Origin of the sequence: Hydrogenophaga sp. PAMC20947, assembly GCF_004795855.1 — a bacterium.
In the GTDB taxonomy this organism is placed as follows: domain Bacteria; phylum Pseudomonadota; class Gammaproteobacteria; order Burkholderiales; family Burkholderiaceae_C; genus Hydrogenophaga.
Genome location: NZ_CP039252.1, coordinates 1,497,937 through 1,611,718 on the forward strand (window position 1 = coordinate 1,497,937; position 113,782 = coordinate 1,611,718).

The following is a 113,782-nucleotide window of genomic DNA, read 5'->3' on the forward strand; positions in this document are numbered from 1 at the left end:
CGCACGCTGTTGAGCGTGTCCAGCCTGTCTTGGTACGTCCGGGTGTCCACCACCTGGCCGTAGTACTCGGCGGAAGTATCGAGGTTGTGGTTGTAGTAATCAAGGCCAGCGGCCTTGAGTTGCCCGGCATGGTGAGGTTCGAGCATGCCCAGCGTGGCACAGGTCTGCAGACCCAGACCCTTGACCGCAACAATCAGCTCGGCCACCTTGAGCACATCGCGGTCTTTCGGGGCACGCCAGGCGGCGCCCATGCAAAAACGGGTGGCGCCTGCGTCTTTGGCGGCCTGTGCCGCTTGTATCACCTCGTCCACTTCCATCAGCTTTTGAGCGGTCACACCAGTGTCGTACTGCGCAGCCTGGGGGCAATAGCCACAGTTTTCAGGGCACCCCCCGGTCTTCACCGACAGCAACGTTGCCAGCTCGATATCGCCTGCAGGGAAATGCTGGCGGTGCACCAACTGGGCGCGGTGCATCAGCTCCATGAAAGGCAGATCAAGCAGCACCTGCACATCGGCAACCGACCATGGGCCGGCAGCGGTAACGGTTGACTTCAATGGCCGGTGCACGCCAACAGGCTGAATGGACTGGGAAACGGTAGCGGAAACGGCTTCAAGACTCACACAAACTCCACGATGATCTGATCCACGGTCAGGGATGCGCCTTTCTCAGCTGAGATGGATTTGACCACGCCATCGTGAGCTGCGAAGAGCACGTTCTCCATCTTCATCGCCTCAATCACGGCCACCCGTTCACCGGCTTGCACCGCTTGCCCGGGCTGCACCGCCACCTCTACCAGCAGGCCGGGCATGGGCGAGAGCACAAATTTGCTCATGTCAGGCGGCGCCTTGAATGGCATGAGCTTGTGCAGCTCGGCCATGCGCGGCGAAACCACCATGGCCTCGACCTTGGTCCCGTTGTTCTGCACCACCAAGGCCAAGGGGTTGCGGGGCGTGCCTCGCTCCACCTGGGCTGTGAAGGGTTGACCATTGCAGATGCCCGTGATGCACACGTCGTTCAGCCGCGAGGGGCTGGAAATCGCATAGCGCGTGCCGTCAACCGTGACCATGGCCACGCCGATCTGGCCCAGCTCTTCGACCACGTGTACCTCGCTGTAGCCGTGCTTGCCTGCTGCATCGAGTGTGACCACGCCAAAGTCGTGGCCCACCTTGACGCCGTAGCCAGGCAGCTGTCCCGAAATGCCCGCCGCACGCTCGCGTGACTTGCGGCGCACAAACGCCGCCAGCGCCACGAGAAAGTTGGGGTCATCGTGTGGGACGTCTTCCGCATGGAAACCATCGGCGTAGTTTTCAGCGATAAAGCCCGTGTTGAAATCACCGGAAACAAATTTCGGGTGGGCCAGCAATGCGGCCTGAAAAGGGATGTTGGAGCTGATGCCGCGAATCACAAAGCCATTGAGGGCCTCGCGCATCTTGGCAATCGCATCGTTGCGGTCCTTGCCGTGCACGATGAGCTTGGCGATCATCGAATCGTAGAACATGGGGATCTCGCCGCCATCCACCACGCCGGTGTCCACCCTCACGCCGTACAGCGCGTCGGTGTTGCCCTGGAACATGGTTTGCTCGGGTGGCGCAAAACGCACCAGGCGCCCGGTCGACGGCAGGAAGTTGCGGAAAGGATCTTCGGCGTTGATGCGGCATTCCATCGCCCAGCCATCACGCTTCACCTCGGCCTGGGTCAACGGCAGCTTTTCGCCTGCGGCCACCCGAATCATCAACTCCACCAGATCAAGCCCTGTGATGCACTCGGTCACCGGGTGCTCCACCTGCAAGCGGGTGTTCATTTCCAGAAAGTAAAAATCCTGATCCTTGCCAACCACAAACTCCACCGTGCCAGCGCTCTGGTACTGCACCGCTTTGGCCAGGGCCACGGCCTGTTCGCCCATGGCTTTGCGGGTCGCCTCGGAAATGAAGGCCGAAGGCGCTTCTTCAATCACCTTCTGGTGGCGCCGCTGAATCGAGCACTCGCGCTCATTCAGGTAAATCACGTTGCCCTGCGAATCGCCGACCACCTGAATTTCAATGTGGCGCGGCTGCTCGACAAACTTCTCGATGAAAATGCGGTCGTCGCCAAAGCTGTTGCGCGCTTCGTTCTGGCAGGCCGTGAAACCTTCCAGGGCTTCCTTGTCGTTGAACGCCACGCGCAAACCCTTGCCGCCGCCGCCGGCCGAGGCCTTGATCATCACGGGGTAGCCTATGTCTTTGGCAATTTCTACCGCGCGCTCGGCCGACTCGATGGCGTCGTTCCAGCCTGGAATGGTGTTGACCTTGGCCGCAATGGCCAATTTTTTGGAGGCGATCTTGTCGCCCATGGCGGCAATCGAATGGGCCTTGGGGCCGATAAAAGCAATGCCCTCGTCTTCGCAGCGCTTGGCAAAGGCTTCGTTTTCACTCAAAAATCCGTAGCCCGGATGAATCGCTTGCGCGCCCGTGGCTTTGGCGGCCGCGATGATCTTGTCGGCCACAAGGTAGGACTCACGCGAGGGCGCAGGCCCGAGCAACACCGACTCATCGGCCAATTGCACGTGGCGGGCCTCTTTGTCAGCTTCGGAATACACCGCCACGGTGGCGATGCCCATTTTTTTTGCGGTGGCAATCACGCGGCAAGCAATCTCGCCACGGTTTGCAATCAGGATCTTGGTGAACATGGTGATGTCCTTATCTCAAATGATGGAGCGCAATGGTGGTTCTTAAGGGCGCCGTGGAGCTGGCTTCGCCAGCCGGGCAGCGCCGCCCCTGAAGGGTTGGCGCGCGAAGCGCGGCGCAGGGGTGGGCCAGTTCACAGCGGAATATTGCCGTGCTTGCGCCAAGGGTTCTCGATCTTCTTGTCTTTCAGCATCACCAGCGAGCGGCAGATGCGCTTGCGCGTTTCGTGCGGCAGGATCACGTCGTCGACATAGCCGCGCGCACTGGCCACAAACGGGTTGGCGAAGCGGGCCTTGTATTCGGCTTCTTTGGCGGCGAGCTTTTCGGGGTTGCCCTTGTCTTCGCGGAAGATGATTTCAACGGCGCCTTTGGCGCCCATCACGGCGATCTCGGCGTTGGGCCAGGCGAAGTTCACATCGCCGCGCAAGTGCTTGGAGGCCATCACATCGTAGGCGCCGCCATAGGCCTTGCGCGTGATCACGGTGATCTTGGGCACGGTGCATTCGGCGTAGGCATAGAGGAGCTTGGCGCCGTGTTTGATGATGCCGCCGAATTCCTGCGAGGTACCGGGCATGAAGCCGGGTACGTCGACAAACGTGATCACGGGGATGTTGAAAGCATCGCAAAAACGCACGAAACGTGCGGCCTTGATGCTCGACTTGATGTCCAGGCAACCGGCCAACACCAGCGGCTGGTTGGCCACGATGCCAACCGTCTGTCCGTCCATGCGGGCAAAGCCAATCAGAATGTTTTTGGCGTATTCGGGTTGCAGCTCGAAGAAGTCGCCATCGTCCACCGTTTTGACGATGAGCTCTTTCATGTCGTACGGCTTGTTCGGGTTCTCGGGCACCAGCGTATCGAGGCTGCGCTCCATGCGGTCAATCGGATCGCCGCTGGGCCGCACGGGCGCTTTCTCGCGGTTGGAGAGTGGCAGGTAGTTGTAGAGCCGGCGCAGCATCAGCAGTGCTTCGACATCGTTTTCAAACGCCAGATCGGCCACACCGCTCTTGGTGGTGTGCGTGATGGCGCCGCCCAGCTCTTCGGCTGTCACGCTCTCGTGTGTCACGGTCTTCACCACCTCGGGGCCGGTGACAAACATGTAGCTGGAATCTTTCACCATGAAGATGAAATCGGTCATGGCAGGTGAATACACCGCGCCACCGGCCGACGGGCCCATGATCATGCTGATCTGCGGCACCACGCCGCTGGCCATCACGTTGCGCTGGAACACCTCGGCATAGCCGCCGAGCGAAGCCACGCCTTCCTGGATGCGGGCGCCACCCGAGTCGTTGAGGCCGATCACCGGCGCACCAACCTTCATGGCCTGGTCCATCACCTTGCAGATTTTCTCGGCGTGGGCTTCCGAAAGCGCCCCGCCGAAGACCGTGAAGTCCTGGCTGTAAACGAACACCAGGCGGCCGTTGATCATGCCGTAGCCGGTGACCACGCCATCGCCCGGGATCTTGTTGTCTTGCATACCAAAATCGGTACAGCGGTGCTCAACAAACATGTCCCACTCTTCGAAGGTTCCTTCGTCAAGCAAAACCTCCAACCGCTCGCGTGCGGTCAGTTTGCCTTTGGCATGCTGCGCATCAATGCGCTTTTGCCCGCCGCCCATTCGTGCCGCGGCGCGCTTCTTCTCCAGTTGTTCCAGGATGTCTTGCATGGTTATCTCCAGGTAAATCTCGGGTGTCTCAAAAAAATTGGAAAGAATTCGTCAGTCAAACAGGTCGAGCAGCGCTCGGGCAGCGGTCGAAGCCGGCAACTCGCCAGCAAGCACGCTTGCCGTGGTCGCCGTCAGCCGCTCACGGACCATGGGATGGTCGCGGAAGCGCTGTTTCAATCCGGCATCAATGCGCTCCCACATCCAGGCCTTGGCCTGTTGCTGACGGCGAGCAGGCAACCTGCCATTGGCCGTCTGCAAGCCACGGTATTGCGTTACAGAGGACCAGAACGTGTCCACGCCCTCGCCCTTCAAGGCGCTGAGCTGGATCACCTGCGGGTGCCAGAATTTGTCGTCATGGTGCACGTGATCCGGGTTGCCATGCAAACCCAGTAGGCGCAGCGAGGAGCTGATTTGAGCGCGTGCGCGGGTGGCGGCGTCGGGGTCGATGTCGGCCTTGTTGATCACCACCAGATCGGCCAGCTCCATCACACCTTTCTTGATCGCTTGCAAGTCGTCGCCCGCGTTGGGCAGCTGCATGAGCACAAACATGTCGGTCATGTTGGCGACCGCTGTTTCGCTCTGACCCACGCCCACCGTCTCAACAATCACGGTGTCGTAGCCCGCCGCTTCGCAGACCAGCGTGGCCTCACGCGTCTTCTCGGCCACGCCACCCAGCGTGCCACTGCTCGGACTGGGCCGGATGTAGGCCTGCTCCTTGACGCTCAGGTGTTCCATGCGCGTTTTGTCGCCAAGGATGGAGCCACCCGACACAGTCGACGAAGGGTCGATGGTCAACACCGCGACACGGTGGCCTTGCGCGATCAGGTAGAGACCCAGCGCTTCGATGAATGTGCTCTTGCCCACACCCGGCACACCGCTGATGCCCAGGCGAAAACTCCTGCCTGTGTGCGGCAACAAAGCGGTGAGCAGCGCATCACCCTGCGCGCGGTGGTCGGTGCGGGTGGACTCCAGCAGCGTGATCGCCTTGGCCATGGCGCGGCGCTGCGCCATCGGCGCGCCACTCACAATGCCATCCAGCAGGGCTGGGCGTGGCCCAGACTCAATCGTTTCTGTCATCACCGTCACCAACAATGCATGCTTGATTTGAGTGCCGCGCCCTTGAGGGCGTGGCTCACGCGATGGCTTTCTTTATCTGCTCCAGCACATCCTTCGCGCTGGCCGGAATCGGCGTACCCGGCCCGTAGATGCCTTTGACGCCAGCCTCGTAGAGCATCTCGTAATCCTGACGCGGAATCACACCGCCCACAAAAACAATGATGTCATCAGCGCCCTGCTTCTTGAGCTCGGCAATGATGGCCGGCACCAACGTCTTGTGGCCTGCCGCCAGCGTGGATACACCCACGGCATGCACGTCGTTTTCGATCGCCTGGCGTGCACACTCTTCAGGAGTCTGGAAGAGTGGGCCCATGTCCACATCGAAGCCCAGGTCGGCAAACGCCGTTGCCACCACCTTGGCGCCGCGGTCGTGGCCGTCTTGACCCAGCTTGCTGACCATCACACGCGGACGACGGCCTTGGACTTCGGCAAAGTCGCTGATTTCTTTCTTCAGCTGATCCCAGCCTTCGGCGGAATCGTAGGCAGCAGCGTACACACCGGTCACCTTTTGTGTATCGGCGCGGTGGCGCCCAAAGATTTTTTCCAGCGCGTCGGACACTTCACCCACCGTGGCGCGCAAACGAATCGCCTGGATTGAAAGATCAAGCAGGTTGCCTTGCCCGCTTTCGGCAGAAGCCGTGAGCGCGTCCAGCGCAGCGGCCACTTTGACGCTGTCGCGGCTGGCCTTGATGGCATTGAGGCGTTTGATCTGGCCATCCCGCACCTTGACGTTGTCCACATCCAGCGTCTCGATCGGATCTTCTTTGGCCAGCTTGTATTTGTTGACGCCCACGATCACGTCTTTGCCCGAATCGATGCGCGCCTGTTTCTCGGCAGCCGCCGCTTCGATCTTCAGCTTGGCCCAGCCGGAATCCACCGCCTTGGTCATACCGCCCATGGCATCGACCTCTTCAATGATGGCCCAGGCCTTGTCGGCCATTTCCTGCGTGAGCGACTCCATCATGTAGCTGCCAGCCCAGGGATCAACCACACTGGTGATGTGGGTCTCTTCCTGAATGATGAGCTGGGTGTTGCGCGCAATGCGCGAGCTGAACTCGGTCGGCAGCGCAATGGCTTCGTCCAGCGAATTGGTGTGCAGGCTTTGTGTGCCGCCGAAGACGGCCGCCATGGCTTCAATGGTGGTGCGCACCACGTTGTTGTAGGGGTCTTGCTCGGTCAGCGACCAACCTGAAGTCTGGCTGTGGGTGCGCAGCATCAGGCTCTTGGGCTTTTGGGCGTTGAAGCCTTTCATGATGCGTGTCCACAGCAAACGTGCTGCTCGCATTTTGGCGATTTCAAGGTAGAAGTTCATGCCCACCGCCCAGAAGAACGAGAGGCGTCCGGCGAAATCGTCTACGTCCATGCCTTTGGCGGTGGCCGTCTTCACGTACTCCTTACCATCGGCCAGCGTGAAAGCCAACTCCAGAGCCTGGTTCGCACCCGCTTCCTGCATGTGGTACCCCGAGATCGAGATCGAGTTGAACTTCGGCATGTGCGCGGCCGTGTACTCGATGATGTCGCCGATGATTTTCATCGATGGCTCGGGAGGGAAGATGTAGGTGTTGCGCACCATGAACTCTTTCAGAATGTCGTTCTGAATCGTTCCGGAAAGCTGGTCCTGGCTCACGCCCTGCTCTTCGGCGGCCACAACGTAGCCCGCCAACACCGGCAACACCGCGCCGTTCATCGTCATGGACACCGAGACCTTGTCCAGCGGGATCTGATCGAACAGTATCTTCATGTCCTCCACCGAATCGATGGCCACACCCGCTTTGCCGACATCGCCGGTTACCCGCGGGTGGTCGCTGTCGTAGCCGCGGTGGGTGGCCAGATCAAACGCGACCGACACGCCCTGACCGCCGGCAGCGAGCGCCTTGCGGTAGAACGCATTGGACTCTTCGGCCGTGGAGAAACCCGCGTACTGGCGGATCGTCCAAGGCCGGCCGGCGTACATGGTGGCCTGCGGGCCACGGATAAACGGCTCAAATCCAGGCAGCGTGTTGGTGTGGGCCAGATGGGCTGTGTCGTCGGCTGTGTACAGCGGCTTGACGCTGATCCCGTCGGGCGTGACCCAGTTCAGGGCCTCCAGATCTCCGCCAGGCGCACTTTTCTGGGCGGCTTTGACCCAATCTTCATAGGAGGCGGAGCGGAATTCGGGCTGTTTCTGGGTCATGACAGTGCGTGGGTTGGAGGCGACAAGATCGGAGCGTATTTTATATCATTCATAATTATTGATGCAAAATATTCCTCCCGGCTTACAATCTCACCCTGACTATCCAGGCGCTACGCCACTCTAAGACTTCTTTCATGTCCGTCCTCTCGCTCGCTCCACGCGCCCTGTACGAAGAAGTTGCCGAATTGCTTCGGCAGCGCATATTCAGCCGCGAGCTGGAGCCCGGCAGCTGGATCGACGAGCTCAAGATCGCCGAGGAATACGGTATCAGCCGTACCCCCTTGCGGGAAGCCTTAAAAGTCCTCGCGGCCGAAGGCCTGGTGACCATGAAGGTCCGGCGGGGGGCCTACGTGACCGAAGTGTCCGACAAAGACCTGACCGATGTCTACCACCTGCTGGCGCTGCTGGAGTCTGACGCGGCAGGCGTGGTGGCGCAACGGGCCAGCGACGTCGAGCTCACCGAACTGCAAACCATCCACGCCGAGCTGGAAGGGGCTATCGGTCAGCGCGATCTGTTTTTTGCCATCAATGAACGCTTCCACATGCGTTTGCTGGAAATCGCCGACAACCGTTGGCGCATGCAAATGGTCACCGATCTGCGCAAGGTCATGAAGCTCAACCGCCACAATTCACTCCTCAAGACCGGGCGGATTGATGACTCCCTGAGCGAGCACCGCGCCGTGATGGCAGCGCTGCTGGCCCGCGAGGGCGAACTCGCCATGCAGCGCATGCAAGAACACTTCCACAACGGCCTGGAAGCCGCGACCTGACCCCCCGCCCCACAATGGCGCGATCCCAGCGCCCGGCTCTTTTGCTGCGCTGCACCAAAACCGATCATTGACCGCACCGCTTTGGCTCCCAGGGACCCAGGCCGCCGTCCACAGCCACGTCTGTCCCCTGAGAAATTCGACATCCAGCCCTGGCACGAAGCATGCTTAGGTAATGATGTCAGGCCAACGGCGGCCCGATCGGCGGATGAGCAGCTGGCTGCTCACCAACACATTTTCATGGACAACGGCGTCCATTCCAGCCTTGCTTTCATTCGTGCGAGCCCGGCAAGGAATGGGCGCCGTTTCTGTTTTTGAAGCATCCGATTGATCCGCCCTGGCCTGACAAGACTGCCCGCCGACAAACCCTGTCCGGCGTCCACAACCGCACCCAATACCCCAGGGTGCACGCCTTGAGCAACGAGAGGTAATCAACATGGCCTACCTGGTACCGTCCGAATTCGTCACCAAAATGGTGGACGCTGGAGAAGCCAAGATCTTCATGTCCACCCGCGACACATTGATCCGCGCATTCATGGCCGGCGCTATTTTGGCGCTGGCCGCGGCATTCGCCATCACCATCAACGTACAGACCGGACAGCCTTTGGCGGGCGCCATCCTGTTTCCCGTCGGGTTCTGCCTGCTGTACCTGCTGGGCTTCGATCTGCTGACCGGCGTGATGACACTGTGCCCCCTGGCGCTGATCGACAAGCGGCCAGGCGTCACCCTCAACGGCGTGCTGCGCAACTGGGGCCTGGTGTTTGTCGGCAACTTCGCCGGCGCATTCCTGGTTGCCATCATGATGGCCATCATCTTCACGTTCGGATTCTCCACCGAGCCCAATGCGGTCGGCCAAGCCATTGGCCACATCGGTGAAGGCCGCACCGTGGGCTACGCCGCACACGGCGCCTCGGGCATGTTGACGCTGTTCATTCGCGGCGTGCTGTGCAACTGGATGGTGTCGACAGGCGTCGTGGGCGCCATGGTCTCGACCAACGTCTCGGGCAAGGTCATTGCCATGTGGATGCCCATCATGCTGTTTTTCTACATGGGCTTTGAGCACTCCATCGTCAACATGTTCCTGTTCCCCTCCGGGCTGCTCCTGGGTGGCAATTTCTCCATCTACGATTACCTGATCTGGAACGAGATCCCGACTGTGCTCGGCAACCTGGTCGGCGGCCTGGCCTTTGTGGGCCTGACGCTGTACTCCACGCATGTGCGCACCGCACCCAAGCGCACGGCCTGATTTCAGCCCCTCGGCCACAGCGAACACGCGTTCGCTGTGGTTTTAGGGAGGCGCTGTCCCCGGCGCCCAACTGCAACACCCCATCACATTTGAACCACCCGGGAGTCAACGTATGAACCGCAACGACGTCACCGAAATGATCATCGGCGCCAAGATCACCAAAGGCCTCAAATGGGAGGCTGTGGCCGCCGAGCTGGGCCTGTCCAAAGAATGGGTCACCGCAGCCTGCCTTGGCCAAATGACGTTCAACAAAGCCCAGGCCGACACCGTTGGCCAGTTTTTCGACCTGCCCAAGGAGGCCATTGCGTGGCTGCAGGTCGTGCCCAGCAAAGGCTCGGTGCCCACAGCTGTCCCGACCGACCCATTGATCTACCGGCTCTACGAACTGGTACAGGTCTACGGCACCACCTTCAAAGAGCTCATTCACGAAGAATTCGGCGACGGCATCATGTCAGCGATCGATTTCAAAATGAAGCTTGTGCGGGAGTCAGATCCTGCAGGGGATCGCGTCAACATCGCCATGTCAGGCAAATTTCTGCCCTACAAGAGCTACTGAGTGCAGCCTGCCTGCTTCGGCCCAACCCACCGCACAGTGCCATGTCTGGCAAGTTAACCATCTCCATCGGTCAGCACTCGGACAAAGGCCGCAAGGAAGTCAATCAAGACTTTCATGGGGCGCTCGTTCCCGTTGAGCCTCTGCTGAGCGCCAAGGGCGTGGCCATCGCGCTGGCCGACGGCATCAGCAGCAGCGCGGTCAGCCAGGAAGCGAGCGAAGCCGCCGTGCGCAGTTTCCTCGAAGACTATTACTGCACCTCAGACGCCTGGAGCGTGAAACGCTCCGGGCAAAGGGTGCTTGGTGCCAGCAACGCCTGGTTGCATGGTCAGACGCAGCGCAGCCCGCACCGCAACGACCAGGAACGTGGCTACGTGTGCACCTTCAGCGCCATGGTGATCAAGTCCACCACAGCACACCTCTTCCACGTGGGCGACAGCCGCATCTTGCGGCTGCATCCCAAAGCGCTGGAGCAACTCACCGAAGACCATCGGGTGCGGATCTCTTCACAGCAGAGCTACCTCGCCAGGGCCCTGGGCGCACAATCCACGGTGGATATCGACTACCTGGCCCTGCCGCTCACACAGGGTGAGGTGTATGTGCTGGCCACCGACGGTGTGCACGAACATGTCGATGCCGCGCTGATCCATGCCACGCTTCAGGCCCACCCCGACGACCTGGACGCCGCCGCTCGCTCCCTTGTGGAGGCTGCGCTTGAACGCGGCAGCCAGGACAACCTCACTGTTCAGCTGGTGCGCATCGATGCCCTGCCCGCCCACGACATCACCGAGACTTCGCAGCGGCGCGCCGCGCTCGCTTTGCCGCCTTTGCTGACGGCTCGGGAGCAATTTGATGGATACCGCATCGTGCGCGAGCTGCACGCCTCCAGCCGCAGCCACATCTACCTCGCCATCGATGAGGCCTCTGGCCAGCAGGTGGCGCTGAAAATTCCCTCGGTGGACCAGCACGCCGACCCGGCCTGTCTCGAGCGCTTCTTGATGGAAGAATGGATTGCGAGGCGGATCGACAGCCCCCATGTGCTCAAACCCTGTGCACCGACCCGGACGCGGCAATACCTTTATGTGGTCATGGAGTACGTCGAAGGCCAGACTCTGGCGCAATGGATGCAAGACAACCCCAAACCCGACCTGCCCACCGTGCGCCGCATCGTTGAGCAAATCGGCCGAGGTCTCCAGGCCTTTCACCGCATGGACATGCTGCACCAGGACCTGCGTCCGGCCAACATCATGATTGACGCCACTGCCACCGTAAAGATCATCGATTTTGGATCCACCCGCGTCGCCGGCCTCGCAGAAGCAACCGCACCCCTGCAGGAAGAGCCTTTGCTGGGAACCGCCCAGTACACCGCGCCCGAGTATTTCCTTGGCGAGAGCGGCAGCGCCCGCTCTGACCTGTTTTCGCTGGGCGTCATCACTTACCAGATGCTCACCAGTCGCTTGCCTTATGGCAGCGCGGTCGCCGCCACACGCACCCCGGCCAATCAGCGCCGACTGGTCTTTGATTCAACGCTCGCCAGCGCAAGGCCTTTACCCGTCTGGGTCGATGGCGCACTGCGCAAAGCGCTGCACCCCGATCCCTGGAAACGCCACGAAGACGTGGCCGAATTTGTCTACGATCTGCAGCACCCCAACAGCGACTTCCTGCACCGGCAGAGCCCTCCGCTGATTGAGCGCCACCCGCTCGCATTCTGGAAAGCGTTGTCTTTTCTGCTGCTGATCGCCGTGATGTCGCTGGCGTATCGCTTGGCGCAGACGCCCTGAAACCACCAAAGCACCCACCCTTGGCGCAGAGAGCAGCTCAGACGCCTCCATGCTTGAAAAACTGGCGATGGGTCAAGTTCACGACCCTATCTGCGCTCGGCCCTGAAACTCGCTGTTAAATTCAAGGCAGATACCCGCTGGGGAGTGCAAAGGGCACACCAGGCCCACCCTTCACAACAAAATCTCCCATATGAGCGAAACCCCTTTGGCACAATCCGGCATTCTCGAAGCCATCCCGGCCCATGGCCGCTACCTGAGTTGCCAGTTGTGCCTTGGCGCTGACCCACGCCCCGTCTTGCAACTTCTGGCCGAGCAAACCGATGGCCTGACCTCGGTCGTGGGCCTGGGTGAATCCCTGGTGAAGGCACTCGATGGCCAAGTGGCAGGGCTGAAGACGTTCCGCGGTATCGAAGGCGCGCTGGTCAAGCTGCCTGCAACACCGATAGACCTGCTGGTCTGGCTGCGTGGAACGGCGCGTGGCGAGCTGTTGGCACGCAGTCAACACCTGGAAGCCCTGCTGGCGCCTGCATTTGAAATCACCAACATCACCGACGCGTTCAACCACGCGGGCGGGCGGGACCTGACCGGCTACGAAGACGGCACAGAGAATCCGAAAGACGGCGAAGCGCTCAAGACGGCACTGGTGCCTGAAAATGCCGGACCGCTGGCCGGCAGCAGCTTCCTGGCCCTGCAGCACTGGCACCACCAGCTGAGCCGTTTCGAAGCCATGCCCCGCCTGCAACAGGATCACACCTTTGGTCGAGATCTGGACAGCAACGAAGAGCTGGACGACGCGCCCGAGTCGGCCCACGTCAAGCGTACGGCCCAGGAAAGCTTTGCGCCCGAGGCCTTTGTGCTGCGGCGCTCCATGCCCTGGGTCGAAGGCAACCGAGGCGGTCTGGTGTTCACCGCTTTCGGACATTCGTTTGATGCCTTCGAGGCCTTGCTCGGGCGCATGTGCGGCGTTGAGGACGGCATCACCGACGCCTTGTTCAGCTTCAGCGAACCAGAAACCGGTGCCTACTTCTGGTGCCCGCCCATGCACAATGGCCAGCTCGACCTTCGTTCCCTGGGCTTCTCAGCGGCCTGAACCCATCACCCGGTGGTGAACCGATAGATACCCATACACCCAAGGGTATATTCGGGTACCTCTCTTGACAAATATCAAGTCTCATCAAGGCTTGCAAATGCACCATCTACAGGTGTATCGGCAACCCTTTTGATGGAGACAAGACATGGCACACATCGTGATTCTGGGCGCTGGGCTGGGCGGCATGCCCATGGCCTACGAAATGAAGGCACTGGCCCGCGCTGAAGACACCGTCACGGTGATCAGCGACTCAGCGAAATTCCATTTCGTGCCATCCAACCCCTGGGTTGCGGTCGATTGGCGAAAACGCGGCGATATCGAGGTGGAAATCGAGCCCGCACTGGGCAAAAAGGGCATCAAAGCCATCATCCAGGCGGCGAAGCGCGTACACCCGGCTGACAACCAGATTGAGCTGGCCGATGGCAGCATGGTCAGCTACGACTACCTGGTGATCGCCACCGGACCCAAGTTGGCCTTCGACGAAGTCGAAGGTTTGGGCCCACACGGCGGCCACACGCAGTCGATCTGCCACGTGGCCCACGCCGAAACCGCCAAACAAGCCTGGGACGGCTTCGTGCAAAACCCGGGGCCTATCGTGGTTGGCGCCGTTCAAGGCGCTTCGTGCTTCGGCCCAGCCTATGAATTCGCCATGATCATGGACACCGATCTGCGCAAGCGCAAGATCCGTGACCAAGTGCCCATGACCTATGTGACACCCGAGCCCTACATCGGCCATCTGGGTCTGGGTGGAGTGGGCGATTCCAAGGGCATGCTGGAGGCCGCCATGCGCCAGCGCCATATCAAATGGATCTGCAACGCCAAAACCACCAAGATCGAAGACGGTCAGATGTTTGTGACCGAACACAATGACCAGGGCGAGCCGATCAAGGAGCATGTGCTGCCCTTCAAACACTCGATGATGCTGCCAGCCTTCAAAGGCGTGGACGCCGTCTACGGCATCGAAGGCCTGACCAATCCGCGCGGCTTCGTCACCGTGGACGAACACCAGCGCAACAAGACTTTCCAGAATGTCTTCAGCGTCGGCGTGTGCATCGCCATCCCACCGGTAGAAACCACGCCGATTCCCTGCGGAACGCCCAAAACCGGCTACATGATCGAGTCCATGGTCACCGCCACGGCACACAACATTCGCGAACTCATGGACGGGAAATCGCCCACCCACAAGGCCACCTGGAATACCGTGTGCCTGGCCGACTTCGGTGACACCGGTGCCTGTTTCGTGGCGCTGCCGCAAATTCCGCCGCGCAACGTGAGCTGGTTTGCCGAGGGCAAATGGGTGCACCTGGCGAAAGTGGCTTTCGAGAAGTACTTCATGCGCAAGATGCAGAAAGGCTCCTCCGAGCCCATCTACGAGAAGCTCATCATGGACTTCATCGGTATCACCAAACTCAAAGCAAAAGCCGGCGCAGACAAACCCAAGCCCTGAGCTACCGGGCGCACGGGCGCCGGGAGCAAGCCAGCGCCCTTGCGCGCATGCGCACAGGGCCCGATACGGCCGAAAATCGCCTTACTTGATGCCCAGCAGCTCGACTTCAAACACCAAGGTGGCATTGGGCGGAATCACACCACCTGCACCGCGTTCGCCATAGGCGATGGCGCTGGGGCAGGTCAACTTGGCCTTGCCACCGATCTTCATGCGCTGTACGCCCTCGGTCCAGCAAGGAATCACACCGCCCAAGGGGAACTCGATAGGCGTTCCACGCGAATACGAGCTGTCAAATTCCTTGCCATCAGGAAGTGTGCCCTTGTAGTGCACCTTGACAGTGTTGGCTGCACGGGGGCTGGCACCCGTGCCCTCTTTCATCGCCCGGTAGACCAGACCCGTGGGGGTCACGATGGCGCCAGCCTCTTTGGCGGCGGCTGCGAGCGTCACGTCTTGCGCCATGGCAGGCGCCGACAGGATAGCGGCAGAGCAAATGATCAAGGCAATGGCAGTGCGTTTCATGGGGTCAGGCTTTATGAGCTAAGTAGAAAGAGAAGAGGAAAAAGAACAGGCAACAAGGCATTGTGCCCGAGGCCCCTCAGAGGGGTATCGCATCTGCCAGATCATGAAGCCCCACATGGGCCTGAGCCATGGCCCACACTTCGCGGGCAGGCAGGGGTTTCAGGCGGTGGTCGCTCCACACCTGGCGCCATTTGCGCGCGCCATGCAAGCCATGCCGCAGGCCCAGCATGTGGCTGGCAATCGAATACCAAGGCGCACCATCTTCAGCAGCAGCGCGCTCCATGTAGTCGATCATCGCGAGCTCCACAGCCTCGTGCGTCAAGGGTACATCTGGCGCCGCTTCACCGTAAAACGCCTCATCCCACGCGGTCATCAGCCACGGGTTGTGGTACGCCTCGCGGCCGATCATTGCGCCATCGAGTTGGGTCAGGTGCTCAGCAATTTGAGCGTTGGTCTTGATGCCGCCATTGGCGACAATCACCAGATCGGGAAAGTCGCGCTTGAGCTGGTACACCAGGTCGTAACGCAGCGGCGGAATTTCGCGGTTTTCCTTTGGCGACAAGCCTTGCAACCAGGCGTTGCGGGCATGCACCAAAAACACCTTGCACCCGGCTTCGCTCACCGTGCCCACAAAATCGCGCACAAAATCATAGCTCTCGATCTTGTCGATGCCAATGCGGTGCTTCACCGTGACGGGAATATCCACCGCATCCACCATGGCCTTCACACCGTCGGCCACCAACTGGGCTTCGCCCATGAGGCATGCGCCAAAAGCCCCCTTGAGCACCCGCTCACTCGGGCAACCGCAGTTCAGATTGATCTCGTCATAACCCCGCTCGGCCCCCAGCTTGGCGCAAATCGCCAAATCAGCCGGGTCGCTGCCCCCCAGCTGCAAGGCCACCGGGTGCTCTTCTTCGCTGAAGCGCAGATGTTGCGCGGCATTGCCATGGATCAGCGCGCCTGTGGTCACCATTTCGGTGTACAGCAGGGTACGGCGTGTCAGCAATCGGTGGAAAAAACGGCAATGCCGATCCGTCCACCCCATCATGGGGGCAACGGACAAACGCCAGAAGGAAGAATCGGGAAAATCGGCAGACATCAGGCGATTATCCCAGCGCCCAAGAAAAACCCCGCTAAAGCGGGGTTGATCGAGAGAAATGACGCCCCCCCCCAGAACGCCGCAGGTGCGGCGCAGGGGGTGAGCTTCACTCACCCCATGTGCAAACCACCGTTGACCGAGAAGTCTGCGCCGGTCGCGTAGCCGCCCTCTTCACTCGCCAGCCAGGCGATGATGGAAGCAATTTCGCTGGGCTTGCCCAGACGTTTGACGGGCACCGTGGCCACGATTTTCTCCAGCACGTCGGGACGGATGGCGTTGACCATGTCGGTGCCGATGTACCCCGGACTCACGGTATTGACCGTGACGCCCTTGGTGGCCATCTCCTGCGCCAGCGCCATCGAAAAACCGTGCATACCGGCTTTGGCAGCCGAGTAGTTGGTCTGACCCGCCTGGCCTTTTTCGCCGTTCACAGACGAAATGTTGACGATGCGGCCCCAGCCTTTTTCCACCATGTCGGCAACCACTTGTTTGGTCACGTTGAACATGGAGTCCAGGTTGGTGTTCATCACCGCCGTCCAGTCTTCCCGGCTCATCTTGAGAAACATGCGGTCTTTGGTAATGCCAGCGTTGTTGACCAGCACATCGATGCTGCCGTGTTTGGCTTTGGCATCAGCAAAGGCTTCCACGGTGGAATCCCAGTCGCCTACATTGCCAACCGATGCATAGAAGGTATAGCCCTGTGCCTTTTGCTCACCCAGCCATTTTTCGAAATCACGCGTCGGGCCACAGCCCGCGATGACTTTGAAACCCTCTTTGTGCAAACGCTGGCAAATGGCGGTTCCAATGCCGCCCATGCCACCGGTGACGTACGCTACTTTTTGATTCATGTTCTGTGCTCCTCTGGGTGGTGCCTATTGGCATTAAAAAATTCAAAAACCTGATGCCCATCAATACGACTGGCGTCGAGAAAATGCCGGCTTCTAAAGTCCCGTGGAACCGGCTTTGCCGGGCCACAGGGATTGCCCCTTAGATGGGGTCAGCGAAGTTTGGCAGGGGTGGGTCGAATATCAGCGCTCCAATGCGAGCGAGACACCCATACCGCCACCGATACACAGGGCTGCGACGCCTTTCTTGGCATCGCGGCGCTGCATCTCGTGCAGCAGCGTGACCAGAATCCGGCAGCCCGACGCACCGATAGGGTGACCAATGGCGATAGCACCGCCGTTGACGTTCACCTTGGCGGCGTCGATGTCGAGCACCTTGTTGACCGCGCAAGCCTGTGCGGCAAACGCTTCGTTGAGCTCAAACAGATCCACATCGGCCACCGTCCAGCCGGCCCGGGCCAAGGCTTTCTGGGTTGCGGGCACAGGGCCCATGCCCATGATGGCGGGATCCAGACCACTGGTGCCGAACGAAGCAATGCGGGCCATGGGCTTCAAGCCCAGCTCAGCCGCCTTCTTTGCGGTCATCACCATCACCGCCGCTGCGCCATCGTTGATGCCCGATGCGTTGCCGGCCGTGACGCTGCCTGCTTTGTCGAAGGCTGGGCGCAAACCGCTCAGCACATCGGCATTGGTCTTCTTGTTGACGAACTCGTCGGTGTTAAACACCACGGGATCGCCTTTGCGCTGCGGAATCACCACATCAACGATTTCGTCTTTGAACTTGCCTTCTTCCTGGGCTTTGGCTGCTTTTTGCTGGCTTCCGAGCGCCAGTGCATCTTGCATTTCACGCGTGATGCCGTTGGCCTTGGCCACGTTTTCAGCCGTGATACCCATGTGGTACTGGTTGTAAACGTCCCACAGGCCGTCCACGATCATGGTATCGGTCATTTTCCAGTCGCCCATGCGCTGGCCGTCGCGGCTGCCGTTGAGCACGTGCGGGCTGGCACTCATGTTTTCCTGTCCGCCGGCGATCACGATTTCGCTGTCGCCCCAGGCCACAGCCTGTGCCGCGAGCATCACGGCCTTCAGGCCGGAACCACAGACGGCGTTGATGGTCAGGGCGGGTGTTTCTTTGGCCACACCGGCTTTCATCATGGCCTGGCGGGCCGGATTCTGGCCCACGCCAGCAGCCAGCACCTGGCCCATGATCACTTCGCCGATCGCTTCGGCGGGAACGCCGGTGCGCTCCAGCAAAGCCTTGATGACGATGCTGCCGAGTTCGGTCGCCGGCACTTTCGCCAGGGAACCTCCGAATTTGCCCACTGCGGTGCGGGCAGCTGCAACGATAACGATGTCTTCCATGAGATCTCTTTCTAGGTTGGGTATTTTCGAATTGATGGTGGATGACTTCGATGGACAGCTTTTGACCATGCGCCCGGCCAATGCCAGGCGGTGTCAAGCTGGGATCAACGTCTCGGGGACCGCTGGTGCACAAAGCAAGACCGGCGGTCCGCAGACCACATCATGCCTTGGCTTTGACGTAACGCCCCGGTGCCGGTTCAATTGCAGGGTAGGACTTTCCCTTGCCAAAGGCCTTGGGGGCAGCAATTTGCTTGCCTGAAAGCGGTTTCAGCCAGTCCGACCAGTCTGTCCACCAGCTGCCCGGCTGCTCAGTCGCACTGTCGATCCACTCGTTCACATCGGTGGGGAACTTGCCCGCGGCCCCAATCCAGTGGCTGCGTTTGCCAGCCGCCGGTGGGTTGATCACGCCAGCGATGTGCCCCGAAGCGCCCATGACAAAGCGTTTCTTGCCAGGGAACACCTGGGTGCTGGCGTAGGCGCCCCCAATAGGTACGATGTGGTCTTCCCGCGAGCCGTACACATAAACGGGCAATTTCACCTTGCGAAAGTCGATTTTTTCGCCGCACACCACCGTCTTGCCGGGCTGAACGAGGTTGTTTTCCAGGTAAGTCTGGCGCAGATACCAGGCGTAGTACGGTCCGGGCAGGTTGGTCGCGTCGGAGTTCCAGTACAGCAGGTCAAACGGCGGTGGTGACTCGCCTTTGAGGTAGTTGCCCACCACGTAATTCCACACGAGATCGTTGGGGCGCAGAAAGCTGAAGGTAGTGGCCAGATCGCGTCCGGGCATGAGGCCGCCTTCGGCGAACTGCATCTCGCGGTATTTGACAAATGACTCGTCGATGAAAAGATCGAGGATGCCGGTGTCGGTGAAGTCGATCAGTGTGGTGAGGAAGGTCGCGCTGTTCACAGGCTCTTCCCCTCGGGCCGCCAATACCGCGAGTGCATTGCTCAACATGGTGCCACCCACGCAAAAGCCCAGCGCATTGATGCTGTCTGCGCCCGTGATGTCCTGGGTGACGCTGATCGCCTTCATGACCGCATCTTCAATGTAGTTGTCCCAGGTCTTGTGCGCGATGGACTCATCTGGATTGCGCCAGCTCACCACAAAGGTGCGGTGACCTTGCTCCACGCAGTAGCGGATCAGGGAGTTCTTGGGCTGCAAATCGAGGATGTAGAACTTGTTGATGCAAGGTGGCACCAACAGGAACGGCCGCTCGTAAACCTTGGCCGTGAGCGGCTTGTATTCGATCAGCTGAAACAGCTCATTTTCAAACACCACAGCGCCTTCGGTGGTGGCCACGTTTTTGCCCACTTCAAAAACGCTCTCATCGGTCATGGACACATGGCCCTGTTTGAGATCGTGCAGCAGGTTGGCCACCCCCTTGGCGATGCTTTCGCCCTGGGTATCGATGGCCTTTTTCTGCGCCTCGGCGTTGAAGGCCAGGAAGTTGCTGGGCGCGCTGGCATCGATCCACTGCTGGACGGCGAAGCGCACACGCGTTTTGGTTTTGGCATCGCCTTCGACCGCGTCGGCCATGGCCATCAGCGTGCGGGCGTTGAGCAGATAGGTTGCCGCGGTGAAGGCCGCCACGGGGTTGCTGGCCCAGGCATCGTTTGAAAAGCGGCGGTCGGCCACCGGCGCCATGTGGGCACCCTGGTTCCACAGGCCAGCCATTTCCTGGACGTAGGTGGTCTGAATCTTCAGCATTTGAGCTGGATCCAGCTTGACTTTCTGCCCGGCGGCCTGGTCAAACAAATTGGAGAAACCGGGGAACCCGGCGGCACCGCCCGGCATCCCGAACGGTTGGGCGGCTGTGCCCTGGGGCATGAAGGCCTTGAAGGCGGCAAACGGGTCGGCTGAAGCCGACGGGCCCGGGGCTGCCGCTGCGCCTGGAAAGGCCTGGGCTGCCTGCGTCCATTGGGCGATCAGGTTTTGCTGAAACTGCTGTGCGGCTTCCAGCCAGGGTGCTTGAGGGTCTTTTCCTGATGTCATGGGTGTCTCCTGTGGTTATTCCCGGCGGCTTATCATCGCCTTACTGGGGAAAGATTCCGGCTTGGCCCTAGTGTCGACCGAACGGCTTCCAGCAGGCTGACAAGCGTATCCGGGTAGCAAAGGTTGTCGTGTATCTGGTTGTGATTGCGTGGATGTATGTGGTGTTGATGATGTCGATCGCCGAAGCGACCAACACCACCGGCACCCTCCTGGGTGCCATTGTGACCTTTGTTCTGTATGGATTGCTACCCCTCTCGCTCGTGGTCTACCTGATGAATACCCCAAGTCGCAAGCGAGCCATCAGGGCGCGCGAGGCGGCTGAAGACGCGGAACGGCGCCAACAACAGGCCGAAGCTGGAGACATTTCGGCATCAGGCGATCCAGATGCAGGCGGCCATGCGGCCGGTGCTGCCGAGCCGGACGGCGTCGCGCCGGTGCGAAAAGAAACGTGAGTTGTTTTCAACGGTACACCAGGCAGCGCTGCTGTCGTTGCCGTCGATCTGAACCACGCCCCGAGCCTGCAGGCGCTGACGGGCGAGCCCGGCCAGATCGCCCATCCACTTGCCGGCTACACCGGCTGATTCCAGCGCTTCGCTGAAACACGCCCGCGCCTCGGGCTGCCGCTCGACAAAGGCCTGGCGCACTTCCGCACCCACCTCAAACGCGGATGGCCCGATACAAGGCCCCAGCCAGACCTGGACGCCTTCGACAACCTCAGCCGCAGTGAGGCCAGGCTGTTGCTGGCACACCGTTTCGATCACCGCGTCCAACGTGGTTTCCAGGACACCCCTGCCCTGCGCATCGCCAGCCAGGCCACGCCAGCCTGCATGGGCCGCCGCCACGACGGTACCTGAGCGGTGCGTGAACAACACCGGCAGGCAATCGGCCACCATGATGGTGCAGGCCAGACCGGGCTGGGTGGTGATGCAGGCGTCACCCTCTGCCCCATCAGGCGTCTGGGCTTGCAGCGTCACCACACCGGTCCCATGCACCTGCTGCAGAAACACCGGATGAGCGCCCAACGTGTGGCCCAGTTGCTGTCGGTTGTGCGCCACCGCCGCAGGATCGTCGCGCACGTGATCCCCGAGGTTGAAGCTGTCAAACGGCGGTGCCGACACACCGCCGCCGCGCAGGGTGAACGTGGCGAGCACTCCTGCAGGTGCAGACCACTCGGGAGTGAGCTGGTGCGCCAGGGGCTGGCCAGTGGGCATCACGCGCCGCTGTCCGGGCAAGCCGAGGGCTCAGCACTCTGGAAGGCGGGCATAGCCATGCAACGCTCGAACACGCCCATGGTCAACGGCAGGCCTTCCAGCGGCGTTTGAAACCGCTGGGCATTGAATATCTGCGGCACCAGGCAACAATCGGCCAGGGTGGGCGCATCGCAGTGGCAAAAGGCGCCGGTGCCGGGCTGGGCCAGCTGGCGCTCAAAGGCTTCGAGACCGGATCGGACCCAGTGGCGGTACCAGGTGTTCTTTGCATCCTCTTCGACCTGGAGCTCCTTCACCAGATAGTGCAATACGCGCAGGTTGTTCAACGGATGGATCTCACAGGCGATGGACTGCGCGAGCGCTCTGACGCGGGCTCGCCCCAATGCATCTGCGGGCAACAGCGCAGCACCCGGGAACTGTTCGTCCAGGTATTCGATGATGGCCATGGACTGGGACAGCCGGTTGCCGTCGTCCAGCTCCAGCAAGGGCACCAGCCCATCGGCCGACAGGTCGGCAAACGCCGCTTGTTTGTGTTCGCCTTTGGCGAGGTGCACCGAGATGTACTCATACGGCAGCTGCTTCAAGGCCAGCGCGATGCGCACCCGGAACGAGGCGGACGATCGGAAATAGTTGTAGAGCTTCATGGGGCGAGCATAAACCGGCGACTCGAAAGCGGGCAATGAGCCGCTGCTCAAAAAACAGGCACCGATCGCCAGCCCAGACGTGCCGTGGCTTTTCCGAGTTGTCCCAGCAGTTGTGCACAGGCTTGGGCACAATCCCCATGAACAACCCGTTCAACCCGCTGAAACGTGCTGATCAGCACGGCCCACCAACCTTTGCGCGGGTTCAAGCCGGGTGTTTGACCGAAGCCTGGTCCCTGAGCGCCTGGGCCAGTGCAGGCACCATGCTGACGGCATTGCTGGCATGGGGAATGCAATCGGTGCTCCAGATCTCACCCACGCCAGCGGTCTTCACCAGGGCCAGAGCACCCTCGGCAAACAGGGCGTGGGTCACGGCCACATCGACCGAAGCAGCGCCAGCGGCCAGCAGGGCTTGTGATGCCTGGGCCAAGGTGTGTCCCGAGCTCGCAACGTCGTCCATCAAAACCACGGTGCGGCCCAGCACCGACAGATCGGGGAGTTGAACCACCACATCCCGGTCACCCCGGCGGACTTTGCGGCACACCGCATGGTCCCACCCATGGCGTGCGGCGGCCTGCGCCACCCACTGCAGCGACTCCTCATCGGGGCCGATCAGCAGGGCCTGGGGACGGTGCTGATGCACCAGGTCGGCCAACACAGGAGCACCGCTCAGCACCACAGCATCGGGCACAGGGATCGCATCTTCCAGGGTGGCCACCCGGTGCAAATGGGGGTCGACGGTGATCACCGCGTCAAACAGATCGGCCAGAAACCGCCCCACGATGCGCTGGCTCACCACCTCACCGGGTTGAAAAGCCATGTCCTGGCGCATGTAGGCCAGATAGGGCGCCACCAAGGTCAGGTGCCGAGCCCCCAGCGTGCGCGCCGCCTGAGCGGTCAACAGCAGCTCCACCAGCTTTTCGTTGGGGTCGTAAAGCGAGCGCCAGATCACGACCCGGGCCGGCAGCTGCTCGGGCAGGCGCAGGCGCAACTCCCCGTCAGGAAACCGGTGCCGCTCGATCGCTCGGGGCTCCAAGGCCGCGGCCTGCGCAGCGCGCTCGGCCAGTTCGGCGTCTTCGGCGCAGTACAGCAAACAGCCCGCTGGGTTGGATTGGGGTACAGGCATCAAAACTCCACAAAAACCTGGGGCAACTGATTGGCCGTTCCAAGCTGGTAGCCGTTGGCCTGCTCACTGGCTTGCCGGGCGAACACCAAGTCAGCTGGGTAGCTGGCGTAGATGCGGTACAGCAAATCGCCTGCGGTCACATGGTCGCCCAGCTTGGCAAACACATCGACGCCCGCACCGGCCACCTTGGGCGCGCCAGCCAGGCGGGCGATGCGCGCCACCCTGAGGTTGTCGATACCGATCACCACCCCCGATTCGCTGGCTTTCACATCAAGCGTTAGCGCGCCCACAGCAGGCCGATGCAGGTCAAAGCCCCGACTGCCTTGTGCCTCTACGATGGCCTGCATGTGCGCCAGCGCCCGCCCGGATTCAAGAATGTCACGGGCAATCCGGAAACCGTCGCCGCCGCGCACATCGGGGCTGCACTCGATGATGCGACCCGCGAGGCGCAGCGATTTCTGACGCAGATCGTCGGGCGCATCGGGGTGGTTCTCCAGCACCTGCATCACGTCGCGCGCTTCCAGCACCGGGCCGATGCCACGTCCGATGGGTTGGCGTCCGTCGGTGATGACCACGTCCAACGACAAATTCAGCCGCAGGGCCACGTATTCGAACAGGCGCCGCAAACGCTGTGCCTCGGGCATGGAGCGCACCTTGGCGGTGGGGCCAATGGGGATGTCGAGCACCAGGTGGGTCGAACCCGCCGCGATTTTTTTGGACAGAATGGATGCCACCATTTGCCCGGGTGAGTCGATGTTCAGCGGGCGCTCCACCGAAATCAGCACATCGTCAGCCGGCGACAGATTCGCTGTGCCGCCCCAGGCCAGGCAAGCGCCGTGTTGCCGCACAATGCCGACGAGCTGCTCAAACGGCAGCTCCACATTCGCCAGTACCGCCATGGTGTCGGCCGTGCCGGCCGGCGACGTGATGGCGCGCGACGAAGTCTTGGGAAACACCAGGCCGTGCGCCGCCACGATGGGCACCACCAGCATCGATGTGCGGTTGCCCGGAATGCCACCAATACAGTGCTTGTCGACCACCAACGGCTGCTGCCAATCGAGGCGCCGCCCGCTGGCCACCATGGCCTCGGTGAGGAAATACACCTCTTCGCGGTCCAGCTCGCTGCGGTTGCAGGCGACCACAAACGCAGTCAGCTCGATCTTGGAATAGCGGTGCTGCGCAATGTCGCGCACGATGGCGGCAAAGTCTTCCCGGCCCAGGCGCTCACCGTTGATCTTGCGAAACAGGGCGGGAATGGACGCGGGCGGCTCGGCCTGTGAGACCGAAGCCGGGTGGCCGTCGGGCACCTTCAGCTGCGCAAAGGCGTCCTCTGACAGACCCAGCTCACCACAGCCAACAATGGACACATCGTCGACCACGTTGACCGTGGCCAGGATGCTGCTGCCGTTGGCATGCACCTCCACCTTGGAGAGCGCCTGAAAGCCCTCGGCCCGGACCACGGCGCACTCGCGGTGCAGGTAGGCCACATTCTCATGGTAAGTGTCGATGGCCACCCGCTTGAGCGAGAGGCCTTGCGCCTGCGGGGTTGTTGGGTCGATAGCGGCGGGAGTTTCGTTCGGCATACCTCAACGATACACCGCAACACACCGCCCGCTGGGCGCGGAGTGCCGTTCTTTCATACCGATGTGCATTCAAAGTGAGAACAGGGCCGAGGAACGCTGTCATCACCTTGAAGGTGAATGGGTATCAGCCCACCACCAGCCGGATCGCGGGCAACACCTGCTCAGACTCCGAGCGCCGCTCCAGTGCCAGGCGCATGTTCATCTGGGCGACCTCGGTGTGCTCGGTGGCCAGCGCTTCGGCGCGTGCACCTTGCCCTGCGCGCAAGGCATCAAACAGCATGTGGTGCTGGCGGTGCGCGTAGAGCATCCAGTCGCGGTCCCGCGCCAGCGTGCCTTGCATGGGCAACATGGCCGAGGCCGGGGCGAAGGGCAGTTTGTCGTTGAGCGCCACCGCGCGTTGCAAGGCCCGATTGCCACAGCCCTCCAGCAGCAAGGCATGGAAGCGGTCGTTCATGGCCGCGTAGGCCGCGTAACCCTCGATCGTGAGTGGGTTGCTTGACAGCAAACGATCGCCTTCGTCAAGACAGCCCTGCAGATCGCCCTGCAGTTGGCGTGAGACCCCATGTTCGGCCACCAGGCGCGCGGCCATGCCTTCCAGATGTCCCCGCACGGCAATCGCATCGGTGACTTCTTGTGCGGTGAATTGGCGCACCAGGTACTTGCCGGTTTCATTGGCTTCGACCAGGCCTTCTTGCTCCAGCGTGACCAGCGCAGCGCGAACCGGCGTGCGCGAGGCACCCAGCCGCTCGGCGAGTTGCTGCTCTGCCAGGCGCTGCCCTGGCGGAAAGGCACCGCTGAGGATCAGGTCGCGCAATTGCATCAACACGGTGTCTTGCAGGTTCATATTTGAAACTGTACACTGATTTATAAAAATGGGATACCGTTTGGATATCCCGCCACTGCCCTCCCCCCATCACCTCAACACCGTACAGGAGCGCCATGAAAGCCGAACTGAATGAACGCCTGACCCAGGTTGGGCCGGGTACCCCAACCGGAGAACTGCTGCGCCAGTACTGGCAACCGGTGGCGCTGCTGGACGAATTCGACCCCGCGCTGGCCCCGACCATGGCGGTGCGCCCGGTCAAAGCGGTGCGGGTGCTGGGGCAAGACTTCGTGCTGTTCAAAAACGCTCAAGGCGTGTTTGGTCTGCTCGACCGCGACTGCCCGCACCGCGGCGCCGACCTGGCTTTTGGCCGCAACGAAGGCGATGGTCTGCGTTGCCCCTTCCACGGCTGGAAATTTGATGTGACCGGCCAATGCACCGACACACCGGCCGAGCCCGCCGGCAGCACGCTGTGCTCGCGCATCCGACAACGCAGCTACCCACTGGTGGAAAAAGCCGGCACCTTGTTCGCCTGGTTCGGCCCCGAAGGCCAGACACCGCCGCCCTTCCCCGCCCTCGACGCTTTTGAGGCTCCGGGTACCCACAGCTTTGCCTTCAAGGGACTGTGGCACTGCAACTGGCTGCAGTCTTTCGAGGTGGGCATCGACCCCGCCCATGCCTCGTACTTGCACCGCTTCTTCAACGACGCCTCGCTCGACGACAGCTATGGCAAGCAGTTCCGGGGCGCGAGCGCCGGTGAGGTGGGCGGCGAGCGCTGGCCCATGACCAAGGTCATGCGCGAATTCAGCCAGCCCGAAATCTCGTTCACCGCCCAGCCCTACGGCTTCCAGCTCACCGCCCTGCGCAAGATGAACGAAGCGCTGGCCCATGTGCGCGTGACCAATGCGGTGTTCCCTCAGACCTTCGTCATTCCGCTCTCAGAAACCATGACCATCACCCAGATGCATGTGCCGGTGGACGACACCCACAACCACTGGTATGCCTTCTTCACCAGCTTCGACGGCCCAGTGGACAAAGACACCATGCGCAAGCAGCGCCTGGAAGCCGTGACCCTGCCCGACTACCTGCCCAAGTCGGGCCGCCACAACCACTGGGGGTTCAATGCCGAAGAGCAGCAAAACAGCACCTTCCTCGGTATGGGCGAAGACGACATCAACGTGCACGATCAATGGGCCTGCGAGAGCATGGGTCCCATCCAGGACCGCACCCGCGAGCACCTGGGCACCACCGACAAAGTGATCATGGCCAACCGCCGCATGCTGCAAACCGCCATTGCCAGCGTGGCTGACGGTGGCGTTGCGCCCGGCATCGCCGACCCGGCGCAGCATGCCGCCATCAGAGGCCCCGACACGGTGGACGGCATCGCGCCGGCCGATGCCTGGGAGGCCTGGTGGCACAACGCTGTGGTCGCGAAGCGCGCGGGCGCCCCCTGGGACAAGGCAAAGGCCGAACCCACCGCCGAAACGCGCACCCCATGATCCCCACTCCTCCTGCCTTCGCCGCTCAATGCGGCGTGCAAGACGGTGCGCGCGAAGCCGCCTGCCTGCGCGCCTGCGCCGCGATCGAAGCGAGCAACGTCGATTCGGTGCGCCTGGGCTGGTGCGACGTGCACGGCCAGCTGCGCGGCAAAACGCTGGAGCCCCACGCCGCCATCCACGCCCTGCGCGAGGGCGTGGGCATGGTCGGCACCTTGATGCTCAAGGACACCGGCGACAAAACGGCCTGGAAGGTGTTTGAAGCAGGCGCCACGGCAGACCTGCCCGGCTTTGCCGGCGCCGCCAACCTCATGCTGCTGCCCGATCCCGAAAGCTTCACGGTTTTGCCCTGGGCTCAAGGCACGGGCTGGATGCGCTGCCAGCCATGGTTCCAAGACGGCACACCTGTCGCGCTGGACAGCCGGCGTGTGCTGCAAAACGCGCTGGACCGCCTGGCGGCCTCCGGTCACGGCCTCAAGACCGGATTGGAAGTTGAATTTCACATCTACCGCATCACCGACACCACCCCTCAACTCGACCCCAAACGCGCAGCCTGGCCGGGCGAACCGCCAACGGTCGAGATGATCCACCCCGGCTACAACCTGCACGCCGAGGCCCTGATGGACCTGGCTCACGAGCCGCTGGCCATCGTGCGCCGCACCGCAAAGGCGCTTGGGCTGCCCCTGCAATCGCTGGAGATCGAGCTCGGCCCCAGCCAGGTGGAGGCCGTCTTTGACGCCACCGACGCGCTCACAGCGGCCGACCACATGGTGTTGTTTCGCAATGGCGTTCGCCAGGCGCTGCGCCGCGCCGGGTATCACGCCAGCTTCATGTGCCGCCCGCCATTTCCCAACATCATGTCCAGCGGCTGGCACCTTCACCAATCGCTGGTCGAGCAGAAAACCGGGCGCAATGCCTTTGTACGGGCCAGCCCCGAGCCCGGCAGCCACCCAGACATGGCCTGCCACACCCTCTCGGAAATCGGCACACAATGGCTTGCCGGGCTCCTGGACCATGCCCGAGGCATCACCGCCTTGTGCACCCCCACCATCAACGGGTTTGGCCGCTTCCAGCCCAACGCACTGGCGCCGCAGTCGGTCATCTGGGGGCAGGACAACCGGGGCGCAATGCTGCGTGTGGTGGGCGGCGCAGGCGACCCGGCCACGCGCATCGAAAACCGCATCGGGGAACCCGCCGCCAATCCCTACCTCTACATCGCATCCCAGATTCATGCCGGCCTGGACGGTATGCGACGGGGTCTGCAGGCGCCGCCGGCCTGCGACTCGCCATACGCCGAGGGTCTGGAGCGCATTCCAACCACCCTGAGCGAAGCCCTCGACGCCCTGCAATCCGACGCGGCCCTCACTGCCAGCCTTGGCCCCGACTTTGTGCGCTATTTCTGCCAGATCAAGCGCAGCGAAGTTCACCGCCACGCCGAAGCCAGCGATCCCCAGGCCTTCGAACGCTGTGAGTATTTCGCCCGCACCTGAAGCGGCGCCCAGTGGCCTTATCCTTCAAGAACTTCTTCTGCCGCTCTTTCTCCCACATGATCCATATCCGCTTCATCGCCGCCGACGAGTCGGCCCAAGACATCCAGACCAACCCCGGGCACAGCCTGATGAAAGCCGCAGTCGACGCAGGCGTTCGCGGCATCGAAGCCGACTGCGGCGGCACCCTCACCTGCGCCACCTGCCATGTGATGCTGGACGCCGAAACAGCCGCGCGCTTCCCGGCGGCCGTGCAAGACGAGCGCGACATGCTCGATTTCGCCGCCGCACCGGTGGACAGCGGCAGTCGCCTGAGTTGCCAACTGATGCTCACGCCCGAGATGGACGGCCTGGTGGTGCGTCTTCCCGCGAGACAATACTGATCGCGCGAAGACGTACTTACAGTAACGAATATCAACAACCGATCAGACTGTCCAAATCCAGGAATGGTCTGAACCACACCAGTCGAAACACGTATTGGTGCGTAGTTTTTCAGATGATGGGAATTCCAGCGCTTCGCGCATATGCGGAGGGTCGAACCTGACCCCATTCCCGGCCCCTTGATCGTTTGCGGGTGCACTCACCCCTGTGCCATGCACAAAAGCGGTTTGCACGCCATCCACAAATTGCCCAGGGCAAACAGTGTCAACAGGTTGGCCGTGTTCTTGCCCTCATGGTATTTGCCCCACACAAAGCCAAACTGTCGCTTGAGTGCCCGAAACGGGTGCTCAACCGCGGCACGAATACCGGTCTTGGCCTTATCCAGTTGCTCAAGGACAGCCCGATCGGCGAACTCTTGCCCAACACCCCGAAGCACGAGTCAGCAAAGACGCCGGGGTCCTCGCCATGCAACAGTGCGCGAGCCTGCGAGATGTCGTGCGCGTTGGCAGCCGTGGTGGACACGCTGTGCACCAGGTCCGAATCGGCGTCAGTGCCGATGTGCAGGTTCATCCTGTGGTGGCACTATTTGCCCCTCTTGCTTTGGTGCATCTCCGGGCCGCGTTGCGCCCGATCAATTTCCGGTGAGGCTGGGGGCCGCAATCGGCGTGGCGTAGACTTTGGCCCGTTTTTGCAAACCCAGGTTGTGAGTTTCGAGCCGGAGGCGAAGGAGCAACAGGGTGCGCTCATCGGGCAGCAGGTCTCCTCCCACGTCCAACTCGGCAAACTCACAGAACATGGGCGGATCGATCCGCGCCACGTCCAGGGTCGAGGCCGAGAGGTTGAACCACTGCGGCAAGAAGTGAATGTGCAGCAACGGGGAGACGGTGGAAGCCCACTCTTGGTGCTACGTACCGTTGCGTGCGGCGCAATCAACGCACCAGGTTCATCACCTCAAGGAACTCGCGCTTGTGCTTGCGCTCGAGAACCCGCTCCCACCTAGGCTCATTTGGTTCATTCCATCACGGTCTCACGTCAGGCGCTGGGCGTAGGAATCTTGCAGACCTTCCTTCAGCACCCCGGCTTCTGTTCGAAATCATCGACAAATCCGCCGGACGTCTCCCATGATCAGCGATCAAGCACCCAATGAGATAATCCGTCGGTGCTGGCGCCCCTGTCACTCGCGCCATGATCGCCCCATAGGGCACAACCATCGAAGGACGGGGCAAACTACCGACAGAAATTGATCAATCGGCATTTCACCCGTAGAACTTGAACTTGCTTGGTGAATTTTGATAACTCCTCGCCGCATGACACAACATCAACTGACAAACCTTAAAGCCATGCGAATTGCCGTCGTCATCCCAAGCTACAAAGTCAAAACGCATGTACTTGACGTTATTCACCAGATCGGTCCAGAAGTAGAAAAAATCTACGTGATCGATGATGCCTGCCCCGAAGAGTCGGGGAACTGGGTCCATCAAAATTGCACCGATCAACGGGTCAAGGTTCTGTACAACGCCGTCAACCTAGGCGTTGGCGGTGCTGTGAAGACAGGCTATTTTGCTGCTCTTCTCGATGAAATGGAAATCATCATAAAAATCGACGGTGACGGGCAAATGCAACCCAAACTGATTCCCCTATTTATTCAACCCATTATAGAAAAGCAAGCAGACTACACCAAAGGCAATAGATTTTTTAATCTTGAGCAAATAGGAAGAATGCCAAAACTGAGGATATTTGGCAATGCTGCATTGTCATTTTTATCAAAATTCTCCTCTGGTTACTGGGACATTTTTGATCCCACCAATGGCTATACTGCGATACACGCCAGACTGGTTGAGCAGCTGCCCATGGAAAAAATAAGCAATCGGTATTTTTTCGAAAGCGACATGCTTTTTCGGCTGAACCTTCTCCAAGCCAAGGTTCTGGATATTCCAATGGATTCGCGCTACGAAGGCGAAACATCCAACTTAAAAGTAAGTCAGATTGTTGGTGAATTCATCTCAAAGCACTCAAAAAACTTTTTAAAGAGAATCTTTTACAACTACTTCCTAAGAGATTTTTCAGTGGCATCCGTTGAGTTGGTGGCAGGCATCGCACTGCTGTTTTTTGGCGGCATATTTGGCGCAGCACATTGGGTATCGTCCATGAACAACGCCATACCCAGTAGCCCAGGAACCGTGATGCTTGCAGGCATGTCCGTGCTGGTAGGAATTCAGTTTTTGCTATCATTTTTAAGCTTCGACATACAAAACAAACAGCAATCATCTGTGTGGCCACGACTACAAAACAAGCAGGACAAAAAAATCACAGTGCAGAATAATCCAAAGTGATGACAACTCATCTAAAGCAAGCAATCTCACTTGCATACAAACTATTTGGTTTGGCGCTGATCTTATCAAGTTTGGTATATGGCGTTGTGAATATCACCTCTCACTTCGACAAAGAGTTTCAATCTCCATTTGATGAACTTCAGCATTTTGATTACTGGCAAACAATCTACAGGGATCACAAAATCCCCGAAGTATACGGGAAAATAAAACCCGAAAATATCAAGTCTTATTGCCTAATTGGAAAATCCGGATCTGCCAAGGGAGATTGCGATAATCCCAAACCTAATATAGAAAATACCGCAACAAATTATGCTCCGACATTTTATCTTGCCACGGCAATCATCAGCGCACCTCTTGATGCAATAATACCCACTGACAATGATTTTCATTTGGCCAAATTAAGCGGAATGGCCTGGGGATTCATTTCACTCATCCTTTTATGGGTGCTCGCCTGTGAAATGCGAATCCCCCAACCCATAATCGCCCTGATCATATTTGCCACAGGTCAAAATCCGCAATTTGTATTTGGATCAATTACTTTCAACCAAGAAATCTTTGTGCTGGCAGCATGCACGGCCACCTTGATCCTCTACCTAAAAAAGCTGAAGAGTATTCAATCGTCTTTTAGATTTGCATTCTGGGCCGGAATTGCATCAGCATTTTGCCTGAGCATTAAGCCAACAGCCTTGCTGATCATCATCATCATTGGAACAAGTGAACTCCTGAGTAGCGCGCTCAACACAAAGAAGAAAGCAATTCGGTTGACGATGTACGGCCTATCCACGGGGATGATCTACGTCCTAAGTACAATGATCAGCAATCGTATCCGAGGCACGAATCAAAGCGACGGCCTCATGAGAGATTACATTATCCTACATACGCCATCAGTGGACTTCTCTCAATGGATAAACATTATATGGAGTAGTTTTGAGCGCAGCACAGCCTCATATGGATGGCGAGCATTGGTCGATTACGACATCCCATGGTTATTCCCGCATTTCCACATATTCTTCATTGCATCCTTGCTACTCGCAGTACCTGCCTTCATTATTTCAAAGCTCAAAAATGTACCATGGCCCGCATCCATGAACATTTTCATTGGCAACATGTTGGCTTTTGCCGCTTTACCCATTGCATTATCAGTCTACTGCCAAATAATTGATTTTCCATTCTTCTTTCAACCCCGATATTACACTGTCTACACTTGCCTAGCAGCTGTCACTGCAACTGCATTCTTAGTAGATTTGTTATCACCCGTATCAAGCTTCAGAAAATCATTCTATTTTGCATCCGATCGAGAAAAACCATACAACGAAAGAAAACTTTCAGCTCAAATTCTCTGACGAATGAGAGTTTCGATCAGCGACAAAGACATTTAACGCCTATACTGATTTCTTAGACACAATACAACATGCCTTCCATCCAGGACAGCACAATCTTGACCACCCAAGGTGGAGGCATGAAGAACCGCGATTTCAAGAATCACTGTTTTTTGGTTCCAGCCTACAAGAAATCTCCCTATTTGAGTGCATGCCTCCAGTCCTTGAGCAATCAACGGCACAGTAGCAGCATCGTTATTTCCACATCAACCCCCTTCAAAGGCATAGAGAAACTGGCAGAGGAATACCAGGCAGAACTGTATATTCACACCCCAAACAAGGGTATCGCACATGACTGGAATGCAGGTCTCGAGCAGATTAATTCTGAGTGGGTCACCATTGCCCATCAAGACGATATCTATCTGCCCACATTCACCTCATCTGTATTGGATGCGATATCACAGGCAAAGAACCCATCTTTGGTTTTTACAGATTATGCTGAAATCGTTGAAGATCGGGTGCGAAGCCGGACGCGGCTCCTGCAAATCAAAAAAGCACTGCTGCAGCTGGGATTTTTGGGCCGTAGCGTCATTGGAGATCGCTGGTCCAAAACCAACGTACTGCGCTTCGGAAGTCCGATTCCTTGCCCCTCAGTAACACTCCGAAGCCAGCTGGCAACACCCCATTTTGAACTCGGGTTCAAGCTGAACATGGATTGGGCGGCCTGGTTGCGAAAGGCACAGGAGCCAGGCGAATTTGTGTGGGTCCGTGGTGTGTTGATGCATCATCGCATCCATGAGGACAGTGAAACCTCTGATGGAATTGCAAAGGGATACCGAATTGAGGAGGACTTGGCCATACTCTTGAGAATGTGGCCAAAGCCCATTGCTCATACCATCGCGGCTACCTATGCTATTGCGTACCGAAGCAACGGAAACTGAAATTCAATACCATGCTTACCATAATACTTGTTCTCATTGTGACACTGGTCACTATCGGCAGCCAGCTTATCCTCAAACGCGGGATCGGCGGTGTCGTTGGAGTTCTGCATGCTGATGGTCCGATTGCATTCGTTTGGGCGGCTGCCACATCACCTATTGTCATAACAGCTTTGGCTTTGCAAGGTATCGGATATGTGGTCTGGTGGTTTGTTATTTCACAAGAAAAACTCACGGTCGCATTCGCGATTTCTGGTTCGTTTTTCTATCTTGTGATGGCGGCTGCAAGCTGGTATTTTTACCAAGAGAGGCCCAACCTCCAACAATGGATAGGGTTGTTCCTAATTACTATTGGCGTGCTGTTGGTCAACCTTTACAAAGACGCATAATGGATTCAAAAAAATTGCAATCAAGTAGCCATGCCACCTATGGCCTGAGCTACACCGAGTATCAAGTACAACGAAGCCGCTGGCGCCAAGCAGTTCGTCGTCTGTACCTCAACGCCGCTGTCAAACTCACCAAGGGACCGGCCCTGGATTTTGGTTGCGGCGCAGGGGAACTACTTAAATTGCTACCTGAAGGTTCAGTGGGCGTTGAATACAACCAAAACACTGTGACCTACTGTCAGCAACAAGGACTCAATGTTCACTGGTATGACGGCTTCAAGGATGGATTTTCGCTAACCGATATACCTTGGCGGCATGGGGCCCGCACTCTGTATTTGAGTCACCTTCTAGAGCATTTCGATGATCCTATGAAAATCATGGGCGATTTAATTGAAAGCACCCAGCCTGACATCGAAAGAGTTGTGATCATCTTGCCCGGAAAATCGGGGTTCAAAATCGATCCCACACACCGCACTTTTGTCGATCTCGGGATGATCAAAGAGGCATTGAATCAGCTACCTGAATGGAGTCTGACATATAGACGCTACTTCCCAATCAACCACGAAAGGGCTGGCGACTATTTGGCACACAATGAGCTTCAACTGATAGTCGATCGAACCGGGTTTGCATAACACGGCCTAGCCTTCTCTTGCTAAAAATATATCCATCCCTTTGCATCGTGCACGTGGAAAAAAGCATTTTCATCGCGAGCGTAGTGATCTACGCCATCGGCTATGGCACCCAGGATAACTAGACATATTTCAGGCAGCAACTTTTTCACTGCAAACTCGACTCCTCTAGATTGGTAGTTTTCGCCTTTTCAGCATTCTGACTCATACCAACCCTCACTGAGTCAAACTAAAAAAGCTTCAATTCTACTAGTATTGAATTTTACCCGGATACCACGATCAGTCAGCGAATATTTTTTACAGAAAATGGCAGCCTTGCGAGCGAAAGAGTAATTTTCTTTTTTAACACAAACATCAATTAGAACCCAATTTCACCTCAAAGCCCCGATTAAAACCTAATAAACTTCTATAGCTGCGACCTAGTTTTGTCGAAATTCAATAGAAACAACTTACTTCGACATGACATCAGCCACAATAAAGCGCCTTGAAGAAAGCAAGCTAAGCCACAAGATTGCTGCAGCACTCGCACTCTGGCTTTTCAGTGGTTTTTTGATTTTTTGGACCTTAGTCATTCCACCGTTTCAGAACGCAGATGAAAGCGCTCACTATATAAAAACTTGCGCAAATGTAATTGTAGAAGTTCATCCAATAAGAGGTGGCTTTGGGCACTCATACAATTGGAGCATGAATGAGCTGGCAGAGCTTGCAAAAAGTGGTGAAATACTAAGGCGAACTGACACTTACTCTTGGCGGGATTTTGTATCCAAGCCCATCTATGAGTCAGAACATTGGAGATTCTACCCCAATGCAGTACCAAATACCATTGTTCCATATGCCTTACCGCATATAACCTGCAAACTTCTACAAAAGACATCACTGCCCTATCAGTACATTTTCTACGCAATACGATTGTCATTCGTTTTGTCGTTTGTGGCAATAATTTGGTTGGCCAGAAAAACAAACCAGCACTTATTCGTCGCCTGCGCCCCGCTCCTGATGATACCAATGGTCATCAACCAAGGATCTGCTATAAGCGCCGACTATCTATCGATCGGAGCAGCGATGTTATTCGGCATCACCGCTGCCAGTATGATTGAGGACAAGAATTTCTCTCGTTGGAAACTGGCCATAGCGATCTTCATCCTATGGAACTCAAAAATTGTCTATCTTCCATTTTTCGCAATCATATTGGTGCCACTATTAAAGTGGAAAAATTTTAGGAGTTTCTCTTATCTGGCCCCATCGATTGGGGCGGCCTCAATTGCTGGATCGCTCCAATACTACTACCAAACTTCTAAATCATACTTCGAAGGCAGTATTGAAGCCCAACAACTTCAAATGTCCCGCCTGCTTGATCGACCACTTGAGGTTTTTGATCTACTTATTCACACCATATCCAATGACTGGCTAGGCCTTCTTCAGCAAGGAATCGGCAATGCCGGATGGTTAACAACGCCCATATCTCCACCTGCGATGTGGACTGCGGCAATCACTCTGATAGTTTGGGTATTCTTCGGGCTTCTCAATCTCAGATTTTCCAACAAATGGAGCCTTTCACTACTTGTTTTTGGGATTTTGGCGGTGATAGCGTCTTTCATTGGGATTTTTATGTCAATGTTTTTATTTTGGACTCCCCCATCGAGCAATTCGATCCAGGGAGTGCAAGGGCGATATCTTCTGCCGCTACTTTTCCTCATAACTCCTTTGATTTTGGCAAATAGACCAAGTCATTCAATTAACCCATGGGGTTTAGCAGCCTATTTAATTTTGGCATGCACCTCTATAAGTTTTTTGCTGCTAGATATAATCCCATTTTTTTACTAGAACTTCAGTCGAAGTGACAAGTGTTTATTTCAGTCCAAATTGTGGTGGTCGGTATGGGCCGAGGTGGACTGAGAGTATTCTTCTATAAAGACTCGAACGGCCACCAAAAGGGTCCGAGTCATTTGAACGGAAATCCATGAACTACACATTCTCACCATCGCCCACTGTCTCCGTGCCCGTCTCGGGCCGCAGCGAGCGATTCCCGGTCCACCGCATTTACTGCGTGGGTCGCAACTACGAAGAGCACGCCAAGGAGATGGGTTTCACCGGCCGCGAGCCGCCGTTCTTTTTCCTCAAACCGGCTGATGCCGTCGTGGTCGCCGATGAAGGTCTGACTGCGCCGCTGCCCTACCCCAGCCTCACTGCCAACTTCCACCATGAAATTGAACTGGTGGTCGCCATCGGCCAGGGCGGGCGCAACATCCGCGCCGAAGACGCCGCACAACACATCTTTGGCTACGCCGTGGGCCTGGACATGACGCGACGCGACCTGCAGGGCGAGATGAAAAAGCAGGGCCGCCCCTGGTCCATCGGCAAAGGGTTTGACCACTCGGCCCCCATCGGTGCCATCACACCCGCGGCACAAGCCGGCGACATTGAGCAAGCCGCTCTGTGGCTGCAAGTGAACGGCGAAGACCGCCAGCGCAGCAACGTGTCGCAGCTCATCTGGAACATTGGTGAAATCGTCCAGCACCTCTCTCAGGCCTGGGAGCTGCAGCCGGGAGATCTGATCTACACAGGCACGCCGGCTGGCGTGGCTGCGGTGGTTCGCGGCGATACCCTCAGCGCCGGCGTTGATGGCCTCTGTGGCATTGAACTCAAGGTGGTCTGAAGCGCCCACCGAGCAATGGACGCTCAAGCCGGACCCATTGGGGGTTTACCCGAAGTGATCGGTCTCTATAATTTCACTTAGGTAAATTGATTTCACCCTTCGAAATTTTTACGCCATCGCGCTGTTCCGCTTGAGGGTTTGACCTCTCAACAAAGCGGCGCGCGGCGATTACCTTGTGCACAGTGCCCTGCGGAATCTGCCCCCAGCAGCAGCCGCTCGGAACGCCCTTTCCCTTTCCTTCCAGGAGACGACCCCAGATGATCCAACGCAGAACCCTGATCAAATCCAGTGCAGCCATCGCTCTGGGTGCCCCGGCCCTGGTGGGCTTTGCCCAGCAAAGCGTCACGCTCAAGTTCCACACCTTCATGTCCCCGCAGTCGAATGTGTGGATCAACATGCACAAGGCCTGGATGGACAAGGTCACCAAGGATTCAGGCGGCCGCATCAAGTTCGAAGCCTACCCTGCCATGCAGCTGGGCGGCTCGCCTGTGCAACTGTTCGACCAGGCCAAAGACGGCGTGGTTGATGTGGTCTGGACCTTGCCTGGCAACACCCCTGGCCGCTTCCCCCGCATCGAAGCCTTCGAGCTGCCGTTCATGATGAACAACGCCGAAGCCACCTCGCGTGCGTATTGGGAATATGTGCAGACCGTGGCCAAGGACGAGTTCCGCGACGTGCACCCCATCGCCCTGCAAGTGCATGGCCCTGGCGTCATCCACATGCGCGACAAGCTGGTCAAGACCGCTGCCGATCTGGTCGGCTCCAAGGTGCGCGGCCCAACACGCCAGGTCACCAAGATGCTGGGCCTGCTGGGCGCAACCCCCGTCGGCATGCCCCTGCCAGCCATCACCGACTCGCTCTCCAAGGGTGTGATCGACGGCTGCGTGATCCCCTGGGAAGTGGTCCCCGCGGTCAAGGTGCAAGAGTTGGCCAAATTCCACAGCGAGTTCGACCCTGCGGGCGGCGCCCTCTACACCACCACCTTTGTGATGGCCATGAACAAAGCCAAATACGAGTCTCTCCCGCCCGACCTCAAGGCGGTGATCGATAAAAACTCCGGTCTGGAGACATCGGGCTGGCTGGGCCGGATCCAGCAGCAGGGCGATGCTGCCGGGCGTGAATCGGCCGTCAAACTGGGCAATACCATCTACACCGTGCCCGCCGCAGAAGCCCAGGAATTCAAGCGCAAGGCGCGCCTGGTGGAAGTGGAATGGATGCAAGACATGGACAAGCGCGGCTTCAACGGCAAACAGTTGCTGGACACGGCCCGCAGCCTGATCGCAAAACACGGCAAGATGGTCAAGGGCTGATTGGGATCCTGAGCATCTGCCAGAAATCAAAGGGCTTCTCCGGAAGCCCTTTTTTTCGCCGTCACACGACCACCCCCTTACACTTTGTCCATGCAACGCAGCCCCATCAAATTCTGCCGCGAATGCGGCCAAGCCGTGATCTACCGCCTGCCCGATGACGGCGACACCAAGCCCCGCGCCATCTGCACCAGCTGCCACACGGTCCATTACGAAAACCCGCTCAACGTGGTGGGAACGGTGCCGGTCTGGGGCGAGACAGGCGACCAGGTGCTGCTGTGTCTGCGCAACATCGAACCCCGCAAAGGCAAGTGGACCTTGCCCGCCGGGTTCATGGAGCTGGCGGAAACCACCGCCGAAGGCGCCTTGCGCGAAACGATTGAAGAAGCCGGTGCCCAGATCGAAATGGGCGAGCTGTTCACACTCATGAGCGTGCCCCGCGTGGGGCAGGTACACCTGTATTACCGCGCCCGACTCCTCAGCCCGGTGTTTGACCCCGGGTTCGAAACCGTGGAAGCCCGGCTTTTCACCGAAGATCAGATCCCTTGGGACGAAATCGCCTTTCGAACCGTGCGCGAAACGCTGGAGCGCTACTTCGAAGACCGGCGCCAGGGCCGGTTCGGCTGCCACACGTTTGACATCGCATGACAGGGGCCGCTGCCCTGCCCCGTTTCAACCCCACTGGCATTCAAAGCGGGAGCATGGCGAGAGGCCGCTGACACGGCAGCAGCCCGGCAAGGCCGAACAACGCATTCAGTGCGCTGAAGGCGCTTCGTTTTCAGGCGCTACAGCCTGAAATCAGGCCTGCTGCAGCGAAGCGCCCAGGCGCTGGATACCCTCTTCGATTTTGTCCAGCCCCACGGTCGCAAAGCTCAGACGCAGGGTTGAGAGATCCGGGTTGCTGGCGTAAAACGGTGCGCCCGGCACAAACGCCACGTTGTTTTCAATCGCGCGTTTGGCCAGTTCAGCGCCATCGGTGAGCAAGCCAGTCTGGCCTGTCAGTCGGGCCCAGATAAATAGACCCCCCGCAGGCTGCACGAATTCAACGGCTGCGCCCAGCTCTCGTCGCAGGGCCTCGCCCATGGCACGGGCGCGCTCGGCGTAAACCTTGCGCACCCGCTCCAGCGTGCCCTGCATGCGGCCCGACTTCAGATAGTGGGCCGCCGTGGCTTGGGCGAAGGTGCTGGTGTGGGCATCGCTGAACTGTTTGCACATGGTCGCTTTGCTCAGGAGTTCGGCCGGCCCTACCATCCAGCCCACGCGCAGGCCTGGGCTGAGCACCTTGCTGAGTGAACCGCAATGCACCAGCAACTCACGGCTACCAGGCACCGATGCGCTCAGCGCCAACAGGCTGGGGGGAGGAGGCGCGTCAAAGTACAAATCGCCATAGGGATCGTCTTCCACGATCAGCGTCTGGTGCTTCACGGCCATGGCCAACACTTTGCGGCGACGCTCTTCCGGCAGCAAGGCACCACTGGGGTTGCCAAAGGTGGGGATCAGGTAAACGAACTTGGGGTGGTGCTCTTCGATCAGGCGCTCCAAGGCATCGGTCTGCACACCGTCGCCATCAACGGGCGCGCTGATCAGCTCGGCACCATAGAGCTTGAAACACTGGATGGTGGCAAGAAAGGTGGGGCCTTCGACGATCACCTTGTCGCCGGGAGAAATCAGGGTTTTGCCCAGCAAGTCCAGCGCCTGCTGGCTGCCGGTGGTCACGATGAGCTGTTCGGGCGCCAAATCGGTGCAACCCTTGTTGCCCATGAAGCGGGCGATCTCTTCGCGCAAGGGCTGGTAGCCTTCGGTCGCGCCGTACTGCAGCGCCGCACCGGGCTCATGGGTCAGCGCCGCGTTGGCGGCGATCCGGATGCCGTCTACGTCGAACAAGGCGCTGTCGGGAAAGCCGCCCGCGAAGCTGATGATGCCGGGTTTGCCCAGCAGCTTGAACAGCTCACGGATGGCTGAGGTTTCGACATTGTTGAGGCGGTCGGCAAAGGCAATCGGCATGGCGGGTCCGTATAGAAAGGGTGGTGTGTCTGACGATGTTAGACCAACTCCAGGCCCAGCCGCGTCACACAGGGCGGACCGGCCAGCGAAACACACCTTTCATCGCCCCCCCCGTGCCGCACAGCCAGTTCGCACCACGGCACACGCCGAGGGGACTTGCCGCTGACACAAAGATCACCAAGAATGAACTCAAAACAACCCGTAACCATATAAGCATGAGACAGTTTTTCACGCCGCTGGCGATTTCATTGGCCTTGGTGCTGAGCGCTTTGGCGCCGTCAGCCTCGGCCCGCGATCTGATTTTGGCGATCAGCGAAGGCTCATCGGGCGGCACCGACCACGCCCGGGTGATTTCCAAATACCAAGGGCTGGCTGACGTCATCGGCCGCAGCATCAACAAAAACGTGGCGGTCATCTTCATCCGGGAGTTCTCGGCGCTCGAAGACGGGCTCACGCAAAAGCGGTTTGACCTGGCGATGGCCCGCCCCAGCGACTACCCGGCACGCGCCATCCGGGACCATGGCTATCAGTATGTCGCCTCGGGCAAGCCCGACGGGCAGTGTTTCATCATTGTTCCCAAGCGCTCAACGCTCACCAGCCTGTCCCAGATCAAGGGCAAACGGATGGTGATGCCCAACCCGGCCGCCTACATGACCAAGCTTTGTACGGCCGAGCTGAAGCGCCAGGGCATCGACCTCGAACAGGAAGATGTGAAGCGGGTCAAGGAACAAGGGGCTGTGGCCTTTTTCCTTGAAAACAGTTTTGCCGATGTCGGCGGCGTGGCGTCGTATTCCGGTGTGGCCAAAAGCTGGGAAGCCAAGGGCCACCGTGTGCTGCACAAGAGCGAGCCTCAACCCTACTTTCCCTTGATCGCCAGCAACGCACTGTCCACGGCAGAGGTCGCTGCCATCCAGCAAAGCCTGCGCAAGCTGCCCGATTCGCCGGCCGGGCAAAAGGTGCTAGACACCATAGAGCTGCAAGCCTTTGATACCGGCAGCGAACAGCGGCTGGCCAAACTGCTGCTCTGGCTGGGTCTTTGAACCGGCCCACCCAGCTCAACGTCTGGTTCAAGGCGCCTTCCAATGGGCCGTATTGGCGGGTAATTCCCGTGGAATTCCATCCCTCAAAAACCGCCATTCCCGGAACAATGGGCCCAACCCCTTCCTGCCCCATTTTTCCCGGAGATGTTCAATGTCCAACGTGGCCGCCTTTGTCAAAGACCTGACCTTGCCCACCATGCCCGAAGTTGCTCACGAGCTGATCCGCAGCTTGAACGACGACGAGATTCCCATGGGCAAGCTCAAAGAGACCATTGCCAAAGACCCGGCGCTGACGGTCAAGCTGCTGCGCCTGGCCAACAGCGCGCGCTTCGGGGTCTCGCGTGAAGTGAGCAACCTGGAAGATGCCATGGCCGTGGTGGGCATGGCCCAGGTGCGCACACTGGCGCTCTCGGCCTGTCTGAGCGACGCCTTCCCCGTGGCTCCCGGTCTGAACCGCGACACCTTCTGGCGCGAGAGCCAGGCTTGCGCGGCCTACGCCCAATGGCTGGCCAGCCGCATGGGGGCAGACAGCCAGCAAGCCTGGTTGAGCGGCTTCATGGTTCGCCTGGGCGAACTGATGATCGTGCAAAACCAACCCGAAGCGCTGGCCGCCATCGAGCAAAAGCCCCACTACCCCGGCGGCCGCTGGGAACGAGAAGCTTCGCTGCTCGGGTTCACCGAAGGCCAGATCACGGCCGAAATGGCCCGCCGCTGGAAATTTCCGCAAAGCATCATTGACGCCCTGGAGTCTTCGGGTGACCCCCTTGCCATGCGCCCCTTTTGCCGCCTGAGCGGCGTGCTGCACTTGGCCGAGCTGCTGGCCACAACCGATGTTGATACCTCGAAAGACATCTCGGAAGTACCCCAGGAGCTGCTAGTGGCCCTGCAGCTGGACCGCGAATGGCTCCTCGCCCATATGGCCGAAGCTCGGGAATTCGCTGCATCGGCCACCGTTCACTGAGTCCGGTCAGGGCTCAGCATCCGCCCGCCCTGCTCCAGCTCTCCTGAGCACCTAAGATAGGGCTATTCGCCGGCGCCTGGTGCGCCGGCGCCCCTTTTTGCTCAGGAGATTTTCATGCGCTTCGTCGCACTGTGTCGGGTCGCCTTGCTGACCCTGGGCCTGCTGCTCGCCCAGCCAGGGCACGCCGAGCTTGCACCGCTCGAACCCGCCAAACGCGCCGACATCGAGCAATTGATGGCCACCATGAATGTGGCGACCAACATGAAGGCCATGTCCAACGCCATGATGCAGTCGTTTGTACAAAACCTGCGCAAGGGCCGCAACGACCTCACCCCCGAGCAGGAGCAAGCCGTGATCAACACCACCAGCGAAGTGTTCACGGAGAATTACGGCAGCTTTAACGAGCTGATGGTGCACCTGTACCACAAGCACTTCACCGCGACCGACATCCAGCAGCTGCGCAGCTTCTACGCGACCGACATCGGCAAAAAAATGATCGCGGTCATGCCGGCACTGACACAAGAGTCATTCGAAGTGGGCGCGCAATGGGGTCAGGTGTTAGCCCCCATGATTCAGAAGCGGGTGAAAGAACGCCTTGCAGCCCAAGGCGTGGCGCTTTGATCACCCAGCCAAACAACACACCATCGGTAACGCCTCTATGAACCGCCAAAACATCGAGGCCTTCTTCGCCACGCTCAAAGCGGCCAACCCGGAGCCGCGAACCGAGCTCGAATACAGCAGCAATTTTGAGCTGCTGGCCGCCGTGTTGTTGTCAGCCCAGGCCACCGACGTGGGTGTCAACAAAGCCACGCGAAAGCTCTATCCTGTGGCCAACACGCCGCAACAGATCCTGGATCTGGGCCTGGAAGGGCTGGAGAGTTTCATCAAAACCATTGGCCTGTACCACAGCAAAGCCAAGCACCTGATGGCCGCTTGCCGCATCCTCGTCGATCAACACGGTGGCGTGGTGCCCGACACCCGCGAAGCCCTCGAAGCCCTGCCAGGCGTGGGCCGCAAAACGGCCAACGTGGTGCTCAACGTGGCCTTCGGCCAGCCCACCATGGCGGTGGACACCCACATTTTCCGCGTGGGCAACCGCACGGGCCTGGGCAAGGGCAGCACCCCGCTGGCCGTTGAGAAGCAGTTGATGAAGCGCATACCCGCCGAATACGCCGTGGACTCACACCACTGGCTGATCCTGCACGGGCGCTATGTGTGCCAGGCGCGCAAGCCCCTGTGTTATCAGTGTGCGGTATCGGCCTATTGCGATTTCAAGCCGAAGACAGCTGCACCGAAATAAGCAGGCTGGCACCAGCGCCCTGCCTTCAGAAAACACACACCTTTTGAAGGGGCCTCGCAAGGCCTTACCCCAGCGAAGAGTAGCCACCGTCGACCGGAATGGCCGTACCCGTGACGAAGTTCGCGTGTGCGCTGGCAAGAAATACCGCGACGCCCTCAAAGTCTTCGGGCGTACCCCATCGGCCAGTGGGCGAACGGGAAAGCACGCGTTCGTGCAGCCCCTGTACCTCGGCGCGCCCTTTGCGGGTCAACTCGGTGTCAATCCACCCGGGCAGGATGGCGTTGACCTGGATGTTGTCAGGCGCCCAAGCAACGGCAAGCGATTTCGTGAGTTGCACAATGCCCCCCTTGCTCGCTCCGTAGGCCGGGGAAAAGCTCGCCCCAAAAATGGACAACATGGATCCGAGGTTGATGACCTTGCCTGCGCCCGCCTGCTTCATGTGCGGGTACACGGCCTTCGAACACAGAAAAGCGCTGGTCAGGTTGGTATCAATAACCTGGCGCCATTGCTCCAGCTCCAGATCCTGGGCAGGGCCACGGATGTTGATGCCGGCGTTGTTGACCAGAATGTCCAGCCGCCCGCAGCGCTCCACGGTGTCGCGAACGAGCGCGGCGACCGACGCCTCGTCGGCCACGTCCACCTGAATCGCCAACGCTTCGATGCCCAGACGCTTCAGCTCATCGACAGCAGCAGCCGATTTGATGCCGCCGCGGGCGCCAATCACGACACGCGCACCCGCACGGCCCAGGCCACGCGCCATCGCCAGGCCGATGCCCCCGTTGCCGCCGGTGACGAGGGCCACTTGGCCAATCAATGAAAACATGTGCACTCCTGAAATCGAATGGAAATGCACTATAGCCGCCCCCCAGCTTTGCAGCGTTGGGAGCGCGCGCTCTTCAGCCGATTCTAGGTCGGTGTGGCCAGTTTCAGGCCCACAATGCCAGCCACGATCAGCGCCAGGCTGAGCAAGCGGCCCGTGTTCGCCGACTCGCCCAACAACACCATACCCACCAAGGCGGTCCCCACCGCACCGACGCCCACCCACACAGCGTAGGCAGTGCCCAATGGCAAGGATTTCAAGGCAAGTCCGAGCAGGCCGAAGCTGATCGCCATCGACAGCAAGGTGAACACCGTGGGCCACAGGCGGGTGAAGCCGTCGGTGTATTTCAAGCCAACCGCCCAGCCGATTTCAAACAGCCCGGCCAGAACAAGAATGAGCCAATGCATATAGATCCCCACCAAAAAAAGGCGGGTCGTCCCGAAAATGCAAAGCGATGTGAGGTCGTCCACACATCCCAGGCACACAACCGCTACCCGAGCGGGCAACCGTGCACCAAGCACTATCTTAGTGCGGCCGGGTTGTTGACGCTGGGGCCGGAGGCGCCCTCCTCAACTGCCCCTGTTGCTGCAGTTGCGGGCGCGTCTTGCCCGTAAGCAACCGCATCGCCCATAGCAAAGAAGTGCTCCCACGCCAACCCCTGTGGCATCGACGCACGGCGATGATTTAAACGCCGCAGCAGGGGATCTCCATACAGAGAGGGCATTCAAGCCACGCCGACGTTTTGGGCGTCAACCGCAACAGTGGGTCAGGCCCAGCGCGGGCCAAAAATAATGATGGCCATCCCCAACAAACAGACGACCGCCCCCACGACATCGGTCATGGTGGGCCGCACAGAATCGACTGCCCAGAGCCATGCCAGGGCAACACAGATGTAGACGCCACCGTACGCGGCATACACGCGGCCTGCGGCTTGAGGGTGCCAGGTCAGCAACCAGGCAAAAGCCGCGAGACTCAACGCCCCCGGTACCAGCAACCATGCGCTGTGCCCTTGCTTGAGCCAGAGATACGGCAGGTAGCAGCCTATGATTTCAGCCAACGCCGTCAAAACAAAGAGCGCAAGTGTTTTCAGAATATCCACAGAACCTTCTTTTGTGCAAAACGCCTGCTTGCCTGCTCAACATACCGCCTCGCGGATGTACCGGTCGAGGCGAAATGGAGCCTTCAGGCATTCAGATCTTGGCCCATCGAAAGCTGCATTTTCATGCCCTCATGTGACGCCGTGAAGCCCAAGCCTTCGTAGAAGCGAATGGCATCGGGGCGCGATTTGTCGGAAGTCAGCTGGAGCATGTGGCAGCCGCGCACTTTGGCACGCTCAATGGCCCAGAGAAACATCAGCCCGCCTACGCCGCTCGATCGCATGTCCGCAGCCACTCGCACCCCCTCGATCAGAGCGCGCCACCCACCCCGGTAGGTCAAATACGGAATGAAAGTCAACTGCAGAACGCCGATCAAGCCTTTGCCCTCAAGCACCGCGACCACCAGCTCATTGTTGGTGTCGCCGTCAATAGCCGTGAAAGCCGAGCAGTAGCCCTCAAGGAGCGGTGTAGAAACCCTTTCCCGCTGGCCGCCCAGTGGGTCGTCGGCCAGCAGCTCAACGAGGCGAGGCAGGTCTTCGCGGGTGGCTGGGCGGAAGGTGAGCGCAAGTGAGTCCATGGGTGAACAGCTTACGGCATGGGATATTCCAAAAGATGGCGAAGCGCTGTGAGTGCCGCAATCACCTCCTTGAGCCGAAGTTTCTCCTCACGCTTTATTGCGTGACATATCGGTTCTGGACTTCGTGGGAATGGGGATCGGGTCTTATGGACTCCGGGCAATTTCAAACTGGACGTTGATGTTTGCCTGCGAAAGCGGGTGCAGTCCAATCATCAATACGACGTGTGAGTTAGCTCCCCATAGCCGCCTGCAACCAAGGCCAAGCCAGTGCCACCTGCGTCAAGGCATGCAACACCAAACCCACCAAGGCCCCCACCAGCGTGCCATTGATGCGGATGAACTGCAGATCGCGGCCGATGTGTTGTTCCAGAATGCCGCTCATTTCTGCTGCATCCCAGGCTTGCACGCGCGTCGTCACAAATTCGAGCAGCAGCGGGCGGTTGCGCTCCAGCAAGTCCAGCAACAGCGGCTGGGCCTGGGCCTGAATCGCCTGGCGCAAGGCCGGCTCGGCCAATACCCGCTCCCCCAGGCTTTGCACGGTTGAGGCCACCCGGTCGCGCAAGTTGGCACTGGGCGCTTGGGCCAGAGACAGCAGTTTGTCCAGCAGCTCGCCCACCCAGCTCTCGATCTGGGCGTCCATGCCGGGCTGGACCAGCCATTCATCTCGCCAGCCCGCCACTTTGGCCTGCCATTCTGGATCGCTTTGCAGACGCGCCAAGGTGTCCACCATCCATTGATCAAAGCGCTGGCGCAGTTCGTGATCGGGGTCTTCGGCCACTTCGCTCAGCGTGCGGCTGAGGGCCGTCACGAGTTTGTGGGTGGCCAGACGGGCTGCCACCTGGTCGAGCCGCAGATATTTCAGTTCTTTGAGCTCGCGGGCGATGGCTTCGGTCAAGCCGGCCTGCACATTGTCTTGCTCGGCCCATTCGGCGATTTGATTGAGCACGCCATTGAGCCATTGCTGGTGGTGGCCGTGTTCGGTCAGGGCGGTGAGCGTTTGCCCGCTCAGCTCGGCGAGGTTGGCCTGACCCAGCAGGCGCTGCCCCAGACGGGCCGCGGCACTGCGCAGGGGCGCGTGGTCCAGGCCGGCCAACACGCTGGGCGCTGCCTGCAAGATCCAGTCGGACAGGCGCTGCGCCGATGTGCGGTCGGCCAGCCAGCGCCCCAGGTGGTCGGCCACATCCCAGCGCTGAAGGGCTTCGCCCACCTGTTCTTTCGTCAGAAAATGGTCGCCCAGAAAGCGCGCCAGCGCTGCGCCCAGGCGGTCTTTGTGGGCGGCGATGATGGCGGTGTGGGGAATGGGCAGACCCAGCGGGTGCCGAAACAGCGCCACCACGGCAAACCAGTCGGCCAGCGCGCCGATCATGGCGGCCTCGGCTGCAGCGGCCACATAGCCCCAGGCGCCATGCCTCGGGCCCAGGACCACGGCGGCCATGTAGACCAGCGCCGCGAGCAGCAGCAGGCCCAGCGCCAGCGCTTTCATGCGGGCTAGGCTGTAGGAAGCAGATGAAGTGGCGATAGCGGTCGATCGTGAAAGGGGGTGGGTTCGTCAAGCAGGGTGCGCACGGGAGGCAGCCCACGCCTGACTCTTCCAGTTTGTGTATTCGAGCGCAGAACAAGGCAGGAGCCGCAGACTGTGCTTTAGCACGGCAAGGCGAAACCGTATCAGAGCGTGATCTGAATATAGCCCCCTGGCTCGGGTGCTTCGCGCGGCCATTGTTCGGCCATGGTCAAGGGATGCTGACCAACGTCGGCCAGGTACGCCACCGAGCGGATGACCCCTGCATGCGTGACCCAAACCGCTTCTTCAAGCCCCCGCTCGCGCAGACTGCCCAGCGCTAGAGCCACGCGGGCCAGGATGGCCCGGGTGCTTTCCACGCCGCCAAAGCGGTGGTGCGCAAAGTCGGCCATCCAGGCGTCAAAGGCGGCCCGGGGAATGGCGCTCCAGGGTTGCAGCTCCCATTGACCGAAATCCATTTCGTTGAGGCGCGGATCTTGGGCAAACCCGCTCAAATCGGGCCGCAGGCATTGCAGATCAGCGCCAAGCTGGCGCGTGCGGCCCAGGGCGGAAGTCCAGACCGGCAGGCCTGGCGGCAAAAAAGCGGCGGCCTTTTCGGCAGCCAACAGAGTCAGCGCGGCGTCGGCCGGCACATCGCTGGCGCCGTAACAAAGGCCCGCCTCCAGCACCACGGGCGCATGGCGCAGCAGCCAGAGTTTCATGCCGCCAGGGCCATCACCAGGCCCAGGTAAAAGGCCACCTCACACACCTGTTGCGTGGCGCCCAGGCCATCACCGGTGAAGCCTTGCAAGCGGCGACCCAGCAGCCGCCCCATCCACAACAGCCCGAGCACCGCGCCCAGCACGGGCGCCCACCAGGCCACGTCGGGCCGGGCCAGCCCCACCACCACCATCGCCCCCACCCACCACAGCAGGCCTGCGAGCAGGCCCGCACCGCTAATGGCTTCGGCCAGTGGTTTGGATTTGGAGGCTGCGGTATCGCCCACATGGGGCAAGCTGCGGATGATGAACAGCGGCATGAGGCGCGAGCTCACGTGCGCGGCAAACAAGCCCAGCGCGGCCAAGGGCCAACCGCCCGCTTGCGCGAGCAAGGCCAGCAAGGCCGTTTTGGAAGCAATGGCCAACATAAGCGCCAGCGCGCCGTAGCTGCCCACGCGGGAGTCTTTCATGATGTCAAGCGCGCGCTCGCGGTCCAGGCTGCCGCCCAAGCCGTCAGCCAGATCGGCCAGGCCGTCTTCGTGGAAGGCGCCGGTGAGCAACACGCTGAACACCGTGCTCAGCACCGCAGCCACCCAGGGCGCTGCCGGCTGGCCGGGCAACACCGCCATCAACCCCGCGAACACCATGGCCGTGAGGCCACCCACCACCCAGCCCACGCCGGGAAAATGGGCGGCGCTGGCGCGCAACATGGCCGGGCTGAACCCCACCCAGTCGGCCAGCTGCCCGGTGATGGGGATGCGGGTGAAGAACTGCAGGGCCAGGAGAAAGTGGCGAAGGAACCGGAACACTCCGCTGCGCCGCTTCGGATCTTCGGTTGAGCGTTCTTGCTTCACCGCATGGGCCCTCAAATCACGCTGCCGCTGGCCACCACAGATTCTTCCTGCCGCGACACACCCGCCCCCTCAAAGCTCGCCATCTCGCGCAAGATGGCGCAAGCGCTTTGCAACAGCGGCCACGCCAGGGCACCCCCCGAGCCCTCCCCCAGACGCATGCCCAGATCCAGCAAAGGCTCGGCCTGCAAGCGCGACAACAGCAAGGCATGGCCGCGCTCGCCCGAGCGGTGCGCGAACACACAGCGCTGCAACACGGCGGGCGCCAGGCTGCTGGCCACCAGCACCGCGGCGGTGGCAATGAAGCCATCCACCACCACCACGCGGCGCTCGCTCGCAGCCTGCAACACCGCGCCCACCATGGAGGCGATTTCGAACCCCCCAAAAGCCGCCAGAGCATCCAGCGGCTCTCGCGCTTCGGCATGGAGCGCCAACACTTCACCGAGGATCTGAATCTTGCGTTGCACGGCATCGCCGTCGAGCCCGGTGCCGGCGCCGGTGCAGTCGGCAATGTCAAGCGAACACAGGCGGGACATCAGCATGGACGCCGCCGAGGTGTTGCCAATGCCCATTTCCCCCAGCAGCAGCGCATTGCCCGGCAGCTCTTTCACCAGTTCAGCGCCACTGGTGAGCGCCACCTTGCACTGCGCAGCGGTCATCGCGGGACCGGCCAGAGAATCGGCGGTGCCCGCGGCCACCTTGCTGATCACCAGACCAGGCTGCGGCTCGAATTCGTGGGCCACGCCGCAATCGACCACGGTCAGGCCGATGCCGTGCTGGCGCGCCAACACACTCACAGCTGCGCCACCGCCCAGGAAGTTTTGCACCATCTGCCAGGTCACATCGCTGGGATAAGCCGACACACCACGAGCGGCCAGGCCATGGTCGCCGGCGAACACCACCATCTGGGGGGCCAGCAGCTCAGGCGACTCGTTGCCCAGGATGAGCCCTAGCCGCAACCCCAAGGCCTCGATACGGCCCAGCGACCCCAGGGGCTTGGTGAGGTTGTCCAGCTTGTGCTGCAGGCGCTTGGCGAGCTCGGGCTGGTGCAAAGCGTCGACGGTGGGAAGGGAAAAGCTCATGTCAGACCTCGGTTGAAACGTGAATGAGGCGCTCAAGGACGCCGGGTGAAAAATGTTGTTCGATGTAGTCGGCCAGGCCGTCAAAGACAGTCTCAAGCGTGGGCACGCGGGCGCCAAACAACGCCTGCAACACGCGCGGGTCTTCGAACAAGCCGTGCAGGTACACGCCGAGCACGTTGCCACCTTTGTTTTGCCAGGCGAGACCGGCCATCACCTCGATGGCCACATCGCCCGCGACGGCCATGGCCGGGTGCTGGGCCGTCTGACCGTGGTGGATTTCGTAGCCGTCCACCGCCACGCCCGACAACGATGCCCAAACGCCCGTGAGGGTCTGGAATTCGGTGCGGGTGTGGCGCACGGTTTTCTGGGCATCAAACGCGGTCACCAGCGGCAGCAATCCCAGCCCGGGCGCATTGCCCAGGCCCATGGGCTCCACACCCTCGGGGTCCACCAGCGCTTCGCCCAGCATTTGCAACCCGCCGCACACCCCCAGCACCGCCCCGCCCTGTGCCGCGTGTTGCGCCACCGCGCGGTCCAGCCCCTGATCGCGCAGCCAGGCCAGATCGGCGCTGGTGGCCTTGGAGCCCGGCAAGATGATCCAGTCGGCCCCCATGCAGCCGGCCGGGGTGCGCGCCCAGACGAGGCGCACACCGGGTACGTTTTTCAACGGTTGAAATTCGTCCAGATTGCTGATGCGCGGATAGGCCACCACGGCAATGGTGATCCACTCCGGTCGTTCGCCTGATGTTCTGCCGCCGGGCCGCCCCAAGGCAGAACGGGCCCCCCCGGGGGGCAGCGCACCACGCGCAGCGGGAAGCGTGGGGGTCATGTCAAACACGCCGTCTTCCTCGGGCAGGCCGTGTTGCCACCACATGGGCAGCGTGGCCACGGTGGGCACACCGGTGAGGTCTTGCAGCATCTGCGGGCCAGGCGCGAGCAAGGCCGCATCACCCCGAAACTTGTTGAGCACAAAGCCCTTGATCAGCGCCCGTTCTTCTTCGGGCAGCAAGGCCCAGGTGCCATAAAGGTGGGCAAATGCGCCACCGCGGTCGATGTCGGTCACCAGCAGGCAACGCGCCTGGGCATGGCGGGCGATGCGCATGTTGACGATGTCACTGGCGTGCAGGTTGATCTCGGCGGGCGAACCGGCGCCTTCGATCACCACCACGTCGTATGCTTCGCGCAGTGCATCGAGCGCGGCCGTGATGGTAGGCCAGACTTTTTCACTGCGCCCGCGCCAGGGCATGTCGGACAAGGCCTGGTTCACTTCCCCCATCAACACCACCTGGCTTCGGGTATCGGCCTCGGGCTTGAGCAGCAGCGGGTTCATGCGCACCTCGGGCTCGGCCTTGGCGGCCAGGGCCTGAAAGTATTGCGCAGAGCCAATTTCTCCTGCGGGCGACAGATTTTCCGCAGGGCCGCCCCAAGGAAAATCGACCCCCTCGGGGGGCAGTGACCCGTGTGAACGGTGGAGCGCAGGGGCCACAACCCTTGCGTTGTTGCTCATGTTCTGCGCCTTGAACGGCGCCACTTTCAAGCCCTGGCGCGCGTAGTGACGGCACAGGGCCGTGGTGAGCCAGCTCTTGCCCGCTCCGCTGGTGGTGCCCAGCACCATGACACAGACTGCAGTCATATTCTTCTTTCCTGTTTCACCGAACACGCGGCCAAAGCCGCCACCAACGCGGCCTGCGCCTGTGGGGGCTGTACGCTCAGCCGCCAGTGCCCCGCCAACCCCAGAGAAGTCGTTTCACGCAGTTTGATGCCCTGATCGCGCAAGGCCTGGGCATCCAGTGCCTCCGGTGGGCGGGCGCAAAAATAGTTGGCTTCGCTGCTGAGGCAATGCCAATTTTGCAAGGTCAACAGCGACACCTGTTTCGCTTTCCAAACGGTGAGCTGCTGCTTGCAGCCCGCCAGCCAGTCTTGCACATCGGCACGGCCCCAGGCCATCAACATGGCCACCGCATGAGCGCCCAGCGGCCACGAAGGCGCCATGGCATTCAACTGATCGGCCAGTGCCCCGCCGTGAACCGGTGCGATCGCGTAGGCGCCTCTCACTCCGGTCATAGCCAGCGCCTTGTTGGGCGACCACACCTGCCAAACCAAGTCCAACGCCTCAGCATTCAGACTGCACGCACCCGAAAGGCGCAAGGGTTCATAGGCCCGGTCGAGCACCACCACGGCGCCATCGACCGTTGAAGCCACCTCCACCACCCTTGCCGCCTCTGCTTCTGCGCAGCCGCGCGGGCTGGAGGGCTCACACAGCCACAACAGATCGGCCTGCTCTGGCTCCAACACCCGCTCCAGCCCCCAGGCACGCGCCGCACGGCCATAGTCGCCGTAGGCCAGCGCGGGCAACCACACCCGCCGACCACCACCATGCGCCACCGCAGCGGAGATGCGCGAGATGAACTCACTGGCGCTGCCAGCCAAAACGATGCAGGTGGGATCAACACCATGGTGCGCGGCCAGCGAAGCGCGCAGCTCGGTGTACAACGGGTCCGGGTAGTGACGCGGGTCGGCCGATCGAACGGCAGACAGCGCCATGGGACATGGGCCGCAGGCGTTGGCGTTGGTTGAAAAATCCCAGCAGGGCACACCGAGTGCGTCCGGCCCACCATGGAGCGCGGTCACCATGCGACCCTCCCCGCCAAGCTGATCAGCAACGACACCAGCATCACCGCCACAGCGGCAAGAGCCAGCGAGCCCGCCACGCGCCCGCCGACCCGAATGGCCCGTGCGATGTCGTAGGCTTGCGGGTGGCGGCCTTGTTCATTCAAGGCGTACACGCCGGGTTTGCTCAATTGCACCCCCAACACCAGGGCCATGGCGGCCATGGGCCAGCCGCTGTTGGGCGAAGGCGTGTGCCTGGCCTGGACCACCAGGGCCTTCCAGGAAACGGCCGTGCCCCATGCCATCAGCAGTGCAGCGGTGATGCGCGCCGGCGCCCAAGACAACACATCGTCCGCCCGCGCAGCCCATTTGCCCGCCCAGGTCCAGTCGCGGCCCTGGCGCTCGCCTCGGTAGCCCCACATGGCATCGGCCGTGTTGGCAAATCGGTAGACCGCTGCCCCCGGCAAGCCGGCCATTGCAAACCAGAACAGCGGCGCAACCACCGAGTCGTTGAGGTTTTCAGCCAGGGTCTCGATGGCGCTCTCGCGCACCTGCGATGCGTCCAGCTCCGCTACATCGCGGCTCACCAGCCAGCTCAGCCGCTCACGCCCGGCAGGCAGCGAAATGCCCAAAGCGGCTTCAACTGCCCCGACCTCGTCGCGCAGCATGCGCCAGGCCAGCATGGGCTTGAGCAGCAGCCCCAGCACCAGCGGTTGTAGCCACCAGGGCGCATTACCCAGCAGCCAGAGCAATGCCCCGCTCAGCACCAACACCATCAGTGCACCCGCAAGCCAAGCCATGGCCCCGCGCCAGAACACCCGGCGCTCATTGCCGCCAGGTGCGTGCGCCAAGGGCGCAACCCTTTGCCCAGCCCAGGTCAGATACGCCCCCATCCACACCACCGGGTGCCACCGAGTCGCTGGTTCACCCCAACATCGGTCAATTCCCAACGCAACCAGCACAGCCGCCGAAGCGACGGCACCCGTCGGCAGGGATGTCCAAATGGTGGACATGCCCCAAGTCAAAAGCGCCACCGTTTCACCACGCCTCGCTCACACCCGCTCCGCGGCGGTGGTGGTCGCTGGCAGGCGGGCCAGCACCCCGCTCTTCAAGCGTTCGGGGCGGGTCTTCCACTCCAGAACGCCGTCTGCGCTGCGCTGGTGCGTGCGTGCGCAGGCCACAACCTGAGCGGCGGTCTCGGCATCGGGCGCCAGGTCACCCCAGTAGTAGGTCCACTTGCCGGCACCCTGAACCGCCAGGGTACAAGCGCGGTTGCACCCGCTCATGCAACCCTGCCCCCGAAGCTGCACATTCAACGCCGCCCCTTCATCGGTTTCCGCAGCCCACAGAGCCTCCTGCACCGCATCAAACAAATTCAGCCCCTCGGCGCGCAGGTCACGAGAAGCGCCGGGCGGCCGGCAAGTGGTGCAAACAATGATGTGAGTATCGAACATGGGGTGCGTTGGAAAGTGGGGGGTCAAAAACGTGTCCGCTCGGGCTTCACATCTCAATCTTCGATACCCCGCTGCGCGGGAATTCCGGCATTGAAGGCATGCTTGACCTTGGTCATTTCGGTCACCGTGTCTGCCAGCTCCACGATTTCCGGCGGGCAACGGCGCCCCGTGAGGCACACGTGCACATGCGGCGGGCGCTCGCGCAAGGTCTGCAACACGCGCTCAAGTGGCAACCAGCCGTAGATCAGCGGATAGGTGATTTCATCGAGCACCACCAGAAAGTGCTCTCCGGCCATGATGGTGGCGCTGGCCCTTTCCCAGCCATTTCGGGCAAGCTGCGCAGAGCGCTCCAGATCCTGGCTCTTCCAGCTGAAACCATCGCCCAGCCCCTCAATGGGAATGCCCAGCTGCTCAAAAATCCGGTGTTCGCCAAAACGGGCCGAAGGCACTTTCATGAACTGATAAATCTTCACGGGCTTGCCGCGGCCATGCGCACGCAGGCTGAGGCCAAAAGCGGCGGTGCTCTTGCCTTTGCCGTCACCGGTGTTCACGATGACCAGGCCACGGCGCTCGCCCTCAGGCTTGTCGTAAGGCTTGTCAACGGGCGGGGTCTCAATCTGCATGGGGAATGTCTTTTCTATTGGGTGAGGCGTGGGCGCGCGGCATCGCCACCCACTGGCCTTGCAAGGCGTGCACTTCAATGCGGTGGTCAAACACCGCCTCCAGTGCGCGGTGGGTAGCGGGGTCGGCGCAAGCGCCCAGGTGAGTGATGCGCCCTTGGGCCATGACCACCATCTGGTCAGCATGCAAGGCCATGCCGATTTCGTGCAACACACTCACCACCGTTTTGCCTTTGGCGATGAGGGCCTGAGCCAGGTCCATCCAGTCGGCCTGGTGGGGGGGATCGAGGTTGGCCAATGGTTCGTCCATCAGCAACACCTCGGCCTCCACCGCCAGCGCCCGCGCCAGCAACACGCGCTGGCGCTCGCCGCCCGAGAGGTGACTCAAAGGCCGCCGCCGCCACTCCCAGGCTTGTGTGGCCCGCAGGGCCCACTCAACCACCGCCCGGTCGGCATCCGACGGAGCGGCCAGCCAGGCCTGGTGGGGCAAACGGCCAAGCATGGTCACGTCATAGGCCGTCAGCTCATCGGCGCCGCCTTCGTTCTGGCCGAGCCAGGCCAGTTGCCTCGCCCGGTCGCGCCCAGCGATCGCCTCCAGTGGCTGTCCCAGCAAAAACACCTCGCCGCTGCGCGGCAACAAGCCCGCCATGGCCTTGAGCAAGGTCGACTTGCCCGCACCATTGGGTCCCACGATGCTGGTCCACCGGGCTTTGGGGATCACCAGATCAATGGCCTGCAACACCGGAGTACCGCCCAGGGACACCCCCAGGCGACGAACCTCGATCGCCGCGTCTGGCAAACCCACGGGATTCACCGCGCGGCTCACAACATACCTCCGCGCGACGAACGCCGGTGCATCAACCACAACAGGTAGCTGCCGCCCAGCACCGCGGTCAACACGCCCACAGGCAACTCTTGCGGTGCGATCAACCACCGCGCCAGCACATCGGCCACCATGAGCAGCAAGCCGCCCATGAAGGCGCTGAGCACGATCAACCGCCCGTGGGTGGTCTTCACAATGGAGCGCACCAGGTGCGGCGCGGCCAGCCCCACAAACGCAATCAAGCCGGTTTGCGCCACCGCCGTGCCAGTGGCCAGCGCCAGCACCGCCACCAAAGCTGCGCGCATCGGCGCCAGCGGCAAGCCCAGGCTGTGCGCCGTGGCTTCGCCCAGGCTCAGCCCGTCCAGCACCTGGCTCAGCGCCCACGCCAGCAACAGGCAAGGCAGCAAGGTGGCCGCCATCACGCCACAAGCGGTCCAGCCCACGAAGCCCGTGCTGCCCAGCATGAAAGCCTGCATCGCCTGCAAGATGTCGGGCACGGCGATGGTGATGAGGTCTTTGATCGCGCCGAGCACCACGCCCACGATCACACCTGCCAGCAACAGACGCAGGGTGTGGTGCACACCTTTGGCCAGCAGCAGCGTCAACAACACGCCCACCACCGCGCCGGCAAACGCAGCACCGGTGAGCCCCAGCCGCACCAGCCACTCGGTTGCGTATGGTGACACGCCAAACATCGCCAGGGCCGAGGCGACCCCCAGCGACGCGCCCGACGCACTGCCCAACAAAAACGGATCGGCGAGCGGGTTGCGAAACAGCCCCTGCGCCACTGCGCCGGCCAGGCCCAACAAAGCGCCAGCCAGCCAGGCCCCCAGGGTGCGCGGCAGCCGGATGTCCCACACGATCTGCCAGGCCACCGGATCGTCCGAGGCATTCAACACGCTTTCAAAACCCGTGCTGCCCACCCCGGCGCCCAGCAGCAGAACGGCAGCCGCACCGATCAGCAGCACGGCGACCATCCAGCGGGCAAGGCGGAGTTGTTCGGCCATGGGTTACCTGGGCTGCCGCGAAATGCATCGCGCCATGATGCGCGCGGCCTCGGCCATGCGCGGGCCAGGGCGCACCAGCACATCGGACTCGTCCGGGGTGAACACGCAGATGCGCCGCTCCCGCATGGCGCGCATTGCTGCCCAGCCAGGCCGCTGCGCCAGGCCATCCATGTTGCGCGCGCCGATCATGATGAGGTCGGGATCGGCCCGCACCACGTATTCCGGATTGATTTTGGGAAACGGCCCCAACTCGGCGGCGATGATGTTCTGTGCCCCCAGGCGGGTCAGCGTCTCACCGATGAACGAAGTCTGCCCTGCGGCATAAGGCCCCTGGTTCACCTCAAAGTACACCCGGGTCGCCTTGGCGGCCGGCGAAAGCGATTGGGCGGCGGCCTGTACACCCGCATCGATCACCCGCCACACCCGCTGGGCATCGGACACCCCCAGCACCGTTCCCACCACGCCCAGCACCCGCTGCACATCCGCCGCGTTCTTGGGTTCCAGCGCCACCACTTTCACGCCCAAAGCCTCCAGCCGCTCAACCGCCCGCGAAGACACCGCCATCAGCACAAGATCGGGCTTGAGCGCCACAATCGCCTCAACATTGGGGTCAATGCCGCCGCCCACCTGGGGCAGCTGGCGTACCGTGGCCGGGAAGTTGGAGTAACGGTCTACCCCGACCAACCGCTGGCAAGCCCCCAGCTCACACACCGTTTCGGTCAGCGAAGGCAAGGTGCTCACAATGCGTTGCGGCGCGCCGGGCAAGGTCACCAGCACACCCCGGTCGTCACGCACTTGCGTGGCCCACCCCGAAACCGCTGTGCACACCAGCGCTGCAGCCAAAAGACTTTTCAAGACACCCGTCCAGCGTTTCATGCAATGCCTTTCAGTGGCAGCGGCAACCCCGCCGCCATCAGGGTGACGCGCTCACAAACGCTCGCCACCTGCTGGTTCAAACGCCCCAGCGCGTCCACATAGGCGCGCACCTCGCGCCCCATGGGGATCACCCCCAGGCCCACCTCATTGCTCACCAGTACCACCGGGCCCGCCGCTTGTTCAATGGCCTGACACAGCGCCGCTCCAGCCTCGAGCACCGCTGCATCCGTGAGCGCCTTTGACGGCTCCACCGGCATGAGCAGGTTGGTCAGCCACAGCGTAAGGCAATCCACCACCATCAAGGTACCGGTATCGCTGTGCTGGCGCAAGGCATTGGCCAGCGCCAGTGGCTCTTCCACGGTGGTCATGCCTGGCAAGGTCAAAGCCCTGTCCTGGCGGTGCCGCTCAATGCGTTCGCGCATCTCGTCGTCCCAAGGCTGGCCGGTGGCGATCATCACGGCGCGGCGTTGTGGCGAAGCTGCCAACCAGCTGCGGGCCAACGCTTCGGCCCGCCGCGATTTGCCGCTGCGCTGACCGCCCAGAATGAGTTCACTGCGCACCGCTTCAACCATGTTGCGCCATCCAGCTCAGTACGATCCGGTGCATTTGCTCCACCCCATCGGTCAGCGCGGCGGGGCCGGGTTGCAAGATGTCGGCCGACTTGATTTCGAACAGCTGCGCATTTTTCACGGCACTCACATCGCCCCAACCCGCCCGAGCGGCCACTTTTTCAGGGCGAAACTTTTTGCCGCACCACGACCCCAAAATGATGTCGGGATCGCGGGCAACAATCTCCCCACCCTCGGCAATGATGCGGTGCTTGCCCAATGATTGGGTGGCGAGCTCTGGAAACACATCGTCGCCGCCCGCGATGCCCAACAACTCGGACACCCAGCGGATGCAGCTGATATGGGGTTCGTCCCACTCTTCAAAAAACACCCGGGGCCGGCGCTTGCCCACCTTCACCTGGGCGTCCACCGCAGCGGCAATTTCAGCCAGCCGCGCCCGCATCTGCTCGATGCGTTGCAGACCACTGCTGGCACAACCCACCATGGCCGCCACCTGGAACAGCATGGAAAACACCTCTTCGACGCTGCGCTGGTTGAACACCGTCACCTGCACGCCCGCCCGAATCAACTCGGCGGCAATATCGGCCTGCAGGTCCGAGAACCCGAATACACAATCGGGTTTCAACGCGAGAATTTTGTCGATTCTTGCACTCAAAAATGCGCTCACCTTGGGCTTCTCTTCGCGAGCGCGCCGGGGGCGCACCGTGTAGCCCGAGATGCCCACGATGCGGTGCTCCTGGCCCAGCAAGTACAACCACTCGGTGGTCTCTTCGGTGAGACACACAATGCGCTGTGGACCCAAATTCATCAATGCACTCCCGATGCGAATAGCGCGGCCGTGGCCGCTGGGCTGGATGCCATCCAGGCGTGAAAATAGCTGGCCTGAATCGAACCCCTTCGGTACACGGCTTCGCCCTTGCCCGCGGCGCGGGTCGATTCGGTGTGCATGGCTGCAGCCAATGGCGTTTCACACCGCGAATAGTGAAAGGTATGGCCGCGCAACTCGCCGGCTTCCAGCGACAGCTTTTGAGGGCCCAGCGCCGCCAAACGGGTCTGCAGGCTCACACGACCGGGCAACAAGCCCCACATGGGGTGTGCTTGCCCCTGGACATCCATCAGTTCGTCAAACAACACCATCATGCCGCCGCACTCCGCCCACACGGGTCGCCCGGCAACCACATGCGCGCGCAAACCGTCGCGCGTCTTGGTGCTGCCCGACAAAGTCTGCGCATGCAGTTCTGGATAGCCACCCGGCAACCAAACCGCATCGCAGCCGGGCAAGCGTTCATTTGCCAGCGGCGAGAAGAACACAGGCTTGGCGCCCAGGCGTTCCAAGGTCTCCAGATTGGCCGCATAAATAAACGAAAACGCGGCGTCTCGCGCAACCGCCACCGTTTTGCCTGCCAACAATGGCGGCACCGCGGCGTCTATCTGTGGGGCCTCAAAACTCGCGGCCCAGCGCGCCCATGCAGCCATGTCCATCTGACCGAGCGGCGTGGTCGCCAAAGCATCGGCTGCGGCATCGAGTCGGGCCATGCCATCGGGCAACTCAAAAGCGGCGGTCAGCCCGAGGTGCCGCTCCGGCAACGCGAACGACGCGTCGCGCATCACGGCCCCAAGCCATGACGTGGCGCTGCCATCTTCCGCCAACGCACACTGCAACATTTCGGCATGGCGCTCAGTGGCCACCCGATTCGCCAACACACCGGCCCAGGGCAACCCGGGACGGTAATGTTGCAAGCCAAACGCCAGAGCGCCGAACGTACCGGCCATGGCCGATGCATCGATCACAGCCAACACATGCAAGCCAAACCGGCGCGCCAGATCGGCAGCGCTCGGCTCCCCGTCAAACAAGCCCATGACCCCTTCGACAATGATCAAGTCCGCCGTTTGAGCCGCTTCAAAAAGGCGTGTTTGTGCATCGGCCTCACCTGTCATCCAGAGATCCAGGTTGTGCGCCGGGTGGCCAGTGGCCAGCTCCAGCCAGAACGGATCCAGGAAATCGGGCCCTGATTTGAAGGCACGCACCCGACGGCCCGCCCGCGTGTGAAGGCGGGCGAGTGCGGCGGCCACGGTGGTTTTTCCTTGACCTGAGGCGGGCGCGGCCACCAAGATGGCAGGACAAGTGGAAACAGCATTCACGCCGATTTCACTCAGCTCAATTGGGTGCCCATTTCAGGCCGACGTAGAACGTGCGGCCTGCGGTGGCGTAGCCCTTGGCGGTCTCGTAATCCTCGTCGGCGAGGTTATCGATGCGCCCAAGCAAGGTCCAGTCTTTGGCCACCACGGTGCTGACCGACAGATTGACCAGGCTGTAGCGGTCCAGTTCCTTGGTGTTCTTGGCATCATCGAACCGTTTGCCCACGAACTCGGTCTCCGCGCCAACGGTCCAGCCAGCCACAGGCAAGGTTGCGGCCAGCTTGGCGGTTTGCTTGGCGCGTCGGGCCAGCTGGTTGCCAGTGGCCAGGTCTTTGGGGTCTTGCACATCCAGCGAACCGCTGAGTGCCAACAGACCAAAGCGCCGCGCAGCAGCCACGGTCAAGCCGCTGTACTGGGCGTTGGCGGTGTTGCCATAGCAGCCGGCGTAATCGCCTGACCCGTTGGCGCAATCGCCTGGCCCCGAAACATAGGTGATCAAGTCCGACACCTTGTTGCGGTAGGCAATCACGCTGAAGCTGTTGCCGCGCTCTTCGTATTTCACGCCACCCTCAACGTTACGCGAGGTTTCTGGCTGCAGACTGGGAAGGCCGTAGGCGCTGAAACGTTGATACAACGTCGGTGCGCGGAACGCCGTACCCACGGACACGATGGCACGCCAGTTTGGTGCGAAGCCGAGCGCATAAGCGGCGCTGCCGGTGGAGTGGCCACCGAACTCGCTGTCGTCGTCGCGGCGCGCGTTGAGTTGCAACGTGTGGACACCGCTGCGCAAGGCATAGCCCAGCGCCAATGCGTTTTGCGAACGCTCGGAGATCACCGGCGTCGTGCTGGCGTTATCAAGATGGTCTTCACGGCGCTCCAGCGCCACGGTCACCTGGCTGGCGCCCAATGTGACGTTGTTTTGCCAAAGATAGCTCGTCACGCTGGTGTCGGTCACATAAGACGATGGCGACGTTTCATAGCGGTCTTTGCCACGCGTCACGCCCAGCTTGCTGGAATACACATCGCTCCATTTGGCCGACCAGTTCAAGCCCAGCGTCTGCAGATCGGACTGACCGTGGTCGTCATTGCCTGGGGAGAAAGCGTCGTATTGGGCATCCATCTCGCTGTCGAGCAAGCTGGCGTCCAAGCGGTGTGCGGCATTGAGCTGCCAGCCCAAACGGCCTGAAACGGCGGTGCTGCGGTAGCCATCTTCATCGGGGTTGCTATCGGGTTGCGCATTGAACCCATCGCTGGTTTCACGTGAGACGCCCAAGGCGTAGTCCACTGCGCCTTGCTGGCCACTGAGCGCTGCGCTGAGTTTGCGGGTGCCGTGGCTGCCAAAGCCCATCTCGATGCTGGGCGAAAATCCAGCCTCGCCTTTGCGCGTGAAGATCTGAATCACACCACCCAATGCATCGGAGCCATACACCGCCGCCGCTGGACCACGCACCACTTCGATGCGATCGATCTGCGACAAGGGAATGGCATTCCAGCTCGCGCCGCCGGTGGATTGGGAATCAATGCGAACGCCGTCAATGAATACCGCGGTAAAGCGGGTTTCGGCACCGCGCAGGTACACGCTGGTGGTCGCGCCAGGCCCGCCATTGCGGACAAATGAAACACCGGGCAACTGACCCAAGAGATCCGCAAGGCCAGTGGCACCGCTGCGGTCAATGGTGTCGCGATCAACGATGGTGACATCGGCCACCACGTCGGTTAGGGGCTGTGCCACACGGGTGGCGGTGACCACCGTGACGGGGAGGCTGGGAGCTGGCGTGGTCTGGGCGTGGGAATAAGCCGCGATCAAGGCGAGCGGCAGCACGGCCAAAGGCGCGCGCAGGTGATTAAAGTTCATGGTGACAAGCAAAAAAGACAGTGCCCTCACCGCCTTCCCCGACGGTGCCTGAGCGTCATGAAAGCGCGTCTGAAAGACGCGATTCCGCCTTGTTGGCCGGTATCCGGGCTGGCAGAACGACCTTCATGACCTTCCCAGGCATTTGACAATACCCAGTGGTGAAAGATGAAAGCTGAGGCACCTCAATGAATGGGGGGCGCTCGTCTGCTTACCGTTGCGGGGGCAGCGCAGGTTAGGTCCGTTCGTGTGAACTTTCCCTCCTGCTTCCCGTTGAACTGCGGCATGTGAACCACACCGCGAGCACCAACAGGCAGCATTGTAAGGCCCATATTCTGTCGACAACCCTACAATGACATGGCAACCTACCCACACCATGGCCCAACCACATCCCATTGACCAGATCTCCGAGCGCGTCGAGCGCTTGTTACTGCGCCACCAGGAATTGCAGCGCACCAATGCCTTGCTGGTGGGCCAGGTGAGCAACCTGCAGACCGAGCGGGACGCTCTCAAATCGCGCTTGCATGCAGCAAGGGCACGCGTCGAAGCCTTGCTGGACCGACTGCCGTCGCCCGATAGCGTCGAGCCTGCTGATGGCGTTGACCACAAGGATTCCGAACCATGAACAAATCGGCGATCAAACAGGTCGAAGTGCAAATCATGGGTCAGAGTTACTTGCTGGCTTGCCCGCCGGGCGGCGAGTCGTCGCTGCTCGATGCCGTGGAGCGCGTTGACACCGCCATGTGCCGCATCCGCGACGCAGGCAAGGTCAAGGCGCGCGACCGCATCGCCGTGCTGGCTTCGCTCAACCTGGCTTTTGAGCTGTCTCAGAAAGAGTCGGAAGCCTTTACCTCTCCCAGCACCTTCGGCCCACGTGAGACCACTGCATTCAGCGCAGCGGGCACCGCTGTCGCTTCATCCGAATCCGATCCAGCGACCGAGACACGCATGCACGATCTTCTGCGCCGGCTCGACGAAGCCCTGGGCAGTGACGGCCAGTTGATCTGATCATCCTGCCGATCGTCGGCTGATCGGCACACCCGGCACCCATCTGCGCTTTCGCTTCTGCAAACGCACAATATCGGGCCTACAATGCACTTGTCTGCAGTGCATGCCGGGCTTAATATTTCCTTGAACCAATGCTCATTGAGCATGGGCTTGGTACATTTCCTGATAGGTGTGAGCATCTCGCGTTAGATGAACCCGAAGTCAGGCTGCCCTCGCCCACCTGAACCCCCGGTTCAGGATGACGGTCCGGTGGCACTTGCAGACACCTTATTCCGACCACCCCCACCCCCCCCGAGCCACTTCGCGTCTTCCTCCCGCTCCTTCGAGTGGGGTGACGCAGCCTGTGGCCCGGCCAAGCCGGGTCCACGGCTGCCCTGGACAGGGCACCCGCTCCGGACGCACTCCTTCTTTTCCTCATGACGTTTGAACCCCTGCTGATCGTCGAGCTGGCTGCTCTGGGCCTGTGCACCGGCTTTCTGGCCGGCCTCTTGGGCATCGGCGGCGGCATGATCATGGTGCCTTTTCTCACGGTGATCCTCGGCGGAAGAGGTGTGCCCCCCGACCTTGCGGTCAAGATGGCCATTGCCACCTCCATGGCCACCATCATCTTCACCTCCATGTCCAGCGTGCGCGCCCACCACAAGCGCGGCTCGGTGCGCTGGGACATCGTGAAGCTGCTCGCCCCGGGCATCGTGCTTGGCGCCTTGCTGGCCAGCATGGGCGTTTTTGCTTTGCTCAAAGGCAAGTGGCTGGCCCTGCTCTTTGCCGCCTTTGTGGCTTTCTCGGCCACCCAGATGCTGCTGAACAAAAAGCCAAAAGGAACCCGCACCCTCCCTGGGCCCGCAGGCCAGCTGGGCGCCGGTACCGTGATCGGATTCTTGTCAGGCCTGGTGGGCGCTGGTGGGGGTTTTGTCAGCGTGCCTTTTATGACCTGGTGCAACGTGGCCATCCACAACGCTGTCGCCACCAGCGCAGGCCTGGGCTTTCCAATTGCGCTGGCCAACGTGGTGGGCTACGTGATCGCGGGCCAGCATGTCAGCAATTTGCCGCCTGGCTCGCTGGGATACGTGTACCTGCCTGCCCTGCTCGTGATCGCGGTGGCCAGTGTGTTGATGGCGCCGCAAGGTGTGCGCGCTGCACACGCCTTGCCGGTTCAATCTTTGAAGCGCGTCTTCGCGTCCATCCTTTACCTGCTCGCGGCCTACATGCTCTACAAGGGCCTCTCGGTCTGAACCCTCGCCGCGCTCACCGCCTGCGAGATTTCGCAGTCTGGTCAGGGGTGGATGGCAACCGCAGAGACCACGATGCCATCTTCGTCGGCGTACAGCCAGTCTCCGGGGCGTACCCAAACGCCCTGAATCTGCACCGCCACACCGGCTTGGCCTTCGCCCCGCTTTTCGGTTGGCAATGGAATACTGGCCAGTGCGCGTATGCCCACCTTACAGGCCGCCAGTTCCACCACATCGCGCACACAACCGTCGATCACCACACCGGCCCAGCCGTTGCGCGCAGCGGCCGAACCCAGATTGCCGCCCAACAAGGCGCGGCGCAAGGAGGCGCCGCCATCCACCACCAGCACCCGACCGTCGCCCGGACTCTCCACCGCAGCCCTGACCAGGCTGTTGTCTTCGAAGCATTTCACGGTGACCACCGGGCCGGCGAACCGAAGGCGCGCACCGAAATCCCGGAACACCGGCGGCAACACGCGGAACGTACCGGTGTCATCGTTTTTGCGGGCATCGCACAAATCACAGGTGGCAAAACCAAGGGTATCTGACATGGAAAACGTCCTCCCGAAACAGTGTTTGAAAGCAACTCAATTGCATCATGGGGGAGGCCTCTGACAGGTCGCTTGCGCCTCCCGCGGTGCGAAGTGTTGTTTTCAACGCCAATGCAAACGACCCAGACCCTCAAAACCCACAATAAATCGGTGATTCCCGCTTGGAAGGGGGTTTCAACTCCATTAGCATCCGAGACACCGGTGTGAAAGCGTGTTTTCCGCTGGTGCACACCACACTTCTAGAAGGATTTTCAATCATGGCAACTGCAAAAAAAGCTCCGGCGAAAAAAGCCGCTCCGGCCAAGACGGCGGCAGCACCAGCAAAGAAAGCCGCGCCGGCGAAAAAGGCCGCTGCGCCCGCCAAAAAAGCCGCTCCTGCCAAGAAAGCCGCTCCTGCCAAAACGGCTGCGCCAGCTAAAAAAGCAGCTCCAGCCAAGAAGCGCACCCCCAACGCAGCCTTCATGAAAGCCATGACGCCCAGCGCTGCGCTGGCCGCCATCGTCGGCAGCACCCCCCTGCCACGCACCGAAGTGACCAAGCAGGTTTGGGCCTACATCAAGAAGAATGATCTGCAAGACGCGATGAACCGCCGCATGATCAACGCCGATGCCAAGCTGAAGGAAATCTTCAAGAAAGCCCAAGCTTCGATGTTCGAAATGACCAAGATGATCAACGAACACCTGAAGTGATTCGGAGCAAGCGCCTGGCACCCAGGCGCAGCGAAAGGAAAACCGGCAACTTGCCGGTTTTTTTTCGCCTGCTGGTGGCTGGATCTGATTGAGCCGTACCCGGCCAGCCTCCCCCCTGACCGATACGAAAGCGCTAACTTTCGCTCGCGCAGCGGGCCAATTGTGAGAGACTGACGCCGAAACATCCCCCATTGAAGGTATGACACGTTCAGTTGACAAGGCCATGATGGACCGTGAATTCGACGATTCCCTCCTGCACGCGACCACATCGTTACTACCGCCACTGGAACACCAGAAGGCGGTGCTGGTGGTCGACTTGGTGGAGTCCGTGCGCCTCATGTCACTCAACGAGTCCGCTGTCGTGAGCCAGTGGCATGGCTTTGTGCAACATGCACAAACGCAACTGCTGCCGCTGCACGGCGGCAGGCTGGTCAAAAGCCTGGGCGATGGTTTGCTCGTGGAGTTCGAAGAAAGCACCCATGGGGTGCAAGCTGCCTTGGCCATGCACCGCTATTTCGACCCCTTCAACGCCACCCAGGCGCCCGAGAGTCAGATGCTCATCCGAGCAGGCATTCATGTCACCCACCTCTACCGCGCCGAGCACGATGTCTATGGCCACGGCGTGAACCTAGCCGCCCGCATCACCAGCCTGGCCGAGCCGGGCGGCACCGTGATCACGGCTCCTGTGCGCGACAGCATTGTCGATGGCGTGGACTGCGACGTAGAAGACATGGGCGAGAGCTACCTCAAGCACTGGCCCGAACCGGTGCGCACCTGGCGGGTGCACCCCGTCAGCAACGCCCCCTTCACCTGGCGCCCCGAGCGGCGCGAAGCCCCCGCCACCGACTTTCGGCCTTCCATCGCCGTTATCCCATTCGAGGCGCGCACGCCCTCCCCCGAACACTTTGTGATCGGAGAGCTCATTGCCGACGGCGTGATCACCCAGCTCGCGCGCAGCCAGCACATCCGTGTGATCTCGCGCATGAGCACCACCGCGTTTCGCGGCCGGGGTGCCACACCCGGTGAAATCAACGCCCGGCTCGATGCACCGTTCGTGCTCGGCGGGGGCTACGCCACCCTGGGCAACAAGGTGATGATCACCGCCGAGTTGTCCGACACCCGGCGCGGTGAAGTCGTGTGGGCCGAGCGCCTGAGCGGCGACACCATGGATTTGATGCAGGAGGAAAGCGAGCTCATCAACAAGCTGAGCATGGCCTGCGCACACGCCATGCTCAACGCCGAAGTGCAACACACGCTGGTGCAACCACTGCCCCAGCTGGACAGCAACGCGCTCATGCTCGGCGGCATCACCCTCATGCACCGCTCAACACCGCGCGACCTGCAGCGCAGCCAGCAGCTGCTGGAAGCCGTGGCCGAGCGCCACAAGCGCGTGGCGGCGCCTTTGGCCTGGCTGGCCAAGTGGCACATCATGCAGGTGGTGCAAGGCATGTCCAGCGATCCAGCCAATGACTTTCGCCGTGCGGTCAGCGTCGCTGACCAGGCGCTCGACCTGGAGCCCAACAGCGCGCTGGCGATGGCCATCAAAGGCCATGCACTGTGCCACTTGGGCAACGATGTGGACGGATCACACCGGTTGCTACAGGAAGCGACGCAGAGCAACCCCAATGATCCGATGGCGTGGCTTTACAGCTGCGTCTGGTCCTCTATGTGGGGAGCTTCTCAAGACTCGGTGATTGAAGCGGAAAACGCTCTGAACCTGTCCCCGCTTGACCCACAGCGCTACTACTTTGAAATGATGCTAGCGACGTGTTGTGCTGCCAGCGAAGAATGGGCACGTTCCATCGAGTTGTGCAAGTTGTCCTTGCTGAAGAACCGCTATCACCTGCCAACGATCAGATGCCTAATCGTGTCCCAGTATGAGTTGGGTCAGCTTGATAAGGCGCAGGAGTCCTACAAAACATTGAAGTTGCTTCAGCCTGACTTTACAGTGGAAGGCTATCTAGCAGCTGGCGGTGAAAGCCGCCTCAGGAAGCGTGTAGCGAACGCACTAGTAAAGCTAGAAAAGCGTTCTTATTAAAAAAATCGACGAACACACCAAACCCTAGGAGAATTTATGAGTGGAGGAACGAGTGGAGGTACGAGTGGAGGTACGAGTGGAGGTACGAGTGGAGGTACGAGTGGAGGTACAAGTGGAGGAACGAGTGGAGGAGGTTTTGCCAATGCCAACGCACTCACCATCAGTCGCTCAGCCATCGTTGGCCCTTACACCGGTCCTTCGCTGCATGTCAAGGACCCGGCGTTTGATGACCCCGCCAATCTGGCGTTGTGGAGCGATGGCCCCCGGATCACGGCCTGCTTCACCGAGCTGGTCGAAGGCCTGCTGTTCAAGACCAACAACAGCGCCAAACAGGCCCGGCTGGAATATGCCAACCTGCAGGCCACGACCCTTCAACGCAAGCCACTGCTCACCCTGCGAGCACCGCGCAAAGCGCAGCTCAAAAAGCAGCTCGATCTGGTGGCGGCTTACGCCGATTTGCGGCCGGACCGCGCCAGCGAAATTGTGGCCCAGTTGCCTTACCCACTGCCCTTCTGGGCCTCGGTGATCGGCCTGCACGAACACCGCCACAAGAAGACACTGCAACTGCTGGACCTCGCCTTTGGTCTGGCCATTCACGTGGAAATGCGCTTCAAGCACATCTTCGCCATACCGCGCCCGGTGGAATTCTCGCCGCAGATCCAGCCCATGATTCCCACACCGGGCCATGGCAGTTGGCCCAGCGGTCATGCCACCGAAGCCTTTCTCACGGCCACCTTGATCGAAACACTGCTGGACGCCGCCTCGCCTCACGGCAGTCACAACGGTGCAGACAGCCGCGAACAATTGCAGCGCCTGGCTGCCCGCATCGCAGTGAACCGCACCGTCGCCGGGCTTCATTACCCGGTGGACAGCGCCGTTGGGCGTCAGTTAGGCACGGCATTGGCCGAATTCGTCGTGGCACGCGCCACGGGCGGCAAGGTGCACGAACGGGGCTTCGATGGTCGCCAATACGAAGAGGCCAACGGAGCAGCCCTGGATTTCACCTTGCACCAGTCACTGGACCATGGTCACGGCTACTCCCGGGAATCGCGTGCCACGGCGGTCGGTCAGGCGCCACTGGTGGCCTGGCTGTGGAAGGAAGCCGTCAAGGAGTGGGCATGAGCGCCCCGGGGCGATGGAAACCACTGCCTCAAGGCGGTTTCACGGGCACGCACTGGCGCCGCTCTGGTGCAATCGACGGGCAGGACCCCTACCTGGTCTGGGCTGAAGCCGACGATTTCGCCGGCTACGCCCAACGGCACCGCCGGCATGGAAAAATCAAATGGCTGCCCATCGCCATCGAGCTGGCCGCCAACGCCACGGTGTCGGCCTTGGTCGACGCCTCGCACACACGCTGGTTGCAGATTCCACAGGTTTACCTGAGCGTGCCCGGGTTGCGTTATTGCAGCGCACGGGTCAAACCCGCTTTTTTTGAACACCTGCGCAAGCGACCAGCCTTCAAACAGCTGATCGAACGCTTTGAGCTGGGCCTGCCGGTGGGGAGCCACACCCATGCGATCCGCAACCCCTGTGAACCGTCAACAAAGACACCCTCTGCGACAAACACCCCGAGCCAACCTGCACACGCGCCAGCGCGGCTCACAGGCAAGGTACTCGGCCTGATCGACGGCGGACTGGCGCTTGCCAACACGACCTTTCTGAATCGCCAAGGTGGCCCCCGCGTGCAGCACTTCTGGCGCCAGGACAGCTGCTACGGCGGGCCTTGGCCCAGCCAGAACCAGGACGGCGACGGTCACGTGCCGCTGGACCCCCTGCGCGCCGGACCGACGCCGGACGATCTCGGCTATGGCCACGAACTGGATGCCGCCACCATCGACAAAGCCATGAAGCGTCATACGCCCACAGGCGGCGCACTGGACGAAGAAGCGCTCTACCGGCACTTCCAGCTCTGGGACCTGGCCCGCCCGGTGAACCACGGCACCCATGTCATGAGCCTGGCTGCGGGGGTGGACATCCCCCACATGCCGTCGAACGATGCCGCCAGCCGCTGCGATCTGATCGCAGTGCAACTGGACTGGTCCAACATCCAGGACACTTCGGGCGGCGCAATGAACGTGAGCGTGCTCGACGGCCTGATGTACATTCTGGCGCGTTGCGCGCCCAGCGCCGAAGTGGTGGTCAACATCAGCTGGGGCACGCTGGCCGGTCCCCACGACGGTTCATCGATTCTGGAAGCAGCGATGGATCAACTGATCGACCTGCTCGACGGCCGGCTGCAGATCACGGTGCCCGCAGGCAATGCCTACCAGAGCCGCACCCACGCCAACGACACACTGGCTCCGGGTGCCTGCTGCCCGCTGCACTGGCGCGTGCAGCCCGACGACCACACACAGAGCTTCCTGGAAATCTGGCTGCCCGAAGGCGCCGATCAGATCGCCATCGAGCTGACCCCACCGGGCAACGACACCCCATTGCCCGCCCTGCGCCTCGGCCAGTCGGGCATCTGGACCGGCTCGGCCACAAGAAAGGCGGATCATCCGCTGTGTGCCCTCATTTACCCGCGAGATGCTGCGCTGGGTGCGCACGGCACCTGTGCCCTGATCGCACTGGCGCCCACTTTCAGTTTCGAGAATCATGTGGCCACGGCGCCCAGTGGTGTCTGGAAGGTCAGCCTGAGCAACGAGGGCGCAACCCCAGTCACGTTTGACGCCTATATCGAGCGCGATGACGTGGCACTGGGCCAGCACACAGGCGCCCGCCAGTCGTATTTTGAGGATGCGCGCTACGACACCAGCGGCAACCTGAACTCGTTCGTTGACCATCCTGAAAACCCCACACCCATCCGCCGGAGTGGCACGTTCAACAGCCTGTCCACCGGGCAACGCACGGTGAGCGTGGGCGGCACCCGGCGGGCCTTCGATCCGGCAATGGGCGCCTTGAGCAAGTTCGCCCGCTATTCCCCACAGTTGCCAGATCCGGATGCGTCACGCCCTCAGCGCCCTGGGGTGAAAAAGGTCCCGGACACGCTGCGACCTTCCGACGACAATGCCGTCTTGTGGGGCCTTGTGGCGGCAGGAACCCTCAGTGCCTCCACGGCACGGCTGGCCGGAACCAGCAGCTCGTCGCCTCAAAAAGCACGCGAGTTGCTGGATGACTGAGGCGGGAAAGGCGTCTACCGACGCCTTTCCTTTCAGATCAAACCGACAGCATGCCCGGAGCCACCATCACCACCGCGCTGGCAACGGTTTGAGCACCCAGATCCAGCGGTCTCTCACGCTGATGTAGCCACCGGTTTCCAGGTCCTTGAGCAAGCGGCTCACCATTTCCCGCGAACAGGCGAGGTGTTGGGCCATTTGTTGATGGGTCATGCGTTCGCGCAAACGCCGCTCCTGCGCTACCGGTTCAAGCGCTTTGTCGAGGTACTGGTTGAGCAGCCTGACCAGCCGGCCGTACACGTCGATCAAGGCCACGCTGCGGGCGCTCTCGGTCGCCAGGCGGGCACGCCGGATCAGGCGGCCCATCAGCTCAAATGCGAACTCAGGCTGCTCCGATATGTAGATCAGCAGTTGATCTCGGGATACGACGGAGCACACGGTTGGCGCCATGGCTTCCACATGGGCCGACCTGGGCCCGCCGTCAAGGGACATTTCACCCACATACTCCTGCGGCCCATACACCCCCAGCGTCAGTTCCTTGCCATTTTCGTCTGAAAGGAACGCGCGAAGCTTGCCCTCCAGCACGATGTAGAGGGTGTCGCCGGTTTCACCTTCCTGGATCAGCAGGGCACCGCGGCGATACCGCCGTTGCACCCCACGCCGGGCCAGGGCCGCGACATGCTGGGAAGGTTCTTGGGATGGAGAAATGGACGCGGCAAAGCGTGTGGGCATGGGCACTCATGATCAAACAAACTCCATGGCATTGTGAGGCATGGGCGAGATGGAGCGCAAAGCCGACATCACTGGCGGCAGGCTGTTGACCCTCAGCATGATCATCCGGATGCTGGAGCAGCCGGTCTTGGTGCGCAGCGCCTTGATCTGTGTGCGCACCGTTGAGGGCGCAACCCGGTGCTCGTGTGCGATTTCCGGGATGGTACAGCCCTTGCACAAGGCAATCAACACGGCCTCTTCGCTGGGGCTGAGGTGGTTGGCGCGAGCGTACATGCGCACGGCCAGGTTTTCACAGGCGTTTTGGCGCGACAGCAACACCAGCACGGTCGGCGCATCGGACTCAAGCGCGTGGCTCAACGGCACGAATGCCAGCGACAGCTCCCGGTCATCAGCCTGCAATGACACCAGCTGGCGCTGGCCCTTGAGTGCCTGTTTGGTCGCATGTTCGATTTTCTGGGAATACCCGGTGGTGGCACCCAGCAGCAACTGGCCATGGCTCATGATGAAGCGCGACTGCGCCATCTCGAAGCGGGCCAGGTGGTTGGCGTGGCGCAGCACGCCGTCGGCGTCGATCACCAGCATGCCATGATCCACCTCGTCCATCATGCGCAACAGCAAACTGGCCTCAAGCGAGGTCTCGCGCACCACCATCGGACGGGCCTCGTAACGGCTGCTGGTCGCTTGATCGTTCGATGTCCACATGGTTGGCTCCTGCTCTTGATTGATGCCTTCAGAGTAGGCCTTGGAAGCCTCTCATGTAAGTGCATCACTACCGGCAGGTCTGTGATCCATTACCCAAACCAACACAAAGACGCCGCCAGCGTGACGGACTACCGAGCCCGGTTGCGGATGGCCGACAGGGTGCCCCGGGTGGTGATGACCTCGGGATCCAGCATCACCTCGATCAGCGTGCCGGTCTGGCTGGCGAGTGCGCGCAGAAGCGCGGGCTCAAAACCCTCTGTGTGGGTCACACGCTCGGCGCCGTAGCCATAGGCTTGAGCCAGCGCACAAAAATCCGGGTTTTTCAGGTCGGATGCGACCACCCGCGCGGGGTACTCGCGCTCCTGGTGCATGCGAATCGTCCCGAAGGTGCCGTTGTTGAGCAACAGGATGATGGTCTTGCCACCGTGTTGCACCGCAGTGGCCAGCTCCTGCCCGTTCATCAGAAAATCGCCATCGCCTGCGATGGTGAATGCTGTGCGGCCTGTGAGCAAGGCTGCAGCGATGCCTGCGGGCACACCGTAGCCCATGGCACCGTTGGTGGGCGCCAGTTGGGTTTTGTGTCCGTGCACCAGCCCGGGGTACTGGTAAAACCGGTGCAGCCAGCTGGCAAAATTGCCCGCCCCGTTGGTCAACACGGCATCATCCGGCAGGTGTTGCTGCAGCACGTGGATGATGGCGGGCATGTCGATGGAGCCAGGCAACTGCACGCCCCCGTTGGCGGGATCGATGTTGGCCTGGTAGTCGGCCTGACAAGCTTGGGCCCAGGCGATCCAAGGCACATCGGGCAGCGCGGAACCCGCCGCCTCTGGCCCACTCGCCGTTGGGGCCGCAGCGGGCGGGCTGAGCACCTCCAGGCTGCGGGCGGCCGCGTTCATGGTGGCGCAAATGGCCAAAGTCGGTTGGTACACCCGCCCCAGCTCTTGCGGATCGGCGTGGATGTGCACCAGCCGCTGAGCCGGCACCGGGGCCTCAATGAGGGTGTAGCCTGCGGTGGTGGATTCGCCCAGGCGCGGGCCCAGCGCGATCAACAAATCCGATGCCTTGACACGTTGGGCCAGGGCCGGGTTGATGCCCAGGCCCACATCGCCCGCATACAGGGGGTGGCGGTTGTCAAAGCAGTCCTGAAACCGAAAAGTGTTGCACACCGGCAAATGCCAGGCTTCGGCGAAGCGTTGCAAGGCCGCCGCGGCCTGCGGGGTCCAGCCTCCGCCGCCCGCCAGCACCAAAGGCCGCTCGGCCGACAACAACAGCTCGCGCAGTTTTCGCAAAGCCCCGGGATCGCTCCAGGCCTGCACCGGCTCCACACGGGGCAGCGGTTGGGCTTCCACCATGTGGGTCAGCATGTCTTCGGGCAACACCAGCACCACAGGGCCTGGGCGGCCGTTCATGGCGGTGGAAAAGGCCCGCGCGATGTACTCGGGGATGCGGCGCGCATCGTCAATGCGCTCGACCCGCTTGGCCATACCTTTGGTGCTGGGGCCGAAAAACGCGGCGAAGTCCACTTCCTGGAACGCTTCCCGGTCGCGGGCTTCGCTGGCGACATCACCAACGAAAAGCACCATGGGGGTGCTGTCCTGAAAAGCGGTGTGCACCCCAATGGAGGCATTCGTGGCGCCTGGCCCCCGGGTGACAAAGCAGATGCCGGGCCGCCCGGTCAGCTTGCCCTGGGCCTCGGCCATGAAAGAAGCGCCGCCTTCCTGGCGGTTGACCACAAACTGGATGCGATCGCGGCAGGCATGGAAGCCGTCTAGCACAGCGAGGAAGCTCTCGCCCGGCACGCCAAAGGCGTGGGTCACGCCTTGGGCAATCAAACATTCAACCAGCAGGTGTCCGGCAATTGTGGGTGTCATAACCGGCATTGTGCCGCGCTATCGAACCTTTGCTGTCCGCCGCCCGACACCGACTGCCGCAAAAACCGACAGACCCAGCACAAAAGCGGCCCCCGCCAGGGTGCTGGCGTACCAGCCCCGGTCCATGAACACGCCGAACAGCAAAGGCGAAACCGCAAAACCGGCATCGAGGCCGGAGTACACCGTGCCGTACACGCGACCGGTGGCGCCAGCGGGCGCGGCTTTCTTGATCATCATGTCGCGGCTCGGTCCGCCCACACCCACCGCGAAACCGGTGATGGCCAGCGCCACCATGGAGCCCGTGCTCCCCAGCCACCCGGTTGCGCTGAGCAACAACAACACAGCGCCACTGGACATGCTGAACGCCACCACACGGTCGCTTGAAAAGCGGTGGTGCTGGCCATAGGCAGCCACAAAGCCGCCCACCAAAATGCCGGCGGCACCGCACAGCATGTAGGCACTGATGGTGAGCGTGGCGGCTTCCACGCTGACGCCGTGCAGCGCCTTCAGTATGGACGGGGCAAAGCTTTGCACCACCGCCAAAGTCATCGTAGACAAGAAGAAGAATGCGAAACACCACCACACCACCGGCAGTTTGAGAAAGGCCAGATCACTGCCTTGCGCGTGCTCCGCCGACCGCGGCACGACTTCGGTGAGCAGCTTGTCGCGCTGCCAGACCAACACCGCCAGCACCACCACATTCAGGCCCGCAGCAGCCAGGTAAGCCGTGCGCCAGTCAGACAGCGCGCTGATCCCCACCAGAAAAACAGGGGCCAAGGCCCAGCCAAGGTTGCCCGTGAGGCCATGGACGCTGAATGCGTGGCCCAGGCGAGGCGCTGAAACACGCTGGTTGAGGATGGTGAAATCCGCCGGATGAAACGGGGCATTGCCCAAACCGGCCAGCGCCGCCACCATCAGCAGGCCGCCATAGCTGGTGGCCTGGGAAGCCACCAGCGACGCCAGCAGGAAACACACGATCGCACCCAGCAACACCGGTCGTGCGCCGATCCGGTCCACCAGAAACCCGGAAAGCGCCTGCCCGGAACCGGAGACCACAAAAAAGAGGGTCATGAGCATCCCGACATCGGAAAAACTCAGCCCAAATTCACGAATGAAGATCGGAAACAGGGGCGCCAGCAACAGATGTGAGAAGTGGGAAGTGGCGTGGGCCAGGCCCACCAGTCCGATGATGGAAGCGTCTTGCCGCAGCGAAACGACGGGCGCTGCAGGCATGGCAGAAGCGAGGGTATTCATTCGGCGATGTTAAGCGGATGGACAGCATCCGACAGACGGTGCGCCCACTTGGCAACGCTTTCAAGGCGCTGTCACACAAGTCTCCTAGACTCCGGGCCTGCACCATACGCATTTTTTCATCATGCTCTACACCAAGACACCCCAAGCTTGGAGCACCCTGCCCCATCCCGACGTGCTGGGCCGGGAGGCCCACACCGTGATCCTCATGGCCAACGGTCGACGCAGTCTGCGCGAACTGTCATTGCTGATCGGCAGCGATGTCACCGACCTCGCCTTCGAGCTGTGTGAATCGGGCTACTTGCAGCCAGCGGCCCCTGCGGCGCAGGAGCAGCTCCTTAACGAATGACAGCGAAGGCCGACACCGGCGCGGCATCTGAGCGTTTTCGAGCAGCCTGGTGCGCGACCTGTTTCAACGCCTCTTCGATCACGTGCCGGGTTTCGGCCAGTCGCAGCCCCTTGCTTCGGATCAGTTTTTCGCAACTGCGCCGGGTCATCGAGTGTGCCCGCCCACCGGGACTGGTGAACATGAACAATGTACCCCGGGCACTGGACCACACCAGCTCGGCACGCAACCAGCTGCCGCCGGAATACATGTCCACCCGGCAGCCCACCCGCAGTTGGGCAAAGAACAGCTGTACGGCCTGATCGAGGACGCCGCCTTCGGCAGTATCCTTGCGCGTTTTCGCCAACCCTGCAGCGGCCGAATCCGGCTCGGCAGGGACGGTGGACCGGGCGGCCTGGGCAGCAACCGAGGGCGCCTCAAACCCCGAATCCTCGACCTCGCTTGCCGACTCGAACCTTGAATCGGTACCCACATCGCTCTCTTCGCTCTCCTCGTCGAGTTCGCGTGGCGCGGCTTGTGTGTCTTCAAAGCCCGCGTCTGCCCACTCGTTCGCCGCCATCCAGGGCTGGGTGGCTACAACGGGGCGCACGGCATTGCTCAACACGCGCTTGATCGGCTCGCCTTCCTTCAAGGCATGCGCCTGGGCGGCATCCAGTGCTGGCGCATCCTTGCTGGCGCTCGCGCGTCGCAAATTCAGCAATGGCTGGTGCAATCGCATCAAGGCATCGAAGAAGGCCCGGGTGTCTTCGCGCGACTTGCCCAGGCTGTCCAGCCCCGCATTCAAGGTTCGCAGCAATCCAGGAAGCGCCGCAAATACCTGTTTGGGCTGGCGCAGCGTTTCGGGCCGCACGCTCCACAACAGCGTGCCGACGATCGAACGGAAGTGCTGGGCATCAAACTCCAACCCCGCAGGCTTCAACTCTTCTGAGGCAATGACCAACGACCAGGTGCCATAGAGGTAGTCGAGCACCAGAGCGGGCGCGTTGAACACATCCGGGCGCAGGCTGATTTCCCAGGCGATCTGGTCGGCCAGCTCCTGGCGGGCCTCCGCAAAACGCAAGCCTCGAATCTGCTGCTCAAGCGCGGCCTTTTCGGCGTTCTCTTCGCGCCCCCAACCTGCCGACAAATCACGCAAGGCCCGCACAAACGGTTGAGCGTCTTCAGAAGGACTCGCATTGAGTTCACCGAAGCGGGCGCACACCGGCGCCATGAAAGCTTCGAAACCGTCTGAAAACTCGTCGTTGAAACGAAAGCTCCGCTGAGCCACCTCTTCGACCAACCTGCGCGCCGGATGATCGGCCTCGGCAAAGTAGCGCGGCTGCGCCAGCGCAAGCCGCAACAGAGCGGGCTCCAACGCCACGATCGCTTCACGCACCGGCGCGAGCAGCAGGCTGTCCCGGGCCACCTGATTGACAAGCTTGCGCACCAGATCGAGTCCGATGGCCTGCGAAGCGTCTTGGGCGCGGGCTTTGAGCTCCAGCAAGACCCGCGTGCGGGCGTGGGCCTGGCTGTACTCACCCCAGCGCTCGGAAGACAGCCGTGACTCGACATTGACCGCCCGGCTGGGACGGTCCACCGCGGGCAAATCGCGGTAGCGCAAAACCTCGGTTTGCTCAGCGGCTTCATCGTGCAGGTCGGGAACAGCGGCCCAGGCCTCCACCTGCCGGAGTTCATCACGCACCTGGTCGTAATACTCGGCGTCCAGTGGGGCCTCAAACGACCGCTGGGGCCCCGACAGGAAGGCCTGAAAAACATCGCTCCCCAGCGCAGTGTTGGCCCTGGCGAGAGAGCCCATCGCGGGCATGGTGAAAAAGCCTTGCCCCCCAGTGTTGTTCGCGCCTCCCGCCTCATACGGCGGCAGCATGTCGCTCGGGGCATCCTTCGTCATGGACGCGGCACGGCTCGCTTCCGGATCTTCCACCAACCGTATGCGGTAGCTCGCTTCTTGCACATTGGCGCGTTGCAGCATCAAGGCCAGCTGCTCATAGAGCTGGCCCAACTCGCGCCCCAACACGTGGGCGATGTGCTGCAGCCACAGCACCCGGATTTCAGTATCGCCCTCCATTTCGGCCATCAGATCGCGCAACTCCCGCGCAAAGACAGACGGGCGCAGTGGATTCTTCTCGACAGAAATGGTGTCCAGGCCGACCAGCGAACTCATCCGGGCGTCCAGCACCGGCAGGGCATGGTCCACCAGCGGCAACAGGTTCTGCAGAAGCCGGGCGGCCTCCAGCGACTCGTTGATGGTGTGGTCATCGACCAGCTCCAGCATGGAGGAGTCGGACAGGCCCGCCAGGGCCGTCACCTCATGGTCTTCGGTTTCGCGCTGGAAGGACTCGTCGAGCCGCTTCGCATACTGTTGAACCAACAGTCCACGGCATTGCGCCAGGCTCCAGGTAGCCCGCGCCAGCAGTTGCCGTTGCTTGACGTGAAGGCTCGCGCCTTCAGCGGCCTGCAGCGAGCTGATCACCGCGTCGATGCACCGTTTCAGCAAAGGAGGCGCCCTGCGTCCTGCTTCCTGAAAGCATTGGTTCAACAGTTCGTCTCGCTCCAAGGTCATGGCGAGCGGTCCTGGATGGACCCTGGGGAGCGGGTAGCTGGGTTCATATCAACCTATGAGCTTACAACGATCCTGGGCATTTGCGAGACCGACGATGCCACCATGTGCAGGCTTCTTGCCTCGCCCACCAGACTAGGTAAAAGACTGGTACATGGCTTACCCGGGACGCAAGTCCCGGGACTCGCACATCAAGACCCAACGGCGGTCAATTCGCGTCTTGGGCAGGAGAAAACTCGAAAACACCCGGATTGTGCACCGGATCCACCGTGACACCGATCACCGACTTGGGTGGATAGCGGCCTTCCAGCAACAGTTTTGACAACGGGTTTTCGATACGCTGCTGGATGGCCCGTTTGAGCGGGCGCGCACCAAACACCGGGTCGAACCCTACCTTGGCCAGTTCGGCCAATGCAGCGGGCGCCACGTCCAGCCGAAGATCCATCTTCTGCAAACGTGCTTGCAAGACCTTGATCTGAATGCCCGCGATCGACTCGATGTGCTGAGCATCGAGGGCGTGAAACACCACCGTTTCGTCGATCCGGTTCAAGAACTCCGGGCGGAAATGCTCCTTGAGCTCGCCCCACACGGCGTCTTTCACTTCCTCATACGGTTGGCCCACCATGGCCTGAATGAGATGGGAGCCGATATTGCTTGTCATCACGATCACTGTGTTCTTGAAGTCCACTGTGCGCCCCTGACCGTCGGTCAGGCGGCCATCGTCCAGCACTTGCAGCAAAACGTTGAACACGTCCGGATGGGCCTTTTCCACCTCGTCCAGCAACAACACGCTATAAGGCTTGCGGCGAACGGCTTCGGTCAGGTAGCCCCCTTCTTCGTAGCCCACATAGCCGGGCGGCGCTCCAATCAGACGCGCGACCGAGTGTTTCTCCATGAATTCGCTCATGTCGATGCGAATCAGGTGGTCATCGCTGTCAAAGAGGAAACCCGCCAGGGCCTTGCACAATTCGGTCTTGCCGACACCGGTGGGGCCGAGAAAGAGGAAAGAGCCGGTCGGGCGATTGGGATCGGACAAGCCCGAGCGCGAGCGCCGGATGGCATTGGCCACGGCACCGATGGCCTCGTCCTGTCCCACCACCCGCAGGTGCAGCTTGTCTTCCATCTGCAGCAGCTTGTCGCGCTCGCCCTGCATCAGCTTGGACACCGGAATCCCTGTGGCACGGGCCACCACCTCAGCAATCTCTTCAACGCCGACCTGGGTGCGGAGCAACTGGGGCACCCCCTTGCTCGCGCCCTTGGTCGATTCCACGGCCTGGGCATCCTTGAGCTTCTTTTCCAGTTCGGGCAGTTTGCCGTACTGCAGCTCGGCCACGGCGTTGAAATCGCCCTTGCGGGTCATCTCTTCGATGCGGTGACGCAGTTTGTCGATTTCTTCCTTGACTTGGGCAGAGCCCTGAGCTTGCGCCTTCTCCGCTTGCCAGATCTCGTCCATATCGGCGATCTCTTTTTGCAGTTTTTCGATTTCCACCTCTATCAGCTCAAAGCGCTTGAGGGAGGCTTCGTCTTTTTCACGGCGCACGGCCTCGCGCTCGATTTGCAGCTGGATCAAGCGGCGATCAAGCTTGTCCATCACCTCGGGCTTGGAGTCGATCTCGATCTTGATCTTGGCCGCCGCCTCATCGATCAGGTCAATCGCCTTGTCGGGTAAAAAGCGGTCGGTGATGTAGCGGTGGCTGAGCTCGGCCGCGGCCACGATGGCTGGATCGGTGATTTCCACCCCATGGTGGACTTCGTATTTTTCCTGCAGGCCTCGCAGAATGGCGATGGTTGCTTCCACCGAAGGCTCACCAACCAGAATCTTCTGGAAGCGGCGTTCCAGCGCAGCGTCTTTCTCAATGTATTTGCGGTACTCATCCAGCGTGGTAGCCCCCACGCAATGCAACTCGCCGCGCGCGAGCGCTGGCTTGAGCATGTTGCCGGCATCCATCGCCCCCTCGGCCTTGCCGGCACCCACCATGGTGTGCAGCTCGTCAATGAACACGATCGTCTGACCTTCGTCTTTGGCGAGCTCGTTGAGCACGGCCTTGAGCCGTTCCTCAAAATCGCCACGGTATTTGGCGCCGGCCAACAAAGCGGCCATGTCGAGCGACAACACGCGCTTGCCCTTAAGCGAGTCGGGCACTTCACCGGCCACGATGCGCTGTGCCAGCCCTTCTACGATCGCGGTTTTGCCCACGCCGGGCTCCCCGATCAACACCGGGTTGTTCTTGGTGCGACGCTGCAAGATCTGGATGGTGCGGCGAATTTCGTCGTCGCGACCGATCACTGGATCCAGCTTACCCAGTCGGGCCCGCTCGGTCAGATCCAGGGTGTATTTTTTCAAGGCTTCGCGCTGGCCCTCGGCTTCAGGGCTGTCCACACTTTGCCCGCCACGAACCGCTTCGATCGCACTCTCCAGCGACTTGCGGTTCAAGCCGTTTTCATTCGCCATGCGGCCGATCTCGCCCTTCTGATCGGTCAAAGCCAGGAGGAACAGCTCCCCGGCCACAAACTGATCGCCCCGTTTCAGGGCCTCTTTCTCGGTGGCCTGAAGCAGCTTGCCCAGTTCGGGGCCCACCTGCACCTGATCCTGCCCCTGAACTTCGGGCAGTTTCTTCAAAGCAGCCTCGGCCGCCTTGCTGAGCCCAGCCACATTCACCCCGGCCCGCTGCAGCAGCGACTGCGGGCCCCCCGGCAGGCGCAACATCGCCACCAGCAGGTGGACAGGTTCAATATAAGCGTGGTCGTTGCCCAAGGCCAAGGTCTGGGCTTCTCCCAGAGCTTCCTGGAATTTGGTCGTCAGTTTGTCGAGTCGCATGCTGTGCATTCCCTAAAAGAATTGATTGCCCATTAACTGGCGCTCAAAATCCCATTTTCAAGGTGCTACCCACGCTCGACGGCGCTACACCACGGCCTTGTTGATCTGCATCAAACAACGTTGCGACAGAGGAAGAAACGCGCTTGAACCGGCTGCGCGCAGGCGTCCAAGCGCCAAACCCCGTCGCCAGGAAGCACGCCAACCGCTTGTGTCAGGCTGTTGCCACTTGGTCTGTGGCCAAGTCGGCACCCTGCGCCCGGTCGGCCAAGCTCATGAGATCTGTGAAGCGTTGCCCCTGGATCAGCACATGGTCGCGCGCCACGCGCGCGGCCGCTTCGCTGTCGCCCCGCTGCAAGGCATCCACAATCTGCCTGTGTTCGGCCAGGGACTGGGCTATGCGGTTGCGCAGCCGCAACTGCAGGCGCCTGTAGGGTTTGAGGCGGTTCTTCAGCGTGGTGGTTTGCTGCACCAGGAACGGGTTGCCGCAAGCCTGGTAAATCAACTGGTGAAACTGCTCGTTGGCGTAGTAGTAGGCGTTGGCGTCCTGTACCCCGGCTTGCTGCTCGCAAGCCGCGTGCGCCGCTGCGATCTCGGCCAAGGCCGGCGCCTTCACCCGGCGCGCAGCCAGACTGGCGCACAGCGCCTCCAGTTCGGCCATCACCTCAAACATCTGAATCAGTTCGGGCATGCCCACGCGAGCCACATAAGTACCCCGCTTGGGCAGGACCACCACCAAACCGCTGGCTTCAAGCTGCTGCAAGGCTTCACGCACCGGCGTGCGTGAGACCTCAAATCGCCGCACCAGCGCTTCGAGGTGCACCTGTTCGCCTGGCGCCATGCGGCCATTGACGATGTCTTCCTCCAACTCTTCACGCACCCGTTGCATCCGCGACCGGTTGGCGCTGCTGGAAGATGTGCTGGACAAAGTTTTACTCATGCTGAAGCGGTCGAGTTCGGGTTAGTCCCATGCTGGACAGGATTTTGTTGCATATAACATGATGCATCTTTTATATAACAAGGTCCAGCGGCTGCGTGAGGACCATCGCTCAACCCCCCCCATTCCATCACAGGAGACACACATGAAGAATCCCATCAAGAACAGCCTGAGCGCCTTGGGCCTCGCCGCACTGGCTGTTGCCTCAACCGCCGCCAGCGCTGAGACCGTGCTCAAGGCCTCCCACCAGTTCCCTGGCGGCAAGGGCGATGTGCGCGACGAAATGGTGCAGATGATTGCGAGGGATGTGGCTGCGGCCAATGTTGACCTGACGATCAAGGTTTACCCAGGCGCCAGCCTGGTCAAGGCACAAGAGCAGTGGAAGGCCATGCTCAGCGGACAGATCGACATGACCTCTTTCCCGCTGGACTACGCCTCAGGCTTTCATCCACAGTTTGGAGCCACCCTGATGCCAGGGCTGGTCAAAGGCCACGCCCATGCACGCCGCATCAACGACTCCGGTTTCCTCAAGGACATTAAGGGCATCATCGAGCAGGGCGGCGTCAAGGTGTTGGCTGACGCATGGCTGGCAGGCGCCTTCGCTGGCAAAGACAAGTGCATCAAGAAGCCCGAAGACGTGGCTGGCCTGAAAATGCGCTCCGCCGGCGCCACCTTCTCGCAGATGTGGGCGGGCGCCGGCGCTTCCATCGTGTCTATTCCGTCGAGTGAGGTGTACAGTGCCCTCCAGCAAGGCGTGGCCACCGGCACAGATACGTCCACAGGCAGCTTCGTTTCGTTCCGGCTGTACGAGCAGGTCAAGTGCATCACGGCCCCAGGCGACAACGCGTTGTGGTTCATGTACGAGCCCGTCTTGATCTCAATGAAAAGCTGGAACAAGCTCAACGATGCACAGAAAAAGGCGCTGGCAACGGCCTCCAAAAAGGCAGAAGACTACTTTGAAGGCGAGTCCAAAAAACTTGATGACAAGATGGTAGAGGCTTTCAAGGCCAACAAGGTTGAGGTGGTCACGCTGACCGATGCCGAAGCCGAAGCCTGGCGCGCCGTGGCACAGAAGACCTCCTACAAGGAATTCGCCGACAAAGTGCCGGGTGGCAAGGAGCTCATCGAGAAGGCGCTGAGTGTCAAGTAAGCCAGCGCCGGCTTGGATCGCTGCGGTGCACGCGGCATCACGCTTCTTTGGCGTGATCGCCGCGGGCATGATTCTGGTGTCCATCGTCGTGGTGTGCCAGATGGTGTTTGTGCGGGCAGTGCTCAATCAATCGTCCATCTGGCAGACCGAGTTCGTGATGTACCTGCTGGTGGCCGCGACCTTCATCGGTTCACCGTACATCCTGCTCACGCGGGGCCATGTGGCGGTCGATGTGGTTCCTCTCATGGTCCGACCACGCGCGCGGCGCGGACTGCACATGGTTGGCAGCCTGATCGCCTTGACCTTTTGCGGCTTGTTCCTCTACGCCTCCGTGCCGTGGTGGTGGGAAACTTGGGTGAGCGACCAGACCACTTCATCGATGTGGCGTGCGCGCCTGTGGATCCCCTATCTGTCTGTCCCGGTCGGCCTCACCATGCTGTGCCTGCAGTACCTGGCCGAGATGTGGCTGGTCGTCACCGACCGCGAACATCCCTTTGGATTGAGCCCCGACGACCGCCTCTGAACTCCGCCGGCCAAGACCCCGGATTTTCTTCAATCCCCCCACCATGGAACATCCATGAGCGCTCTCGCCATCGGACTGCTGATTTTTGTCGTCACCGTTGCGGTGCTGGCCACTGGCCTGCCCATCGCCTTCGGTCTGGGCGCCGTGGCGCTTCTGTTCATGGTGGTGTTCGATGGCTGGCACAGCATTCATTTCGTGCCTGAAACAGTCTTCGCAGGCCTGAGCGACTTCACCCTGGTCTCTCTGCCCATGTTTGTGATCATGGGGGCCGCCGTGGCGTCGTCTCGCGCGGGCAGTGATCTCTACGAAGCGCTGGCACGGTGGTTGCACCGGGTGCCGGGCTCGTTGGTGATCTCCAACATCGGCGCTTGCGCCCTCTTCTCGGCCCTCACAGGCTCCTCTCCCGCCACCTGCGCGGCCATTGGCAAGATGGGTATCCCTGAAATGCGCAAGCGCGGCTACGACGCCGACCTGGCCACCGGCGCCATCGCCGCGGGCGGCACGCTGGGCATTCTGATTCCGCCCAGCATCACCATGATCCTGTACGGCATCGCTTCCGAGACGTCCATCGGCCGGCTGTTCCTTGCCGGCGTGATCCCCGGCTTGCTGCTGACCTTCCTCTTCATGGCCTGGGCGCTGTTCCTGAGCTGGAAACGGGGCACCGTTCTGGTGGACGCCGACCGCATCTACAGCATGAAGGAAAAGCTGGAATTGCTGCCACGCCTGCTGCCCTTCATGGCGGTGATCGTCGGCGTGGTGTATGCGCTTTACGGCGGTATCGCGACCCCTTCCGAAGCGGCAGGCGTTGGCGCCGCACTGTGCCTGGTGATGGTGATCGTGATCTACCGGGTGTGGAGCCCCAAAGACCTGTGGGCCATCTTGCGCGATGGTCTGCGCGAATCGGGCATGCTGCTGATGATCATCGGTACGTCGATCCTGTTTGGCTACATGATGTCGTCGCTGCAAATCACGCAGTCGGTGGCTGAGGCCATCGGCGAGATGCAGGTCAACCGGTGGGTGATTCTGGCCGCGGTCAACGTTTTGTTGCTGGTGGCAGGGATGTTCCTGCCCCCTGCGGCCATCATCCTGATGACCACGCCCATCCTCATGCCGGTGATCACAGCAGCGGGCTTTGACCCGATCTGGTTCGGCGTGATCCTGACCATCAACATGGAGCTCGGTCTGATCACGCCGCCCGTGGGCTTGAACCTGTTTGTGATCAATGGCATCACGCCCGACGTGCGGCTGCCAACCATCCTCAAGGGTGCATTTCCCTTCATGTGCTGCATGATCGTGGCCATCGTGATCCTGTGCATCTTCCCCGAACTGGCCACCTGGCTGCCAAGCTACCTGATGGGTTAAATTGTGCTGGAACAACTGAGACGACTCACCCGCAGAGCCCAGGGCGATGGAGCGCTCGCTCCCCTGCTGCGCTCCTGCCACCACCTGGTTTCCGAAAACGGTCAGGCCAATGTCTATGCACTGGCGCTGGATGTGATGGAACGCTACCGCCAGCTGCCCGCTCAGCGCCGTGAGGCCTTTTTTGCTGCGCTGGCCACCGAGTTCTCCCCCGAGCCCGAACGCGTTCTGCGCACCGCCACACGCTACGCCGAATCCCCCACGGCCGAACGCCTGGCCGACCTGACCAGCGCGGTAGAGCCGCCGCGCCAGGAACTGCTGCGCCGTGTCAACCGGGCGCCCGGCGGCACGGCCATGCTGCTGGCGATGCGCAACGATTTGCTCGGCCTGCGCAAGAGCCACCCTGAGCTGGCCGCCGTCGACGCCGATTTTCTGCACCTGCTCACCTCGTGGTTCAACCCGGGTTTTCTGCGCCTGGAGCGGGTCGACTGGCAATCCAGCGCGGCCTTGCTCGAAAAGATCATCAAGCACGAAGCGGTGCATGAAATATCGGGATGGAACGACTTGCGTCGCCGGCTTCAACCCGACCGCCGTTGCTATGCTTTTTTCCATCCGCAGCTGGGCGATGAACCGCTGATCTTCGTCGAAGTCGCTTTGGTCAACGACATGGCAGACGCCGTCGCGCCGTTGATCGAATCTGAGCCCGATGCAGCCGCCGCCAGCAACGCCCGCACCGCCGTTTTTTACTCCATCAGCAACTGCCAGCCCGGTCTGCGCGGCGTGTCGCTGGGTAATTTTTTGATCAAGAAAGTGGCCGACCAGCTCAAAACCGAGTTGCCACAGCTGAAAACGTTTTGCACCCTGTCGCCCATTCCAGGTTTTGCGCGCTGGTTGGCGCAGGCCACCGACGACGACCTCAAGAGCGAATGGAAAGGTGCACTGCGCCGGGTCGCAGCTTGGCGCCAGCAATGCAGCAACCCCCAAGCCGACGACCTGCAAGGCGCGAACAAGGCCTTGCGTGAAGACCTTCAAAGTTTGTGCGCCCGCTTTCTGGTCCAGGAGTCACACGACAAACTGGGTGATCCAGTCGCCCGCTTCCACCTGGACAACGGGGCACGCCTGGAGCGCATCAACTTCGCCGCCGACCTCTCGCGCAAGGGCATCAAGCAGTCCTTGGGTCTGATGGTGAACTACCTCTACGACATCGGTTCTGTCGAAGCCAGACACCAGCATTTTGTCGACAACAAAGTCAGCCACTCGATGGCCGTGAAGCGCCTGCTCAAACCCAGAAGCTGAGTCCGCATCCCACCACATTTGCCTGTCCCGAGCCCATGAACCCATCCAACCAAAACCTCTACGCGCGCTTCCACACCGCCTTTGCCCCAACGCTTGAGCGTGTGGCCATCGAAACGGATCACGGGGACCAATACACCTTCGGGGATTTGGACCAGCACACAGCCCGCATGGCGAACTGGCTGCAAAGCCTGGGGCTTCAAAGCGGTGACCGCGTCATGGTGCAGGTCGAAAAATCGGTACCGGCGCTGCTGTTTTATCTGGCCTGCCTGCGCACAGGGGTGGTTTATGTGCCGCTGAACACCGCTTACCAGGCTGCGGAGCTCACCTACTTCATCGAGAATGCCGAGCCAAGTGTGTTTGTCTGTGATCCAGCACGCGAGTCCGACCTATTGGCATTGACACAAAGGCTGGGCGTCGCCCACCTGGCTACGCTCGACGCCACCGGCAAGGGCAGTTTGATGGATGCTGCCTTGACACAGGCACCGCAGCAAACCATTCAGCCCATGCAAAGCGACGAGCTCGCCGCCATTCTTTACACCAGCGGCACCACTGGCCGCAGCAAAGGCGCGCAACTCACCCACGGCAATCTGGCCAGCAACGCACAAACCTTGCTCAGCTATTGGGACTGGCAAAACGTCGATGTGTTGATCCATGCGCTGCCTATTTTCCACGTCCACGGACTCTTTGTAGCAGTGCACTGTGCGCTGCTCAACGCCAGCAAGATGTTGTGGATGGGCAAATTCAACCCGCAACAGGTGCTCGACTGGCTGCCTCAAGCCACGGTGTTCATGGGTGTGCCCACGCTGTATGTGCGACTGCTGCAAGAGAAAACGCTGGATGCTGCGGTGTGCAGCCACATGCGCCTGTTCATCAGTGGATCAGCCCCCCTGCTGACCGAGACCTTTGAGGCATGGCAGGCGCGCACGGACCACACCATTCTGGAACGCTACGGCATGAGCGAGACGGCCATGCTGACGTCCAACCCCTGCCGCGCCGAAGAAGGTCCACGCAAGGGTGGTACCGTGGGCCGACCTTTGCCCGATGTCCAGCTGCGGTGTGTGGACGAGCACGATGCGCCCCGCGCACAAGGCGACGTGGGTGCGATACAGGTCAAGGGCCCCAATGTCTTTCCGGGGTATTGGCGTATGCCAGAGGCCAACGCCAAAGAGTTCACCGCCGATGGCTGGTTTCGCACCGGCGATGTCGGCCGTATCGATGTCGATGGCTACGTCACCATTGTGGGTCGGAGCAAAGACCTGATCATCACCGGTGGCTACAACGTCTACCCGGCTGAGGTGGAAGGTTTCATCAACGACATGGCCGGTGTGGACGAATCGGCCGTGATCGGCTGCCCACACCGGGATTTCGGCGAAGGCGTGGTCGCGGTGGTGGTCGCAAAACCCGGCGTCACCCTCGATCCGTCTGAACTGTCGCAGCAGCTCAAAGGCCAGATCGCTGGGTTCAAGGTGCCCAAGCACTTTTTTGTGGTCACGGAGTTACCGCGCAACGTGATGGGCAAAGTGCAGAAAAACCTGCTCCGTCAGACCTATGAAAAGGTGTTTGAAGGCGCGTGAGCGCCACATGAACGCGAAGGTCAGTCGGGCTTGATCGGCTGCCAATACGCATACGGCCAGGCCAGGTTGAAGCCGGCGCGACGGTACAAGGCCAGCGCTGGCGCATTGCTGGCATCGACCTGCAGAAACACGCGGTCAATGCCCCTGCGATGCGCTTCGCCGGCCATGGCCAACAAGACACGCTGGGCCAGCCCTTGACCGCGATGGGCCAGTGCCGTTCGCATGCCATGCACGCTGAGCCATCCCAGCGCAAGGCCAGCGGCACCACAAGCCAGCGTCTGCCCACCCTCGCGCAAGCTGAAAAACTGCGTCTCCAGCCCGCGCGCCAGCGCCAGCAACCGGCTCGCACCGTCTTCAGGGTCGAGGCCCGGGCCCAGAAACATGCCCGTCCACGCCGCATCGGCCGCGCTGTCGATGTCGGCCGGTGGCCCAGGGTGCAAGGCCAGCAGCGTATTGACCGAACCGGTCAACGTCAGTGTGGGCTGGCGTGGCGCAAAGCCACGAGCGCGCAACGCAGCCTGCATGGGCCCAAAGACGGGCAGGTCCGGCAAGCGAAACGAGGGTTGGAATCCCCGCGTGCGGTAATGATCTGCCACCTGATCGATCACCGCGAGTTCAGGTGGAGCGTGCTGCAGGGGCACCGCACTGCGCGCGCGGCCGACAGTGCCCGCAAAAACCGGAACCAACCACCCCGGCAAGCCAATCAGCTCGTCGGGCACCACCACCTGCAAGGTGGCCCGCTCGATCTCAGCCACGGCCAAGTCGGGCACAGAAACCTTGAGATAACCGGTCATGCGTTGGAGCGCGTGATGCCCCATCGGGCCAGTGCGGCGTCGTCGCTGACGCGGGCATCCACCCAGCGCGCGCCCTGGGGCGTCTGTTCCTTCTTCCAAAAAGGCGCTTGTGTCTTGAGGTAGTCCATCAGAAATTCACAGGCTTGAAAACTCTCTCCCCGGTGCGCCGACGTCACCGCGACGAACACGATCTGGTCCAGCGGCTGCAGCAAGCCAACGCGGTGGATGACCCGGGCGGCAAATAGATCAAAACGCGACATCGCTTCATCGATCATGCCTTCGATTGAACGCTCCGTCATGCCGGGGTAGTGCTCCAGCTCCAAGGTGCTGACGGCATCGCCCGCGTTGCGGTCTCTCACCGTTCCGAGAAACGAACACACCGCACCCACGCGGGCATCGTTCAGCCGCAGGCGGGCGATTTCGGCTGAAATGTCGAAATCACCGGACTGAATGAGCACTCGAACAGACACAGTGGCGCTCCGTCCTATCCACCGGTCACCGGCGGAAAAAACCCGATCTCTGCACCGTCCACCAGTTCGGTGGACTCATCGCACATGGTCTGGTTCAATGCTGCGCGCACCACGCGCCCTCGCCCCAACGCGTCGGCAGAAGCCCCACCGCGTGCGATCAATTCGTCGCGCAACGCCCCCAGCGTCGCCACCTGGGTGTCCACGGTTTCACTGCTGATTCCCATCGATTCCCGCAACGATGCGAAATAGCGCAAAGACAGTTTCATGCCATCAACTCCGAAAACGCCGTGAACGGCACCAGCTCACCGTGCACAATCGTGCGCCCTGGGGGGTTGTCCACCAGACCATCCCCCCAAACCGCCGACGTCAGCACACCCGAACTCTGGTTGGGGAACAGGTCCAGCCCTCCATTCGCATTGCGCCGCACACGCAAGAATTCCCGGCGCTTGTCGGCCCGGTCCCATGTGAAATGGGCGGGCAACATCACCGGTTGTGGCGCAGCCGCATCGGCACCTTGCAGCTTGAGCAAAAACGGCCGCACCAACAACAAGAAGGTGACAAAGCTCGACACCGGGTTGCCGGGCAGGCCGATGAAATGGCAATCGGGACTCTCGCCCTGCCCTGCCCCGGCGTCGCGCCGCACCGAGCCATAGGCAAATGGCTTGCCAGGCTTCATCGCAATCTGCCAGAGCGCCAGTTGCCCGAGCAACTCTACCGCAGGCTTGATGTGGTCTTCTTCCCCGACCGACACGCCTCCACTGGTCAGGATGAGATCGTGATGATCCGCGGCCGACTTCAGGGCCGCGAGTGTTTTGTCGCGGCTGTCGGGCACGATCCCGAGATCGCTCACTTCGCAACCCAGGCGCTGCAACAAAGCGCGCAGAAAAAACCGGTTGGAGTTGTAGATGGCGCCAGGCTTCATGTCGGCAGGCGCCACTTCCCCAGGCATGACCAGTTCGTCGCCGGTGGAGAACAAGGCCACCCGCGGACGGGCCACCACATTGAGTTTGGCAAGGCCCAGGCTGGCTGCCAGCCCCAAACCAGCGGGCGACAAGCGTTGGCCTCGAGACAACACTGTGTTGCCCCGCGTCACATCTTCACCGCTGCGCCGCACCCATTGACCCAGCACGGGTACGGTATCGATGTGCACGCCGTGCAGGTCACCGCCCACTTCCCGGGTTTCTTCCTGCATCACCACCGCGTCGGCCCCTTCGGGCATGGGGGCACCTGTGAAGATGCGGGCACAGGTGCCTGGGCGCAGGGGCTCAGCGGCGTGCCCGGCAGCAATGCGCTGCGACACAGGCAACACCGCACCCGCCTCGGTCACATCCGCCACCCTCACGGCGTACCCATCCATCGAAGAATTGTCCTGCGGAGGAACCTGCAGGGAAGACACCAGGTCGTCGGCCAAAACGCGCCCGTCGGCGTCAAACGTGGGCAGCAGTTCGCGGCGGGTCAGAGGCACAACGTGCTGCAACAGGCTCTCGCGGGCCTCATCCAGCGCTATGAGGGGTCGTCTTGCAGGAGCGGCAGATAGGGTCATGGAAAATTTTCAACGAACAGCAAACAGGCACCTACCACCACACCAATCATTCATCGAACATGGTGGGGTCGTAATCGAATCGATCCCCATTGTGAACCAGCCAAAGTGCCACGGCAGCGGCATCGTTCAAAGGCAACACTGGGCGCCCGGTTGGTTCGGCCAGCAGCGCCGGATCATCACAGACCACGGCCACCACATAGGGGTCTGTCGGGTACAGCTGGTGCGTGTCCCCTGGTGTTCTGATCAGCTCAACCTTCATCAGGTTGCTGTGTTTGAAACCTTCGACAAACACCCAGTCCACACCGTCGTACAACTCGGCAATCAGGTGGTGCACCGACAACGCCGCAGGCCGCTCAAATTCCCGCATCAGCACCAGACGCTCAGGCGAAGCTGCCACCACTTCAAAGGCACCCGCCTCCCGGTGGCGGTAGGTGTCTTTGCCGGGATGATCGATCTCCAGCTTGTGATGGGCATGCTTGACCACCGAGACACGCAGACCCTGCGCTTTCATCGCCGGGATCACGCGCTCGATCAACGTTGTTTTCCCCACGCCAGCATGGCCTGCAAAACAGACAACTTTCATTGAGATACCGCGGCTTCAGGCGCAATGCGCCATCACATACCGCTGAACGGCGGCCGTATCTGCTGGCATCACCTGCACCCGTTTGGGCAAGGCTTCGATGCCCTCAAACTGGGCTGGCCGGTCCGGCTCATGGCCCAAAGCTTCCACGATGGTCTGTGCAAACTTGATCGGCAATGCGGTTTCGAGCACGATCATGGGCTCCTGGCCGTTCCAGACTTCGCGTGCGACCTTCACACCGTCTGCGGTGTGGGTGTCGATCACGACGGCAAAACGGTCGTCTGTGACCTTGATGGTTTTCAACCGATCCGCATGGGTGCTCTTACCACTGACGAAACCGAAGCGCGCAGCGGCATCGGCGAAAGCGGGGTCGCCGCCCAGATCAAAACGTCCCTGCTCGCTCAAGCCGGCGCCGAAAAGCGCTTTGGTGCGCTCCCCGTCACGCCCCAACAGGTCAAACACAAAACGCTCGAAGTTGCTGGCCTTGGAAATATCCATCGACGGGCTCGACGTCTCGTGCGTGTCGGCACTGGCGCGCACGCGGTAGGTGCCGGTGCGGAAGAACTCGTCGAGCACGTCGTTTTCGTTGGTCGCCACCACCAGCTGGCGAATCGGCAGACCCATCATGCGGGCCACATGCCCCGCACACACGTTGCCAAAATTACCGCTGGGCACGGTGAAGGAGACCTGCTGCGCATCGTTCGCGGTCGCCTGAAAATACCCGGCGAAGTAGTAGACAACCTGCGCCAGCAACCGGGCCCAGTTGATCGAATTGACGGTACCGATCTTGTATTGGCGCTTGAAGGCCAGATCGTTGGACACGTTCTTGACGATGTCCTGGCAATCGTCAAACACCCCTTCGATGGCGATGTTGTGGATGTTCTCGTCCATCAGGCTGAACATCTGGGCCTGCTGGAATGGGCTCATGCGCCCATGGGGGCTGAGCATGAAAACGCGCACACCCTTCTTGCCCCGCATCGCATATTCAGCGGCGCTGCCCGTGTCGCCCGAAGTGGCACCCAGGATGTTGAGCTCCTCGCCGCGTCGCGCCAATTCGTACTCGAACAAATGGCCCAGCAGCTGCATGGCCATGTCCTTGAAGGCCAGCGTGGGACCATTGGACAAGGCCTCCAGGTAGAACCCATCGTCTAGCTGCTTTAGAGGCACGATGGCCGCCGTGCCGTACACCGCCTCGGTGTAGGTCTTGTCACACAAGGCCTTCAGGTCTGCTGCCGGGATGTCGTCGATGTACAGCGACAAAATCTCAAAAGCCAGCGCCGCGTAGCCACCGGCTGCCGCGTCGTTGAACACCTCGCGCCAGCGCGCCAGCGTTGCCGCATCGACCTGCGGGTAGCGCTCAGGCAGATACAAGCCGCCATCGGGCGCCAGACCTTCGAGCAGGATTTCGCAAAAATGTTTGCGGTCCGGGTGGCCGCGGGTGGAGAGGTACAGCATGTCAGTGTTTCAAGCTCAACGATGAAACGCACCGCCCGAGGGGCAGCACGCCAAGACGATGTTGGACCCGGCTTTGACGGGCCACAGGGTATGGGCTACCCGGGGAAGCGTTGAAAACGCTTCGGGGGGATCTCATCTAGTTCAATTCCTCTTTGCGGATGCGCGTGATCGGCTCCAGCACCGAAGGCAAAGCCTGCATCTGCGCAATGGCGTCGTTCATGGTGCCTTCGCGCACATCGTGGGTCAGGATGATGAGGTCGGTCGACGTCGCGCCTTCGCCGCCCACCTGGTCCGCCTCGCGCTGCAACACGGCATCGATGCTGATGCCCGCTGTCGCCAGCAAACCCGTGACCTTGGTGAGCACGCCCGCTTCGTCCGCCACCCGCAACCGCAGGTAAAAGCTGGTCACCACCTCGCTCATGGGCAGCACCACCAGGTCGCTCATGGCCTCAGGCTGAAAAGCCAGGTGGGGCACGCGGTTTTGAGGTTCAGCGGTGTGCAGTCGGGTGATGTCCACGAGATCGGCAATCACGGCACTGGCCGTGGGCTCGCCGCCTGCCCCTTTGCCGTAATACATCGTGGTACCGACAGCATCGGCCTGAACCAGCACAGCGTTCATGGGGCCTTCTACATTGGCGATCAGGCGTTTGCCCGGCACCAAGCAAGGGTGCACACGCAACTCAATGCCCTTGGTCGTGCGTTTGGTGATACCCAGCAGCTTGATGCGGTACCCCAGTTGCTCGGCATACCGGATATCGACCGCGCTCAGGTGGGTGATGCCCTCGGTATAGGCCTTGTCAAACTGAACGGGCACACCGAAAGCGATGGCGCTCATCAGCGAAATCTTGTGCGCTGCGTCCACCCCTTCGATGTCAAAGGTGGGATCGGCCTCGGCATAGCCCAATCGCTGGGCTTCTTTCAACACCACATCAAAGGCCAGCCCTTTGTCGCGCATCTCCGAGAGGATGAAGTTGGTGGTGCCGTTGACGATGCCGGCGATCCATTCGATGCGGTTGGCGGTGAGGCCCTCGCGCAAAGCCTTGATGATGGGGATGCCACCGGCCACGGCCGCCTCAAAAGCCACCATCACGCCCTTGGCATGGGCCGCCGCAAAAATCTCGGTCCCGTGCACAGCCAACAAGGCCTTGTTCGCCGTCACCACATGTTTGCCCGCAGCAATGGCCTCCAGCACCAGCTCACGCGCCAGGTCATAGCCGCCGACCAACTCCACCACGATGGCAATGTCGGGGTTGGCAATGATGGCCCGGGGATCAGCGACCACCTGTGCGGTGTCACCCACCAAGGCCTTGGCTTTGGCCACATCGCGCCGCGACACCATGGTGACTTCAATGCCACGCCCGGCGCGGCGCTTGATCTCTTCCTGGTTGCGGCGCAGCACCTCGTACACGCCACCGCCCACATTGCCCAAGCCCATCAGGCCCACTTGGATAGGGTTCATAAAACGATCACTCTCTTTGGTCAACAATGGCGCCATGCGGCGCCTTCGGAAAACGGATTTCTATGGTACCGGGCAAGGCACCTGGCATTGATGCCAAAGCTTGCCCTCAATGATGCGCAGTTCAAGTGCCGTTGCGCTTGCGCCAGCCGTCGAGGAACTTGGCCACACGCCCAACGGCTTCCCGCAAGTCGTCTTCATGGGGCAAGAAAACAATGCGGAAATGCTGGTTGTCCGGGTAGTTGAACCCCGAACCCTGTACCAGCATCACGCGCGTTTCCTGCAGCAACTCCAGGAACAACTGCTGATCATTTTTGACCGGATACATCACCGGATCGAGCTTGGGGAACATATACAGCGCCGCCGAAGGCTTGACGCAGGTCACGCCCGGAATCTCGGAAATCAGCTCATAGGCCAGATCGCGCTGGCGGCGCAGACGCCCCCCTTCGCACACCAGATCGTTGATGCTCTGGTATCCACCCAGAGCTGTCTGGATGGCCCATTGCCCCGGCACGTTGGCACACAGGCGCATATTGGAGAGCATGTTCAGGCCCTCGATGTAGTCCTGGGCCGGCTTTTTGTCTCCCGAAACCACCAACCAGCCTGCGCGGTATCCGCAGGAGCGGTAGCTCTTGGACAGCGAATTGAACGTGAGCGTGAGCACGTCTTCACTCAAGCTGGCCATGGCCGTGTGGTGCACGCCGTCGTACAGCACCTTGTCGTAGACTTCGTCGGCAAAAATCACCAGCCCATGTTCACGCGCAATCTCCACGATCGCTTTGAGCAACTCGTCGGAGTACAAGGCCCCCGTCGGGTTGTTGGGATTGATCACCACGATGCCTTTGGTGGCCGGGGTGATCTTGGAACGGATGTCGTCCAGGTTGGGCATCCAGCCGTTCGACTCGTCGCACATGTAGTGCACCGGCGTGCCGCCCGACAGGCTCACGGCTGCAGTCCAGAGCGGGTAGTCCGGCGCGGGCAACAAGAGCTCGTCGCCATCGTCCAGCAAACCATTGGTCGCCATGACGATCAGCTCGCTGGCGCCGTTGCCCAGGTAAATGTCGTCCAGCGTCACACCAGCGATGTTCTGCTTCTGGGTCTCGTGCATCACCGCCTTGCGGGCGGCAAAAATGCCTTTGCTGTCGGAATACCCGGCCGAGTTGGGCAGGTTCCGGATCATGTCCTGCTGGATTTCCTCCGGCGCATCAAAGCCGAACACCGCCAGATTGCCGATGTTGAGCTTGATGATCTTGTGACCCTCTTCCTCCATCTGGCGCGCCGCATCCATGATGGGGCCACGAATGTCATAGCAGACGTTGGCCAGCTTGGCAGATTTTTGAATGGTTTTCAAATGCCCTCCATGGGAGCGGTGGAAAATACGCAGACACAATGCGAACGAAAGGCTGGGGCGCTATATTTGACGCTGTTGCGGCCCAAGCCTGCCCTCAATTTGACCACAGTTCAAACAGGCATTCGCCTTGGACCTTGCCACCCCTGACCCCATGAAACTCCACGCAGACAAACCCGAGATCCACACCATCACCGCCCACGGTGACGGCTGGGTGGCCATCAATGGCGAGCGCCATGAGCGCAGCCTGATCCTGAACTCCTCAGGCGTGCTGCTGCCGTGGGATTGCGCCCGGTTCGAAGACCTGTCCGAAGCGCACTTCCTGGCCCTGCTGTCTGCCTGCCAGGAAGCCCCCGAGCTCGCCCTTTTTGGCTGCGGCACGCGGTGGCGATTCCCCAAGCCTGCGCTCCTGCAGCCCTTCATATCGCAACGCATCGGTGTGGAGACGATGGACACCCCAGCGGCCTGCAGAACCTTCAACATCCTGGCAGGCGAAGGCAGACGCGTGGTTGTGGGCCTTTTGATCGGCGTCTGACTCCGGCAAGAGCCCTGCCGCAGACATTCTGTTGCCGATTCGTTTCGGGCATTTACAGCAAATAGCCGCTTGGGGTTAAAATACCGGATTGATTCCGCCCCGGTCTACTTGCGACTCTCTGAGTCAAAGGTATTCATTTCGGGCCGGGAAGCCAACGAATTTCCACCAACTTACGTCAGGGGTCCACGCAGTATGGCAGTCGTTGTCAATAAACTTATCCCAGAATTCGAGTCCATGGCCACTGGTGACATCAAAGTCAGCAACCAGACTCACTTGGGACAGACCATCATTCTCTATTTCTACCCTAAAGACAATACACCAGGCTGCACGACCGAAGCCATGCAGTTCCGCGACAAGTACAAAGACTTTGTCAAAGCAGGTGCAGAAGTCTTTGGCGTGTCGCGCGACAACATGACGTCGCACGACAGCTTCAAGGCCAAACTGGAGCTTCCATTCGAGCTGATCGCAGACACGGAAGAAAAGATGTGCCACATGTTTGGTGTGGTCAAAAACAAGATCATGTACGGTAAAAAGGTCAAGGGCATCGAGCGCAGCACGTTCCTGATCGGCCCCGACGGGATCTTGAAGGAAGAATGGCGCGGCCTGAAGGTACCTGGTCACGTGGAAGACGTACTCAAGGCCGTCAAGGCACTGAAGAAGGCCGCCTGATCAATCATTGGAGCGCCAGGCGCGCGCAGTGGCAGGTGTCATATGACTCATGCATAATGAATTCATGACACCCGGCAGATTGCCCGCGCCCTCTTCTGTGATCGCCTTTTTCTGCAGCCTCTGTCGCTGTTCGCCAAGCCGCCCGGATTTCCTGGCGGCTTTTTCTTTTTCAGCCCCTCGCTGACTTCTTTGACGCCCATGCCACTGCCTCCAGCCCCCTCCAAGCGCGCCGCGCTCCTGTCGCCTGAAGCCTTCAGCCTCAAAGCATCCGAGGCGGCCTTTGAAGAAGCCGCGTCACAGGCCCGGCCTGCGATCACTCCGCGCGCAAGCGCACCCGCCCAGGCTGCGCCGGCCACTGCACAGCAAAACGCGAACAGCAGGCCGCGCAAAGCCGCGCCCAAGGACCCCAAGCCCGACACCAGGGGCGTGGGCAAACCACAACGTCCGCCGACGCAGCCCGTGGCCAAACAGGCCGCGCCCGCGGCAAGCCCCCCTGTTCCAGCTCCGGTCCAGGCTGCGGCACCATCCGCCGGCAGACCCGCCGCGCCGGCCAAGAGCGCACGCCGCAGCAACCAGAAATCCACTCAAAACGGCCAGGCCCGCTTGTTCGTGCTGGACACCAACGTCTTGCTGCACGACCCGACCAGTCTGTTCCGCTTTGAAGAACACGACATTTTCTTGCCCATGATCGTGCTGGAAGAGCTCGACGGTCACAAGAAAGGCATGACCGAAGTCGCACGCAACGGCCGCCAAACCAGCCGCACGCTCGACGCCCTGGTGGCACAGCAAGGCGGCGACATGGCCAAGGGCCTCAAGCTGGCGGCGACCGGCCACCTGGCGGCCCGTGGCATGCTGTATTTTCAGACCGAGCCCCTGGACAGCCAGTTGCCCTCCAGCCTGCCCCAAGGCAAAGCCGACAACCAGATTCTGGGCGTGGTGAAGGCGCTGAGCGACAAATATCCGCAGCGCGAAGTGATCCTGGTGTCCAAAGACATCAACATGCGAGTCAAGGCTCGGGCCCTGGGCCTGGCTGCCGAAGACTACGAAAATGACAAGACCCTGGAAGACGGTGAGTTGCTGTATTCCGGCGCTCTGGCACTGCCCCAAGACTTCTGGACCCGCCAGAGCAAGACCATTGAGAGCTGGCAAAGCGGCAGCCACACCTTTTACCGTGTGGGCGGCCCGGTTGTGGTTCAGTTCTACATCAACCAGTTTGTCTATTTCGAAGCGCCCGGTGAGCCATCGCTTTACGCACGCGTGACCGAAATTCGGGACAAGACGGCGGTGCTCAAGACCCTCAAGGACTACACCCACCTGAAAAGTGCGGTGTGGGGCGTCAGCAGCCGCAACCGCGAACAGAATTTCGCGCTCAATTTGCTGATGGACCCGGAAGTCGATTTTGTGACCCTCACCGGCACGGCCGGCACCGGCAAGACCTTGATGGCCTTGGCCAGCGGTCTGACGCAGGTGCTGGACGACCGCCGCTACACCGAAATCATCATGACCCGCGCGACCGTCAGCGTCGGCGAAGACATCGGATTCCTGCCCGGTACCGAGGAAGAAAAAATGGGCCCCTGGATGGGTGCCCTGGACGACAACCTGGAGTTCCTGGCCAAGGGCGATGGCGGCAACGCAGGCGAGTGGGGCCGCTCGGCCACCAACGAACTCATCCGCAGCCGCATCAAGGTCAAGAGCATGAACTTCATGCGCGGGCGCACCTTCATGAACAAGTACGTGATCATCGACGAGGCGCAGAACCTGACGCCCAAGCAGATGAAAACACTGATCACCCGCGCCGGCCCAGGCACCAAGATCATCTGCATGGGCAACCTGGCCCAGATCGACACCCCTTACCTCACCGAAGGTTCTTCTGGACTGACTTACGCGGTGGACCGCTTCAAGGGCTGGCCGCACGGTGGGCACATCACCTTGGCGCGCGGCGAGCGCTCACGCCTGGCCGATTTCGCGAGCGACGCGCTCTGACGCCAATAGAGGGGCTGTGAGATCGTCCTGACCACTCTGCTGGAGGCCGGCAACACCACGGGTTGCTGGACGCCGGCCGCGTGGTGGTGGCGGAAGGATGCAGGGATCTGTGATCGCCTTTGAGCGTGCCGGACCGCCTGCGCGCTGGTTCACATCGTCACTGGCCGACACAGGGTACGACGTGGGCAGCCCTGCGGGCTCACTGTTCACCGAATACCGGGTTCGACCGGGTGTCCAGATTGACGTTCACAGTCTGCTCGACCTGACAGAAGCCACCAACGTCGCGGACGCTGGGCGTGCGCTGAACGCGGCCTCAAAAGGCTGATGCAACTGCGCTCCAACCGCTCGCTGGCCGAATTCGCCGCCGATCCCGGTTTTTCAGTCCAGGCGCACATGGCCCGTGAATTCCGGCGGTGGCGGGGGGGCAACTCCGGCACAGGTGCGCGCTCAACCCGCCTGGCGGCATCTGATGGCCCGGTCGGGTTACAGCGCCCCACCGACCGGGGTGCAGATCTCAACCAGAAATCCGTCCAGATCGGCCACATAGGCGACGGTCTGTCCCCACGGCATCTGCTTGGCGGGTTGCACCAGCGCCGCGCCAGCGGATACGGCCCGCTCCAGCGCCTGCGGCACATCAGCGGTGGTGAAGGCCACTTCGAAACACGGGGCGTCCGCACGAGCGGCCTGGGGCTGTTTTCCCATTTGGCGCATCAATGCGCGAGATGAAAACGCCAATGCGGTGTTGCCCGTCTCCATCTCGCCGTAGTCGCCACCCTCGTGAACGAACCGGGGCGACAGCCCAAAAGCACGCTCGTAAAAATCAACGGATCGCCGGACATCGGTGACGTAAAGGATGGTGTAAGCCAGTTGCATGTTCACTCCGGTGTGGCAAAACAGTGGACGCACCCGAAGCGCCCGCCCAGGGTCTTGAAGAAAACCCGCAGCGGCCCTCTGTTGATCCAGCCCCGCTGGTCTGGTATTCCGCCCGGGCTGTGCCCACCGAAACCCTCAGGCAAGCGCAAGGGAAAGGGTGAACGCTTCAAAAAGCCGAATCAACCCTTAGAAATCACCGCCACCCACCAGCGTTTCGAAGCGGGTCAGTGTATTCAGGAACGCGAGCTTCACGACACCGGTAGGGCCGTTACGCTGTTTGCCGATGATGATCTCGGCCACACCAGGTTCTTTGCAGGCATCGCGGGTGTAGTACTCGTCGCGGTAAATGAACATGATGATGTCCGCATCCTGCTCAATAGCTCCGGATTCGCGCAGATCGCTCATCATCGGGCGTTTATCGGTCCGCTGCTCCACGCTTCGGTTGAGCTGAGAGAGCGCAATCACCGGGCACTGCAGTTCTTTGGCCAGCATCTTGAGGCCACGGGAGATTTCACCCAGTTCTGTGGCTCGGTTGTCCCCGCTCGAAGAACCGGAGCCGCTCATGAGTTGCAAGTAATCCACCACAATCAACCCGAGCTTGCCACATTGCCGAGAAAGCCGACGGGCGTTGGCACGCAACTCGCTGGGTGTCAGGCCCGGTGTTTCATCGATGTTGAGCGATACATGGCGCAACTTTTCAATGGCCTCTGTGAGGCGCGGCCACTCATCGTCCGTCAGCTTGCCGGTGCGCAGGTGACTCTGGTTGATGCGGCCGATCGAACCGACGATACGCACAGCCAGTTGCGAAGCGCCCATCTCCATGGAGAACACCGCCACTGGCAGGCCCTCGTTGAGCGCAACATGCTCTGCAATGTTGATGGCAAAAGCCGTCTTGCCCATCGAAGGACGTGCCGCCAGCACCACAAGGTCGCCCGCCTGCAACCCGGTGGTCATGCGATCGAGATCGATAAACCCCGTGGGCACACCCGTGATGTCGTTAGGGTTGTCGGCCATCTCCTGCACCCGGTCAAGCAGCTCGACGACCAGGGTGTCCATGCCCTGAAAACCCTCTTTCATCCGGGAACCTTCTTCCCCGATCTTGAAGATTTTTTGCTCAGCCTCGTCCAGAATTTTGGCGACCGCACGCCCTTCGGGGTTGAACGCTGCCGTTGCGATCTCGTCGCTGGCGGCGACAAGTTTGCGCAAAATGGCCCTCTCTCGCACGATTTCCGCATAGCGCCGAATGTTGGCAGCGCTGGGCACGTATTGGGCGAGGGAGTTGAGATAAGCCAAGCCTCCAGCTTCTTCGGCCTTGCCCAGGTTCTGCAGGTGCTCGTACACCGTGACCACGTCGGCCGGCTTGCTGCTGTTGACCAGTGTGGAGATCGCCGAAAAAGTCAACCGGTGTTCGTACCGGTAAAAATCGGAATCGGAGATCAGGTCGGACACGCGGTCCCAAGCCTGGTTGTCCAGCAGCAAGCCCCCCAGCACGCTGGACTCGCCCTCAATCGAGTGAGGGGGCACGCGCAACTTGGCTATCTGCGGATCACCGCCGAAGCCGGCGTCGTCCAAGGGTGAATCGAAGGGAGAGAATGGGCTGGAAAAAACGGCGGACATGGCTTTCCTGAGTGAGGGTCTATAGTACGTCGCAGCCGCCGCCCTGTCAGGGGACAACCCTGTGGACAACCGGTGAACAGGCATTGGAAATCGCGGGATAAGTCTGCTTTCGCGACCAGCCTTGCGCCTGCTTCTGGCCCATCAGAAACACAAAAGCCGCTCACCCGAAGGCAGCGGCTTTTGAATGAGCCGGGCGAAAACGCCCGGCCGGGACCGATCAGGCGGATTCGCCCAACACGGACACGTTGACTTCCACGGAAACGTCGGTGTGCAGGTTGACGCTCACGGTGTAGTCGCCAGCGTTCTTCAGGGGGCCGTTGGGCATGCGCACTTGCGACTTGCTCACGGTGAAACCCTGCTTGACCAGCTCGGCGGATACGTCATGGTTGGTCACGGAACCGAACAAACGGCCATCCACGCCAGCCTTTTGAGACAGCTTGACAGTCACAGCGGCCAACTTTGCGCCCAGAGCTTGTGCTTCGGCGAGTTTGGCAGCTGCGGCTTTTTCGAGTTCGGCACGGCGTGCTTCGAATTCGGCGATAGCGTTCTGGGTGGCACGACGGGCACGGCCCGAAGGGATCAGGAAGTTACGGGCGAAGCCGTCTTTGACCTTGACCACATCGCCCAAGGCGCCGAGATTGACAACTTTGTCGAGAAGAATGATTTGCATGTCAGGCTCCCTTTAGACGCGATGTTGGTCGCTGTAAGGCAACATGGCCAGGAAGCGCGAACGCTTGATGGCGGTGTTGACCTGGCGCTGATAGAAAGCACGCGTGCCGGTCAGGCGCGCGGGAATGATCTTGCCGTTTTCAGCGATGAAGTCACGCAGGACATCGATGTCCTTGTAGTCAACTTCTTCGACGTTGGCCACGGTAAAGCGGCAGAAACGCTTGCGCTTGAAGAGCAGCGATTGGGTGTTGCGCTTGGGGCGCTTGTCTTTGTTGAAACGTTTTGGGGAAGCCATGATGGGCCTTTCCTAAGTTTTGCTGAATTCTTGGATATGAAACACAAGGCCTTTGCCATTGCGTGCATTCGTCATGAAACCGTGAAACTCACAAGCTGCGTCCAGTCCCTGTCGGGCCAGAATTTCTGCTTGCGCACCGAAGACCACGGCCCTCAGTTGCAGTTTCACCAGCCTGGCTGTGTCCAATTCGGTGACAGTGGATTCGTGCTCTAGCACGAGATTCACCACCGGTATGCCTGCTGGGGTGTAGCGCAAGGGTTGAACCTGCACCACAGAAGCCGACAAATGAAAACGGTTGGCTGCTGACGATGTCACGCCTGGCTTCAGGCGGCTTGGGCGCGAGGTTCGCGGGGTTCGCGAGATTCGCGACCTTCATGAGCAGGTGCCTGGGCCTTGCGGGCTTCTTCACGCTCAACCGACTTCATCATGCTCGAAGGGCCGGTTTCGGCTTTCTTCTTCAACACGGTGAGGTGGCGCAACACAGCGTCGTTGAACTTGAATGCATGCTCAAGTTCAGCCATCACAGCCTGATCGGCTTCGATGTTGACGCACAGGTAATGGGATTTGGACAGCTTGTTGATCTGGTAAGCCATCTGACGACGACCCCAGTCTTCAACACGGTGGATCTTGCCGCCGCCAGCGGTGATCATGCCCTTGTAACGCTCCAGCATGGCTGGAACCTGCTCGCTCTGGTCCGGATGGATCAGCAAAACGATTTCGTAATGACGCATAAACACTCCTTTTGGGTGACACCGAGCCGGTTTGATGGGTCTCGGTTTCTTAAGAACAGCCGCCCCCAGCGTCGAATTGGGGTGCAGCAAGGCAAGCCCGCGATTCTAGCAAGAAATCAGCGCGCCGTAAATACAACCCCGAAAGCGGGTGCAAGCCCAGTCAATGCGTCTGACGTCGGGGATAGCGAATGTGCTCCACGAGCGCCAGAATCGGGCGTCCGGGGGCCGGGGTAACCAGACTGACGAGCACGATCACGGCGAAACCCAGCGGCACACCAAAGACGCCCGCCGAAATAGGTTGAATGCCCCACCACAGCTCCACCGGGGCGGTCACCCCAAAAATGCCCCGCAGCCAGGTCTGGGTGGTCACCATGTAATAGAAGGTGATGGCGAGACCGCTGAGCATGCCCAGCGAAGCCGCGATACCAGTGGCGCGCTTCCAGAAAATGCCCAGCACCAGCGCCGGAAAAAATGCCGAAGCGGCAAAAGAAAAGGCTGCTGACACCAGAAAGAGGATATCCGCCGGCTTCTGCGCGGCGACATAGGCCGCCGCCAGGGCCACCATCAGCAACAACACCTTGGAGATCGTCACCCGGCGCGCCGTTGAGGCGTGCGGATCGATCATCTTGTAGTACACGTCGTGCGACAGGGCATTGGCGATGGTGAGCAACAGACCGTCGGCGGTGGACAGCGCCGCAGCCAGACCGCCAGCGGCCACCAGGCCGGAGATCACATACGGCAAACCCGCGATTTCTGCGGTTGCCAGGACGATGATATCGCCGCCGATCGACATCTCGTTGAGCTGCAACAGGCCGTCGTGGTTCACATCGGTCACCGACAACAGGGCGGGATCGACTGTGTTCCAGGCCGAGACCCAGGCCGGCAATTGATCGAACGGCGTGCCGATCAGCACATTGAACACCTCGAACTTCACCATGACCGCGAGTGCGGGTGCTGTGAAATACAGCAGGAAAATGAAAAACAGCGACCAGGTGACCGACTCCCGCGCCTCGCGCACGCTGGGTACGGTGTAGTACCGCATGAGGATATGGGGCAAGGCTGCCGTCCCGACCATGAGGCAAAACACCAGCGCGAGAAAATTGCGACGCGAATGGTCAAACAGCGTTTTCTCAGCGGGCGTGCCATCGGGATCGCCCAAAAATTGAGCGGCATGGGGCGGCATGCCGTTGAGCGGAAGGGATTTGGTGTCGGCAGCGGCCTTGCGCCGGCTCCAGGTCGCCTCGGCCGCTGTAGCCGTGCGGGGCAATGCAGACAGGGTCTTCTCGGCTTCGGACAAGGCGGTCGACGGCGCATTCGCCTCGCGCAATGCGGTCAGACGCGCTTCCGCCGCCGCTTTGTCGGCAATGAGCGCTCGGGCAGGGTCGTCCAGTTTTTTGGCCAGCTCGGCCGACAAGTTGGCGAAAATGCGCCGGACCTCCAGTTCCTTGGGATCTTGCTCGAGTTCTTTTTCCTTGGCGGTGACTTTCTCCAGCTGGTACCCGTAGATGGCCTGCGGCACGGGCACACCCGTCTGCTTCACCGACAACCAGACCACGGGAATCAGGTAGGCCACGATGATCACGATGTACTGGGCCACTTGGGTCCAGGTCACGGCGCGCATGCCACCGAGGAATGAGCACACCAAAATACCGCCCAGTCCGAGAAAGATCCCCAGCTCAAACGCCACACCGATCAAGCGCGAGGTGATGAGGCCCACGCCATAAATCTGGGCCACCACGTAAATGAACGAGCACAGTATGGCCGCCCCCACGCCCAGCAGCCGGGGAAGGTGCCCACCATAGCGCTCACCCAGAAAATCCGGGATCGTGAACTGGCCAAACTTGCGCAGGTATGGCGCCAGCAGAAGGGCCACAAGGCAGTAACCACCGGTCCACCCCAAAATGAAAGCCAGTCCGTTGTAGCCGGTGAGATAAAGGGTGCCCGCCAGGCCGATGAACGAAGCGGCCGACATCCAGTCGGCACCGGTCGCCATGCCGTTGTACACCGCCGGCACCCGCCGTCCAGCCACGTAGTACTCGGTGGCATCGGTGGTGCGGCTCATGATGCCAATGGCGGCGTACAGGCCAATGGTGGCGATCAGGAAAATGAAACCGATCCACTCTCGAGGCAGCCCCCATTGTTCCAGCACGGCGAGCACCGCCACGAACAGGAAAAATCCCAAGGTGTACCAGCGGTAAATCTTGTTGAGTTGCCGCTTGAAAGCCGCGTTGAAGGCCTTGGCGCGGCCAGCCTGGGATATGTGCACGGGTGGGCGAGCCATGGTCAGTCGTCGATTTCGTCTTGATCGTGGGCCACGTCAAGCCGGTGCATGGCCCAAGCGTAGAACCCGATGATCAAACCGTAGATCAATGGTCCGCCTTGCGCACCTAGCCAGAAGCTGAAGGGCCACCCAAAGAACGTGAAACTCAGATCCCTGGCGAAATAGGTGGCGACAAAGCTCACCAGAAACCAGACCAGCAGGAGCGCCGCGGTGAGCCACAAGGTCTTGCGCCAGTAGCGCCGCTGTTTGTCGGAAGGGTTCATCGGGTCAAGGCAAAACGGGAGGCAGGTCTGATTGGCCTGCGGACTGGGGCAATGGAGCAGGTCGGCCAAGCGTACCGCTCAAGCCTGTTTCATGTTCCAGCTGGGCCGCGATTTTGGGCTCAAACTGGTGCAGCCTGTGGATGATGCGGTGGGCGTCATCCAGGGCACCCAGATCGGTGTGCACGCGGGCAAGCTGGTACCAGCCATGAGGGCTCATGGGTTGCAAGCGCGTGTTGGCTTCCAGAGCGGGCACGGCTTCGGCCAGGCGCTCCTGAGCGATCAGACTCAGCGCCAGACCGTACCAGGCCCGGTCCAGCGACGGGTCCAACTCCACCGCTCGGCGAAACGCATGCTCGGCCTCAGCGGTGCGCTCCAGGCGCTCGCACACAAAGCCGAAGTTGAACCAGGAAGAAGCCAGCGGCGGTGGTTGCGCCAGACACAGCTTCAGGGAGCGATAGGCCTCGTCCCACAACCCGTCCTGGGCTTGCCAGTGGGCCAGCGTGGCCCACATAGAGGCGTCGGATGGACTGATGGCCAGCCACGCCTGCAACGTCTGGCGCACGCGCGCGCCAGAGCCCAGGGTGCCAAACAACACCAGGGCCCCCCTCAACCGCAGCCGGGGCCACCGCAAGCTCAGCGACACAGCTGCACGCCCATCTGCAAGCAGTGCGATATTTTGAGCACGGTCACAACCAGCCAGGCAAGCAGCAACAGCAAGAATGCGATCCAGGCATGGTGGCGCGGCAAGACCCAGCGCGGCGCGACCCAGCCAGCGGCCACCACAAAGGGACGACCGACGTGCTGCAGCAACTGGTAGACCACATTGTTCGCGCGGCGCTCTCCGGCGAAAAGTCCCAGCAGCCACTGCCCTGCCAATGACATCAAAGCCACTTCGGCGATCAGTTTGGCGATAGAGAGCATCGTGAGCATGTCAGTTTGGAGTCAAGTTAAATACATTCTGAATTGTGACCTTACCAAGCTCTTACATGGCAGCACTTCAACCCCCTGACACAGGTCAAACCCCGAGCGGGTTTACCCGACATGAACCCCATTTCGGGGTGTAGGATGGAAATCTCTCCAGGTTTTTTGGTCCCACGCGCATGAGCATGTCACCCCTCGCACCGCCCAACTTTCGCCCTCAGCTGGATCAGCACCGGGCTTTCGGCATGCTCCCCTCGGCAGCGCGAGACCGCCTCGCAAGCGCTTGGGACGTGCACCCACTGGAAGCGGGACAACGCTTCGCCATCGGCGTGGATTTCAAGCTGTCTTTGTTCTGGCTGCTGGAGGGCGCTGTCGACTTGCTTGACCCGGATGGACGTCCGCTGGTCGCCTTGCGAACCGGCGATCTCTTCGGACTGGACCAAGCGGATTCCTTGCTGATCAGCGCCGCGCAGGCCAGCAGTCCGGGCAGCGTCGCGCAGCTGCCGCTGAGCGAAGTTCAGGCGCTGTGTCAGGACACCCCCGCCCTTACCTGCTTCCTGCCGCCGTTTGCGCCAGCGGCGAGCGAATCGGCTGGACAGCACGGCGGCAGCGGCAGCGACCCCGCGCTCAACCTGATGACCACACCCGTGCGATCCCTGATCAAGCGGGCACCGATCATGCTGGCGCCACAAACCACGATCCGCGAGGCGGCCGAGTTGATGCGGGAGCAACGGGTGTCGTCCGTCCTGATCGAACAAGACCAGCGGCTCTTTGGCCTGGTCACCGACCGCGACCTGCGCAACCGGGTCGTTGCGGCAGGGATGGATACCGGCCGGTCCATCATGGACATCGCCACCCTGGCGCCCCTGACCATGGATGTGGAAAACCCCGCGTTTGACGCCCTTTTGCTGATGGCAAGGCACAACATCCACCACGTCCCGGTGCTCGACGGACACCGCATTGCCGGCATGATCACCGCCACCGACATCACCGAGCGACACAGCACCTCGGCGGTGTACCTGGCGGGCGAGGTCTACAAACAAAACACAGTCAATGGCTTGCAGACGGCGGCCGCAAGGATCAAGCGCCTGCAACAGAGTCTGGCCTCTGCGCAAGCCTCGGCCTACAGCACCGGACACATCATCACCGCCATTACCGACGCCATCACCAGCCGCTTGCTTCAGCTCGGTGAAGCCCAGCTGGGCCCAGCCCCCATCGACTATGTGTGGGTGGCGGCCGGCTCACAAGCGCGCAGCGAGCAAACGGCGAAATCCGATCAGGACAATTGCATGGTGCTTGACGACAGCTTCAACGAGGCCGAGCACGGCGCCTACTTCAAGGCACTGGCCACCTTTGTCTGCGATGGTCTGGACGCCTGCGGCTACATCTATTGCCCCGGCGAGATGATGGCCATGACCGATACCTGGCGCCAGCCCAAACGCAAATGGGCCGAGTACTTTGCTCGCTGGACAGGGCAGCCCGACCCCAAGTCGCTGATGCTGACCTGTGTTTTCTTCGACCTGCGGGCCATCTATGGCAAAACAACCCTGCTGGAGGGTTTGCGCGCCGAGGTCTTGCAGCGCACCCAAGGCAACACGCTTTTCCTGGCGCACATGGTAGGCAATGCCCTCCAGCACCAACCCCCTCTGGGCATGTTCAAAGGCATATCAACCATCCGCAGCGGTGAGCACAAAGGCAAAATCGACATGAAGCACACCGGTGTGGTGCCCATCGTCGATCTGGCTCGTGTGTATGCACTCGCAGGCGCGCACGAGGAGGTCAATACACACGACCGCCTGGTGAGTTCGGCGGCGCAGAGCGCCATCAGCGAACAAAGTGCCCGCGACCTGCGCGACGCACTGGAGTTTCTGGCCTACACCCGCATCCAGCACCAGGCGCGCCAAATTGGCGCGGGCCAGGAACCCGACAACTTCCTGCCCCTCAACGTGGTTTCCAACTTTGAACGCAGCCAGCTCAAAGATGCGTTCACCGTGGTTCACGATCTGCAAAACGTGTTGGGCCAGCGGTACAGGATGTGACCCCCCTTGGGGGCTGACACCGCAGGTGGCGCAGGGGGGGTCAATACTTCAAGCGGGCGTAATAGGTTTTCTGAGCAGCCTCCCTTGCCTGCCCCAGCGTGTGAATGCCCTTCTCTGCCAGCAGCGGAACCAGCTTCACAAACACCTCGGCCGTGACCATGGCGTCGCCGAGGGCCGTGTGTCGGCCGACGATGGTGACGTTAAAACGTTCGGCCAATGCCTCGAGGCGGTGGGAGTCCTGATTGGGGTGAACCAGGGCCGAAAGCAGCAGCGTGTCGAGCACAGGGTGGTCAAACACCAGGCCGGTCTGTTGTTCCTTCAACTGCAGGAAACGCATGTCAAACGCAGCGTTGTGCGCCACCAGCACGGTGTCTTGCGCAAACGCATGAAAGGCAGGCAAGACTTCAGCGATGGAGGGCTGACCCTGCACCATGTCGGGCGTGATGCCGTGGATGGGAATGGTGACCTCGGGTATTGACCGCTTCGGGTCCACCAGCTGCTCAAAACACTCTTGCTTCAAGAGCTTGCTGTTCACCACGCGCGCCGCACCAATCTGGATGATTTCGTCGCCTTGCGAGGGGTTCAAACCGGTGGTCTCGGTGTCGAAAACGGTGTAGCTCAGCTCGCTGAGCAGGCGGTCGTCCAACGCAAGGGTCTGCTCGGTGGTTTTGAACAGGTCAAAGTCGTAATACTCGGGGCGGCTGTCGCCTGGTTGCAAAGTGCCCGCGACCACTTCAGGCTGGTCCTTCGGGTTGGCCAACGGCAGCAAGATCCGGAAAAACGCATGGTGGCGGGTCCGCTCGCGTTCGAACCAGAAAGCCCCCCCATGTCGCTCCACCACGTCGCGCACGGTGATCCGTGTGGTTTCCAAGCCGACCTTGATCACGTCCATTTCCCAGCTCATCACCGTCTCGGTGCTGATGGCCTGGCCGGACCAGATCAGATCCAGCTGCGCTTTGCCTTTGCTGCCCTCGGCCAGGCCCAGGCGAAGCTGCACAAACCGCACCGAGAACTCATCCGACAAACGCGCGGTGAGATAACCGAGCGCCTGCAGCAATGAAAAGCTCTCAACCCTGAGCCACAGGCTGCTATCGACTTCCAGCGGCGAAGCAGGCACGCAGGTCATGACCTCAATGCGTTTGACCGCTGCGTTGATCAGGTCAGCACCCAACATGTCTTCCAGTGGCCAGCGCGACGACGATGTGGTCACCGACTCGGCCTCAAGCGCACCGATGCGCTGGCTCAGCGAGCGGGTCTCTTCGCGCACAACGCCCATAAAGCGCTCACGCATGGCCGGCTCAATGTCGGGGAAATCGAGCATGTCGATGGCCGCCTGCATGTTGGCCAACGCCGACCGACTGCCTTCGGTGAGGGTGAGCAAAACCTGGTCTTTTGCCGACTGCGCTTCGAAATCCTTTGTGATGTTCTCGAGCATGAGCACAAAGCCCGTGAGCTCGCGCACGGGCTCGGCCCCCTGCTCCGTCGTGGCGCGCACCGGCGCCATCTGCACCCGCAGCAACTGTCCGGAAGCCGTGCTGGTCACAAACTGGGCTGAAGGCTGAGCAGCCCCCCGTTGCATGCGCTGGCGGATGTTGTCCAACGCGTGGGCCACCAGCTTTTGATCAAACACGCTGTAAATCGATCGCCCGAGGCCGATCAGCTCTGCCCCCCCTGCTACGCCCGGTGCCTGCGACAAGGCCCGAAACTGCATGCGCGCACGGTTGTTGTAGAGCAAGACGCGGCCATCCAGGTTGCACACCACGACGCTTTGCGTGAGCTCCGACATCAATGCGGCCAGGCGCGATTTCTCTTGTTCGATGCCTTGAGCAGCCTCGGCGACGCGGCTGTCCATTTCGCCCCGCAGGGCTTCGCGCTGCCCCACCAGCTGGTTGAACAGCCCCGCCAACACCTGCGTCTCAGCGTTGCCTTTGAGCGGCAAGGTGCGCACCACATCGGTCTTGAGCAGCACCTGTGCTTCTTCGGCCAGTTGCACAGAGGGTGTGACCCAGTGGTCAAACCAGCGTTTCAGGGCCCAGGCGATAGCGGCCATGCCCGCGCCCCAGGTGAGGAGCAACAACACCGATTGCTCCCCGACCAGGCGCCACACGGTGGCACGGCTCTCTTCGTCCAGCGTAGAGCCCACCAGGCTGATGGTGGCGCCCAGCCAGGCCACGGACACCAACCCGGCGATCCCCAGCAGCCACCACAGGCGTCTGTCGGTTTTTTTCTGCCGGCTCATGGCACCCCACCCAGCAGCTCTTGCACCTTTTGCACCAGTTCCTTGGTGGAAAAAGGCTTGGTCATATAAGCATTGGCGCCCAGGGCCATGCCTTTGGCTATGTCGGTGTCGCGGCCCTTGGCGGTCAGCATGAGAATTTTCGTCTCGCGCATCGTCTCGCTGTTGCGCACCTCATGGCACACGTCGAACCCGGTCTTGACCGGCATCATCACATCGAGCAAGACCAGATCGGGTTTGTCGCGGGCAATCGCATCCAGCGCCTCTTGCCCGTCGCGGGCCAGGATGACTTCGTAGCCTTCGCGTTGCATCAGAAATTCCAGCGAGATCAGGATGTTGGGCTCGTCATCGGCAATCAGCAATTTTTGGATGGTCATGTTTTGGGTCTCCTGGGCTCATTGTTGGGTTCGGTGTGTTCTGCAGTGGTGTCCGGCAAGGGTTCGGTGCGAAGGGGAATGTGGAATCCAAAACAGGCACCCTCCCCCGGCTTCGAGCGCAACCACATGTGCCCGCCAAAGTGCTCAACAATCTGGCGGCTGATGGGCAAGCCCAAACCAGTGCCACCCGGTCTGTAGTGGGCGTCGCCACTCACCTGCCTGAACTTCTCAAACACCACAGCCTGCTGATCAAGCGCGATGCCCGGACCGTTGTCCTGCACCTCCAGGTCAATCCCCCCATCGGCCTCGCGCAATCGCAAGCTCACTTGCCCTGTGCGGCGAGGGGCATATTTCAAAGCATTGGACAGCAAGTTGAGCACCACCTGTGTCAGGCGGTCGGGGTCGGCCCATACGTTGGGCACCTGTGCCGACACATCCAGAGCCAACGCCACGCCAGCCTCACGGTAATTCTCACGCAGGCTCTCTGATGCCTGTTGCGCCAAAGCTCGAACATCAACTGAAAGCTCATGCCATTCAGCATGCCCTGCCTCAATCTTGGCCAGGTCCAGTACCTGGTTCACCAGCCGCGTCAGCCGCTCGGTTTCACCGACGATGATCTCAAGAAACTGCTGCCGCTGGGCAGCAGCCATGTCCACATCGTCCCGCATCAATTCAGACAGTGCCCTGATGGATGTCAAGGGCGTGCGCAATTCGTGGGTCACCGAGGACATGAAATCGTCCTTCATGTGGTCCAGACTGAGCAACTGATGGTTGGCTTCCCGCAGCTCGTGGGTCGCGCGTTCCAGCGAGTGCGACTTGTCTTCCAGCGCCCGGGAATAAGCGCGCAGCTGTGAAGCCTCATCCAGGATGCGCATCACATCGGTCAGGCTCAGCGTTTCCTCTTCGACCGCCGAAGCCACCATCACCCGCGCCGAGGCGCTGCCGATCGAACCGGCCAGTTGCGTCTCCACAAATTGCACGAGTCGGCCATCCCCGGGAATGTCTTCCACCCGGCTCAAGCCTTGGCGCTGTGCATAACCCAGAAACAGACGCAGGGCTGCATCTGTGCCCAAAAAGCGCGCCACCAGGGGCATCAGGGCCGATACCTGGGCCTTGCCTTGCCAGAACACCGGCGTCGCCTGGTCCGTGCGCTTGAACACATCCACAAACAACAATGCCTGGCTGGCCTCAGAGGCCGAGGGCGCACGCCACAGCGAAACGCCGACATACGCGGTGATGTTTCCCAGCAGGCTCCAGAACAAAGAATGGGTCAGGTTGTCGAGACCCCCCAGCCCCAGAAAGGTCTCAGGTTTGAGCAAGCCAATGCCCCACAAACCCTCTTGAAGAAAGGCGTCGGGCATCCAGCCTGACTTGGCCAGCGAGGGCAGCATCAGGGTATAGGCCCAGAGCACAAACCCCAGCAGCAACCCTGCCAGCGCACCCCGGCGCGTGCCGCCGCGCCAGTACATGCCGCCCAGCAACGCCGGGGCAAACTGGGCAACCGCCGCAAAACTGATCAAGCCAATGCTCACCAGCGCGTAGGCTTCGCCAGCGAAATGAAAATAGCCGTAGCCCAGCAGCAGAATGCCCAGAATGGCCGCGCGGCGGATGCCCAGCAACCAGCCTGCCAGATCCCCACGCTCAACAGGCAAGCCGCCCTTGCGCCGCAGCAGCCAAGGCATCACCAGATCGTTGCAGACCATGGTCGACACGGCAATGGTCTCCACGATCACCATGCCGGTGGCGGCCGACAAGCCCCCTACAAACGCAAACAGCGCCAACGCAGTTTGCCCCTGAGACAAAGGGATGGACAGAATGAAGGTTTCAGGGTTCAGCGTGCCTGCGCCAAACAACAACAAGCCGCCCATGGCTATGGGCAATACAAACAGATTGATCAGAAGCAGATACAAGGGAAACACCCAGACTGCACGCCGCAAGTGCTGCTCATCCACGTTTTCCACCACCATCACCTGAAACTGACGAGGCAAAAGAATCACCGACAACAGGGCGAGCAAGGTGAGGCCTGTCCACTGTGCATAGGCAAAGGGCTGACCCTGGTCAAACCGCAACAGCGCCTGCAACGATTCGACGGCACGAACCTGCTCGAACAAAGCCGCAGGGCTGGCAAACAGCCCAAAGGCCACAAAGAGTCCGACCGCCAGAAACGCCAGCAGCTTGACCACGGATTCAAAAGCAATTGCGGCGACCATGCCTTCATGGCGCTCGGTGTTGTCCAGATGCCGCGCACCGAAGACCATGGTGAATCCGGCCAGCGCGAGGGCCAGGTAGAGGGTGCTGTCGCGCCACCAGTCGGCGCCCTGCTGCGACGGTGCGCCCAGCGGCGAGGTCAACACAGCATAGCCACTGGCGA

The 113,782-nt window shown here is 61.0% G+C and carries 106 protein-coding genes, 1 other RNA gene, 1 pseudogene and 1 riboswitch (2 of these 109 running past the window's edge); of the genes and pseudogenes, 42 read left to right on the plus strand and 66 right to left on the minus strand.

Going from position 1 to position 113,782, the window contains the following annotated elements; translation table 11 throughout:
* The 5 genes from bioB to scpA all read right to left on the minus strand — a co-directional run.
* Positions 1–620, minus strand: the 5' portion of a protein-coding gene (bioB, locus tag E5678_RS06645) for a biotin synthase BioB (protein WP_136177789.1). The gene continues 451 nt to the left of window position 1, outside the view; 620 of the gene's 1,071 nt are visible here — the first part of the coding sequence; it begins with the start codon at positions 618–620; the stop codon falls past the left edge of the window.
* Complete coding sequence (locus E5678_RS06650; RefSeq protein ID WP_136177790.1) at positions 617–2,665, minus strand: acetyl/propionyl/methylcrotonyl-CoA carboxylase subunit alpha; 2,049 nt, start codon at positions 2,663–2,665, stop codon at positions 617–619. The genes bioB and E5678_RS06650 overlap by 4 nt, the downstream gene beginning before the upstream one ends.
* 131 nt (positions 2,666–2,796) lie before the next feature.
* Positions 2,797–4,329: an acyl-CoA carboxylase subunit beta gene (locus E5678_RS06655; RefSeq protein WP_136177791.1), complete on the minus strand. Its 1,533-nt coding sequence runs from the start codon at positions 4,327–4,329 to the stop codon at positions 2,797–2,799.
* A 51-nt stretch (positions 4,330–4,380) separates the two neighbouring features.
* Positions 4,381–5,406: a methylmalonyl Co-A mutase-associated GTPase MeaB gene (gene meaB / locus E5678_RS06660; protein ID WP_136177792.1), complete on the minus strand. Its 1,026-nt coding sequence runs from the start codon at positions 5,404–5,406 to the stop codon at positions 4,381–4,383.
* Positions 5,407–5,461: 55 nt separating this feature from the next.
* Positions 5,462–7,618 (minus strand): methylmalonyl-CoA mutase, encoded by a 2,157-nt coding sequence (gene scpA, locus E5678_RS06665; RefSeq protein ID WP_136177793.1) that lies wholly within the window; start codon positions 7,616–7,618, stop codon positions 5,462–5,464.
* Between the two features lie 134 nt (positions 7,619–7,752).
* Here scpA and E5678_RS06670 point away from each other — a divergent pair, with 134 nt between their 5' ends.
* The 6 genes from E5678_RS06670 (at position 7,753) to E5678_RS06695 (ending at position 14,502) form a co-directional block, all read left to right on the plus strand.
* On the plus strand, positions 7,753–8,388 hold the full coding sequence (locus E5678_RS06670; protein WP_136177794.1) for a GntR family transcriptional regulator: 636 nt from the start codon (positions 7,753–7,755) through the stop codon (positions 8,386–8,388).
* Positions 8,389–8,821: 433 nt separating this feature from the next.
* Entirely contained in the window at positions 8,822–9,631 is an 810-nt protein-coding gene (locus tag E5678_RS06675) for a formate/nitrite transporter family protein (RefSeq protein WP_136177795.1), read from the plus strand.
* A 112-nt stretch (positions 9,632–9,743) separates the two neighbouring features.
* Entirely contained in the window at positions 9,744–10,187 is a 444-nt protein-coding gene (gene cynS, locus E5678_RS06680; protein WP_136177796.1) for a cyanase, read from the plus strand.
* A 41-nt stretch (positions 10,188–10,228) separates the two neighbouring features.
* Positions 10,229–11,965 carry a bifunctional protein-serine/threonine kinase/phosphatase gene (locus tag E5678_RS06685; RefSeq protein WP_136177797.1) on the plus strand — a complete coding sequence of 579 codons (1,737 nt, stop codon included), beginning with the start codon at positions 10,229–10,231 and terminating at the stop codon, positions 11,963–11,965.
* 190 nt (positions 11,966–12,155) lie between these two features.
* Complete coding sequence (locus E5678_RS06690) at positions 12,156–13,055, plus strand: Dyp-type peroxidase (RefSeq protein ID WP_136177798.1); 900 nt, start codon at positions 12,156–12,158, stop codon at positions 13,053–13,055.
* Positions 13,056–13,200: 145 nt separating this feature from the next.
* Entirely contained in the window at positions 13,201–14,502 is a 1,302-nt protein-coding gene (locus E5678_RS06695) for an FAD/NAD(P)-binding oxidoreductase (RefSeq protein WP_136177799.1), read from the plus strand.
* 81 nt (positions 14,503–14,583) lie between these two features.
* Here E5678_RS06695 and E5678_RS06700 read toward each other — a convergent pair whose 3' ends face one another.
* The 5 genes from E5678_RS06700 to phaC form a co-directional block, all read right to left on the minus strand.
* Entirely contained in the window at positions 14,584–15,021 is a 438-nt protein-coding gene (locus tag E5678_RS06700) for an FKBP-type peptidyl-prolyl cis-trans isomerase (RefSeq protein WP_136177800.1), read from the minus strand.
* A gap of 76 nt (positions 15,022–15,097) precedes the next feature.
* Positions 15,098–16,120, minus strand: a complete 1,023-nt coding sequence (gene dusA / locus E5678_RS06705; protein ID WP_136177801.1) for a tRNA dihydrouridine(20/20a) synthase DusA — start codon at positions 16,118–16,120, stop codon at positions 15,098–15,100.
* Positions 16,121–16,230: 110 nt separating this feature from the next.
* Positions 16,231–16,968, minus strand: a complete 738-nt coding sequence (phbB, locus tag E5678_RS06710; protein WP_136177802.1) for an acetoacetyl-CoA reductase — start codon at positions 16,966–16,968, stop codon at positions 16,231–16,233.
* A 180-nt stretch (positions 16,969–17,148) separates the two neighbouring features.
* Complete coding sequence (locus tag E5678_RS06715; RefSeq protein WP_136177803.1) at positions 17,149–18,327, minus strand: acetyl-CoA C-acetyltransferase; 1,179 nt, start codon at positions 18,325–18,327, stop codon at positions 17,149–17,151.
* Between the two features lie 160 nt (positions 18,328–18,487).
* On the minus strand, positions 18,488–20,320 hold the full coding sequence (phaC, locus tag E5678_RS06720) for a class I poly(R)-hydroxyalkanoic acid synthase (protein WP_136177804.1): 1,833 nt from the start codon (positions 20,318–20,320) through the stop codon (positions 18,488–18,490).
* A 128-nt stretch (positions 20,321–20,448) separates the two neighbouring features.
* Between phaC and E5678_RS06725 the strand changes: the two genes are divergently transcribed.
* Positions 20,449–20,772, plus strand: a complete 324-nt coding sequence (locus tag E5678_RS06725) for a hypothetical protein (protein ID WP_136177805.1) — start codon at positions 20,449–20,451, stop codon at positions 20,770–20,772.
* On the opposite strand, the gene pgeF is transcribed toward E5678_RS06725, so the two are convergent.
* The 5 genes from pgeF to E5678_RS06750 form a co-directional block, all read right to left on the minus strand.
* On the minus strand, positions 20,692–21,531 hold the full coding sequence (pgeF, locus tag E5678_RS06730) for a peptidoglycan editing factor PgeF (RefSeq protein WP_136177806.1): 840 nt from the start codon (positions 21,529–21,531) through the stop codon (positions 20,692–20,694). The genes E5678_RS06725 and pgeF overlap by 81 nt on opposite strands.
* Positions 21,531–22,172, minus strand: a complete 642-nt coding sequence (gene maiA / locus E5678_RS06735; protein WP_136177807.1) for a maleylacetoacetate isomerase — start codon at positions 22,170–22,172, stop codon at positions 21,531–21,533. The genes pgeF and maiA overlap by 1 nt, the downstream gene beginning before the upstream one ends.
* 202 nt (positions 22,173–22,374) lie before the next feature.
* Positions 22,375–23,295 (minus strand): ribose-phosphate diphosphokinase, encoded by a 921-nt coding sequence (locus E5678_RS06740; protein WP_136177808.1) that lies wholly within the window; start codon positions 23,293–23,295, stop codon positions 22,375–22,377.
* Positions 23,295–24,878, minus strand: coding sequence for a thymidine phosphorylase family protein (locus tag E5678_RS06745; RefSeq protein ID WP_136177809.1), 1,584 nt, complete (start codon positions 24,876–24,878; stop codon positions 23,295–23,297). Before E5678_RS06745 ends, E5678_RS06740 begins: the two co-directional genes overlap by 1 nt.
* Positions 24,879–25,002: 124 nt before the next feature.
* The gene (locus E5678_RS06750) at positions 25,003–25,722 is read right to left on the minus strand and encodes a GntR family transcriptional regulator (protein WP_136177810.1); all 720 of its coding nucleotides are present in this window, start codon (positions 25,720–25,722) and stop codon (positions 25,003–25,005) included.
* Positions 25,723–25,817: 95 nt separating this feature from the next.
* On the opposite strand from E5678_RS06750, the gene E5678_RS06755 reads away from it, so the two are divergent.
* Genes E5678_RS06755 through E5678_RS06765 form a run of 3 tightly spaced genes read left to right on the plus strand, consistent with a single transcriptional unit; the run spans position 25,818 to position 29,067 of the window.
* A complete protein-coding gene (locus tag E5678_RS06755) occupies positions 25,818–27,200 on the plus strand; it encodes an aromatic ring-hydroxylating dioxygenase subunit alpha (protein WP_136177811.1) in 1,383 nt (460 codons plus the stop codon).
* Entirely contained in the window at positions 27,197–28,687 is a 1,491-nt protein-coding gene (locus tag E5678_RS06760) for a glutamine synthetase family protein (protein ID WP_136177812.1), read from the plus strand. Before E5678_RS06755 ends, E5678_RS06760 begins: the two co-directional genes overlap by 4 nt.
* A 56-nt stretch (positions 28,688–28,743) precedes the next feature.
* Positions 28,744–29,067: a 2Fe-2S iron-sulfur cluster-binding protein gene (locus tag E5678_RS06765; RefSeq protein ID WP_136177813.1), complete on the plus strand. Its 324-nt coding sequence runs from the start codon at positions 28,744–28,746 to the stop codon at positions 29,065–29,067.
* A gap of 197 nt (positions 29,068–29,264) precedes the next feature.
* Here E5678_RS06765 and E5678_RS06770 read toward each other — a convergent pair.
* A pseudogene (locus tag E5678_RS06770) lies at positions 29,265–30,080 on the minus strand (transposase).
* Positions 30,081–30,372: 292 nt separating this feature from the next.
* Here E5678_RS06770 and E5678_RS06775 point away from each other — a divergent pair.
* From E5678_RS06775 to E5678_RS06815, 9 genes are all read left to right on the plus strand, one after another.
* Positions 30,373–31,398 (plus strand): glycosyltransferase family 2 protein, encoded by a 1,026-nt coding sequence (locus E5678_RS06775; protein WP_210732001.1) that lies wholly within the window; start codon positions 30,373–30,375, stop codon positions 31,396–31,398.
* On the plus strand, positions 31,398–32,741 hold the full coding sequence (locus E5678_RS06780) for a hypothetical protein (RefSeq protein ID WP_136177814.1): 1,344 nt from the start codon (positions 31,398–31,400) through the stop codon (positions 32,739–32,741). Before E5678_RS06775 ends, E5678_RS06780 begins: the two co-directional genes overlap by 1 nt.
* A 68-nt stretch (positions 32,742–32,809) precedes the next feature.
* A complete protein-coding gene (locus E5678_RS06785; RefSeq protein ID WP_136177815.1) occupies positions 32,810–33,658 on the plus strand; it encodes a glycosyltransferase family A protein in 849 nt (282 codons plus the stop codon).
* A gap of 11 nt (positions 33,659–33,669) precedes the next feature.
* Entirely contained in the window at positions 33,670–34,044 is a 375-nt protein-coding gene (locus E5678_RS06790) for a hypothetical protein (RefSeq protein WP_136177816.1), read from the plus strand.
* Complete coding sequence (locus tag E5678_RS06795) at positions 34,044–34,673, plus strand: methyltransferase domain-containing protein (protein ID WP_168708508.1); 630 nt, start codon at positions 34,044–34,046, stop codon at positions 34,671–34,673. Before E5678_RS06790 ends, E5678_RS06795 begins: the two co-directional genes overlap by 1 nt.
* A gap of 456 nt (positions 34,674–35,129) precedes the next feature.
* A complete protein-coding gene (locus tag E5678_RS06800) occupies positions 35,130–36,494 on the plus strand; it encodes a DUF2142 domain-containing protein (protein WP_136177818.1) in 1,365 nt (454 codons plus the stop codon).
* A gap of 136 nt (positions 36,495–36,630) precedes the next feature.
* A complete protein-coding gene (locus E5678_RS06805; RefSeq protein ID WP_136177819.1) occupies positions 36,631–37,326 on the plus strand; it encodes a fumarylacetoacetate hydrolase family protein in 696 nt (231 codons plus the stop codon).
* A 257-nt stretch (positions 37,327–37,583) separates the two neighbouring features.
* On the plus strand, positions 37,584–38,636 hold the full coding sequence (locus E5678_RS06810) for a TRAP transporter substrate-binding protein (RefSeq protein WP_136177820.1): 1,053 nt from the start codon (positions 37,584–37,586) through the stop codon (positions 38,634–38,636).
* A gap of 90 nt (positions 38,637–38,726) precedes the next feature.
* Positions 38,727–39,281, plus strand: a complete 555-nt coding sequence (locus E5678_RS06815; protein ID WP_136177821.1) for an NUDIX hydrolase — start codon at positions 38,727–38,729, stop codon at positions 39,279–39,281.
* A 150-nt stretch (positions 39,282–39,431) separates the two neighbouring features.
* Here E5678_RS06815 and E5678_RS06820 read toward each other — a convergent pair whose 3' ends face one another.
* Complete coding sequence (locus E5678_RS06820; protein ID WP_136177822.1) at positions 39,432–40,637, minus strand: PLP-dependent aminotransferase family protein; 1,206 nt, start codon at positions 40,635–40,637, stop codon at positions 39,432–39,434.
* A 215-nt stretch (positions 40,638–40,852) separates the two neighbouring features.
* Here E5678_RS06820 and E5678_RS06825 point away from each other — a divergent pair, with 215 nt between their 5' ends.
* The 4 genes from E5678_RS06825 (at position 40,853) to nth (ending at position 43,938) form a co-directional block, all read left to right on the plus strand.
* Positions 40,853–41,677 carry a PhnD/SsuA/transferrin family substrate-binding protein gene (locus E5678_RS06825; RefSeq protein WP_136177823.1) on the plus strand — a complete coding sequence of 275 codons (825 nt, stop codon included), beginning with the start codon at positions 40,853–40,855 and terminating at the stop codon, positions 41,675–41,677.
* Between the two features lie 151 nt (positions 41,678–41,828).
* On the plus strand, positions 41,829–42,638 hold the full coding sequence (locus tag E5678_RS06830) for an HDOD domain-containing protein (RefSeq protein ID WP_136177824.1): 810 nt from the start codon (positions 41,829–41,831) through the stop codon (positions 42,636–42,638).
* A gap of 114 nt (positions 42,639–42,752) precedes the next feature.
* On the plus strand, positions 42,753–43,259 hold the full coding sequence (locus E5678_RS06835; RefSeq protein ID WP_136177825.1) for a DUF2059 domain-containing protein: 507 nt from the start codon (positions 42,753–42,755) through the stop codon (positions 43,257–43,259).
* A gap of 37 nt (positions 43,260–43,296) precedes the next feature.
* A complete protein-coding gene (gene nth, locus E5678_RS06840; protein WP_136177826.1) occupies positions 43,297–43,938 on the plus strand; it encodes an endonuclease III in 642 nt (213 codons plus the stop codon).
* Between the two features lie 64 nt (positions 43,939–44,002).
* Here nth and E5678_RS06845 read toward each other — a convergent pair whose 3' ends face one another.
* The 20 genes from E5678_RS06845 to E5678_RS06940 form a co-directional block, all read right to left on the minus strand.
* Complete coding sequence (locus E5678_RS06845) at positions 44,003–44,761, minus strand: glucose 1-dehydrogenase (RefSeq protein ID WP_136177827.1); 759 nt, start codon at positions 44,759–44,761, stop codon at positions 44,003–44,005.
* Positions 44,762–44,844: 83 nt separating this feature from the next.
* Positions 44,845–45,165 (minus strand): quaternary ammonium compound efflux SMR transporter SugE, encoded by a 321-nt coding sequence (sugE, locus tag E5678_RS06850; protein ID WP_136177828.1) that lies wholly within the window; start codon positions 45,163–45,165, stop codon positions 44,845–44,847.
* 359 nt (positions 45,166–45,524) lie between these two features.
* Positions 45,525–45,857: a YnfA family protein gene (locus tag E5678_RS06855; RefSeq protein ID WP_136177829.1), complete on the minus strand. Its 333-nt coding sequence runs from the start codon at positions 45,855–45,857 to the stop codon at positions 45,525–45,527.
* Positions 45,858–45,940: 83 nt separating this feature from the next.
* Positions 45,941–46,432, minus strand: coding sequence for a GNAT family N-acetyltransferase (locus E5678_RS06860; RefSeq protein WP_136177830.1), 492 nt, complete (start codon positions 46,430–46,432; stop codon positions 45,941–45,943).
* Between the two features lie 229 nt (positions 46,433–46,661).
* Positions 46,662–47,915 carry a DUF445 domain-containing protein gene (locus E5678_RS06865; protein ID WP_136177831.1) on the minus strand — a complete coding sequence of 418 codons (1,254 nt, stop codon included), beginning with the start codon at positions 47,913–47,915 and terminating at the stop codon, positions 46,662–46,664.
* 182 nt (positions 47,916–48,097) lie between these two features.
* On the minus strand, positions 48,098–48,652 hold the full coding sequence (locus E5678_RS06870) for a histidine phosphatase family protein (protein ID WP_136177832.1): 555 nt from the start codon (positions 48,650–48,652) through the stop codon (positions 48,098–48,100).
* Positions 48,649–49,503, minus strand: a complete 855-nt coding sequence (locus tag E5678_RS06875) for an adenosylcobinamide-GDP ribazoletransferase (protein WP_247596938.1) — start codon at positions 49,501–49,503, stop codon at positions 48,649–48,651. The genes E5678_RS06870 and E5678_RS06875 overlap by 4 nt, the downstream gene beginning before the upstream one ends.
* Positions 49,504–49,514: 11 nt before the next feature.
* Positions 49,515–50,582 (minus strand): nicotinate-nucleotide--dimethylbenzimidazole phosphoribosyltransferase, encoded by a 1,068-nt coding sequence (gene cobT, locus E5678_RS06880; RefSeq protein WP_136177833.1) that lies wholly within the window; start codon positions 50,580–50,582, stop codon positions 49,515–49,517.
* A 1-nt stretch (position 50,583) separates the two neighbouring features.
* Positions 50,584–52,215, minus strand: a complete 1,632-nt coding sequence (locus E5678_RS06885; protein WP_136177834.1) for a cobyric acid synthase — start codon at positions 52,213–52,215, stop codon at positions 50,584–50,586.
* Entirely contained in the window at positions 52,212–53,216 is a 1,005-nt protein-coding gene (locus tag E5678_RS06890) for an aminotransferase class I/II-fold pyridoxal phosphate-dependent enzyme (protein ID WP_136177835.1), read from the minus strand. The genes E5678_RS06885 and E5678_RS06890 overlap by 4 nt, the downstream gene beginning before the upstream one ends.
* Complete coding sequence (cbiB, locus tag E5678_RS06895; RefSeq protein WP_136177836.1) at positions 53,210–54,205, minus strand: adenosylcobinamide-phosphate synthase CbiB; 996 nt, start codon at positions 54,203–54,205, stop codon at positions 53,210–53,212. Before cbiB ends, E5678_RS06890 begins: the two co-directional genes overlap by 7 nt.
* 39 nt (positions 54,206–54,244) lie before the next feature.
* Positions 54,245–54,646 carry a DUF1636 domain-containing protein gene (locus tag E5678_RS06900; protein ID WP_136177837.1) on the minus strand — a complete coding sequence of 134 codons (402 nt, stop codon included), beginning with the start codon at positions 54,644–54,646 and terminating at the stop codon, positions 54,245–54,247.
* 53 nt (positions 54,647–54,699) lie between these two features.
* Positions 54,700–55,269: a cob(I)yrinic acid a,c-diamide adenosyltransferase gene (gene cobO, locus E5678_RS06905; RefSeq protein ID WP_136177838.1), complete on the minus strand. Its 570-nt coding sequence runs from the start codon at positions 55,267–55,269 to the stop codon at positions 54,700–54,702.
* The gene (locus tag E5678_RS06910) at positions 55,259–56,065 is read right to left on the minus strand and encodes an ABC transporter ATP-binding protein (protein WP_136180666.1); all 807 of its coding nucleotides are present in this window, start codon (positions 56,063–56,065) and stop codon (positions 55,259–55,261) included. The genes cobO and E5678_RS06910 overlap by 11 nt, the downstream gene beginning before the upstream one ends.
* 23 nt (positions 56,066–56,088) lie before the next feature.
* Positions 56,089–57,096: an iron ABC transporter permease gene (locus tag E5678_RS06915; RefSeq protein WP_136177839.1), complete on the minus strand. Its 1,008-nt coding sequence runs from the start codon at positions 57,094–57,096 to the stop codon at positions 56,089–56,091.
* 3 nt (positions 57,097–57,099) lie between these two features.
* A complete protein-coding gene (locus E5678_RS06920; protein WP_247596939.1) occupies positions 57,100–57,951 on the minus strand; it encodes a helical backbone metal receptor in 852 nt (283 codons plus the stop codon).
* A 17-nt stretch (positions 57,952–57,968) separates the two neighbouring features.
* The gene (gene cobU / locus E5678_RS06925; RefSeq protein WP_136177841.1) at positions 57,969–58,544 is read right to left on the minus strand and encodes a bifunctional adenosylcobinamide kinase/adenosylcobinamide-phosphate guanylyltransferase; all 576 of its coding nucleotides are present in this window, start codon (positions 58,542–58,544) and stop codon (positions 57,969–57,971) included.
* Positions 58,537–59,349, minus strand: a complete 813-nt coding sequence (locus E5678_RS06930) for an ABC transporter substrate-binding protein (RefSeq protein WP_136177842.1) — start codon at positions 59,347–59,349, stop codon at positions 58,537–58,539. The genes cobU and E5678_RS06930 overlap by 8 nt, the downstream gene beginning before the upstream one ends.
* Positions 59,349–60,683 carry a cobyrinate a,c-diamide synthase gene (locus E5678_RS06935; protein ID WP_247596940.1) on the minus strand — a complete coding sequence of 445 codons (1,335 nt, stop codon included), beginning with the start codon at positions 60,681–60,683 and terminating at the stop codon, positions 59,349–59,351. The genes E5678_RS06930 and E5678_RS06935 overlap by 1 nt, the downstream gene beginning before the upstream one ends.
* A gap of 16 nt (positions 60,684–60,699) precedes the next feature.
* Positions 60,700–62,535: a TonB-dependent receptor gene (locus E5678_RS06940; protein ID WP_136177843.1), complete on the minus strand. Its 1,836-nt coding sequence runs from the start codon at positions 62,533–62,535 to the stop codon at positions 60,700–60,702.
* A gap of 76 nt (positions 62,536–62,611) precedes the next feature.
* A riboswitch (cobalamin riboswitch) is annotated at positions 62,612–62,858 on the minus strand.
* A gap of 50 nt (positions 62,859–62,908) precedes the next feature.
* On the opposite strand from E5678_RS06940, the gene E5678_RS06945 reads away from it, so the two are divergent.
* The 4 genes from E5678_RS06945 to E5678_RS06960 all read left to right on the plus strand — a co-directional run bounded on the left by E5678_RS06945 (position 62,909) and on the right by E5678_RS06960 (position 64,772).
* Positions 62,909–63,157 carry a DUF904 domain-containing protein gene (locus E5678_RS06945; protein ID WP_136180668.1) on the plus strand — a complete coding sequence of 83 codons (249 nt, stop codon included), beginning with the start codon at positions 62,909–62,911 and terminating at the stop codon, positions 63,155–63,157.
* An 11-nt stretch (positions 63,158–63,168) separates the two neighbouring features.
* Complete coding sequence (locus E5678_RS06950; protein WP_136180669.1) at positions 63,169–63,540, plus strand: cell division protein ZapA; 372 nt, start codon at positions 63,169–63,171, stop codon at positions 63,538–63,540.
* 88 nt (positions 63,541–63,628) lie between these two features.
* Positions 63,629–63,809, plus strand: a non-coding RNA gene (gene ssrS, locus E5678_RS06955) — 6S RNA.
* A gap of 147 nt (positions 63,810–63,956) precedes the next feature.
* The gene (locus E5678_RS06960; RefSeq protein ID WP_136177844.1) at positions 63,957–64,772 is read left to right on the plus strand and encodes a sulfite exporter TauE/SafE family protein; all 816 of its coding nucleotides are present in this window, start codon (positions 63,957–63,959) and stop codon (positions 64,770–64,772) included.
* A 41-nt stretch (positions 64,773–64,813) separates the two neighbouring features.
* On the opposite strand, the gene rraA is transcribed toward E5678_RS06960, so the two are convergent.
* Positions 64,814–65,320, minus strand: a complete 507-nt coding sequence (gene rraA / locus E5678_RS06965) for a ribonuclease E activity regulator RraA (RefSeq protein ID WP_136177845.1) — start codon at positions 65,318–65,320, stop codon at positions 64,814–64,816.
* A 257-nt stretch (positions 65,321–65,577) separates the two neighbouring features.
* On the opposite strand from rraA, the gene E5678_RS06970 reads away from it, so the two are divergent.
* The 4 genes from E5678_RS06970 to E5678_RS06985 all read left to right on the plus strand — a co-directional run bounded on the left by E5678_RS06970 (position 65,578) and on the right by E5678_RS06985 (position 71,166).
* Positions 65,578–66,009 carry an SWIB/MDM2 domain-containing protein gene (locus E5678_RS06970; protein ID WP_136177846.1) on the plus strand — a complete coding sequence of 144 codons (432 nt, stop codon included), beginning with the start codon at positions 65,578–65,580 and terminating at the stop codon, positions 66,007–66,009.
* A 199-nt stretch (positions 66,010–66,208) separates the two neighbouring features.
* The gene (locus E5678_RS06975; protein WP_136177847.1) at positions 66,209–68,047 is read left to right on the plus strand and encodes an adenylate/guanylate cyclase domain-containing protein; all 1,839 of its coding nucleotides are present in this window, start codon (positions 66,209–66,211) and stop codon (positions 68,045–68,047) included.
* A 36-nt stretch (positions 68,048–68,083) separates the two neighbouring features.
* Positions 68,084–69,169 carry a phosphatase PAP2 family protein gene (locus E5678_RS06980; RefSeq protein ID WP_136177848.1) on the plus strand — a complete coding sequence of 362 codons (1,086 nt, stop codon included), beginning with the start codon at positions 68,084–68,086 and terminating at the stop codon, positions 69,167–69,169.
* Positions 69,166–71,166, plus strand: a complete 2,001-nt coding sequence (locus tag E5678_RS06985; protein ID WP_136177849.1) for a hypothetical protein — start codon at positions 69,166–69,168, stop codon at positions 71,164–71,166. The genes E5678_RS06980 and E5678_RS06985 overlap by 4 nt, the downstream gene beginning before the upstream one ends.
* 66 nt (positions 71,167–71,232) lie before the next feature.
* Here E5678_RS06985 and E5678_RS06990 read toward each other — a convergent pair whose 3' ends face one another.
* From E5678_RS06990 to E5678_RS07005, 4 genes are all read right to left on the minus strand, one after another.
* Positions 71,233–71,895, minus strand: coding sequence for a Crp/Fnr family transcriptional regulator (locus E5678_RS06990; protein WP_136177850.1), 663 nt, complete (start codon positions 71,893–71,895; stop codon positions 71,233–71,235).
* Between the two features lie 12 nt (positions 71,896–71,907).
* Positions 71,908–72,597 (minus strand): LuxR C-terminal-related transcriptional regulator, encoded by a 690-nt coding sequence (locus E5678_RS06995; RefSeq protein ID WP_136177851.1) that lies wholly within the window; start codon positions 72,595–72,597, stop codon positions 71,908–71,910.
* A 128-nt stretch (positions 72,598–72,725) separates the two neighbouring features.
* Positions 72,726–74,468, minus strand: coding sequence for a thiamine pyrophosphate-binding protein (locus E5678_RS07000; protein WP_136177852.1), 1,743 nt, complete (start codon positions 74,466–74,468; stop codon positions 72,726–72,728).
* An 18-nt stretch (positions 74,469–74,486) separates the two neighbouring features.
* A complete protein-coding gene (locus E5678_RS07005) occupies positions 74,487–75,722 on the minus strand; it encodes an MFS transporter (protein ID WP_136177853.1) in 1,236 nt (411 codons plus the stop codon).
* Positions 75,723–75,843: 121 nt separating this feature from the next.
* Here E5678_RS07005 and E5678_RS07010 point away from each other — a divergent pair, with 121 nt between their 5' ends.
* Complete coding sequence (locus E5678_RS07010; RefSeq protein ID WP_136177854.1) at positions 75,844–76,068, plus strand: hypothetical protein; 225 nt, start codon at positions 75,844–75,846, stop codon at positions 76,066–76,068.
* Here the strand turns inward: E5678_RS07010 and E5678_RS07015 are convergent.
* From E5678_RS07015 to E5678_RS07025, 3 genes are all read right to left on the minus strand, one after another.
* On the minus strand, positions 76,058–78,625 hold the full coding sequence (locus E5678_RS07015) for a DUF1631 family protein (RefSeq protein ID WP_136177855.1): 2,568 nt from the start codon (positions 78,623–78,625) through the stop codon (positions 76,058–76,060). The genes E5678_RS07010 and E5678_RS07015 overlap by 11 nt on opposite strands.
* Before the next feature lie 205 nt (positions 78,626–78,830).
* A complete protein-coding gene (gene clpB, locus E5678_RS07020) occupies positions 78,831–81,440 on the minus strand; it encodes an ATP-dependent chaperone ClpB (protein ID WP_136177856.1) in 2,610 nt (869 codons plus the stop codon).
* Between the two features lie 211 nt (positions 81,441–81,651).
* Positions 81,652–82,377: a GntR family transcriptional regulator gene (locus tag E5678_RS07025; protein WP_136177857.1), complete on the minus strand. Its 726-nt coding sequence runs from the start codon at positions 82,375–82,377 to the stop codon at positions 81,652–81,654.
* 142 nt (positions 82,378–82,519) lie between these two features.
* Here E5678_RS07025 and dctP point away from each other — a divergent pair, with 142 nt between their 5' ends.
* Genes dctP through E5678_RS07050 form a run of 5 tightly spaced genes read left to right on the plus strand, consistent with a single transcriptional unit; the run spans position 82,520 to position 88,276 of the window.
* Positions 82,520–83,524: a TRAP transporter substrate-binding protein DctP gene (dctP, locus tag E5678_RS07030; protein WP_210732002.1), complete on the plus strand. Its 1,005-nt coding sequence runs from the start codon at positions 82,520–82,522 to the stop codon at positions 83,522–83,524.
* Positions 83,514–84,047: a TRAP transporter small permease gene (locus E5678_RS07035; RefSeq protein ID WP_210732003.1), complete on the plus strand. Its 534-nt coding sequence runs from the start codon at positions 83,514–83,516 to the stop codon at positions 84,045–84,047. Before dctP ends, E5678_RS07035 begins: the two co-directional genes overlap by 11 nt.
* Positions 84,048–84,101: 54 nt before the next feature.
* Positions 84,102–85,409 (plus strand): TRAP transporter large permease, encoded by a 1,308-nt coding sequence (locus E5678_RS07040; RefSeq protein WP_136177858.1) that lies wholly within the window; start codon positions 84,102–84,104, stop codon positions 85,407–85,409.
* Positions 85,410–85,412: 3 nt separating this feature from the next.
* Complete coding sequence (locus tag E5678_RS07045; RefSeq protein WP_136177859.1) at positions 85,413–86,702, plus strand: malonyl-CoA decarboxylase; 1,290 nt, start codon at positions 85,413–85,415, stop codon at positions 86,700–86,702.
* A 35-nt stretch (positions 86,703–86,737) separates the two neighbouring features.
* Positions 86,738–88,276 (plus strand): malonyl-CoA synthase, encoded by a 1,539-nt coding sequence (locus tag E5678_RS07050; protein ID WP_136177860.1) that lies wholly within the window; start codon positions 86,738–86,740, stop codon positions 88,274–88,276.
* Between the two features lie 20 nt (positions 88,277–88,296).
* Here the strand turns inward: E5678_RS07050 and E5678_RS07055 are convergent, their stop codons facing one another.
* The 8 genes from E5678_RS07055 to E5678_RS07090 all read right to left on the minus strand — a co-directional run bounded on the left by E5678_RS07055 (position 88,297) and on the right by E5678_RS07090 (position 95,925).
* Positions 88,297–89,070: a GNAT family N-acetyltransferase gene (locus E5678_RS07055; protein WP_168708509.1), complete on the minus strand. Its 774-nt coding sequence runs from the start codon at positions 89,068–89,070 to the stop codon at positions 88,297–88,299.
* Positions 89,067–89,540 (minus strand): molybdenum cofactor biosynthesis protein MoaE, encoded by a 474-nt coding sequence (locus E5678_RS07060; RefSeq protein ID WP_136177862.1) that lies wholly within the window; start codon positions 89,538–89,540, stop codon positions 89,067–89,069. The genes E5678_RS07055 and E5678_RS07060 overlap by 4 nt, the downstream gene beginning before the upstream one ends.
* A gap of 14 nt (positions 89,541–89,554) precedes the next feature.
* Positions 89,555–89,806 carry a MoaD/ThiS family protein gene (locus tag E5678_RS07065; protein WP_136177863.1) on the minus strand — a complete coding sequence of 84 codons (252 nt, stop codon included), beginning with the start codon at positions 89,804–89,806 and terminating at the stop codon, positions 89,555–89,557.
* Positions 89,803–91,083 carry a gephyrin-like molybdotransferase Glp gene (gene glp / locus E5678_RS07070; RefSeq protein WP_136177864.1) on the minus strand — a complete coding sequence of 427 codons (1,281 nt, stop codon included), beginning with the start codon at positions 91,081–91,083 and terminating at the stop codon, positions 89,803–89,805. Before glp ends, E5678_RS07065 begins: the two co-directional genes overlap by 4 nt.
* 46 nt (positions 91,084–91,129) lie before the next feature.
* Positions 91,130–91,666, minus strand: coding sequence for a molybdopterin-guanine dinucleotide biosynthesis protein B (gene mobB, locus E5678_RS07075; RefSeq protein WP_136177865.1), 537 nt, complete (start codon positions 91,664–91,666; stop codon positions 91,130–91,132).
* A 15-nt stretch (positions 91,667–91,681) separates the two neighbouring features.
* Positions 91,682–93,118, minus strand: coding sequence for a threonine synthase (gene thrC / locus E5678_RS07080; protein ID WP_136177866.1), 1,437 nt, complete (start codon positions 93,116–93,118; stop codon positions 91,682–91,684).
* Between the two features lie 136 nt (positions 93,119–93,254).
* A complete protein-coding gene (locus tag E5678_RS07085) occupies positions 93,255–94,577 on the minus strand; it encodes a homoserine dehydrogenase (protein WP_136177867.1) in 1,323 nt (440 codons plus the stop codon).
* Positions 94,578–94,698: 121 nt separating this feature from the next.
* A complete protein-coding gene (locus tag E5678_RS07090) occupies positions 94,699–95,925 on the minus strand; it encodes a pyridoxal phosphate-dependent aminotransferase (RefSeq protein ID WP_136177868.1) in 1,227 nt (408 codons plus the stop codon).
* Between the two features lie 151 nt (positions 95,926–96,076).
* Between E5678_RS07090 and E5678_RS07095 the strand changes: the two genes are divergently transcribed.
* The 4 genes from E5678_RS07095 (at position 96,077) to E5678_RS07110 (ending at position 99,434) form a co-directional block, all read left to right on the plus strand.
* Positions 96,077–96,457: an Mth938-like domain-containing protein gene (locus E5678_RS07095; protein WP_136177869.1), complete on the plus strand. Its 381-nt coding sequence runs from the start codon at positions 96,077–96,079 to the stop codon at positions 96,455–96,457.
* Between the two features lie 192 nt (positions 96,458–96,649).
* On the plus strand, positions 96,650–97,126 hold the full coding sequence (locus E5678_RS07100; protein WP_136177870.1) for a peroxiredoxin: 477 nt from the start codon (positions 96,650–96,652) through the stop codon (positions 97,124–97,126).
* 198 nt (positions 97,127–97,324) lie between these two features.
* On the plus strand, positions 97,325–99,109 hold the full coding sequence (locus E5678_RS07105) for a PhoH family protein (protein WP_136177871.1): 1,785 nt from the start codon (positions 97,325–97,327) through the stop codon (positions 99,107–99,109).
* A 97-nt stretch (positions 99,110–99,206) separates the two neighbouring features.
* Complete coding sequence (locus tag E5678_RS07110) at positions 99,207–99,434, plus strand: hypothetical protein (RefSeq protein WP_136177872.1); 228 nt, start codon at positions 99,207–99,209, stop codon at positions 99,432–99,434.
* Between the two features lie 158 nt (positions 99,435–99,592).
* Here the strand turns inward: E5678_RS07110 and E5678_RS07115 are convergent, their stop codons facing one another.
* The 10 genes from E5678_RS07115 to E5678_RS07160 all read right to left on the minus strand — a co-directional run bounded on the left by E5678_RS07115 (position 99,593) and on the right by E5678_RS07160 (position 106,759).
* Positions 99,593–99,982, minus strand: coding sequence for a VOC family protein (locus E5678_RS07115; protein WP_136177873.1), 390 nt, complete (start codon positions 99,980–99,982; stop codon positions 99,593–99,595).
* A 186-nt stretch (positions 99,983–100,168) separates the two neighbouring features.
* A complete protein-coding gene (dnaB, locus tag E5678_RS07120; protein ID WP_136177874.1) occupies positions 100,169–101,599 on the minus strand; it encodes a replicative DNA helicase in 1,431 nt (476 codons plus the stop codon).
* 217 nt (positions 101,600–101,816) lie between these two features.
* A complete protein-coding gene (gene rplI / locus E5678_RS07125) occupies positions 101,817–102,269 on the minus strand; it encodes a 50S ribosomal protein L9 (protein ID WP_136177875.1) in 453 nt (150 codons plus the stop codon).
* A gap of 12 nt (positions 102,270–102,281) precedes the next feature.
* Positions 102,282–102,563, minus strand: a complete 282-nt coding sequence (gene rpsR, locus E5678_RS07130) for a 30S ribosomal protein S18 (RefSeq protein WP_136177876.1) — start codon at positions 102,561–102,563, stop codon at positions 102,282–102,284.
* A gap of 12 nt (positions 102,564–102,575) precedes the next feature.
* Complete coding sequence (gene priB / locus E5678_RS07135) at positions 102,576–102,878, minus strand: primosomal replication protein N (RefSeq protein ID WP_247596941.1); 303 nt, start codon at positions 102,876–102,878, stop codon at positions 102,576–102,578.
* Between the two features lie 8 nt (positions 102,879–102,886).
* Positions 102,887–103,294 (minus strand): 30S ribosomal protein S6, encoded by a 408-nt coding sequence (gene rpsF / locus E5678_RS07140; RefSeq protein WP_136177877.1) that lies wholly within the window; start codon positions 103,292–103,294, stop codon positions 102,887–102,889.
* A gap of 160 nt (positions 103,295–103,454) precedes the next feature.
* Entirely contained in the window at positions 103,455–105,575 is a 2,121-nt protein-coding gene (locus E5678_RS07145) for a VC_2705 family sodium/solute symporter (protein ID WP_136177878.1), read from the minus strand.
* A gap of 2 nt (positions 105,576–105,577) precedes the next feature.
* Positions 105,578–105,838 (minus strand): DUF4212 domain-containing protein, encoded by a 261-nt coding sequence (locus tag E5678_RS07150; protein ID WP_136177879.1) that lies wholly within the window; start codon positions 105,836–105,838, stop codon positions 105,578–105,580.
* A gap of 4 nt (positions 105,839–105,842) precedes the next feature.
* Complete coding sequence (locus E5678_RS07155; protein ID WP_247596942.1) at positions 105,843–106,433, minus strand: tetratricopeptide repeat protein; 591 nt, start codon at positions 106,431–106,433, stop codon at positions 105,843–105,845.
* Positions 106,434–106,471: 38 nt separating this feature from the next.
* The gene (locus E5678_RS07160) at positions 106,472–106,759 is read right to left on the minus strand and encodes a hypothetical protein (RefSeq protein ID WP_247596943.1); all 288 of its coding nucleotides are present in this window, start codon (positions 106,757–106,759) and stop codon (positions 106,472–106,474) included.
* 179 nt (positions 106,760–106,938) lie between these two features.
* Here E5678_RS07160 and E5678_RS07165 point away from each other — a divergent pair, with 179 nt between their 5' ends.
* On the plus strand, positions 106,939–108,798 hold the full coding sequence (locus E5678_RS07165; RefSeq protein WP_247596944.1) for a putative nucleotidyltransferase substrate binding domain-containing protein: 1,860 nt from the start codon (positions 106,939–106,941) through the stop codon (positions 108,796–108,798).
* A 40-nt stretch (positions 108,799–108,838) separates the two neighbouring features.
* Here E5678_RS07165 and E5678_RS07170 read toward each other — a convergent pair whose 3' ends face one another.
* The 3 genes in view from E5678_RS07170 to E5678_RS07180 are tightly spaced (each overlapping or abutting the next) and all read right to left on the minus strand, a layout consistent with a single transcriptional unit that may run on beyond the window.
* Entirely contained in the window at positions 108,839–111,037 is a 2,199-nt protein-coding gene (locus tag E5678_RS07170) for an exonuclease domain-containing protein (protein WP_136177881.1), read from the minus strand.
* Positions 111,034–111,411: a response regulator gene (locus E5678_RS07175; RefSeq protein ID WP_136177882.1), complete on the minus strand. Its 378-nt coding sequence runs from the start codon at positions 111,409–111,411 to the stop codon at positions 111,034–111,036. The genes E5678_RS07170 and E5678_RS07175 overlap by 4 nt, the downstream gene beginning before the upstream one ends.
* On the minus strand, positions 111,408–113,782 hold the 3' portion of the coding sequence (locus tag E5678_RS07180; RefSeq protein ID WP_136177883.1) for a sensor histidine kinase. 415 nt of this gene lie beyond the right edge of the window; 2,375 of the gene's 2,790 nt are visible here — the last part of the coding sequence; its start codon lies off the right edge, out of view — the gene reads right to left on this strand; its stop codon occupies positions 111,408–111,410. Before E5678_RS07180 ends, E5678_RS07175 begins: the two co-directional genes overlap by 4 nt.

What these genes read in the sequence shown, in the direction of transcription:
- E5678_RS06810 (WP_136177820.1), top strand. Translation starts at nt 37,584, where the DNA reads ATGATCCAACGCAGAACCCTGATCAAATCCAGTGCAGCCATCGCTCTG.
- cbiB (WP_136177836.1), bottom strand. Translation starts at nt 54,205, where the DNA reads ATGTCCACCATTTGGACATCCCTGCCGACGGGTGCCGTCGCTTCGGCG.
- E5678_RS06800 (WP_136177818.1), top strand. Translation starts at nt 35,130, where the DNA reads ATGACATCAGCCACAATAAAGCGCCTTGAAGAAAGCAAGCTAAGCCAC.
- E5678_RS06795 (WP_168708508.1), top strand. Translation starts at nt 34,044, where the DNA reads ATGGATTCAAAAAAATTGCAATCAAGTAGCCATGCCACCTATGGCCTG.
- nth (WP_136177826.1), top strand. Translation starts at nt 43,297, where the DNA reads ATGAACCGCCAAAACATCGAGGCCTTCTTCGCCACGCTCAAAGCGGCC.
- E5678_RS07055 (WP_168708509.1), bottom strand. Translation starts at nt 89,070, where the DNA reads ATGACCGGTTATCTCAAGGTTTCTGTGCCCGACTTGGCCGTGGCTGAG.
- E5678_RS07175 (WP_136177882.1), bottom strand. Translation starts at nt 111,411, where the DNA reads ATGACCATCCAAAAATTGCTGATTGCCGATGACGAGCCCAACATCCTG.
- mobB (WP_136177865.1), bottom strand. Translation starts at nt 91,666, where the DNA reads ATGAAAGTTGTCTGTTTTGCAGGCCATGCTGGCGTGGGGAAAACAACG.
- E5678_RS07150 (WP_136177879.1), bottom strand. Translation starts at nt 105,838, where the DNA reads ATGAACCCTTCCGACAAACAGCGGCGCTACTGGCGCAAGACCTTGTGG.
- phaC (WP_136177804.1), bottom strand. Translation starts at nt 20,320, where the DNA reads ATGACATCAGGAAAAGACCCTCAAGCACCCTGGCTGGAAGCCGCACAG.
- cobT (WP_136177833.1), bottom strand. Translation starts at nt 50,582, where the DNA reads ATGAGCTTTTCCCTTCCCACCGTCGACGCTTTGCACCAGCCCGAGCTC.
- E5678_RS06985 (WP_136177849.1), top strand. Translation starts at nt 69,166, where the DNA reads ATGAGCGCCCCGGGGCGATGGAAACCACTGCCTCAAGGCGGTTTCACG.
- E5678_RS06775 (WP_210732001.1), top strand. Translation starts at nt 30,373, where the DNA reads ATGACACAACATCAACTGACAAACCTTAAAGCCATGCGAATTGCCGTC.
- E5678_RS07115 (WP_136177873.1), bottom strand. Translation starts at nt 99,982, where the DNA reads ATGCAACTGGCTTACACCATCCTTTACGTCACCGATGTCCGGCGATCC.
- E5678_RS06975 (WP_136177847.1), top strand. Translation starts at nt 66,209, where the DNA reads ATGACACGTTCAGTTGACAAGGCCATGATGGACCGTGAATTCGACGAT.
- E5678_RS06780 (WP_136177814.1), top strand. Translation starts at nt 31,398, where the DNA reads ATGACAACTCATCTAAAGCAAGCAATCTCACTTGCATACAAACTATTT.
- E5678_RS06915 (WP_136177839.1), bottom strand. Translation starts at nt 57,096, where the DNA reads ATGGCCGAACAACTCCGCCTTGCCCGCTGGATGGTCGCCGTGCTGCTG.
- E5678_RS06900 (WP_136177837.1), bottom strand. Translation starts at nt 54,646, where the DNA reads ATGTTCGATACTCACATCATTGTTTGCACCACTTGCCGGCCGCCCGGC.
- E5678_RS06945 (WP_136180668.1), top strand. Translation starts at nt 62,909, where the DNA reads ATGGCCCAACCACATCCCATTGACCAGATCTCCGAGCGCGTCGAGCGC.
- E5678_RS07095 (WP_136177869.1), top strand. Translation starts at nt 96,077, where the DNA reads ATGAAACTCCACGCAGACAAACCCGAGATCCACACCATCACCGCCCAC.
- E5678_RS06740 (WP_136177808.1), bottom strand. Translation starts at nt 23,295, where the DNA reads ATGCCTGTACCCCAATCCAACCCAGCGGGCTGTTTGCTGTACTGCGCC.
- E5678_RS06690 (WP_136177798.1), top strand. Translation starts at nt 12,156, where the DNA reads ATGAGCGAAACCCCTTTGGCACAATCCGGCATTCTCGAAGCCATCCCG.
- E5678_RS06830 (WP_136177824.1), top strand. Translation starts at nt 41,829, where the DNA reads ATGTCCAACGTGGCCGCCTTTGTCAAAGACCTGACCTTGCCCACCATG.
- clpB (WP_136177856.1), bottom strand. Translation starts at nt 81,440, where the DNA reads ATGCGACTCGACAAACTGACGACCAAATTCCAGGAAGCTCTGGGAGAA.
- E5678_RS07050 (WP_136177860.1), top strand. Translation starts at nt 86,738, where the DNA reads ATGAACCCATCCAACCAAAACCTCTACGCGCGCTTCCACACCGCCTTT.
- E5678_RS06805 (WP_136177819.1), top strand. Translation starts at nt 36,631, where the DNA reads ATGAACTACACATTCTCACCATCGCCCACTGTCTCCGTGCCCGTCTCG.
- E5678_RS06755 (WP_136177811.1), top strand. Translation starts at nt 25,818, where the DNA reads ATGAAAGCCGAACTGAATGAACGCCTGACCCAGGTTGGGCCGGGTACC.
- E5678_RS06675 (WP_136177795.1), top strand. Translation starts at nt 8,822, where the DNA reads ATGGCCTACCTGGTACCGTCCGAATTCGTCACCAAAATGGTGGACGCT.
- pgeF (WP_136177806.1), bottom strand. Translation starts at nt 21,531, where the DNA reads ATGCCCACTGGCCAGCCCCTGGCGCACCAGCTCACTCCCGAGTGGTCT.
- E5678_RS06700 (WP_136177800.1), bottom strand. Translation starts at nt 15,021, where the DNA reads ATGAAACGCACTGCCATTGCCTTGATCATTTGCTCTGCCGCTATCCTG.
- E5678_RS07085 (WP_136177867.1), bottom strand. Translation starts at nt 94,577, where the DNA reads ATGAACCCTATCCAAGTGGGCCTGATGGGCTTGGGCAATGTGGGCGGT.
- E5678_RS06940 (WP_136177843.1), bottom strand. Translation starts at nt 62,535, where the DNA reads ATGAACTTTAATCACCTGCGCGCGCCTTTGGCCGTGCTGCCGCTCGCC.
- E5678_RS07065 (WP_136177863.1), bottom strand. Translation starts at nt 89,806, where the DNA reads ATGAAACTGTCTTTGCGCTATTTCGCATCGTTGCGGGAATCGATGGGA.
- E5678_RS06995 (WP_136177851.1), bottom strand. Translation starts at nt 72,597, where the DNA reads ATGTGGACATCGAACGATCAAGCGACCAGCAGCCGTTACGAGGCCCGT.
- E5678_RS06650 (WP_136177790.1), bottom strand. Translation starts at nt 2,665, where the DNA reads ATGTTCACCAAGATCCTGATTGCAAACCGTGGCGAGATTGCTTGCCGC.
- E5678_RS06990 (WP_136177850.1), bottom strand. Translation starts at nt 71,895, where the DNA reads ATGCCCACACGCTTTGCCGCGTCCATTTCTCCATCCCAAGAACCTTCC.
- E5678_RS07010 (WP_136177854.1), top strand. Translation starts at nt 75,844, where the DNA reads ATGCTCTACACCAAGACACCCCAAGCTTGGAGCACCCTGCCCCATCCC.
- cobU (WP_136177841.1), bottom strand. Translation starts at nt 58,544, where the DNA reads ATGGTTGAAGCGGTGCGCAGTGAACTCATTCTGGGCGGTCAGCGCAGC.
- E5678_RS06845 (WP_136177827.1), bottom strand. Translation starts at nt 44,761, where the DNA reads ATGTTTTCATTGATTGGCCAAGTGGCCCTCGTCACCGGCGGCAACGGG.
- E5678_RS06670 (WP_136177794.1), top strand. Translation starts at nt 7,753, where the DNA reads ATGTCCGTCCTCTCGCTCGCTCCACGCGCCCTGTACGAAGAAGTTGCC.
- dusA (WP_136177801.1), bottom strand. Translation starts at nt 16,120, where the DNA reads ATGTCTGCCGATTTTCCCGATTCTTCCTTCTGGCGTTTGTCCGTTGCC.
- scpA (WP_136177793.1), bottom strand. Translation starts at nt 7,618, where the DNA reads ATGACCCAGAAACAGCCCGAATTCCGCTCCGCCTCCTATGAAGATTGG.
- thrC (WP_136177866.1), bottom strand. Translation starts at nt 93,118, where the DNA reads ATGCTGTACCTCTCCACCCGCGGCCACCCGGACCGCAAACATTTTTGC.
- rpsF (WP_136177877.1), bottom strand. Translation starts at nt 103,294, where the DNA reads ATGCGTCATTACGAAATCGTTTTGCTGATCCATCCGGACCAGAGCGAG.
- rpsR (WP_136177876.1), bottom strand. Translation starts at nt 102,563, where the DNA reads ATGGCTTCCCCAAAACGTTTCAACAAAGACAAGCGCCCCAAGCGCAAC.
- dnaB (WP_136177874.1), bottom strand. Translation starts at nt 101,599, where the DNA reads ATGTCCGCCGTTTTTTCCAGCCCATTCTCTCCCTTCGATTCACCCTTG.
- rraA (WP_136177845.1), bottom strand. Translation starts at nt 65,320, where the DNA reads ATGTCAGATACCCTTGGTTTTGCCACCTGTGATTTGTGCGATGCCCGC.
- E5678_RS06860 (WP_136177830.1), bottom strand. Translation starts at nt 46,432, where the DNA reads ATGGACTCACTTGCGCTCACCTTCCGCCCAGCCACCCGCGAAGACCTG.
- rplI (WP_136177875.1), bottom strand. Translation starts at nt 102,269, where the DNA reads ATGCAAATCATTCTTCTCGACAAAGTTGTCAATCTCGGCGCCTTGGGC.
- maiA (WP_136177807.1), bottom strand. Translation starts at nt 22,172, where the DNA reads ATGAAGCTCTACAACTATTTCCGATCGTCCGCCTCGTTCCGGGTGCGC.
- E5678_RS07040 (WP_136177858.1), top strand. Translation starts at nt 84,102, where the DNA reads ATGAGCGCTCTCGCCATCGGACTGCTGATTTTTGTCGTCACCGTTGCG.
- E5678_RS06960 (WP_136177844.1), top strand. Translation starts at nt 63,957, where the DNA reads ATGACGTTTGAACCCCTGCTGATCGTCGAGCTGGCTGCTCTGGGCCTG.
- E5678_RS07100 (WP_136177870.1), top strand. Translation starts at nt 96,650, where the DNA reads ATGGCAGTCGTTGTCAATAAACTTATCCCAGAATTCGAGTCCATGGCC.
- E5678_RS06760 (WP_136177812.1), top strand. Translation starts at nt 27,197, where the DNA reads ATGATCCCCACTCCTCCTGCCTTCGCCGCTCAATGCGGCGTGCAAGAC.
- E5678_RS07170 (WP_136177881.1), bottom strand. Translation starts at nt 111,037, where the DNA reads ATGAGCCGGCAGAAAAAAACCGACAGACGCCTGTGGTGGCTGCTGGGG.
- E5678_RS06865 (WP_136177831.1), bottom strand. Translation starts at nt 47,915, where the DNA reads ATGAAAGCGCTGGCGCTGGGCCTGCTGCTGCTCGCGGCGCTGGTCTAC.
- E5678_RS07160 (WP_247596943.1), bottom strand. Translation starts at nt 106,759, where the DNA reads ATGCTCTCTATCGCCAAACTGATCGCCGAAGTGGCTTTGATGTCATTG.
- cobO (WP_136177838.1), bottom strand. Translation starts at nt 55,269, where the DNA reads ATGCAGATTGAGACCCCGCCCGTTGACAAGCCTTACGACAAGCCTGAG.
- E5678_RS06820 (WP_136177822.1), bottom strand. Translation starts at nt 40,637, where the DNA reads ATGCCGATTGCCTTTGCCGACCGCCTCAACAATGTCGAAACCTCAGCC.
- sugE (WP_136177828.1), bottom strand. Translation starts at nt 45,165, where the DNA reads ATGCATTGGCTCATTCTTGTTCTGGCCGGGCTGTTTGAAATCGGCTGG.
- E5678_RS07000 (WP_136177852.1), bottom strand. Translation starts at nt 74,468, where the DNA reads ATGACACCCACAATTGCCGGACACCTGCTGGTTGAATGTTTGATTGCC.
- phbB (WP_136177802.1), bottom strand. Translation starts at nt 16,968, where the DNA reads ATGAATCAAAAAGTAGCGTACGTCACCGGTGGCATGGGCGGCATTGGA.
- dctP (WP_210732002.1), top strand. Translation starts at nt 82,520, where the DNA reads ATGAAGAATCCCATCAAGAACAGCCTGAGCGCCTTGGGCCTCGCCGCA.
- E5678_RS06745 (WP_136177809.1), bottom strand. Translation starts at nt 24,878, where the DNA reads ATGCCGAACGAAACTCCCGCCGCTATCGACCCAACAACCCCGCAGGCG.
- E5678_RS06970 (WP_136177846.1), top strand. Translation starts at nt 65,578, where the DNA reads ATGGCAACTGCAAAAAAAGCTCCGGCGAAAAAAGCCGCTCCGGCCAAG.
- E5678_RS07165 (WP_247596944.1), top strand. Translation starts at nt 106,939, where the DNA reads ATGAGCATGTCACCCCTCGCACCGCCCAACTTTCGCCCTCAGCTGGAT.
- E5678_RS07110 (WP_136177872.1), top strand. Translation starts at nt 99,207, where the DNA reads ATGCAGGGATCTGTGATCGCCTTTGAGCGTGCCGGACCGCCTGCGCGC.
- E5678_RS07015 (WP_136177855.1), bottom strand. Translation starts at nt 78,625, where the DNA reads ATGACCTTGGAGCGAGACGAACTGTTGAACCAATGCTTTCAGGAAGCA.
- cynS (WP_136177796.1), top strand. Translation starts at nt 9,744, where the DNA reads ATGAACCGCAACGACGTCACCGAAATGATCATCGGCGCCAAGATCACC.
- E5678_RS06885 (WP_136177834.1), bottom strand. Translation starts at nt 52,215, where the DNA reads ATGACTGCAGTCTGTGTCATGGTGCTGGGCACCACCAGCGGAGCGGGC.
- E5678_RS06785 (WP_136177815.1), top strand. Translation starts at nt 32,810, where the DNA reads ATGCCTTCCATCCAGGACAGCACAATCTTGACCACCCAAGGTGGAGGC.
- E5678_RS06980 (WP_136177848.1), top strand. Translation starts at nt 68,084, where the DNA reads ATGAGTGGAGGAACGAGTGGAGGTACGAGTGGAGGTACGAGTGGAGGT.
- E5678_RS07145 (WP_136177878.1), bottom strand. Translation starts at nt 105,575, where the DNA reads ATGGCTCGCCCACCCGTGCACATATCCCAGGCTGGCCGCGCCAAGGCC.
- E5678_RS06835 (WP_136177825.1), top strand. Translation starts at nt 42,753, where the DNA reads ATGCGCTTCGTCGCACTGTGTCGGGTCGCCTTGCTGACCCTGGGCCTG.
- E5678_RS06765 (WP_136177813.1), top strand. Translation starts at nt 28,744, where the DNA reads ATGATCCATATCCGCTTCATCGCCGCCGACGAGTCGGCCCAAGACATC.
- glp (WP_136177864.1), bottom strand. Translation starts at nt 91,083, where the DNA reads ATGACCCTATCTGCCGCTCCTGCAAGACGACCCCTCATAGCGCTGGAT.
- E5678_RS06655 (WP_136177791.1), bottom strand. Translation starts at nt 4,329, where the DNA reads ATGCAAGACATCCTGGAACAACTGGAGAAGAAGCGCGCCGCGGCACGA.
- meaB (WP_136177792.1), bottom strand. Translation starts at nt 5,406, where the DNA reads ATGACAGAAACGATTGAGTCTGGGCCACGCCCAGCCCTGCTGGATGGC.
- E5678_RS07005 (WP_136177853.1), bottom strand. Translation starts at nt 75,722, where the DNA reads ATGAATACCCTCGCTTCTGCCATGCCTGCAGCGCCCGTCGTTTCGCTG.
- E5678_RS06750 (WP_136177810.1), bottom strand. Translation starts at nt 25,722, where the DNA reads ATGAACCTGCAAGACACCGTGTTGATGCAATTGCGCGACCTGATCCTC.
- E5678_RS06930 (WP_136177842.1), bottom strand. Translation starts at nt 59,349, where the DNA reads ATGAATTTGGGTCCACAGCGCATTGTGTGTCTCACCGAAGAGACCACC.
- E5678_RS07105 (WP_136177871.1), top strand. Translation starts at nt 97,325, where the DNA reads ATGCCACTGCCTCCAGCCCCCTCCAAGCGCGCCGCGCTCCTGTCGCCT.
- E5678_RS06715 (WP_136177803.1), bottom strand. Translation starts at nt 18,327, where the DNA reads ATGGAAGACATCGTTATCGTTGCAGCTGCCCGCACCGCAGTGGGCAAA.
- E5678_RS06695 (WP_136177799.1), top strand. Translation starts at nt 13,201, where the DNA reads ATGGCACACATCGTGATTCTGGGCGCTGGGCTGGGCGGCATGCCCATG.
- E5678_RS06815 (WP_136177821.1), top strand. Translation starts at nt 38,727, where the DNA reads ATGCAACGCAGCCCCATCAAATTCTGCCGCGAATGCGGCCAAGCCGTG.
- E5678_RS07025 (WP_136177857.1), bottom strand. Translation starts at nt 82,377, where the DNA reads ATGAGTAAAACTTTGTCCAGCACATCTTCCAGCAGCGCCAACCGGTCG.
- E5678_RS06825 (WP_136177823.1), top strand. Translation starts at nt 40,853, where the DNA reads ATGAGACAGTTTTTCACGCCGCTGGCGATTTCATTGGCCTTGGTGCTG.
- E5678_RS06890 (WP_136177835.1), bottom strand. Translation starts at nt 53,216, where the DNA reads ATGGTGACCGCGCTCCATGGTGGGCCGGACGCACTCGGTGTGCCCTGC.
- E5678_RS06685 (WP_136177797.1), top strand. Translation starts at nt 10,229, where the DNA reads ATGTCTGGCAAGTTAACCATCTCCATCGGTCAGCACTCGGACAAAGGC.
- E5678_RS06870 (WP_136177832.1), bottom strand. Translation starts at nt 48,652, where the DNA reads ATGAAACTCTGGCTGCTGCGCCATGCGCCCGTGGTGCTGGAGGCGGGC.
- E5678_RS06790 (WP_136177816.1), top strand. Translation starts at nt 33,670, where the DNA reads ATGCTTACCATAATACTTGTTCTCATTGTGACACTGGTCACTATCGGC.